The sequence below is a fragment of the Comamonas sp. 7D-2 genome (assembly GCF_022749555.1).
In the GTDB taxonomy this organism is placed as follows: Bacteria; Pseudomonadota; Gammaproteobacteria; order Burkholderiales; family Burkholderiaceae_C; genus Comamonas; species Comamonas thiooxydans.
The window spans coordinates 4,905,910-5,021,252 of the sequence record NZ_CP094238.1; the positions used below are offsets into that span (position 1 = coordinate 4,905,910).

95 protein-coding genes (2 of these 95 only partly in view) are annotated in these 115,343 nt (G+C 63.0%); 43 read left to right on the forward strand and 52 right to left on the reverse strand.

Annotation, left to right across the window (positions count from 1 at the left end; all coding sequences use genetic code 11):
• Positions 1-322, reverse strand: partial view of a TetR/AcrR family transcriptional regulator gene (locus MPZ60_RS22560; protein ID WP_034354790.1) — the 5' end (the start) only. The gene continues 386 nt to the left of window position 1, outside the view; only the first 322 of its 708 coding nucleotides appear in the window; the start codon lies at positions 320-322; its stop codon lies beyond the left edge, outside the window.
• Positions 323-442: 120 nt separating this feature from the next.
• On the opposite strand from MPZ60_RS22560, the gene MPZ60_RS22565 reads away from it, so the two are divergent.
• The gene (locus MPZ60_RS22565) at positions 443-1,660 is read left to right on the forward strand and encodes an MFS transporter (protein ID WP_080746144.1); all 1,218 of its coding nucleotides are present in this window, start codon (positions 443-445) and stop codon (positions 1,658-1,660) included.
• Between the two features lie 6 nt (positions 1,661-1,666).
• Here MPZ60_RS22565 and soxR read toward each other — a convergent pair whose 3' ends face one another.
• Positions 1,667-2,134, reverse strand: coding sequence for a redox-sensitive transcriptional activator SoxR (gene soxR, locus MPZ60_RS22570; protein WP_003068674.1), 468 nt, complete (start codon positions 2,132-2,134; stop codon positions 1,667-1,669).
• Positions 2,135-2,334: 200 nt separating this feature from the next.
• Between soxR and MPZ60_RS22575 the strand changes: the two genes are divergently transcribed.
• Positions 2,335-2,823: a RidA family protein gene (locus tag MPZ60_RS22575; protein WP_034354793.1), complete on the forward strand. Its 489-nt coding sequence runs from the start codon at positions 2,335-2,337 to the stop codon at positions 2,821-2,823.
• A gap of 23 nt (positions 2,824-2,846) precedes the next feature.
• Positions 2,847-4,055 (forward strand): MFS transporter, encoded by a 1,209-nt coding sequence (locus tag MPZ60_RS22580; RefSeq protein ID WP_052057601.1) that lies wholly within the window; start codon positions 2,847-2,849, stop codon positions 4,053-4,055.
• Between the two features lie 115 nt (positions 4,056-4,170).
• Here the strand turns inward: MPZ60_RS22580 and htpG are convergent, their stop codons facing one another.
• The 3 genes from htpG to MPZ60_RS22595 all read right to left on the reverse strand — a co-directional run bounded on the left by htpG (position 4,171) and on the right by MPZ60_RS22595 (position 9,248).
• On the reverse strand, positions 4,171-6,120 hold the full coding sequence (gene htpG / locus MPZ60_RS22585; RefSeq protein ID WP_034354795.1) for a molecular chaperone HtpG: 1,950 nt from the start codon (positions 6,118-6,120) through the stop codon (positions 4,171-4,173).
• Between the two features lie 329 nt (positions 6,121-6,449).
• Positions 6,450-8,432, reverse strand: coding sequence for a pseudouridine synthase (locus tag MPZ60_RS22590; protein WP_242607416.1), 1,983 nt, complete (start codon positions 8,430-8,432; stop codon positions 6,450-6,452).
• 84 nt (positions 8,433-8,516) lie between these two features.
• A complete protein-coding gene (locus MPZ60_RS22595) occupies positions 8,517-9,248 on the reverse strand; it encodes a Crp/Fnr family transcriptional regulator (RefSeq protein ID WP_003068662.1) in 732 nt (243 codons plus the stop codon).
• A 226-nt stretch (positions 9,249-9,474) separates the two neighbouring features.
• Here MPZ60_RS22595 and MPZ60_RS22600 point away from each other — a divergent pair, with 226 nt between their 5' ends.
• From MPZ60_RS22600 to MPZ60_RS22635, 8 genes are all read left to right on the forward strand, one after another.
• Positions 9,475-11,412 carry a long-chain fatty acid--CoA ligase gene (locus MPZ60_RS22600; protein ID WP_034354799.1) on the forward strand — a complete coding sequence of 646 codons (1,938 nt, stop codon included), beginning with the start codon at positions 9,475-9,477 and terminating at the stop codon, positions 11,410-11,412.
• Positions 11,413-11,423: 11 nt separating this feature from the next.
• Positions 11,424-12,209, forward strand: coding sequence for an ABC transporter ATP-binding protein (locus tag MPZ60_RS22605; RefSeq protein ID WP_003068658.1), 786 nt, complete (start codon positions 11,424-11,426; stop codon positions 12,207-12,209).
• A gap of 10 nt (positions 12,210-12,219) precedes the next feature.
• Positions 12,220-13,149: a branched-chain amino acid ABC transporter permease gene (locus MPZ60_RS22610; RefSeq protein WP_034354802.1), complete on the forward strand. Its 930-nt coding sequence runs from the start codon at positions 12,220-12,222 to the stop codon at positions 13,147-13,149.
• Positions 13,150-13,166: 17 nt separating this feature from the next.
• Positions 13,167-14,231 (forward strand): branched-chain amino acid ABC transporter permease, encoded by a 1,065-nt coding sequence (locus MPZ60_RS22615; protein ID WP_003068654.1) that lies wholly within the window; start codon positions 13,167-13,169, stop codon positions 14,229-14,231.
• A 197-nt stretch (positions 14,232-14,428) separates the two neighbouring features.
• The gene (locus MPZ60_RS22620) at positions 14,429-15,745 is read left to right on the forward strand and encodes an ABC transporter substrate-binding protein (protein ID WP_034354805.1); all 1,317 of its coding nucleotides are present in this window, start codon (positions 14,429-14,431) and stop codon (positions 15,743-15,745) included.
• Between the two features lie 199 nt (positions 15,746-15,944).
• The gene (locus MPZ60_RS22625) at positions 15,945-16,784 is read left to right on the forward strand and encodes an ABC transporter ATP-binding protein (protein WP_034354808.1); all 840 of its coding nucleotides are present in this window, start codon (positions 15,945-15,947) and stop codon (positions 16,782-16,784) included.
• 159 nt (positions 16,785-16,943) lie between these two features.
• On the forward strand, positions 16,944-18,191 hold the full coding sequence (locus MPZ60_RS22630; RefSeq protein WP_034354812.1) for a phenylacetate--CoA ligase family protein: 1,248 nt from the start codon (positions 16,944-16,946) through the stop codon (positions 18,189-18,191).
• Positions 18,192-18,466: 275 nt separating this feature from the next.
• Positions 18,467-19,456 (forward strand): tripartite tricarboxylate transporter substrate-binding protein, encoded by a 990-nt coding sequence (locus MPZ60_RS22635; RefSeq protein ID WP_034354816.1) that lies wholly within the window; start codon positions 18,467-18,469, stop codon positions 19,454-19,456.
• A gap of 75 nt (positions 19,457-19,531) precedes the next feature.
• On the opposite strand, the gene MPZ60_RS22640 is transcribed toward MPZ60_RS22635, so the two are convergent.
• The 3 genes from MPZ60_RS22640 to MPZ60_RS22650 form a co-directional block, all read right to left on the reverse strand.
• Entirely contained in the window at positions 19,532-19,852 is a 321-nt protein-coding gene (locus MPZ60_RS22640; protein WP_034354819.1) for a DUF1840 domain-containing protein, read from the reverse strand.
• 12 nt (positions 19,853-19,864) lie between these two features.
• The gene (locus tag MPZ60_RS22645; protein WP_045838776.1) at positions 19,865-21,136 is read right to left on the reverse strand and encodes a cyclopropane-fatty-acyl-phospholipid synthase family protein; all 1,272 of its coding nucleotides are present in this window, start codon (positions 21,134-21,136) and stop codon (positions 19,865-19,867) included.
• 74 nt (positions 21,137-21,210) lie between these two features.
• Positions 21,211-21,828 (reverse strand): hypothetical protein, encoded by a 618-nt coding sequence (locus MPZ60_RS22650; RefSeq protein WP_034354821.1) that lies wholly within the window; start codon positions 21,826-21,828, stop codon positions 21,211-21,213.
• A gap of 42 nt (positions 21,829-21,870) precedes the next feature.
• Between MPZ60_RS22650 and MPZ60_RS22655 the strand changes: the two genes are divergently transcribed.
• On the forward strand, positions 21,871-23,052 hold the full coding sequence (locus MPZ60_RS22655; protein ID WP_034354824.1) for an aminopeptidase: 1,182 nt from the start codon (positions 21,871-21,873) through the stop codon (positions 23,050-23,052).
• A 115-nt stretch (positions 23,053-23,167) separates the two neighbouring features.
• Positions 23,168-24,853 carry a phosphoethanolamine transferase gene (locus tag MPZ60_RS22660; protein WP_242607066.1) on the forward strand — a complete coding sequence of 562 codons (1,686 nt, stop codon included), beginning with the start codon at positions 23,168-23,170 and terminating at the stop codon, positions 24,851-24,853.
• 99 nt (positions 24,854-24,952) lie between these two features.
• Here MPZ60_RS22660 and MPZ60_RS22665 read toward each other — a convergent pair whose 3' ends face one another.
• From MPZ60_RS22665 to MPZ60_RS22685, 5 genes are read right to left on the reverse strand one after another with little or no spacing between them, the layout of a single operon-like run.
• Entirely contained in the window at positions 24,953-25,723 is a 771-nt protein-coding gene (locus MPZ60_RS22665) for an ABC transporter permease (protein ID WP_003068629.1), read from the reverse strand.
• Between the two features lie 8 nt (positions 25,724-25,731).
• A complete protein-coding gene (locus tag MPZ60_RS22670; protein ID WP_034354830.1) occupies positions 25,732-26,580 on the reverse strand; it encodes an ABC transporter ATP-binding protein in 849 nt (282 codons plus the stop codon).
• Positions 26,581-26,637: 57 nt separating this feature from the next.
• On the reverse strand, positions 26,638-27,666 hold the full coding sequence (locus MPZ60_RS22675) for an ABC transporter substrate-binding protein (protein ID WP_034354834.1): 1,029 nt from the start codon (positions 27,664-27,666) through the stop codon (positions 26,638-26,640).
• Between the two features lie 53 nt (positions 27,667-27,719).
• On the reverse strand, positions 27,720-28,220 hold the full coding sequence (locus MPZ60_RS22680) for a nucleoside deaminase (RefSeq protein WP_034354837.1): 501 nt from the start codon (positions 28,218-28,220) through the stop codon (positions 27,720-27,722).
• A 13-nt stretch (positions 28,221-28,233) separates the two neighbouring features.
• A complete protein-coding gene (locus MPZ60_RS22685) occupies positions 28,234-29,250 on the reverse strand; it encodes an ABC transporter substrate-binding protein (RefSeq protein ID WP_034354840.1) in 1,017 nt (338 codons plus the stop codon).
• Between the two features lie 474 nt (positions 29,251-29,724).
• On the opposite strand from MPZ60_RS22685, the gene MPZ60_RS22690 reads away from it, so the two are divergent.
• On the forward strand, positions 29,725-30,723 hold the full coding sequence (locus MPZ60_RS22690; protein WP_034354843.1) for an isopenicillin N synthase family oxygenase: 999 nt from the start codon (positions 29,725-29,727) through the stop codon (positions 30,721-30,723).
• 187 nt (positions 30,724-30,910) lie between these two features.
• On the opposite strand, the gene MPZ60_RS22695 is transcribed toward MPZ60_RS22690, so the two are convergent.
• The 6 genes from MPZ60_RS22695 to MPZ60_RS22720 all read right to left on the reverse strand — a co-directional run bounded on the left by MPZ60_RS22695 (position 30,911) and on the right by MPZ60_RS22720 (position 36,886).
• Positions 30,911-31,165, reverse strand: coding sequence for an acyl-CoA-binding protein (locus MPZ60_RS22695; RefSeq protein WP_003050754.1), 255 nt, complete (start codon positions 31,163-31,165; stop codon positions 30,911-30,913).
• A gap of 183 nt (positions 31,166-31,348) precedes the next feature.
• Positions 31,349-32,554, reverse strand: a complete 1,206-nt coding sequence (locus MPZ60_RS22700; protein ID WP_034354847.1) for a porin — start codon at positions 32,552-32,554, stop codon at positions 31,349-31,351.
• Positions 32,555-32,804: 250 nt separating this feature from the next.
• On the reverse strand, positions 32,805-33,776 hold the full coding sequence (locus MPZ60_RS22705) for a quinone oxidoreductase (protein ID WP_003068616.1): 972 nt from the start codon (positions 33,774-33,776) through the stop codon (positions 32,805-32,807).
• 98 nt (positions 33,777-33,874) lie between these two features.
• Positions 33,875-34,843 carry a tripartite tricarboxylate transporter substrate binding protein gene (locus MPZ60_RS22710; RefSeq protein WP_034354850.1) on the reverse strand — a complete coding sequence of 323 codons (969 nt, stop codon included), beginning with the start codon at positions 34,841-34,843 and terminating at the stop codon, positions 33,875-33,877.
• A 17-nt stretch (positions 34,844-34,860) separates the two neighbouring features.
• Positions 34,861-35,919, reverse strand: a complete 1,059-nt coding sequence (locus tag MPZ60_RS22715) for a 3-keto-5-aminohexanoate cleavage protein (protein ID WP_012840017.1) — start codon at positions 35,917-35,919, stop codon at positions 34,861-34,863.
• A 118-nt stretch (positions 35,920-36,037) separates the two neighbouring features.
• Positions 36,038-36,886, reverse strand: coding sequence for a TauD/TfdA family dioxygenase (locus MPZ60_RS22720; RefSeq protein WP_034354854.1), 849 nt, complete (start codon positions 36,884-36,886; stop codon positions 36,038-36,040).
• Between the two features lie 157 nt (positions 36,887-37,043).
• Here MPZ60_RS22720 and MPZ60_RS22725 point away from each other — a divergent pair, with 157 nt between their 5' ends.
• Entirely contained in the window at positions 37,044-38,078 is a 1,035-nt protein-coding gene (locus MPZ60_RS22725) for an AraC family transcriptional regulator (protein ID WP_034354858.1), read from the forward strand.
• Here the strand turns inward: MPZ60_RS22725 and MPZ60_RS22730 are convergent.
• Both MPZ60_RS22730 and MPZ60_RS22735 read right to left on the reverse strand, forming a co-directional pair.
• Positions 38,065-39,276: a M20 aminoacylase family protein gene (locus tag MPZ60_RS22730; RefSeq protein WP_034354861.1), complete on the reverse strand. Its 1,212-nt coding sequence runs from the start codon at positions 39,274-39,276 to the stop codon at positions 38,065-38,067. The two genes, MPZ60_RS22725 and MPZ60_RS22730, sit on opposite strands and share 14 nt — an antisense overlap.
• 84 nt (positions 39,277-39,360) lie before the next feature.
• Complete coding sequence (locus MPZ60_RS22735) at positions 39,361-40,521, reverse strand: ABC transporter substrate-binding protein (RefSeq protein WP_034391265.1); 1,161 nt, start codon at positions 40,519-40,521, stop codon at positions 39,361-39,363.
• 159 nt (positions 40,522-40,680) lie between these two features.
• Between MPZ60_RS22735 and MPZ60_RS22740 the strand changes: the two genes are divergently transcribed.
• The 5 genes from MPZ60_RS22740 to MPZ60_RS22760 all read left to right on the forward strand — a co-directional run bounded on the left by MPZ60_RS22740 (position 40,681) and on the right by MPZ60_RS22760 (position 47,491).
• Positions 40,681-42,744 carry a molybdopterin-dependent oxidoreductase gene (locus MPZ60_RS22740; protein ID WP_034354866.1) on the forward strand — a complete coding sequence of 688 codons (2,064 nt, stop codon included), beginning with the start codon at positions 40,681-40,683 and terminating at the stop codon, positions 42,742-42,744.
• 195 nt (positions 42,745-42,939) lie between these two features.
• Positions 42,940-44,499 (forward strand): sensor domain-containing diguanylate cyclase, encoded by a 1,560-nt coding sequence (locus MPZ60_RS22745; RefSeq protein WP_003068601.1) that lies wholly within the window; start codon positions 42,940-42,942, stop codon positions 44,497-44,499.
• Positions 44,500-44,803: 304 nt separating this feature from the next.
• Positions 44,804-46,399 carry a flavin monoamine oxidase family protein gene (locus MPZ60_RS22750; RefSeq protein WP_034354871.1) on the forward strand — a complete coding sequence of 532 codons (1,596 nt, stop codon included), beginning with the start codon at positions 44,804-44,806 and terminating at the stop codon, positions 46,397-46,399.
• 30 nt (positions 46,400-46,429) lie between these two features.
• Positions 46,430-46,927, forward strand: coding sequence for a cytochrome c (locus MPZ60_RS22755; RefSeq protein ID WP_034354874.1), 498 nt, complete (start codon positions 46,430-46,432; stop codon positions 46,925-46,927).
• A gap of 18 nt (positions 46,928-46,945) precedes the next feature.
• Positions 46,946-47,491, forward strand: coding sequence for a RidA family protein (locus tag MPZ60_RS22760; protein ID WP_080746145.1), 546 nt, complete (start codon positions 46,946-46,948; stop codon positions 47,489-47,491).
• Between the two features lie 95 nt (positions 47,492-47,586).
• On the opposite strand, the gene MPZ60_RS22765 is transcribed toward MPZ60_RS22760, so the two are convergent.
• The 5 genes from MPZ60_RS22765 to MPZ60_RS22785 form a co-directional block, all read right to left on the reverse strand.
• On the reverse strand, positions 47,587-49,212 hold the full coding sequence (locus MPZ60_RS22765; protein WP_034354876.1) for an MFS transporter: 1,626 nt from the start codon (positions 49,210-49,212) through the stop codon (positions 47,587-47,589).
• Positions 49,202-49,420, reverse strand: coding sequence for a hypothetical protein (locus tag MPZ60_RS22770; protein WP_034354878.1), 219 nt, complete (start codon positions 49,418-49,420; stop codon positions 49,202-49,204). Before MPZ60_RS22770 ends, MPZ60_RS22765 begins: the two co-directional genes overlap by 11 nt.
• Before the next feature lies 1 nt (position 49,421).
• Positions 49,422-51,311, reverse strand: coding sequence for an amidohydrolase (locus MPZ60_RS22775; RefSeq protein WP_034354880.1), 1,890 nt, complete (start codon positions 51,309-51,311; stop codon positions 49,422-49,424).
• A 151-nt stretch (positions 51,312-51,462) separates the two neighbouring features.
• Positions 51,463-52,140 (reverse strand): isochorismatase family protein, encoded by a 678-nt coding sequence (locus tag MPZ60_RS22780; RefSeq protein WP_034354883.1) that lies wholly within the window; start codon positions 52,138-52,140, stop codon positions 51,463-51,465.
• 85 nt (positions 52,141-52,225) lie between these two features.
• Positions 52,226-52,945 carry a pirin family protein gene (locus MPZ60_RS22785; protein WP_034354885.1) on the reverse strand — a complete coding sequence of 240 codons (720 nt, stop codon included), beginning with the start codon at positions 52,943-52,945 and terminating at the stop codon, positions 52,226-52,228.
• A 178-nt stretch (positions 52,946-53,123) separates the two neighbouring features.
• On the opposite strand from MPZ60_RS22785, the gene MPZ60_RS22790 reads away from it, so the two are divergent.
• Positions 53,124-54,026 (forward strand): LysR family transcriptional regulator, encoded by a 903-nt coding sequence (locus MPZ60_RS22790; RefSeq protein WP_034354888.1) that lies wholly within the window; start codon positions 53,124-53,126, stop codon positions 54,024-54,026.
• A gap of 110 nt (positions 54,027-54,136) precedes the next feature.
• Here MPZ60_RS22790 and MPZ60_RS22795 read toward each other — a convergent pair whose 3' ends face one another.
• The 3 genes from MPZ60_RS22795 to MPZ60_RS22805 form a co-directional block, all read right to left on the reverse strand.
• Complete coding sequence (locus MPZ60_RS22795) at positions 54,137-55,111, reverse strand: tripartite tricarboxylate transporter substrate binding protein (RefSeq protein ID WP_003068579.1); 975 nt, start codon at positions 55,109-55,111, stop codon at positions 54,137-54,139.
• A 98-nt stretch (positions 55,112-55,209) separates the two neighbouring features.
• On the reverse strand, positions 55,210-56,244 hold the full coding sequence (locus MPZ60_RS22800; RefSeq protein WP_242607068.1) for a TraB/GumN family protein: 1,035 nt from the start codon (positions 56,242-56,244) through the stop codon (positions 55,210-55,212).
• 24 nt (positions 56,245-56,268) lie between these two features.
• A complete protein-coding gene (locus MPZ60_RS22805; protein WP_034354891.1) occupies positions 56,269-57,339 on the reverse strand; it encodes a fumarylacetoacetate hydrolase family protein in 1,071 nt (356 codons plus the stop codon).
• 109 nt (positions 57,340-57,448) lie between these two features.
• On the opposite strand from MPZ60_RS22805, the gene MPZ60_RS22810 reads away from it, so the two are divergent.
• The 3 genes from MPZ60_RS22810 to MPZ60_RS22820 all read left to right on the forward strand — a co-directional run bounded on the left by MPZ60_RS22810 (position 57,449) and on the right by MPZ60_RS22820 (position 60,001).
• Positions 57,449-58,240, forward strand: coding sequence for an IclR family transcriptional regulator (locus MPZ60_RS22810; RefSeq protein ID WP_034354893.1), 792 nt, complete (start codon positions 57,449-57,451; stop codon positions 58,238-58,240).
• Between the two features lie 25 nt (positions 58,241-58,265).
• Complete coding sequence (locus tag MPZ60_RS22815; RefSeq protein WP_034354896.1) at positions 58,266-59,417, forward strand: DUF3108 domain-containing protein; 1,152 nt, start codon at positions 58,266-58,268, stop codon at positions 59,415-59,417.
• A 284-nt stretch (positions 59,418-59,701) separates the two neighbouring features.
• Positions 59,702-60,001: a DUF3567 domain-containing protein gene (locus MPZ60_RS22820; protein ID WP_003068569.1), complete on the forward strand. Its 300-nt coding sequence runs from the start codon at positions 59,702-59,704 to the stop codon at positions 59,999-60,001.
• 84 nt (positions 60,002-60,085) lie between these two features.
• Here the strand turns inward: MPZ60_RS22820 and MPZ60_RS22825 are convergent, their stop codons facing one another.
• Together MPZ60_RS22825 and MPZ60_RS22830 are read right to left on the reverse strand one after the other, a co-directional pair.
• On the reverse strand, positions 60,086-60,295 hold the full coding sequence (locus MPZ60_RS22825; protein ID WP_231905886.1) for a hypothetical protein: 210 nt from the start codon (positions 60,293-60,295) through the stop codon (positions 60,086-60,088).
• A 32-nt stretch (positions 60,296-60,327) separates the two neighbouring features.
• Entirely contained in the window at positions 60,328-61,428 is a 1,101-nt protein-coding gene (locus MPZ60_RS22830) for an AbrB family transcriptional regulator (RefSeq protein WP_034354901.1), read from the reverse strand.
• Between the two features lie 147 nt (positions 61,429-61,575).
• Here MPZ60_RS22830 and MPZ60_RS22835 point away from each other — a divergent pair, with 147 nt between their 5' ends.
• A complete protein-coding gene (locus MPZ60_RS22835) occupies positions 61,576-62,472 on the forward strand; it encodes a ChaN family lipoprotein (RefSeq protein ID WP_034354904.1) in 897 nt (298 codons plus the stop codon).
• A 25-nt stretch (positions 62,473-62,497) separates the two neighbouring features.
• Here the strand turns inward: MPZ60_RS22835 and MPZ60_RS22840 are convergent, their stop codons facing one another.
• A complete protein-coding gene (locus tag MPZ60_RS22840; RefSeq protein ID WP_034354907.1) occupies positions 62,498-65,200 on the reverse strand; it encodes an EAL domain-containing protein in 2,703 nt (900 codons plus the stop codon).
• A gap of 51 nt (positions 65,201-65,251) precedes the next feature.
• Here MPZ60_RS22840 and purU point away from each other — a divergent pair, with 51 nt between their 5' ends.
• From purU to MPZ60_RS22870, 6 genes are all read left to right on the forward strand, one after another.
• Complete coding sequence (gene purU, locus MPZ60_RS22845; RefSeq protein WP_003068559.1) at positions 65,252-66,100, forward strand: formyltetrahydrofolate deformylase; 849 nt, start codon at positions 65,252-65,254, stop codon at positions 66,098-66,100.
• Between the two features lie 24 nt (positions 66,101-66,124).
• Entirely contained in the window at positions 66,125-67,027 is a 903-nt protein-coding gene (locus tag MPZ60_RS22850; protein ID WP_012840040.1) for a LysR substrate-binding domain-containing protein, read from the forward strand.
• 111 nt (positions 67,028-67,138) lie between these two features.
• Positions 67,139-69,058, forward strand: a complete 1,920-nt coding sequence (locus tag MPZ60_RS22855; protein ID WP_034354910.1) for a UvrD-helicase domain-containing protein — start codon at positions 67,139-67,141, stop codon at positions 69,056-69,058.
• Positions 69,059-69,214: 156 nt separating this feature from the next.
• A complete protein-coding gene (locus tag MPZ60_RS22860) occupies positions 69,215-70,336 on the forward strand; it encodes an ABC transporter substrate-binding protein (RefSeq protein WP_242881956.1) in 1,122 nt (373 codons plus the stop codon).
• Between the two features lie 138 nt (positions 70,337-70,474).
• Complete coding sequence (locus MPZ60_RS22865) at positions 70,475-72,022, forward strand: FAD-linked oxidase C-terminal domain-containing protein (RefSeq protein ID WP_034354916.1); 1,548 nt, start codon at positions 70,475-70,477, stop codon at positions 72,020-72,022.
• Between the two features lie 14 nt (positions 72,023-72,036).
• Positions 72,037-73,299, forward strand: coding sequence for a sorbosone dehydrogenase family protein (locus tag MPZ60_RS22870; RefSeq protein ID WP_034354919.1), 1,263 nt, complete (start codon positions 72,037-72,039; stop codon positions 73,297-73,299).
• Positions 73,300-73,312: 13 nt separating this feature from the next.
• On the opposite strand, the gene MPZ60_RS22875 is transcribed toward MPZ60_RS22870, so the two are convergent.
• The 6 genes from MPZ60_RS22875 to MPZ60_RS22900 all read right to left on the reverse strand — a co-directional run bounded on the left by MPZ60_RS22875 (position 73,313) and on the right by MPZ60_RS22900 (position 83,290).
• The gene (locus MPZ60_RS22875) at positions 73,313-74,644 is read right to left on the reverse strand and encodes a D-serine ammonia-lyase (RefSeq protein WP_080746146.1); all 1,332 of its coding nucleotides are present in this window, start codon (positions 74,642-74,644) and stop codon (positions 73,313-73,315) included.
• A 75-nt stretch (positions 74,645-74,719) separates the two neighbouring features.
• Positions 74,720-76,954, reverse strand: a complete 2,235-nt coding sequence (locus tag MPZ60_RS22880) for a phosphocholine-specific phospholipase C (protein WP_187771832.1) — start codon at positions 76,952-76,954, stop codon at positions 74,720-74,722.
• A gap of 25 nt (positions 76,955-76,979) precedes the next feature.
• Complete coding sequence (locus MPZ60_RS22885) at positions 76,980-77,153, reverse strand: hypothetical protein (protein WP_165570867.1); 174 nt, start codon at positions 77,151-77,153, stop codon at positions 76,980-76,982.
• Positions 77,154-77,381: 228 nt separating this feature from the next.
• Positions 77,382-80,504, reverse strand: coding sequence for an efflux RND transporter permease subunit (locus MPZ60_RS22890; protein WP_034354926.1), 3,123 nt, complete (start codon positions 80,502-80,504; stop codon positions 77,382-77,384).
• Positions 80,505-80,683: 179 nt separating this feature from the next.
• On the reverse strand, positions 80,684-82,012 hold the full coding sequence (locus MPZ60_RS22895) for an efflux RND transporter periplasmic adaptor subunit (protein ID WP_034354929.1): 1,329 nt from the start codon (positions 82,010-82,012) through the stop codon (positions 80,684-80,686).
• A gap of 15 nt (positions 82,013-82,027) precedes the next feature.
• Positions 82,028-83,290 carry a TolC family protein gene (locus MPZ60_RS22900; RefSeq protein WP_034354932.1) on the reverse strand — a complete coding sequence of 421 codons (1,263 nt, stop codon included), beginning with the start codon at positions 83,288-83,290 and terminating at the stop codon, positions 82,028-82,030.
• A 147-nt stretch (positions 83,291-83,437) separates the two neighbouring features.
• Here MPZ60_RS22900 and MPZ60_RS22905 point away from each other — a divergent pair, with 147 nt between their 5' ends.
• Positions 83,438-84,127, forward strand: coding sequence for a heavy metal response regulator transcription factor (locus MPZ60_RS22905; RefSeq protein ID WP_003068520.1), 690 nt, complete (start codon positions 83,438-83,440; stop codon positions 84,125-84,127).
• A gap of 10 nt (positions 84,128-84,137) precedes the next feature.
• On the opposite strand, the gene MPZ60_RS22910 is transcribed toward MPZ60_RS22905, so the two are convergent.
• The gene (locus MPZ60_RS22910) at positions 84,138-84,479 is read right to left on the reverse strand and encodes a DUF5713 family protein (RefSeq protein WP_034354934.1); all 342 of its coding nucleotides are present in this window, start codon (positions 84,477-84,479) and stop codon (positions 84,138-84,140) included.
• Between the two features lie 59 nt (positions 84,480-84,538).
• On the opposite strand from MPZ60_RS22910, the gene MPZ60_RS22915 reads away from it, so the two are divergent.
• From MPZ60_RS22915 to MPZ60_RS22925, 3 genes are all read left to right on the forward strand, one after another.
• Positions 84,539-85,960: a heavy metal sensor histidine kinase gene (locus tag MPZ60_RS22915; protein WP_034354937.1), complete on the forward strand. Its 1,422-nt coding sequence runs from the start codon at positions 84,539-84,541 to the stop codon at positions 85,958-85,960.
• Between the two features lie 99 nt (positions 85,961-86,059).
• Positions 86,060-86,464 (forward strand): hypothetical protein, encoded by a 405-nt coding sequence (locus MPZ60_RS22920; protein ID WP_238585683.1) that lies wholly within the window; start codon positions 86,060-86,062, stop codon positions 86,462-86,464.
• A gap of 101 nt (positions 86,465-86,565) precedes the next feature.
• Entirely contained in the window at positions 86,566-87,006 is a 441-nt protein-coding gene (locus tag MPZ60_RS22925; RefSeq protein ID WP_034354941.1) for a hypothetical protein, read from the forward strand.
• Positions 87,007-87,110: 104 nt separating this feature from the next.
• Here MPZ60_RS22925 and MPZ60_RS22930 read toward each other — a convergent pair whose 3' ends face one another.
• The 7 genes from MPZ60_RS22930 to MPZ60_RS22960 form a co-directional block, all read right to left on the reverse strand.
• The gene (locus MPZ60_RS22930; RefSeq protein WP_034354944.1) at positions 87,111-88,079 is read right to left on the reverse strand and encodes a siderophore ABC transporter substrate-binding protein; all 969 of its coding nucleotides are present in this window, start codon (positions 88,077-88,079) and stop codon (positions 87,111-87,113) included.
• Between the two features lie 79 nt (positions 88,080-88,158).
• On the reverse strand, positions 88,159-90,180 hold the full coding sequence (locus MPZ60_RS22935; protein ID WP_034354947.1) for a ligand-gated channel protein: 2,022 nt from the start codon (positions 90,178-90,180) through the stop codon (positions 88,159-88,161).
• Between the two features lie 349 nt (positions 90,181-90,529).
• Positions 90,530-91,855 carry a DUF445 domain-containing protein gene (locus MPZ60_RS22940; RefSeq protein WP_034354950.1) on the reverse strand — a complete coding sequence of 442 codons (1,326 nt, stop codon included), beginning with the start codon at positions 91,853-91,855 and terminating at the stop codon, positions 90,530-90,532.
• 67 nt (positions 91,856-91,922) lie between these two features.
• Positions 91,923-93,053, reverse strand: coding sequence for an HlyD family secretion protein (locus MPZ60_RS22945; protein WP_034354954.1), 1,131 nt, complete (start codon positions 93,051-93,053; stop codon positions 91,923-91,925).
• Complete coding sequence (locus MPZ60_RS22950; protein WP_034354957.1) at positions 93,050-95,335, reverse strand: TolC family protein; 2,286 nt, start codon at positions 95,333-95,335, stop codon at positions 93,050-93,052. Before MPZ60_RS22950 ends, MPZ60_RS22945 begins: the two co-directional genes overlap by 4 nt.
• A 10-nt stretch (positions 95,336-95,345) precedes the next feature.
• Positions 95,346-96,656, reverse strand: a complete 1,311-nt coding sequence (locus MPZ60_RS22955) for a glycosyltransferase (protein ID WP_242607069.1) — start codon at positions 96,654-96,656, stop codon at positions 95,346-95,348.
• A 17-nt stretch (positions 96,657-96,673) separates the two neighbouring features.
• The gene (locus MPZ60_RS22960; RefSeq protein WP_034354963.1) at positions 96,674-98,086 is read right to left on the reverse strand and encodes a hypothetical protein; all 1,413 of its coding nucleotides are present in this window, start codon (positions 98,084-98,086) and stop codon (positions 96,674-96,676) included.
• A gap of 519 nt (positions 98,087-98,605) precedes the next feature.
• Here MPZ60_RS22960 and MPZ60_RS22965 point away from each other — a divergent pair.
• Together MPZ60_RS22965 and MPZ60_RS22970 are read left to right on the forward strand one after the other, a co-directional pair.
• Positions 98,606-98,851, forward strand: coding sequence for a DUF3297 family protein (locus MPZ60_RS22965; RefSeq protein WP_034354964.1), 246 nt, complete (start codon positions 98,606-98,608; stop codon positions 98,849-98,851).
• A gap of 11 nt (positions 98,852-98,862) precedes the next feature.
• The gene (locus MPZ60_RS22970; protein WP_034354966.1) at positions 98,863-99,567 is read left to right on the forward strand and encodes a hypothetical protein; all 705 of its coding nucleotides are present in this window, start codon (positions 98,863-98,865) and stop codon (positions 99,565-99,567) included.
• Between the two features lie 82 nt (positions 99,568-99,649).
• Here MPZ60_RS22970 and hmpA read toward each other — a convergent pair whose 3' ends face one another.
• Positions 99,650-100,828 carry an NO-inducible flavohemoprotein gene (hmpA, locus tag MPZ60_RS22975; protein WP_003068487.1) on the reverse strand — a complete coding sequence of 393 codons (1,179 nt, stop codon included), beginning with the start codon at positions 100,826-100,828 and terminating at the stop codon, positions 99,650-99,652.
• A gap of 159 nt (positions 100,829-100,987) precedes the next feature.
• Here hmpA and norR point away from each other — a divergent pair, with 159 nt between their 5' ends.
• A complete protein-coding gene (gene norR, locus MPZ60_RS22980; protein WP_034354968.1) occupies positions 100,988-102,574 on the forward strand; it encodes a nitric oxide reductase transcriptional regulator NorR in 1,587 nt (528 codons plus the stop codon).
• Here norR and MPZ60_RS22985 read toward each other — a convergent pair whose 3' ends face one another.
• The 4 genes from MPZ60_RS22985 to MPZ60_RS23000 all read right to left on the reverse strand — a co-directional run bounded on the left by MPZ60_RS22985 (position 102,575) and on the right by MPZ60_RS23000 (position 109,392).
• On the reverse strand, positions 102,575-102,985 hold the full coding sequence (locus MPZ60_RS22985) for an FKBP-type peptidyl-prolyl cis-trans isomerase (protein WP_034354972.1): 411 nt from the start codon (positions 102,983-102,985) through the stop codon (positions 102,575-102,577).
• A gap of 89 nt (positions 102,986-103,074) precedes the next feature.
• On the reverse strand, positions 103,075-104,217 hold the full coding sequence (locus MPZ60_RS22990; RefSeq protein WP_034354975.1) for an aminotransferase class V-fold PLP-dependent enzyme: 1,143 nt from the start codon (positions 104,215-104,217) through the stop codon (positions 103,075-103,077).
• A 211-nt stretch (positions 104,218-104,428) separates the two neighbouring features.
• The gene (locus MPZ60_RS22995; protein WP_034354978.1) at positions 104,429-107,725 is read right to left on the reverse strand and encodes a carboxyl transferase domain-containing protein; all 3,297 of its coding nucleotides are present in this window, start codon (positions 107,723-107,725) and stop codon (positions 104,429-104,431) included.
• A 68-nt stretch (positions 107,726-107,793) separates the two neighbouring features.
• Positions 107,794-109,392 carry an AMP-binding protein gene (locus MPZ60_RS23000; RefSeq protein ID WP_034354981.1) on the reverse strand — a complete coding sequence of 533 codons (1,599 nt, stop codon included), beginning with the start codon at positions 109,390-109,392 and terminating at the stop codon, positions 107,794-107,796.
• 164 nt (positions 109,393-109,556) lie between these two features.
• Between MPZ60_RS23000 and MPZ60_RS23005 the strand changes: the two genes are divergently transcribed.
• Both MPZ60_RS23005 and MPZ60_RS23010 read left to right on the forward strand, forming a co-directional pair.
• Positions 109,557-110,327 (forward strand): TetR/AcrR family transcriptional regulator, encoded by a 771-nt coding sequence (locus MPZ60_RS23005; protein WP_052057603.1) that lies wholly within the window; start codon positions 109,557-109,559, stop codon positions 110,325-110,327.
• A 46-nt stretch (positions 110,328-110,373) separates the two neighbouring features.
• Entirely contained in the window at positions 110,374-111,621 is a 1,248-nt protein-coding gene (locus tag MPZ60_RS23010; protein WP_012840072.1) for a branched-chain amino acid ABC transporter substrate-binding protein, read from the forward strand.
• Between the two features lie 167 nt (positions 111,622-111,788).
• Here MPZ60_RS23010 and MPZ60_RS23015 read toward each other — a convergent pair whose 3' ends face one another.
• The gene (locus MPZ60_RS23015; RefSeq protein ID WP_034354984.1) at positions 111,789-112,511 is read right to left on the reverse strand and encodes a YggS family pyridoxal phosphate-dependent enzyme; all 723 of its coding nucleotides are present in this window, start codon (positions 112,509-112,511) and stop codon (positions 111,789-111,791) included.
• 37 nt (positions 112,512-112,548) lie between these two features.
• Between MPZ60_RS23015 and MPZ60_RS23020 the strand changes: the two genes are divergently transcribed.
• From MPZ60_RS23020 to MPZ60_RS23030, 3 genes are all read left to right on the forward strand, one after another.
• A complete protein-coding gene (locus tag MPZ60_RS23020) occupies positions 112,549-113,592 on the forward strand; it encodes a type IV pilus twitching motility protein PilT (RefSeq protein WP_034354987.1) in 1,044 nt (347 codons plus the stop codon).
• A 124-nt stretch (positions 113,593-113,716) separates the two neighbouring features.
• The gene (locus tag MPZ60_RS23025; RefSeq protein ID WP_003068462.1) at positions 113,717-114,853 is read left to right on the forward strand and encodes a PilT/PilU family type 4a pilus ATPase; all 1,137 of its coding nucleotides are present in this window, start codon (positions 113,717-113,719) and stop codon (positions 114,851-114,853) included.
• Positions 114,854-114,997: 144 nt separating this feature from the next.
• Positions 114,998-115,343, forward strand: the 5' end (the start) of a protein-coding gene (locus tag MPZ60_RS23030; RefSeq protein WP_034354990.1) for an NAD(P)-dependent oxidoreductase. It continues 566 nt past the right edge of the window; the window shows 346 of its 912 coding nt (coding positions 1-346); its start codon is at positions 114,998-115,000; the stop codon falls past the right edge of the window.

Consider the following 115,343-nt stretch of genomic DNA (forward strand, 5'->3'; position numbering starts at 1 on the left):
CCGTCTCGCTTTTTCGACGCTTGAGCGGCCGGTAGACGGCCGAATGCCGCAGCGCATGCTCCACCACGCCCCGCAGCAGCTCATCCTTGGATGGGTAGTAGAGATACAGCGTGCCCTTGGCCACCTGCGCGCGGCAGGCGATGCGCTCCATGGTGCTACGGGCCACGCCGCACTCCACGAACTCGGCCAGCGCGGCCTCCGCGATCTGCTGACGGGTCTGCGCTGTCTTGTCGAGACTCGGGCCACGCGTGCGCCGCTGACGCTTTGCCACTGTGCCGATATCCGGGTCTGCACAAGGGGCTGCCGTCGCAACATCCGCCATGCTCTGAAATCCTTTTCTAGAATTCATAAAATTGACCAATTAGTCATTTTTAATAATTTTAAGCCAAGCCGACTTGCCCGCACCGGGCATGCGGATGACTGCTCCACCAAAGCCTTCCCAATGCAATCCCGTCTGAGTCCCTATGCCTGGGTCTGCTTTTCCATGTGCGTCGGCGTCATGGGAACGGCGCTTGCCAGCCCGCTCTACCCGCTCTACCCGCTCTACCAGCAGGCCTGGGGGCTGCAGCCCAGCCATATCACGCAGATTTTCGTGACCTATATGCTGGGCGCCTTGATCAGCCTGCTGTTTCTGGGCCGCCTGACCAACCTCTTCGGTTTTCTCAAAGTGCTGCGCCTGGGACTGATGGTGATGACCGTGGGCGTCATCGGCTCGGCCCTGTCCTGGAATGCCTGGAGTCTGGGCGCCTCCCGCTTCATCATCGGCCTGGCCTCGGGCCTGATCACCACCTCGGCCTCCATAGGCATGACCCAGCTCAACAACAAGGGCGACCTGCAGCGTGCGGCTGCGACCACCAGCCTGACGATTGCCTTCGGCTTCGGCCTGGGACCCGTGGTTGGCGGCCTGATGGCGCAATGGGTGCCCCACCCGCTGGTCAGCAGCTATCTGCCGCCCATCGCACTGAGCTTTCTGGGCATCCATGCGCTGTTCAAGGTCCAGCTACCGGCGGCCAGTGCGCCCGTCCACAACGCTCCCGGCCTGACACTGAAAGATGTTCTGCCCAGCATTTCCCAGCCGCGCAAGCCTTTTCTCTACCACTATGCGCTGGGCTGCATGGCGGCGTTTTCTGCCTTCGGCATGTTCAGCCTGTTTGCCGCCATGGCCCCCAGCTTCATGGCCCAGATGCTGCCCTGGCACGGACCGGCAGTCTCGGGTCTGTCCATCGGCGTCATCCTGTTTCTGTCGGCCGGCATTCAGCTCATCGCCCGACCCTACCCCACCAAGCGACTGATCATCATCGGCTTCTTCGCCCTGGCGACGACCAATGCCCTGCTGGTTCTCAATCTGTTTGCCGGCTCGCCATGGCTGTTCGCTCTGAGTGTGCTGAGCATGTCCTGCGGTCATGCACTGTGCAATCTGTCGGGCATGGCCGTGGTCAACAAGGTCTCCAAGCCCGCCAACCGCACGGGCCTGCTGTCCACCTATCTGGTCGTGGGCTATGTAGGCACCATCGTCCCCATCCTGGGCATGGGCTGGTTGTCCGACCATATCGGGCTGACAGGCGCACTGATAGCCTTCTGTGCCAGCCTGGGCCTGCTGTCGGCACTGCTTGGCATCATCAGCGCAAGGGCACGCGTGCTGCCCGTTCCACGCCAGTAGGCCCGGCTATCTGAAATGCGGGCCGGCTCCCTGCGCCGCAAGACAGTCATGGTCGTTGCGCAGCGGGCATGCCTGCAGAGACAGGCAACCGCAGCCTATGCAGGAATCGAGCTGATCCCTGAGCTGGGTCAGCATGGCAATGCGTGCATCGAGCTGTGCCTGCCAATGCAAGGACAGGCGACTCCAGTCGGCCTTGCCGGGTACGCGGTTGGCCGGCAGATGGGCCAGTGCCTGCGCGATCTCGGCCAGGGGTACGCCCATGCGCTGGGCCACCTTGATCACGGCCACGCGTCTCAGCACCGCTCGTGCATAGCGACGCTGATTGCCTGCGGTGCGCGCACTCTCGATCAGGCCCTGCTTCTCATAGAAATGCAGGGCCGATACCGCCACCCCGCTGCGGCTGGCGACCTCTCCCACACTGAGATCCGGCATTCCCTCAGCCTCGGCCACCAGGCCGCTGCCGCATCCATTCATATCACCAGCCTCTTCGCACTGCACAGTCATCTCCCGTTGCTTCCCTTTGTCCCTGCCTGGCCGCCATGACCGCAATCCTGTGTGGTCATACAAACCTCTTGACCTCAAGCTTAGTTGAGGTTGAACAATTCCAGCGGCTTCCGGAACAAAGGCCTGCTGCTGGCGGGCCCTGCCGGACCAGCCTTGCCTGAAAGACTTTCATGGACGCCAAGCCCAGTTTCATTGCCCCTGCCCCGCAACCGTGCTATTTGCAGCCCGCCGGTCTTTATGACAGCCTGCCCAATGGCTACACCCATGTGGTCACCGTCCAGGAGCCGCTGCACTGGCTCTTCGTCTCGGGCCAGGGCGGAGAAAACGCCCTGGCCGAGCTGCCAGACAGCTTTGCCCTGCAAGCTGCGCAGGCTCTGGCCAATATCAAGACCGCCCTGGACGCCGGTGGCGCGGACATGGGCCATGTGCTCAAGCTCACTGTGCTCATCGTCGATCATTCGCTGGAGCGCTTCGAGCACTGGCAAAGCGCCGTGAGACAGCATTGGGGCAGCGGCGAGGCCGGCGACAAGCGGCCGCGCTTTCCGGCCTGCACGCTGATTCCCGTGCCCAAGCTGGCCCTGCCCGGCATGCTGATCGAGGTGGAGGCCACGGCGGCCCTGCCCATGGCGGTGGGCGCCAAAGCCGCCACTCCCGCCTGACACCCTGCACACCTGAACGCCTCATGAAAACCACAACACCAGCGGCCACTACCGCCCTATCCAGAACCACCTTGCTGCTCATGGCCACGGCCTGCGGTCTGTGCGCCGGAGCCAATTACTTCAACCAGCCCTTGCTCAACTCCATGGTCCAGCATCTGCACATCAGCGATGCCCAGGCCTCCAGCACCGTGACCATGGCCCAGGTCTCCTACGGCCTGGGCCTGCTGTTTCTGGTTCCGCTGGGCGATATGCTGGAGCGCCGCCGCCTGGTTCTGACGCTGATGCTGCTAGCCGCCTGCGGCATGCTGCTCTCGGGTATCAGCGGCCTGGCAGGCAGTTTTGCGCTGCTGGCTGCCGGCACGCTGATGGCCGGTGTCTTCTCGGTGGCCGCCCAGGTACTGGTGCCCATGGCGGCCACCTTCGCCGCCCCCGGCACCAGCGGCCGCGCCGTAGGGCTGGTCATGAGCGGCCTGCTGATCGGCATTCTGGCCTCGCGCAGCGTGGCGGGGATTCTGTCCGATCTGGGCGGCTGGAGCACCGTCTACTGGGCAGGTGCCATCGCTACGGCCTTCATGGCTCTGCTGCTGGCACGTGCCTTGCCCAAGGCGGCTCCCGCCGCTCCCGTCAGCTATGGTGAAGTCATGAAGTCCCTGGGGGACTTGTTGCGCCGACATCCGCGCCTGCGCAGCCGCGCGCTGATTGGCGGCACCGGCTTTGCCACCGTGAGCGTGCTGTTCTCCACCATGGCGCTGCTGCTGGCCGGGCCGGGCTTTGAACTCTCGGATCTCATGATCGGCCTGATCGGCATCGTGGGCATTGCCGGCGCACTGATGGCCAATGTGGCAGGCCGCATGGCCGACAAAGGGCTGGAGCAGTCCACCACGCTGGCCGGCGCCATTCTGATGCTGCTGGGCTGGCTGTGCCTGTGGCTGGGCGGCAGCAGCCTCTGGTGGTTCATGCTGGGCCTGCTGGTGGTTGACGGTGCCTTGCAGGCCCTGCACATCAGCAACCAGAACGTGGTCTATGCATTGGCACCCGAGGCCCGCTCGCGCATCAATGCCGTCTATATGACCACGTACTTTCTCGGCGCCTCCCTCGGCTCGGCACTGGGCTCGTGGGCCTGGCTGGCACATGGCTGGGCCGGCACCAGTCTCATGGGCGGCCTGCTGGGCCTGTTCACCCTGGCCATGGTGCTCTGGGATCGCAGCCTGCTTGCACGTTCACGCAGCTAATCAATTTTGATAGCTGGTTGCTACCTACCCATAAGCGATATAGCCAGAAATCATGAAAAAAAATCCCCGCAGAGCCACCACTCTGCGGGGATTTTTATCGGGGTAACCGAACCGCTCAGGCCAGCAGCGCGTTCACACGCTTGACATAAGCAGCAGGATCTTCGGGCATGCCGCCTTCGGCCAGCACGGCCTGATCGAACAGAATCTGGGCCAGATCGTTGAAGTGGACGGAGCCGTCGAGCTTCTTGACCAGGGCGTGATCGGGGTTCACTTCCAGCACGGGCTTGGACTCGGGCGCGGCCTGGCCGGCCTGCTTGAGCAGTCGGGCCAGTTGCAGGCTCATGCCGCCGTCGCTGACCACCAGACAGGCGGGCGAGTCGACCAGGCGACTGGTGGCACGCACGTCTTCGGCACGGTCCTTGAGTGCTTCCTTGAGCTTGGCCAGCACGGGCTTGAAGGCTTCGGCAGCTTCCTCGGCGGCCTTCTTCTCTTCCTCGTTCTGCAGCTTGCCCAGATCCACGGCACCCTTGGCCACGGACTGCAGCGGCGTTCCGTCAAAGTCGTGCAGATAATTGAGCGCCCACTCGTCCACGCGATCGGTCATCAACAGGACTTCGATGCCCTTCTTCTTGAACACTTCGAGCTGAGGGCTGTTCTTGGCCGCAGCCAGGGTGTCGGCCGTGATGTAGTAGATCGCGTCCTGACCCTCCTTCATGCGAGCCTTGTAGTCGGCAAACGAGGTGTTCAGGCCCTCATGCGTGGTGGTGGCAAAGCGCAGCAGCTTGGCAATGCGTTCCTTGTTGCCGAAGTCCTCGCCCAGGCCTTCCTTGAGCACGGCGCCGAACTCGTTGTAGAACTGCGTGAACTTGCCTTCCTTGGCCTTGTCCTCTTCGCTGACGACATCCTGCACGCCATCGGCAGCCTCGGCCGCAGCTTCGTGCCTGTCGTGCCGTGCCAGGTCTTCCAGCATCGACAGCACGCGCTTGGCCGAGCCGTCGCGGATCAGGCGTACATCGCGGCTTTCCTGCAGCAGCTCGCGGCTCACGTTCAGCGGCAGGTCGGCAGAGTCGATCACGCCCTTCACAAAACGCAGATACTGCGGCATCAGCGCCTCGGCATCGTCCATGATGAAGACGCGCTTCACATAGAGCTTGATGCCGGCATGCTTGTCACGCTGGTACAGGTCGAACGGGGCCTTGGCGGGGATATAGAGCAGCTGCGTGTACTCGGTATTGCCTTCGACGCGGTTGTGGCTCCAGGTCAGCGGGTCCTCGAAGTCATGGCTGATGGCCTTGTAGAACTCCTTGTACTGCTCTTCCGTGATGTCCTTCTTGGCGCGGGTCCACAGGGCGCTGGCCTTGTTCACGGTTTCCCATTCGCCGGTCTTGACCATCTCGCCGGGCTGATCGTTCTCGCCTTCCTTCCACTCTTCCTTTTCCATCAGGATGGGCAGGCTGATGTGGTCGGAGTATTTGGAGATGACCTGCTTGAGCTTGTAGCCGTTGAGAAACTCCTCGGCGTCCTCACGCAGGTGCAGGATGATGCTGGTGCCGCGCTGGGCGCGTTCGATCTGCTCGATCTCGAAGTCGCCCGTGCCGCCGCTGATCCAGCGCACGCCGGCCGATGCCGGAGCACCGGCGCGGCGGGTTTCCACGGTGATCTTGTCGGCCACGATGAAGCCTGAATAAAAGCCCACGCCGAACTGACCGATCAGTTGCGAATCGGCCTTCTGGTCGCCGCTGAGCTTTTCCATGAAGGCCTTGGTGCCGCTCTTGGCAATCGTGCCCAGATTGTCGATGGCCTCCTGCTCGCTCATGCCGATGCCGGTATCGGTGATGGTCAGCGTCTTGGCAGCCTTGTCGAAGGAAACGCGCACTTCCAGCTCGGGCTGATCGCCGTAGAGGCTGGCGTCGCCCAGCGCTTCAAAGCGCAGCTTGTCGCAAGCATCCGAAGCATTGGAGATCAGCTCGCGCAGGAAGATTTCCTGGTTGGAATACAGCGAATGCGTGACCAGGTGCAGCAGTTGGGCCACTTCGGCCTGGAAGGAATGGGTTTGCTTTGTCATGTCTTTGTGAGCGAAAAACTGAAATCAAAAGCCGCCCGGAGATCCTCTCAAGGCGATTCGCAGTCATAGCTAGGGCCTGCCCCTGATATTTCAAGGGCTATTCGGGCAAGAAAAAAGCGCAAGCACTTGTTCAAAAAGAATAGCCACTTGCGCTTATCAATAAAGGGCCAGAGGCCAATTTCACTCAAAATTCGACACACCCCACAACCAGAGACAGCGAGCAAGGGCCTGGGCGGCCCCGCCGCCCCGCACCGAGGGTGTCGTCCCCCTCCCATAGCGCGCAGCGCGTAGAGAGAGAGGGGGAAGCCGCAAAGCGGCTCAGGGGGAGCTTAGAAACTCTCGTGTGGAGCCAGATAGCGCCATTGGCCGGTGGGCAGATTGCCCAGGGTCACGCCGCCGATGCGGATGCGCTTGAGGCCCACGACCTTGAGGCCGACCTGCTCGCACATGCGGCGAATCTGGCGCTTCTTGCCTTCGGTCAGCACAAAGCGCAGCTGCTCGGGGTTCTGCCAGTCCACCTGGGCCGGCTTGAGCGGCTGCTCGTCCAGCGACAGGCCGTGACGCAGCAGAGCCAGCTTTTCCTCTGGGAAGACGGACTGCACATCCACGTCGCGATCGCCGAAGGTCACTCGCACCAGGTATTCCTTGTCGACTTCCGAGTCCTCGCCAATGATCTGGCGCGCCACGCGGCCGTCCTGCGTCAGCACCAGCAGACCCACGGAGTCGATGTCCAGACGACCGCAGGGAGCCAGGCCCTTGAGCTGGCTGAAGTTGAAGCGCGTCTTGCTGCGGTCTTCGTTCCAGCGGTTCTCGTTGGTGATCAGCACCACGGCGGGCTCATGGCCGTCCTCGGCCTGACCGCTGACATAGCCCATGGGCTTGTTCAGCAGGATGGTGACCTGCTGGTCCTGGCGTTCCTGAGCCTTCTGGTCGATCTCGATCCTGTCGCCGGGCACCACGTTCTGACCCATGGTTGCGACTTCGCCATTGACCGTGACCCAGCCGTTTTCCACCCACTCATCGGCTTCGCGACGCGAGCACATGCCCATGTCGGCAATTCGCTTGTTAATGCGAATGGCACCGGGACGGTCGTCCTGGCGCGCTTCGGCTTCGGGAGCACGCTTGACGGGAATCGCACGGTCCGAGCCATCGGCTGCGGGGCGATAGGTGCGAATACCGGTGGTGGGGCGACGGGTCGCCTCCGACACAAACGAGCCGGGGATATGGCGCTTCTCAGGCTCGCTACCGCGCTCGTCGCGGCGTTCACCACGGCGCTCGTCGTTGCGGCGGTCATCACCGCGACGGGCATCCCCGCGGCGGTCGTCACGATCAAAGGAGCGGCCTTCGGGACGGTCACCGTAGCCACGGTTCTGCGGACGATCACCAAAGTCGCGGCCTTGCGGGCGATCGCCACCACGGCGCTCGCCATCACGGGGCTGGTATTCACGGCGTTCGCCACCTTCGGAGCGGTCTGGGCGACCATAACCACGGCTTTGCGGACGGTCACCAAAGTCACGACCTTGAGGACGCTCATCGCGGCGGCCTTCAAAGCGATCACCGCCACGACGTTCGCCGTCGCGTGGACGGAATTCACGGCGCTCGCCACCTTCGGAGCGCTCAAAACGGCCCTGGTCGGGACGGCCAAAACCGGACGAACGTGGACGGTCACCAAAGTCACGGCCGCCTTGCGGGCGGTCATCACGGCGGTCGTCACGGGGGCGGAATTCACGGCGCTCGCCACCTTCGGAACGCTCGAAGCGGCCCTGGTCGGGGCGACCAAAACCGGACGAACGTGGACGGTCACCAAAGTCACGGCCGCCTTGAGGGCGGTCATCACGGCGGTCGTCACGGGGACGGAACTCGCGGCGCTCGCCGCCACGCTCGCCACCGCGATCACCATCACGCGACTCGCCATAGGGGCGGAAACCACGGTCACCGCCGCCAAAGCGGCGCTCGCCGCCTTCATCGCGATCGGTGCGGGGGCGGCGCTCATCGCGCTGCGAGAAGCCGCCGCGACGTTCACCGTCGTCACGAGCAGGGCGGCCGCCATCGGGACGACCAAAGCCTGAAGCGCGGGGGCGCTCGTCGCGCTCACGCTGAGGGCGGGCGCCACGTTCGCCACGCGGGCCTTCACTACGCGGGCCGCGATCGGTACCGCCAGCGGGCCTGGAGCCACGGGCTGCCGCAGGCTTTTCGGCCTTGGCTGGCTTGGCCGGTGCACGCAAAACAGGGCGCGCCGACGAGGAATCAGAGGGCGCGGAGGATTTGCCAGCACCAGGGGCGCCGGACTCTTTAGGAGGTTTGACTGACATTTGGGCGTAATTGTCTCGCGACGCGCGGGCGCGAGGCGAGAGTTATCCACAATTCCAGCGCGGAGCTAGGTTATAGGACGTCCCTCAGGCAAGCGCCTTGCGCGACGCACAGAACTCACCATGCCGCAGCGCTTCCAGGTCCAGTACGCGCAGGCCGCCATACTCGATCTGGATCACGCGCTCGCGCTGCAGCACAGACAAGGCCTCGTTCACACGCTGACGTGACAGGCCGACCAGATTGGCCAGCTCCTGCTGGGTGATGCGCAGAATCTGCCCCACGCCGGGATAGAGCAAGGGGTTGAACAAGGCGGCCAGAGTACGCGCCACGCGCAGATCGGGGTTGCTCATGCGGTCGATCTCGCGCGCCGCGATGAACTGGCCCAGGCGCTCGTTGAGCTGGTTCATCACAAAACGGTTGAAACCTATGGAGTGATCCAGCAGCCAGTGGAACATGTCTATGGGCAGGCCACCCACAACCGTCTTGCGGATGGCCTGCACGTTGTAGCGATAGGGCTCACGCTTGATGACCGTTCCCTCACCAAACCAGCCGCCGGGAGGCAGGCCGGCCAGCGTCATGCTGACTCCGTCGGCGCTTTCGGTGTTCATCTTGAGCAGGCCGTCGACCACGCCAAACCAGTAGGTAGGCGGGCGACCGGTGCGGCAGACATAGTCACCCGGCTCGGCATCGCCGACGAGCAGCACGCGTGCCACGTTTTCACGCTCTATGGGCAACAGAACGGGCCACCAGGGAATGCCATCGAGTTCTGAGCTCAAAGGCTTGCGCCGCCTTTGATGCAGGGACAGTTCTTGACTCATGCCCAGAAGCATTGCCAAAGCCGCGCTGGCGCAACAGCGGGATTTCCACGAGGCAGCAAATGCGCCATTTTCAGCAGCATTTGTTACAGCGGATTTTCACTATGCAGGCTTTCCCTCAAATTGTCGTCAAACAGACATCCTGACGTCAAAGTCACTCATAGCATGTCTGCAAGACTTTCGTGAAGGGTAGCCGCGGCGGCTCCAACCCCAACCAAGAGGATCAGGCATGACAACCACGTTCCCGCAACTGCTGCTCAAGCACGCGACAGAACGCCCCGATGCGCCCGCCCTGCGCGAAAAGGAGTATGGCATCTGGCAAACCTGGAGCTGGCGCGAAGCCGCACAGACCGTACGCCACATGGCCTGCGGCCTGCGCGCGCTGGGGCTTGAAAGTGGCCAGAACCTGGCGTTCATCAGCGATAACCGGCCTCATGTCTACATGGGCTTTCTGGCCGTTCAGGCCTGTGGCGCAGTGCCCATTCCGCTGTACCAGGATGCCGTGGCCGCCGAGATGCGCTTTGTGATGGAGGACGCGGAGATCGCGTTCGCCTTTGCCGAGAACCAGGAACAGGTGGACAAGTTGCTGGAAGTACGCGAGAGCGTGCCAAGCATTCGCCACATCATCTATGACGACCCGCGCGGCCTGCGCAAATATGACCAACCCGGACTCATCAGCACCGATGAGCTGCTGGCCAAGGGCAAGGAATGGGATGCACGGCACGCAGGAGCCTATGAGGCCATGCTCCAGGCCGTCTCGCCCGACGATGTCTCGGTCATCCTCTACACCTCGGGCACCACGGGCAAGCCCAAGGGGGTGTGCCAGACCCACGCCAGCTTTGGCGAATCTGCCCGCGGCGGCGTGCAGACCGATGGCCTGAATGCTTCGGACAATGTGATCTGCTATCTGCCGCCGGCCTGGGTGGGAGACCATCTGTTCTCGTTTGCGCAATGGCTGGTGGCGGGCTTCACCATCAACTGCCCGGAATCCGCCTCGACCATCGCCATCGACCTGCGCGAGATCGGACCCAGCTACTACTTTGCTCCGCCGCGCATATTCGAGGGCATGCTGACCTCGGTTTCCATTCGCATGGAAGATGCCTCGCCGCTCAAGCAATGGATGTATGCCAAGGCCATGGAGGTGGCACGTCGCGTAGGCTCGGACATTCTGGACGGCAAGAACGTCAGTGCCATGGATCGCCTCAAATACCAATTGGGCAGCTTGTTCATCTACGGACCGCTGCGCAATGCTCTGGGCCTTTCGCGCATCCGCGTGGCCTATACGGCAGGCGCTGCCATCGGCCCCGAGCTGTTTCGCTTCTTCCGCTCCATCGGAATCAACCTCAAGCAGCTCTACGGTCAAACCGAAACCTGTGCCTATGTCTGCCTGCAGCGCGACCGCCAGGTGGAACTCTCCAGCGTGGGCCAGGCGGCTCCGGGCATCGAGCTCAAGATTGCCGACAACGGCGAGGTGCTGGTCAAGGGTGTGTCCGTGCTCAAGGAGTACTACAAGCGCCCCGACGCCACGGCAGAGGTGATCGACGCCAGCGGCTACTTCCATACCGGCGATGCCGGCGTGATCGATGCCAACGGTCAGCTGCGCATCATCGACCGCGCCAAGGATGTGGGCAAGACCAGCCGCGGCGCCATGTTCGCGCCCAACTACATAGAGAACAAGCTCAAGTTCTTCCCGCATATCAAGGAAGCCGTTTGCTTCGGCCATGGCAAGGACGAGGTCTGTGCCTTCATCAACATCGACTACGAGGCCGTGGGCAACTGGGCCGAGCGCCAGGGTCTGCCCTACGGCGGCTATGTGGACCTGGCCAGCAAGGCCAAGGTGCTGGAGCTGGTGGCCGACTGCATAGACAAGGTCAACGCCGACTTGGCCAGCGAGCCCGGCATGGCCGACACCCAGGTGGCGCGCTTTCTGGTGCTGCACAAGGAGCTGGACCCCGATGACGACGAGCTGACCCGCACCCGCAAGGTGCGCCGCAACTTCATCGCCGACAAGTACGGCGTGCTGGTGGAGGCGCTCTACACCGGCAAGCAGCAGCAGTTCATCGAGACCCTGGTGAAGTTCGAGGACGGCCGCACGGGCAGCGTCAGCGCCACGCTGACCATCGTCGAAGCCAAGCTCCACCCGGCTTCGGCCAAGGCTGCTGCCTGAGAGGAATTTTCATGAATACAAGAACCAGCGGCGAAGTGATTCTGGACATCAAGAACATCAGTCTGCGTTTCGGCGGCGTCAAGGCCTTGACCGATATCTCGTTCAATGTCAAAGAGCACGAAATCCGCTCCATCATCGGCCCCAACGGCGCCGGCAAGAGCTCCATGCTCAACTGCATCAACGGCGTCTATACACCGTCCGAAGGCTCCATCACCTTTCGCGGCCAGACCTTCAGTCATATGAACAGCCGCCAGGTGGCCGAGATGGGTGTCGCACGCACCTTCCAGAACCTGGCGCTGTTCAAGGGCATGAGCGTGATCGACAACATCATGACCGGCCGCAACCTCAAGATCAGGAGCAACATCCTCATGCAGGCCCTGCGCATCGGCCCCGCGCAACGCGAGGAAATGCAGCACCGCGAGTTCGTCGAGCACATCATCGACTTTCTCGAAATCCAGGCCTATCGCAAGACTCCCGTGGGTCAGCTTCCCTATGGCCTACAAAAGCGCGTGGACCTGGGCCGAGCCCTGGCCATGGAGCCTCAGGTTCTGCTGCTGGACGAGCCCATGGCCGGCATGAACGTGGAAGAAAAGCAGGACATGTGCCGCTTCATCCTCGATGTGAACGAGGAGTTCGGCACCACCATCGTGCTCATCGAACACGATATGGGCGTGGTCATGGACATTTCGGACCGTGTCGTGGTGCTGGACTATGGCAAGAAGATCGGCGACGGCGCTCCCGATGAAGTACGCAACAACGAAGACGTGATCCGCGCCTATCTGGGCGCAGGCCACTGAAGGAGCAGTCATGGGATTTTTCTTAGAGACATTGTTCGGCGGCCTCATGGTGGGCACGCTGTATGCACTGATCGCCATCGGCTTCGTGCTGATCTTCAAGGCCTCCGGCGTCTTCAACTTTGCGCAAGGCGCCATGGTGCTGTTTTCAGCCCTGGCCATGGCGCGTTTTTCGCAATGGATTCCCGGCTGGCTGGGCCTGGAGCCGGGGCTGGTCGGCAACTTGCTGGCCATCGCCGTCACCCTGGCGCTGATGGTAGGCGTGGCCTGGGTGATCGAACGTCTGGCCCTGCGCCATCTGGTCAATCAGGAGCCCATCACCTTGCTGATGGCCACGCTGGGCATTGCCTATTTGCTCGATGGCCTCGGCCCCATGGTCTTTGGCAGCGAGGTCTACAAGATTGACGTAGGCATGCCCAAGGACCCCGTCTTCATTATGGACAGCCTGTTTCAAGGCGGCGTGATGATCAGCCTGGAAGACCTGTATGCGGCATGCATCGCCGCCATCCTGGTGATCTGCCTGAGCCTTTTCTTTCAGAAGACCAAAACCGGACGCGCGCTGCGTGCAGTGGCCGACGACCACCAGGCCGCCCAGTCCATCGGCATTCCGCTGTCGCGCATCTGGGTCATCGTCTGGTCGGTGGCCGGCGGCGTGGCTCTGGTCGTCGGCATCATCTGGGGCAGCAAGCTGGGCGTTCAGTACTCGCTGTCGCTGGTGGCCCTGAAGGCCCTGCCCGTGGTGATTCTGGGCGGCCTGACATCACTGCCCGGCGCCATCATCGGCGGCCTGATCATCGGCGTGGGAGAGAAGCTCTCCGAGGTCTACATCGGCCCCATGGTGGGCGGCGGCATCGAGACCTGGTTTGCCTATGGTCTGGCCCTTTGCTTCCTGCTGGTACGACCCCAAGGTCTGTTCGGCGACAAGATCATTGACCGCGTCTGAACAGGGAGAACAAGAATATGTTTTATCGTGAAAACGGCCAGTTCAAGACCAGCTACGCGGCAGACCAGCAGATCTTCGGCGTCGCGCAGGACCGCTGGGTCATCCTGCTGGTGCTGGCCTTTGCCTTCCTGGCCATTCCCTTCATTGCCAGCGACTACACCTTCCAGGCGATTCTGATTCCCTTTGTCATCATGTCGCTGGCGGCGCTGGGACTCAACATCCTCGTCGGCTACTGCGGCCAGATTTCGCTGGGCACGGCCGCCTTCATGGCCGTGGGTGCCTATGCGGCCTACAACCTGCAGGCCCGCATTGAAGGCATGCCTTTGCTGGTGGCACTTCTGGGCGGTGGCGTGGTGGCCATGGCGTTCGGCGTGGTGTTCGGTCTACCCAGCCTGCGCATTCGCGGCCTGTATCTGGCCGTAGCCACGCTGGCCGCCCAGTTCTTTGTGGACTGGCTGGCGACCCGCGCGGCCTGGGTGACGAACAACTCCTCATCCGGCTCCGTCAGCGCCAAGCCACTGGCCATTCTGGGCTGGGCCATCGACACGCCCATGGAAAAGTACCTGCTCTGCCTGGCCATCCTGTGTCTGCTCGGACTGGCCGCCAAGAATCTGGTGCGCAGCTCGGTAGGTCGTGAATGGATGGCCATGCGCGACATGGACGTGGCAGCTGCAGTGATCGGCATCCGCCCCACCTACGCCAAGCTGTCGGCCTTTGCGGTCAGCAGCTTCATCGTCGGCGTGGCCGGTGCGCTCTGGGGCTTTGTCCACCTGGGCGCCTGGGAACCCGCAGCCTTCAGCCTGGACCGCTCTCTGCAGTTGCTGTTCATGATCATCATCGGCGGCCTGGGCTCGGTCGTGGGCAGCATCTTCGGCGCCGCCTTCTTCGTGCTGCTGCCGCTGCTGCTCAACCAGGTGCCCCACTGGCTGGGCCTGCCGCTGTCCACAGCCACGGCGACCTATCTCGAGCACATGATTTTTGGTGCGCTCATCGTGTTCTTCCTGATTGTGGAACCCCACGGATTGGCCAAGCTCTGGGCCACGGCCCGTCAGAAGCTGCGCGTCTGGCCGTTTCCGCATTGATGACTCCCCTTGTGCCGCTGACGCGGCTTCTCCCAAGGGGGACGGCACCTTCGCCGGGGCGGCCCCGCCGCGAGGCGGCTCTTGCTCGGTGCCCTGAATTGCTGAGTGCTTGATTGAGAGATAGCTGATTTATTTACAAGACACCGCAGAGTGCCTGCAACCGGGACAGCGTCCCATACAACCCAAGGAGACAGTCGATGATGTTCAAGAAAGTTGCGATTGCTGCCGCTGCTGTTGCTGCAGGCATGGGAGCCTTGATGGCCTCGCCTGCGGCTCAGGCCCAGGAGCAGTTCGTGCCTCTGCTGGTGTATCGCACGGGCCAGTTCGCGCCCCTGGGTATTCCATGGGCGGACGGCAAGCAGGATTACCTCAAGCTGGTCAATGCCAAGGGTGGCGTCAACGGTGTGAAGATCAAATTCGAGGAATGCGAAACCGCCTATGACACGGCCAAGGGTGTGGAATGCTACGAGCGCCTCAAGAACAAGGACGGCGGCGCCTCGGGCTTTGACACTCAGTCCACCGGCATCACCTTTGCCGTGACCGACAAGGCTCCCGGCGACAAGGTGCCAGTGGTCACCCCAGGCTATGGTCTGTCCCAGTCCGTGGACGGCAAGGTCTTCGAGTGGAACTTCCCGCTGCTGGGCAACTACTGGACAGCCGCCGACTCCATCGTGCAGGACATTCTGAAGAAGGAAAAAGGCAACCTCAAGGGCAAAAAGATCGCACTGGTCTATCACGACTCGCCTTATGGCAAGGAGCCGATTCCGCTGCTGGAAAAGCGCGCCGCCAAGGATGGCTTTGAGCTGATCAAGCTGCCCGTGACTGCCCCCGGCGTGGAGCAAAAATCCACCTGGCTGCAGATTCGCCAGAACCGCCCCGACTATGTGCTGCTGTGGTCGGCCGGCGTGATGACTCCTACGGCCGTGCGTGAGGCGCAGGCCACGGGCTACCCGCGCGAGAAGATGTATGCCGTCTGGTGGGGCGGCTCCGACCATGACGTCAAGGACATCGGTGCCGGCGCCAAGGGCTACAACACGGTGACCATCCACAACACTGCCGAGAGCGACAAGGTGCATGGCGACATCAAGTCCATGCTCTACGACAAGGGTCAGGGCACGGCCAAGGACGCCAAGGAACTGGGCCAGCTGGCACATACTCGCGGCATTGTGATCTCCATGCTGCAGGTCGAGGCCATCCGCACCGCTCAGGAAAAGTTCGGCAAAGGCAAGGTCATGACACCCGAGCAGGTGCGCTGGGGCCTGGAGAACCTGAACATGACTCAGGAACGCCTGAACGAGCTGGGCTTCGGCAAGATCATCCGCCCCTTCAAGACCAGCTGCGACAACCATCTGGGCGCCGACTGGGCCCGTATTGCCACCTGGGACGGCGCCAAGTTCAAGGTGACTTCCGACTGGTACCAGGCCGACAAGTCCATGGTCGATCCGCTCTACAAGGAATTCGCGGAAAAGTACGCCAAGGAAAAGAACGTCAAGGTAAGAACCTGCACCCCCTGAGGCGCGTCGCGCCTTCCCCCTCACTGGCGCCTGGCGCCTGAGGGGGACGACATCCTCGCTGCGGCGCGGCCAGCCCCGGTCCTTGCTTGATGTCTCTGACCAAGGCTCGCCTCGTCGCAACCGGATTTATAAAAATCAGCCTCAAGCGCTTATCCATAAAGTGCAGACAGCTATCTATTTTGAGTTATCAGGTGACCGCATGACCGATATCGCGCACACAGTTTCCACTTCCACCCAGACCGCACCGCTGGTGGAAGTCAATGGCATCGAGGTCATCTACAACCATGTGATCCTGGTTCTCAAGGGCGTCTCGCTACAAGTCCCCCACCAGAGCATCGTGGCCCTGCTGGGCGGCAATGGCGCGGGCAAGACCACCACGCTGCGCGCCATCTCCAATCTGCTCAAGGGCGAGCGCGGCGAAGTCACCAAAGGCGGCATCACACTGGAAGGCGAGCAGATCGCCAACCTCTCGCCCGCCGAACTTGTCAAGCGCGGAGTGGTCCAGGTCATGGAAGGACGCCACTGCTTCGCCCACCTGACGATCGAAGAAAACCTGCTCACCGGCAGCTACACACGCACGGACAAGGGCGAGATTGCAGCCAATCTCGAGAAGGTCTACAACTACTTCCCGCGCCTCAAGACCCGGCGCACCAGCCAGGCGGCCTACACCTCGGGCGGCGAGCAGCAGATGTGCGCCATCGGCCGTGCGCTGATGAGCAACCCGCGTATGGTTTTGCTAGACGAGCCCTCCATGGGCCTGGCACCGCAGATCGTGGACGAGGTCTTTCACATCGTCAAAGACCTCAACAGCAAGGAAAAAGTCACCTTCCTGCTGGCCGAACAGAACACCAACATGGCGCTCAAATACGCCGACTACGGCTACATCATGGAAAGCGGGCGCATCGTCATGGACGGCTCCGCCAAGGATCTGGCCAGCAACGAGGACGTCAAGGAGTTCTATCTGGGCGTGGGCGGCGGCGAACGCAAGAGCTTCAAGGATGTGAAGAGCTACAAACGCAGAAAACGCTGGTTGGCTTGATGACTGCCCCCTGAGGCGCTTCGCGCCTTCCCCCTAGGGGGACGACGGCCTCGCTGCGCGGCGGCGCTTGCTCGCTGTCTCTGGCTTGGTGCGCGCCAGTTTTTAACTTGTGCCCATTGACTTCAGTTTTGCTTGCAGATTTTCTCTACAGGATTTGCCATGAGTGATTTCTACGATGCCCTGGAAACCCGCAGCCCCGAACAGCGCGAAGCCGACTGCATGGCCAGCCTGCCGCTGCAGATTGCCCATGCACAGCAGCGCTCCAGCGCTTTTGCCGAAATTCTCAAAGGTGTGGATGCGTCCCGTATCACCAGTCGCGCAGCGCTGGCCACCTTGCCTGTGACGCGCAAGAGCGAGCTGCTGGAGCGCCAGGCTGCACAGCGTCCGCAGCAGATTTTTGGCGGCTTCAATGCCATTGGCCTTGGCCACGACATGCCCAGGCTGTTTTCCAGCCCCGGCCCCATCTACGAGCCTGAAAGCCGCCGCCCCGACTACTGGCGCATGGCCCGCTCCATGTACGCCGCAGGCTTCAGGGCTGGTGAGCTGGTGCACAACTGCTTCAGCTATCACTTCGTGCCCGCCGGATCGATGATGGAAACCGGCGCCCAGGCCCTGGGCTGCACGGTGTTTGCGGGCGGCACGGGCCAGACCGAGCAACAGGTGCAGGCCATGGCCGATCTGCGGCCTGCAGCCTATGTGGGTACGCCCAGTTTTCTGAAAATCATTGTGGAAAAGGCCCTGGAGATGGGAGTAAAGCTGCCCAGCCTGACCAAGGCCATGGTCAGCGGCGAAGCCTTCCCTCCCTCGCTCAGCCAATGGATGCGCGAGCATGGCATAGATGCCTACCAGAGCTATGGCACGGCCGATCTGGGCCTGATTGCCTATGAGACCAGCGCCCGTGAAGGTCTGGTGCTGGACGAGGGCGTGATCGTGGAGATCGTGCGCCCCGGAACCGGCGACCCTGTGGCCGAGGGCGAGGTGGGCGAGCTGGTCATCACCACGCTCAACCCCGACTATCCGCTGATCCGCTTTGGCACGGGTGACCTCTCGGCCTATCTTGCGGGAACCTGCCCCACGGGTCGCACCAATGCCCGCATCAAGGGCTGGATGGGCCGCGCCGACCAGACCACCAAGGTGCGCGGAATGTTCGTGCATGCCAAACAGGTGGCCGAGGTCGTCAAGCGCTTTCCGCAGATCGTCAGGGCCAGGCTGGTGGTGACGGGTGAGATGGCCAACGACCAGATGCAGTTGCTGGTTGAAACCACGGAAACCGCACCGGGCTTTGCCCTGCAGGTGATTGACGCCTTGCGCGAAGTCACCAAGCTGCGCGGCGAAGTGCAGATGGTGTCTCCCGGAAGCCTGCCCAATGACGGCAAGGTGATCGAGGACGCGCGCTCCTATCAGTGAAGCTCTGAAGAGCTACCGGCATTCGGCTGGCTCTGCGACCTAAAGGTTTTGTACTGGGACTTGAGCGTGGCCAAGCCCCCTGCACATGTGTCGCCAATACGCGACAGGCAATCGGTTTGCTTTAACGCAAATGCAATGTGATCGCCCGCTCCATCAAGGGATAACACTTAGAAAATAACAAAAACCCCACAGATTAGCGCTACCTAGAATCCGGCTTTACGTCACGACAAGTCAACCGTCCTGGTCTGCTTGCACATTATTTTTAGGGAGACACTGTGAAAACTATTTTCAAGATCGCCACCATCGCTCTGGCCGCTACCGCAGCCATCAGCAGCCATGCCGACAGCTACCCAGCCGCTGGCAAGACGATCACGATCATCGTGCCTTTCACGGCAGGCGGCCCCACCGACAAGGTGGCTCGCGACTTGGCCGAATCCATGCGCAAGCAGCTGAACAACGCCACCATCGTCATCGACAACGCAGACGGTGCCGGCAGCACGATTGGCACAGCCAAGGCCGCACGTGCACGCAATGACGGCTACACGCTGCTGCTGACGCATATCGGCATGTCCACCATCCCGACGCTGTACCGCAAGCTGTCCTTCAACGTGCTCAACGACTTCGAGTACGCCGGCATCATCAACGATGTGCCCATGACGCTGATCGGCCGCCCCACCCTGCCCGCCAAGAACTTCGCCGAAGTCAAGGAATGGGTCAGCAAGAACCAGGGCAAGGTGAATCTGGCAAACGCCGGCGTGGGCTCGGCCTCGCACCTGTGCGGCCTGATGTTCCAGGCCTCGCTGCAGCAGGACATGACGCCCGTGCCCTACAAGGGTGCAGCTCCTGCGATTGCCGATCTGATGGGCAACCAGGTGGACCTGCTGTGCGACCAGACCACCAACACCACTTCGCAGATTGCCGCCAAGAAGGTTCAGGCCTATGCCGTGACCACTGCCAAGCCTCTGACCACGCCTGCACTCAAGGACCTGCCCACGCTGCAGTCCCTGGGCCTGAAGGACTTCAACGTGACCATCTGGCACGGTCTGTACGCCCCCAAGGGCACGCCTGCCGACGTGGTGCAAAAGATCAACGAAGCCATGAAGGCTTCGCTCAAGGACCCCGAGTTCATCAAGCGCCAGGAAGCCTTGGGGGCCGTGATTGCCAGCGACGACCGTACCAACCCTGCGGGTCACAAGAAGTTTGTGGAAGCCGAAATCGCCAAGTGGGGCAAGGTCATCAAGGCCGCCGGCATCTACGCCGACTGAGAACGCACAATCCGTTCAACGCAAAAAAGCCTGCATCTGCAGGCTTTTTTGCATGGGGCGACCGAAGAAGGCCGCTTACCAGGTCACTTCCTTGCCATCGGCGGCGCTGCGCCTGAGCATGTCTACAAAAGGCACGATGCGCTGGCCCAGGGCCACGCCGTCCTGATTTGCAGGCACGGCATCCTCCTCCTGCGCTTCGTCTTGCGGCTGCGCACGTCTGGCCGCATCTTCGGCGGCAGCAGCCTCCAGCGCGATGATGGCGGCCGGAATCTGCTCCACGGTGATGATGCCATGCACCTCATCGGGAGACTTGCCGATGATTTCCAGCAGCTTGCGGCCGTTGGCGTCCAGCATGATGAGGTCTGCCGTGGCACGCGATTTGAATTTGTAGGGCATGAAGCGACTCCTTCAACGGTAGATGTATTCGCGGTTGAAAGGATAGCCGCTCTGCGCACCCGCCATCGCACCGCTGCGCAGATCGCCATCGGGTTTGCTGCACAGCATCTGATGCAACGCAATCCAGCCATGCTCGAAGCCCATGGCCGAGCCTGCCAGATAAAGACGATAGGCACGCAAAGCCTTGGCGGCCTTTTCCTCGTCGTACTGGGCTTGCAAAATGATTTGAGCTTCGCCCAGCCTGGCCTCCAACCCATCCGACCAGGCCCAAAGCGTGCGCGCGTAGTGCGGGCGCAAGTTCTCGGTATCCACCATTTCCAGTCCGCTGGCCGCCAGATCATGCAGCACGCGGCTGACATGCATGAGCTCTCCACCGGGAAAGATGTAGCGATTGATGAACTCGCCCATGCCGGCACCCAGCTCCACATTGCTGACACCGCCCGCCGTGATGCCATGGACCAGGGCCAGTCCGCCGGGCCTGAGCATGGAATAAATGGTTTCGAAGTATTCCTGCAGATTGGCGCTGCCCACATGCTCGAACATGCCGACCGAGCCGATCTTGTCGAATGGCTCCACATCAACCATTTGCCGGTAGTCGCGTAGCTCGACATGAACCTTGCCCTGCAGGCCCTTCTCGGCAATCAGACGCTGCACATGATCGAACTGGTTGCGCGACAGTGTGATGCCATGGGCCTGCACGCCGTAATGCTCGGCTGCCCAGAAGACCAGTCCGCCCCAGCCAGAGCCTATGTCCCAGAAGCGCTCTCCGGGCTGGAGCTTGAGCTTTTTGCAGATGTGATCGAGCTTGGCCTCCTGCGCCTGCGCCAGGCTCATGCCTTGCTCTTTGTAGTAAGCGCAGGAATAGACGCGGCGCGGGTCCAGCCACAGCGCGTAGAAATCGTCGGAGAGATCGTAATGAAACTGAATCTGCTCGGCATCGCGGGTCAGCGTGTGCATGGCCAGCGACCTGGCCTTGGAGACCGTCTGCCCCAGCCAGGAGGGCGTATGACTGACCGGATCACCGCGCAGCAGCCCGGCCGCTGCCGCCATGATGTCGCGGGAGCTGCCCTTGACCTCCACCCAGCCTTCGACGATGGCCGAACCAATCGAGCCGATCTGGCCGTCCAGCAGCGCCGCAACAGCCTTGGGAGAGCGAAAAATGAGTTGAACCGCGCTGTGTTCAGGCCCGATACGCTCGCCCGAGGGAAGCTGTATCGATGCAGTCACAGGAAGTCTTGCTAGCAGCGGCTCCAATGTGCTCAACAGGTTTTTCATGAAAACCATTGTTCACATCGACTATGGCAGGGTCAAGACGGAAAACATCCCTGCCTAAAACTGCCTCCAGGTCTGGCAGAGGATCAGTTGCTGGCTTTCACCAGCCTGTCGTAGGCCTTGAGGGTGGCGGGGGCCACAGCCTGCAGCACTTGTTCATAAGCCGTCTTGTGACGCGCCAGCAAGCGCATGGAAGCAACGGTGCGGCTGCGGCAGAACCAGTGGCAGGTGTGTTGCATCAGCATCAGCTCGGCCGTCATGGTGAAGGCTCGGCGCTTGCGCTCTTCCTCGTCGGCCGCATCCCCCACACGGGCAGCCGCCAGCGCCTGGGCATGAAGCTTCATGGTCTCGCGCACATCCATGGTGGCCGAAGGCAGAACCCTGGTCATATAGGGCAGCGCCAGCGGCAGGGTGCTGGCACGCGTCTGCTCGGCCGGCAAGGTGGCGAATTCATCCGCAAAACGCTGAAACTGGCTCACCAGGCTGCTCTCGGTATTGGCCAGCACGGGCCAGATCTGTTCACGCCTCTGCGCATCCTTCTCGCCGATGACACGCAGATATCCCTCCATCAGATTGGCCATGAGCTTCTCGATCTGAAAGCGAGCCAGATGCTGGGCCAGAAGCTGGGTGTGCTGACGCTGCTCCTGCTTCTTGAGCACGTAGAGCACGGTGGTGACAATGATGGCGAGCGTTAGAAAATCCATGAAGTGAAACCAGACAGGCGGACAAGCGCAATGAGAAAAAGGATGAGTGTAGTCAGCCTGAGGGCTTTGCTGGGAATTAGTGCCGCAATCGCAGGCCTGACGGGCTGCAGCAGCGCCGGCTATTACTGGCAAGGTTTCAAGGGACAGATGCAGATTCTTCAGGCCGCACGGCCTATTGATGACTGGCTGGCAGAAGACAGTACCTCCGCAGCACTGCGTCAGCGCCTGCAGACCGCGCAACAGATGCGCCGCTTCGCCAGCCGAGAGCTGGCTCTGCCCGACAACGCCAGCTACACCCGCTACGCCCAGCTGCAGCGTCCGTTTGCGGTCTGGAACGTGGTGGCAGCCCCGGCCTACAGCCTGGAGATGCACCAATGGTGCTTTCCCGTCACCGGCTGCATTGCCTACCGAGGCTACTTCAGCAAGAGCGACGCACAGGCGCAGGCACTAACGCTTCAGTCACAGGGGTTGGAAACCAGCGTCTATGGCGTGCCTGCCTACTCCACGCTGGGCTATCTGAACTGGCTGGGCGGCGACCCCTTGCTCAGCACCTTCACCTCCTGGCAGGAGGGTGACTTTGCCGGCCTGCTGTTCCACGAACTGGCCCACCAGCTGCTGTATGTGAAGAACGACACGGCCTTCAACGAATCCTTTGCCACCACGGTGGAGCGCATGGCCACACCCTTGTGGCTGCACAGCCATGCCAGCGCCGCCACGCAGCAGCGCTGGCAGCAGAGCCTGCAGCGACGCGAGCTATGGCAGCAGCTGACGCGCGAGACCCGTCAGCGCCTGCAACAGATTTATGAACAGAAAAATACTGAAGCCCTTGATGCCAAAGCGCTGGAAGCCATCAAAAGCAAAGTATTTGACGAATTCCGCGCCACTTATGCGCAGCTCAGAGCGCAATGGATTGCCACTGACGAGCCCCTGCTGAGCAGCCTCGCCCTGCGCGAGCAATATTACCGGCGCCTGACCCAGACCGACGAATGGGTGGCCCAGTCCAATAACGCCAGTTTCGGCGCCCTGGCCGCCTATGACGACTGGGTGCCTGCCATGACTCGCTGGTGGCTGCAACTGCGCGGCGAAGGCCCGGCCACTCCCGAGACCTGGCGCAGCTTCTATGCGCAGATGCGCGAGCTGGCAGCCTTGTCCGCTGAAGAGCGCAAGCTGCGGCTATGCACCCAATGGGGAGAAGCTGCAAAAACAGCGACTCAGTGCCAATAAATACTTCAAATCGACATAAAACAATTTTTTACAAGGATTCGCCACATAGGAGGCTTCAGCGGTTTTTAAGAAAGTCCCGCCAGACTTCTCCGATACCTATTTTTTGCCGTCTGCCGTGGCTACCCAAGACTCCGCTTCTGCCCCATTTTTCAAGGGGCTTTTTCAACCTCGCACGCCTCAGTTCATCGCTCTGGCCCTGGCCATCTGGCTGACGCTGACAGCCAACTGGGCCCTGTGGCTGCGCCTGCCTTCCCTGGATGGCTATCACGGCAGTCTGGCGCTGCTGGCCCTGCGGGTTATGCCGCTGGTGCTGGGCGCCAGCCTTCTGCTGACCTCTTTGTTTGCCTGGCCGCGCTTTACCAAGCCGTTCTGGGTTGCACTGCTGCTGGTGGCGGCCAGCTCCCAGTACTTCATGGTCAGCTACGGCACCGTGATGGACAAGGGCATGATTCACAACATCCTGCAGACCGATGCACGCGAAAGCTCGGACTTGTTCAACATCAAGCTGCTGGCCGAGGTGTTGATCATCGCCATACTGCCCGCCATCTGGCTTTGGAAAACGCCGCTCAAACGCGCCAACAGCGCCTGGCGCAATATGCTGCGCACCGCCTGGCTGCTACTGGGCGGCATTGCCCTGATAGCCGCATCGCTGGCCGTTTCCTACCGCGATCTGGCCCCCGTGGTGCGCAACAATCTTTGGCTGCGCTACATGATCAACCCGATCAACCCCGTGTTGTCCTCCGCCTCGGTGGCCCTGGATCCTCTACTCAACAAGCCCAGGCCCTTTGACAGCATCACGGGTGGCGCAGCTCTGGGTGCCAGCTATGCCGCAGCCCAGAAACCGCCGCTGCTGGTGCTGGTGGTGGGCGAGACGGCACGCTCAAAGAACTTCAGCCTCAACGGCTATGAGCGCGATACCAACCCCGAGCTGGCCAAGCGCGATGTGCTGAGCTGGCGCAATGCCCACTCCTGCGGCACCAGCACCCGCGAATCGGTGCCCTGCATGTTCTCCAACCTGGGCCGCGAAGGCTTTTACGCCTCCAAGGTCGAGCATGACAACCTGCTCGACGTGCTGCAGGCCGCCGGCCTGGCCGTACTTTGGGTGGACAACCAGGCAGGCTGCAAAGGCGTGTGCAAGCGTATCCCCATGGCCGATACCGCCGACAGCGTGAATACGCCGGCCGGCAAGGCGCTGTGCGCCCAGGATGGCGAATGCCTGGACGCTCTGCTGCTCAGTGGCCTGGACGAGCGCATCGCCAAGCTGGATCCCGCACGCCGCGCCAAGGGCCTGGTACTGGTCATGCACCAGATGGGCAGTCACGGCCCCGATTACTTCAAACGCTCCACTGCAGACCTCAAGGCTTTCAAGCCCGAGTGCGCGACCAATGAGCTGTCCAGCTGTTCTCAGCAAAGCGTGGTCAATGTCTACGACAACTCCATTCGCTATACCGACCACTTCCTGGCCCAGACCATAGACTGGCTCAAGGCCCAGCAAAACCAGTTTGAAACCGGCATGTTCTACATGTCCGACCATGGCGAATCGCTGGGCGAGCTCGGTGTCTATCTGCACGGCATGCCTTACGCCATGGCGCCCGATGATCAAAAACATGTGCCCATGATTGCCTGGCTGGGAACGCTGGGTGCTCGCACTGGCCTGAATCAGGCCTGTCTGAGCAAGACGCTGGATCAGCCGCTCTCGCATGACAACCTGTTCCATACGGTGATGGGATTGATGGATGTCACTTCTCCAACCTACAAGCAGCCTCTGGATGCATTTGCCAGCTGCCGCACGGCCAGCTAGGCATTGACTGCGAAGCACAAAAAAGGCCAGCCGGATTAACGATCCGGCTGGCCTTTTTCGTTTTCAGGTGCTACGTTGACAGCGCTCAGAAACAATGCATCACTCGCCCTGGGAGCCGCGACGCGCCCAGCCCGTGGTGTGCTTTTCCAGCAGGTTGAACAGCTCATACATAACCATGGCCATGGCCCCCACCACGATCAGCCCCGCAAAGGCCAGACCCATCTGCATGGAAGATCCGGCGGAGACGAGCAGATAGCCGATACCCTCGTTGGCAGCCGTCATCTCGCTGACCGTGGTGCCGACGAAGGCCAGCGTGATCGCGACCTTGAGCGAGCCGTAGAAATACGGCAGGGAACGCGGCAGGCCGACCTTGATCAGCACGTCCCAGCGCTTGGCCCCCAGCACGCGCAACACATCCTCCAGTTCGGGCTCCAGCGTGGCCAGACCCGTGGCGATATTGACCATGATGGGGAAGAAGCTGATCAGAAAGGCCGTGAGAATGGCCGGGCCCGCGCCGATGCCGAACCAGACCACCAGAATCGGCACGAACGCTGCCTTGGGCAAGGCATTGAAGGCCGTCATCAGCGGATAGAAGGCCGCATAGGCCAGGCGCGAGGAGCCGATCAGAAACCCCAGCAGCACACCCACCACGATCGCCAGGGCAAAGCCTGCCATCGTCACCCAGTAGGTGCGCCAGGCATGCATGGCAATCGTGCCCGCAAACTCATAGAGCTGATGGCCTATGGCCCAGGGGCTGGGGAAGATGAACTCCGAGACGCCTAAGCCCGAGCAGATGATCTGCCAGAGCAGGACGATCAGCAGCAACAGCAGCCAGGGAGCCCAGCGCTCGGCGGTTTTTTGATGTTTCATGATGCGCCTTATTGAGGAATGGCGGCAGCGGTTTCGGGGCCGCTCTTGCGCAGGGCGCCGATATGGCCGCGCAGCTCGTAGACAATGTCCGAGAACTCGGGGGTGTAAGTGACCTCCAGATCACGCGGGCGCGGCAGGTCGATGTCGCGGCGCACCACGAAGCGGCCCGGGCTTTTGCTCATCACATAGACGGTATCGGCCAGGAACACGCTCTCACGCAGATCATGCGTGACCAGAATCACATTGAACTTCTGTTCGGCCTGCAGGTCGCGCAAGATGCACCACAGCTCCTCGCGGGTGAAGGCATCGAGCGCGCCAAAGGGCTCGTCTAGCAGCAGCATCTGCGGCTCGTGAATCAGGGCGCGGCAGATGCTGGCGCGCTGCTGCATGCCGCCGGACAGCTGCCAGGGAAATTTGCGCTCATAACCCGACAGGCCCACCTTGCCCAGCAGCTCGATGGCACGTGCTTCGTATTCCTTGCGCTTTTGCTTGAACTGCGAACGGTGCGGCTCCACGATCTCCAGCGGCAGCAGCACATTGTCCAGCGTGGTGCGCCAGGGCAGCAGCGAGGAGGACTGGAAGGCCATGCCCGAGATCTTGAGCGGCCCTGTCACGCGCTGGCCATCGACCGCGATACGGCCCATGGAGGGCATCTTCAGGCCCGTGGTGAGCTTCATGAAAGTGGACTTGCCGCAGCCCGAAGGACCGACGATGGCGATGAACTCGCCGCGCTGCACCGTGAGGTCGATGGCCTCCACCGCAAAGTGGTTGGCCTGCAGCAGCTCTTCGTTATAGGCCAGCCAGACGTCCTTGAATTCGACGAAGGGCCGGGCAGCTTCTGTATCTGATGATTTCATAAAAACAGGCTGCAGCTCCTGTCACACAAGCGCATACAGCTATCAATCAATGAGCAATTACTTTTTGGGAAAGACGTCGAGTTCTGCGACGGGCGGCAAGAAGCGGCCGTTCCAGACAAGCTCAGGATTCACCCGCGTCTTGGTCGCATAGACGTCCGAGATCTGGGAAGCCATCAGCGCCATGCGTGTCGGGCTGACCTGGCCAAAGCCCTCGCCGCGCGCATCGGCGGTGTTGATCACCGTGTCGATCGCCAGTTGCAGGCGGCGGATTTCCAGAGCAGTGTTGACGATGCCGTCGCGCTCCTTCACATAGGCGATGGCACTACCGGGATTGGCCATGACTTCCTTGGCGCCCTTGCTGAAGGCCTTGAGGAAGGCGCGCACGGCTTCGGGGTTCTCGCGCACCAGCTTGGCACTGGCGATGATGGCGTTGCCATAGAGCTTGACACCGTTGTCGGCAAACGGCATGACCGCCACATCGGCCGCCTTCACGCCACGCGCCTCCAGATTCAGCAGCGAAGTAAAGGTAAAGCCCGTGATGGCATCGACATCGCCGCGCACCAGCATGGTCTCGCGCAGCGGCGGATCCATGGTGGTCCATTGCACATCTCCGACCTTGTTGGCCTTGGCAAACAGCGGGAAGCCGCGCCGGCCGGCATCAAAGACCGGCGCTCCCAGCTTCTTGCCCGTCAGGTCCGCCGGCTTGGCGATGGCGCTCTTCTTGAGCGCCATGACCGAGGCTGGCGTGTTGTTGTAGACCATCATCACGGCCACGGGCTTGTCTTTGACATCGGGGTTGTTGGCATGAAACTCCATAAGTGCGGCCAGATCGGCAAAGCCCATGTCGTAAGAGCCCGATGCCACGCGCTGAATCGCGCCGCCCGAGCCGCTGCCGGCATCAACCGTCACATTCAGGCCCGCTGCCTGAAAATAGCCCTTGGCGGCGGGCTGCAGAAACAGCGCGGCAGGTCCTTCGAAACGCCAGTCGAGCTGGAATTTGATGGGCGTGGCGGCAAAGGCCGCCGTGGCACTGGCAAAGCTGCCCAGGGCCAGAACGGATTGCAGGAACAGGCGCTTGGTTTGCATGGTGGCTTCCCTCTCTCTATGTCAATGAATTGCTGTTGGGTTCGTGTCGGCGCTCAGACCTTCCAGGCACCCTGGTGCGAACTGCTGGCCTCTTCGATCAAGGCCGGCCCGATACATTCGATGGCGTGCGAAGCGGCCTGAAACACATCGCGGCAGGACAGCTCGGCATCCTTCTGATCGAGCCGCTCGCCACGGAACACGCGCAGCCGCTCCGCATCGATGCCATAGACCACTCGGCCGATGGCGGACCAGAAGATCGCGCCGGCGCACATCACGCAGGGCTCGGCAGACGAGTACAGCGTGGCAACGGCCAGCTCATCGCGTGAATGCAAAGGACTGGCCAGGCGGATGGCGGACAACTCGGCATGGGCCGTGCAATCGCCGCTCTCGCCGTTGGCATTGCTGGCCTCGGCCAGCACGCGCCCATCTGCAGCCACGATCAGCGCGCCAAACGGACGGTTGCCGCGCTCGCGCGCCACATCCGCGAGCGCAATGGCCTGGCGCAGATAGCGACCATCGCTGTCATTCAAGGTCTGGACTTGAGGCAGGGGCATGGTGGCTTCCTCCTCAGGCCTTGAGCATGCGCGCCGACCTGGCGGGCAGCATGCTGCTGTTGAACAGTGCATCGGCAGATGGCGTGGTCTTGAGCGCAAAGGTCTGCACCACGCTGTCCAGCTGCTGCTCCAGCAAACGCTTGCTGAAGTCGCCCAGTCCATGGCTTTTCGTATCTGCCGCGGCCACATACTGTGCAGTGATGGACCAGCGCTCCAGCTCCAGCTTCTCATCGAGAATCGGCTCGCGCTGGCGCACTGCGGCAATGCCTGCAGCGGGGTTGGCAAGGCATTCCACAATCGCACGGTTGGTGGCGCGCAGGAAAGCGGCCACGACCTGCGGCTTCTCAGCGATCAGCTGGCTGGACGCCAGGATCGCATTGCCATACAGATGAACGCCGGCATCGCTGTAGCGCAGTATGGAGAGTTCCTCGGGCTTGAGGCGCGCAAACAGCGAAACCGCCGAATCATGAAAATAGGTGGCGGCATCCACATCGCCACGCACCATGACGTTGTCGCGTGCCGAGAACTCCGTCGTCGACCAGGCAAACAGATCGGCGGGCAGATTCCTTCGCCGCGCCACCATGGGCCAGGCACGGCGCGTGGACTCCACTGCCGCTGCAGCCACCTTCTTGCCCTTGAGACTTGCGAAATCCGAAGTGATGCCTCTGTCCTTGCGCCCGATGATCACAAAAGGCGCGCGGTTGTAGTACTGGTAGACGGCCTGGACGCGAGGTGTGCCGGCGTTTTGCGCATTGAACTCGATCAGCGAACTGACATCGCCCAGTCCGAGCTGGTAGGCACCGCTGGCGATACGAGTAATCGAAGCCACCGAGCCCGACCCTACGTCCAGACTCACATCCAGCCCTTCATCGCGGTAGTAGCCGTTTTGCTGTGCCAGAAAGAACGGCGCCGTCTGGCCGTTGACGCGAAAATCCAGCGTGAATTTCAGCGGAGTCAGCGACTTGCCGTGGGCATGAACCCAGGGTGCGCCGCAAAGAGGCAGGGCAGCAAGGAAATGGCGACGTAGCATGGTGGAACTCTCAGGTCTCTGGCGACAGGAACGCCAGCAGCTGCCGCTGCTGACAGGACTTGAGCAATTTCCGGGCACTGCACGCGGATGCAGGCTGAACGCTTCTACTCGTTCAACCTTCTAGCAATTGGCGTGCCTGCTTTGGGTTGCGCCTTGCCAGGTATCAAAAAAGTGCATGCAAAAGAGATGGATGCATGGATTCATGCACGGCAATGCACCAGATTGAAGCCATGCACCAAAACCAAGAGTGCCCGCGCCCTGGAAAATGGCTGGCACGCTGTTTGCTGCACTCAAATCAAGAGTAGAAGCGTTCAGCACGGTGCTCTGACCTTTCCTCGGTCAGCAGCTTCGCGGGTCATTGCTCTTGAAGTGGGTGCGGCAGCCGGCCGTGCCTGGTATCCACACTTCAGATGCCCGCAGCCCCAAGCCTCACTGGCAACGCCGGTGTCTGAAGTCATCGCAAGAGAGATTCTTATGCAGACCATGACCAGCCACTCTTACAGCCTTGGCGAACTGAACAAGGAAGCCCGCATGGGCGGGCAAGGTGCAGAAACCTCGGCGCGCGAAGTTCGCGTCATAGACATCAGTGACTTCGAGCAGCGCAAGCAGGAGATTGCCGAGCAGATCTGGAGCGCATCGGTGGAAATCGGCTTCTTCCAGGTTTCCGGCCACGGCATTGCCCAGGCCGATATCGACGCCGCGTTCTGCAGAGCCGAGCAGCTATTCGCCTTGCCGCCCGAAACCAAGGCTCAATGGCCGCTATCGCGCAATGCAGGTTGGGAGCACAAGGCACAGATTCGCCCTTCCACGCGCACTCCCGACCAGAAAGAGTCCTATCAGGTCACACGCCCGCGCATGCAAGGCTTGTGGCCCAGCGAGCAGGAGTTGCCCGGCTTCAAGCAAGCTACTCTGGCCTTTGAGCATCAATGCTGGCAGGTTGGCATGCAACTGCTGTCCTGCTTTGCCTACAAGCTGGGCTTTGACGATGAATTCTTCACCCGCGCACATGACCCCGTCGTGCCCAGCTACCAGAGCACGCTGCGCATGCTGCATTACTTTGCCGTGGACCCGGCACTCAAGGACGAGATCAGTCTGTGGCGGGCTGGCGCACATACGGACTTCGACTGCCTGACGTTGCTGTTCCAGCGCGCCGGTCAAGGCGGTCTGCAGGTGCTGCCCGGCAAGGAGGCCGATGCCCAGCAATGGACACCCGTGCAGCCTGTGGATGGCGTCATCACCTGCAATATCGGCGACATGCTGATGCGCTGGAGCGACGACCAGTTGCCCAGCAACTTCCACCGCGTGCGCAACCCTCTGCCCCATGAGTACCAGGGGGCCCGCTATAGCCTGGCCTTCTTCTGCCAGGCCAATGAGGATGCGGTGATAGAAGGGCCGGCCAAAAAATATCCGCCCATCACAGGGGCGGAATATTTGCGTCAGCGCATCAGCGCCAATTTCTCGAACAGGTACTGACCCCCTGAGCAGCCCTGCCGCTTCCCCCAAGGGGACGACACCCTCGGGGCGGCCCTTCCTCGGTGTCCCTGGCTTGGGGGTGCGCCAGGTTCCAGCCCTCCGTCTTTGGTGCAGTGTGATCTGGTCTGAATTGAAACGACAAAGCCCCGGATCCCGGGGCCTTGTCGGCGATCAGGGGTGGCGCGGATCAGCGCAGCGACTCGATGAGATCGATGTACTGCTGCTTGGCCTCATCCGGCGTCGTGCCTTCCAGCTTGGCCCAGGCATCCCACTTGGCGCGGGCCACCATGTCGGTGAAGCTGGGCTTCTTGGCTTCGTTGTCACCCTCGGTCGCCTGCTTGTACAAGGCATAAATCTTGAGCAAGGTGGCGTTGTCGGGACGCTCGCCGAGCGAGGTGGAATTCTTGACGGTCTCTTCAAACCGGGCGTTCAGATCGGACATGAAAGGTCTCCTGGGCTTTAATAGTCGAGGCCAGTGTAGCCAAAAATTCGGAAAATTAGAACGACCGTTCTTTTTATTTCACAAAGTACTGCAACGCCGGCAAGCAAGCAGCCCTTTGCGACACGCACTCCCTCAAATCCGCCTCTTCGTGATTCGCCTCGCAGCAGCAGCAACGGACTGCCTTCAGAACATCATGCGCAGACCCGCATCAAAGCCCAATGCGCTGCGTGGCTGCATGCCGGGGCTGTTGCTGTAGGCCGGTTGCGGCATGATGACCGGGCTGCTGACGGCCAGCGGCGTCACACCCATCACCGCAGGATTGTTGTGTCCATTGCTCACGCTGATACGTGACACCGTGGTGTAGAGCGCCGTGCGTTTGGAGAGGTTATGCACATAACCCAAGGCCAGCTTGTTCACCGATGCGTCGCCGGTTCCCTGCCCATTTTTGAATTGCACCCTGGCCACTGACGCCCTGAGCTGATGCAGTCCGACAGGGATTTGCACACCAGCCAGAAGCCCGTCATAGCGGTCTGTGGCCCGCACATCGCTGCGCGCATTGCGCACCTGCGACCACTCGCCCAACACACGGACCGGACCGAAGTTGTACGAACCTCCCAGGTTCAGGGACTTGATGGTTTCCTTGCGGCCGTTGAAAGTGCCCAGCATGCTTTCGCCATAGCCCAGCGCAATATCGGTAGGGCCGCTGGCCCAGCCAATGCGCCCACCGGCATAGCGGCCGCGCCTGGCATCATTTTCCGGGAAAGCATACATCAGCTGACCATAAATTCCGCCCAGCCCTGTAGGCAGGTGGTAGCCGATGGAGTTGTTGGCGCGCAGATAATTGTCCGTGCCTGCCGACAAACCGTTTCCCAGCAAGCGCTCGGGCAGCGTGCCGCTGGTCTGCGTACTCAGCGCACGGTTGATGGCCAGGTTGCTGCTGACCACCGCCAGCAAATTGACGCCCACGCCGTTGACGGAATAGGGATCAAAGGCCCAGTCATTCAGAAACGACGGCGTGTGATCACGCCCAAGGCGCAGCTCGCCCCAATTGCCCGCTAGGCTGACGGTGGAGCGTCGCCCAAAGTTCAGCGCACCGCCACCCGTGTCGTTGGTCACAGGCGCTTCCAGCCACATGCTGGCAGACATTCCAGCCCCCAGATCTTCAACGGCACGAACACCCAGACGGCTGGCCAGATTACCCGAGGGTGACAGCGCCCAGATACCTTGGCTGGCCGTGCGGCCGGAGCCATCCCAGGAATTGCTGCGCACCATGTAGCGGCTGACGCCCGCATCCATGACACCGAACAGCGTCACGGATGACTGAGCGCTGGCCAGGCTGCTGGCGGACAATGCAAATAGACTCCAGATATAGCGTGAAATACGTGGCATTTCATGTCTCCTTTTCGTTATGAATTCGCGGTATTGATCCGCGAAATCACTCTAGAAAAGGAAGGCTGCAGCTCTTGTGCAGTTGATGTCATTCATTGCTTATTTGGTGCCATGCTCCCAAGGTGAAATCCCTAGGAATGTCGCCCTGCCGCATGGCCAATGTCAGACAGAAAAAAGCCGGCGCCTTGGAAAAGGCACCGGCACGGATTTTCGCAATGGCTTTACCCGCCCAACATTTGCGCCAAGCAGTTCATGGCACGAGTACCGTGGCCCCCACAGTCTTGCGCGCTTCCAATGCGCGATGGGCTTGTGCTGCCTCTGCCAAGGCAAACTCCTGCTGCGGCTCGCTCACGATGCGCCCCGCCAGCACGTGCTCGAACAGCTCTGCAGCCATCTCCAGCATATGTGAGCGGGGCTGGATGTAATGCATCATGGCCGGCCGGGTCATCCAAATCGAGCCTTTGGCGGCCAGCAGCGATGAGTCCACCACCACGGAGCCGGAAGAGGTTCCGTTGCTGACCAGCGAGCCACGTGGCTGCAGGCAATCGAGCGAGTCCATCAGTGTGTCCTTGCCTACCGAGTCGTAAACCACGGGAACGCCCTTGCCTGCCGTGATTTCCTTCACTCGCTCGACGATGTTTTCACGCGAAGTCACAATGGTGTGCGCGCATCCGTTCGCCCTGGCCAGTTCGGCCTTCTCATCCGTGCTGACCGTACCAATCATGTTGACCCCCATGGCGCGGGCCCACTGACAGGCAATCAGGCCTACGCCTCCGGCAGCTGCGTGATAGAGAATGGTTTCACCGCCCTGCAGCGGATAGACCTGACGGAACAGATACTGGGCCGTCATGCCTTTCATCATGAGTGTGGCTGCCGTACGGTCTGAAATTCCGTCGGGCAACGGAATCAGCACTTCTGCAGGCATCACACGCGCCTGTGCATAAGCGCCTTGCGGACCGATCAGATAGCCAACGCGGTCACCCACCCGGATATCCGTCACACCCGTTCCGACGGCCTCGACCACACCGACGGCATCCGAGCCCAGCCCGTTGGGCAAGGCCAACGGATAACGCCCGGAGCGGAAGTACACATCGATGAAGTTGAGCGCGATATAGCTATGCCGCACGCGCGCCTGGCCTGGGCCGGGGTCTCCCACGGCAACGTTTTCCAGTCGCAGGACTTCTGGACCGCCAGTCTCGTAAAAGCGAATGGCCTGAGTCATGAAATGCTCCTGTATCTATTGAGGTGCAGCAAGCGCTGCAAAGCAAAAGTCCGGGCATCCTCAGTCGCAGACATGCCCGGACCGATTGACGAGCCGATTCAGTTCAGCTTGATGCCGAAATTCCTGACGATCTCGCCATTGCGCTGGTATTCGGCCTGCAGATCGGTAGACAGTTGCTCCAGAGTGCGCTCCTGGCGAATCGGCTCAAAGCCTGTGGCCGCATAACGTGCCTGCACCGCCTGGCTGGCGTTGACTTTTTGCAGCGTGGCATTGATCTTCTCCAGCAACGGCTGCGGCGTCTTTGCCGAAGCAAACACACCGGCCCAGTTGCTGAAATCAAGCTCCGGATAACCGACCTCGGCCATCGTCGGCACATTGGGAAAATCGGACAAGCGGCTCTTGTAAGCAACGGCCAGCAGCTTGACCTTGCCGCTGGGAACCAGCGGCTTGGTGGTCACGGAGCCGTCGAACATCAGCGGAATCTGATTGCCCATGATTTGTGCCAGTGCCGGTGCCGAACCTGGAAACGGCACATGCTGCATGTCCAGCCCCGCCTTCTGATTCAGGATCGCCCCTGCGTACTGCGATGCCGTCCCCTGGCTGTAGGAGGCAAAGGACAGCTGACCCGGATGGGCCTTGATATAGGCAATAGCCTCCTTGGCATCCTTGGCAGGGAACTGAGGCGAAGCAATGAAGACCATGACGGAGCGAGCCATCTGCGAGACGGGTCTGACATCCTTCATGGCATCAAAGCCCCCCTTGAGCACATGCGGAACCTCGGTCAGGATATTGGTCACCGTCACCAGCAGGGTATTGCCGTCTGAGGGCTGGGACAGCATGTATTTCACCGCCATGGCACCGCCGGCACCTGGGCGGTTTTCCACAATCACAGGCTGTTTGAGCTCATGCGCCAACTGATCGCTGATGATGCGAGCAAACACATCGATCGTGCCGCCGGGCGGGGCAGGAACAATGAGCTTGACGGGCTTGTCGGTGAAAGCGAAGGCGCTGCCAGTTGGCAAAGCTGCAGCCAGAGCAATGGACAGCAAGACTGGAATGCGTTGCATCGTGCGCTCCTTTGGACTCAGGCGACTTTGCGCAGAAAACCCTGCTGAGCACCGTTGCGATTCGGAGCAAATCCGTTCCTTGCCAGGCTCTCCTCCACCGTGTCGTAGAACACGCCGATCTGGCAGATCTCGCGCGCCTGGGCAGGAGTGGCGATGGGGCGGCTGCATTCCTTGGCAATGCGCACCAACTGCTCTATCTGCTCCACCGTGCCCATTTTTCGGGTTCGGGTCTGATTCCACAGATTGTCTTCGGTGCCGCAGCGCACATGCAGGCCCATGGCAATGCCCATGAGATTGATGGGCAGCACGTTCAGCACCGAGGCTTCTACCGTGAGCACCGCACCGTCGGGCACGGCGCGCACAAAATTGGCCAGGCTGTAGACGCTGGGCTGGTCCATGCCGCCGCCGATGGCCACCCAGTTCAGCACCAGCGGACCTTTGTAGATGCCGCGACGCATCAGCCGCTCCACCGACTCGAAGCTGTTGATGTTGTAGCACTGGAAGGCACTCTGAATGCCGGCCGCACTCAGGCGACGTATATGTTCTTCGGCCCAGCCCGGCTGTGCTGGCACGGTCATTTCCTTGTAGGCATTGAACACCGCAGGGTCCTCCATCGAAGTGCCCTCGATATCCCGCGCATCGAACTGCTCCAGAATGTTCATCTGCGAGGTATTGATGGTCACCGTCACCTGATCGGGCTTGGGGTCCAGCTCGGCCAGCATGTGGCGGGTATCGTCAGACAGCCATTTGGCGGCCGCGCCATCGGTTTCGGGTGCAAAGCTGATCGACCCGCCCACCTGGATGATCATGTCCGGGACGCGGGCACGCACGCCGGCAATCAGCTCGTTGAACTTGGAAAGCCGCTTGCTGCCGCGGCCGTCGAGCTCGCGTACATGCAAGTGCAGCACCTGGGCGCCGGCGTTGTAGCAGTCCACGGCTTTTTGAATCTGCTCCTCCATCGTGACGGGAATTTCGCCGGGGAAGTCCTCCGGCAGCCACGAAGGTGCATAAGGAGCTGCAGTGATGATGAGAGGCTGCTGATTTTCGGCAACCAGGTGACCGTCGAGGAAATTCATGATGGTGTCTCCGTTGTTATATGAATGCCATGCCCGCGCTCAGAGCCTTGCGTACAACTGTGCCTGCATCGCACCGCCCGGCCAGGTTCTGCGCCTTGCCACGGGCGTCTTTCGATGCTCAAAAAGTCGGTGTGCCAATGATTCCGGCGCGCTCCATCTTTCGATGGCTGGGCGGGTAGTCCATCACCGCGTAATGCTGTGTCGCGCGGTTGTCCCAGATGGCGATGCTGTCGGGCTCCCAGCGCCAGCGGACCTGGTACTCGGGGATCGCGGCCTGGCTGATCAAGAACTGCAGCAGACTGGATGAGCCCTGGGTGAAGTCCTGACCCACACGCACATTGGTGGGCGTGTGGAAGTTCGTGAAATGAGTGGTGAAGCCGCTGACAAACAGCACTTTTTCACCGGTTTCCGGATGTGTACGAACCACCGGGTGCTCCGCATCCGGAAACTGCGCCTTGAGAGCCAGACGCTTCTGCGCAGGCATGGCGGCGCCAAAGGTGCACTCGATGCTGTGGCGTGCCCGTAGCGGGGCTATCACGTCCTTGATATGCGATGGAAGCATCTCGTAAGCCAGCGCCATATTGGCCCACATGGTGTCGCCGCCGACAGGCGGACATTCGACGCAGCGCAGCACGCAGCCCATGGGCGGCACCTCGCGCCAGGTGGCATCGCAATGCCAGGAGTTTTCATACCGGTCCAGCGGCTTGTCCGGCGTCTTGTAGATCTGCACCAGGCCGGGATGCTCGGGGTCGCTGCCGACCACCGGGTGGTCCTCCAGCTCGCCAAAACGCCGGGCAAAACCGACATGCTCGGCGCGACTGATACTCTGGCGGCGCAAGAACAGCACCTTGTGCTTGAGCAAGGCCGTCTTGATCTCTGCGAAAAGCCCATCATCGCGCAGCGCATCCGCCAGTTGCACATCGACCAACTCCGCGCCTATGGCACAGGTCAGAGGGTTTATCTGCATCACTGTCTCCTACACTTTTTTGAACCCAGGCTTGTTGCTAGTCTCTGCCGCCCGGTAAGTCCACTGTAGAAAACCTGTGTCACATAGGTTGTGCATTTCATGCCGCACGCTATGCATCTCATGCCAGAATTTCTCCGACTTTTTGCGTGGAGCAGTCATGGTCACTTTTGTGCGCGCGGCATCTCTGACGAATTTCTCGGAACTCTTCAGCGAACTGGGAGGAGATCCTGATGCGGCATTGCGTCGTGCCGGCCTGCGCCCAGCCGTGGTGCGCGAGCAGGATCAGCTGATCGATGCGCTGACGGCCGGGCGCCTGCTGGAAGAAGCTGCAAGCATCACGGGTTGCGAAAACTTCGGGCTGCGCATGGCGCAATCGCGGCAGGTTTCAAACTTCGGTGTCGTCAGCCTTTTGTTGCTGCACCAGCCCACATTGCGCAAGGTGCTGAGCACGCTGATCGAGCATGTGCACATGCTCAATGAGTCGCTGGTGATTCATATGGACGACGCCAATGGCGTCGTGGTTCTGCGCGAAGAGTTCACCCTGCCGGATGCATTGCCGCAATCCATGGAGCTGGCAATCGGCGTGCTGTTTCGCACCTGCAACCTGCTGCTGCATGAGCAATGGCGCCCGCTGCGGGTCTGCTTCAGCCACCCCGCGCCCGGCGACACCGGCATGCACAAGCAGGTGTTTCGTTGCCGCGTGGAGTTTGATGCGGACTTCAACGGCATTGTGTTTCGCACCGAGGACCTGGATGCTCCCAACCCCTTGGCCGACCCGGTTCTGGTGCGCTATGCCAAGACCATGGTGGACACCACGCAGCAGGGCCGTCAGGCCTCCATCGGCCAGCAGGTGCGCAAGGCCATCTATCTCATGCTGCCCTCGGGCAATGCCACCTGCATCTGCGTGGCCCAAGGTCTGGGGCGCAGCGTACGGACCCTGCAGCGCGAGCTTGACAGTGAAGGCCTGAGCTTTACCGACCTGCTGCAGGAGGTTCGCTCGGATCTTGCCCAGCGCTATGTGCGCAACCCTGACTACCCTGTGGGCCAGATCGCCTCCATGCTGGGCTACAACAGCCACAGTGCCTTCACACGCTGGTTCAGCACGCTCTTTGGCTGCCCGCCTGAGGTCTGGCGTGAAAGAAATCTTCCACCCAACGCGCAACGGCGGGCGCCAGCCTTCAGCCGCGCGTAGGCTGGTCCAGCCAGCGCTGGGCCAGCTTGACCCAGAAGGTCGCACCCAGCGGAATCAGCGCATCGTTGAAGTCGTAGCTGGGGTTGTGCAAGGTACAGGGGCCACCGCCATGCCCGAGGGCGCGATGATCACCATCGCCGTTGGCGATAAAGCAGTAGGCACCGGGCTTTTCCAGCAGCATGAAGGCGAAGTCCTCGGCCCCCATGGATGGCTCTTGCGGCACCACACCGGCATCGCCCAGAATCTCGCGCATCACGGCCTGGGCAAACTCGGCCTCGGGGGCGGTGTTGATGGTGGGCGGGTAGTTGCGCACGAACTCGAACGTGCATTGCGTGCCATGCGCCGCACAGACGGCCTCGCTGATCTGCTGCATGCGCTGCTCGATGAGGTCCAGCACCTCCAGCGTGAAGGTACGCACCGTGCCCTGCAGCTCCACGCTGTCCGGCACGACGTTGGTAGCCTCGCCGGCATGAACCATGGTGACCGACACCACGCCCGCCTCAATGGGCTTGACGTTACGGCTGACGATGGTCTGGAAAGCCATGATGAGCTGTGCCGCCACGGGTACCGGGTCCACCACCATATGCGGCATGGCCGCGTGGCCGCCCTTGCCGCGCACCACGATCCTGAATTCGTTGCTGGATGCCATGGCGGGCCCCGCACCCACGGCCATGGTGCCGGCCTTCATGCCCGGCCAGTTGTGCATGCCAAACACAGCCTGCATGGGGAACTGCTCGAACAGTCCGTCGTTGACCATCTCGCGGGCACCGCCACCGCCTTCCTCGGCAGGCTGGAAGATGGTGTAGACCGTGCCCTCGAAGCTGTCGCGATGTGCGGCCAGATATTGCGCCGCCGCCAGCAACATGGCCGTGTGGCCGTCGTGACCGCAGGCATGCATCTTGCCCGCATGGCGGCTGGCATGGTCAAAGGTGTTGAACTCCTGCATGGGCAGGGCATCCATATCGGCGCGCAGGCCGATGGCTCGGCCGCTACTGCCGCCGTCACGACCGTGGATGATGCCCACCACACCGGTCATGCCCAGACCACGATGGATTGCTATGCCCCATTGCTCCAGCTTCGCCGCGACCAGATCCGAGGTCCGTATTTCCTCGAAACACAGCTCGGGGTGGGCGTGGATATCGCGACGCAGCGCGGCAATGTCAGGGGCGCTTGCTTGAAGTTCGGGCAGCAGGGCCATGCGCTCTCTCCTTGGGGTCATCAATGGCAAAGATGCCATGATGACCCAAAGCGGGAGAGCTTGCGCCCTGCGCGCCTCAAAGCCTCACACCCGGACCTTTCCGTCGCCCGTGAGCATGGACAGCTCCACAAAACGCGGCTTGCCCGCCTGCGCACGGAAAGCGATGGGAAAGCCCGCAACCTGCTGGCCATTCATCGCCTCCAGTGCCGCCACCAGGCCATCGCGCTGCAGGCGACCTGCGGCAGAGGCAGATTTCAGCGCTTCGCTCACGACACGGGCAGCCAGATAGCCTTCCATGCTGGAGTAATCGGGCTGCAGCGAAGCGCCTCCTTTCTGCAGCGCGGCCTGAAACTCACGCGCCAGTGGATGCGAGGCTTTGAAGGGCGAGGGCACGACCTGGGTGACCACCACGCCCTCGGCCTCCTTGCCAAGGGCCTGCGCCAGTGCAGAAGTTCCCACGAACGACACGTTGTAGAACTGACCGCCATAGCCTGCCTGGCGTGCCGCTCGCACAAAGGCAGCGCTGGCCGCATAGGTGCCGACCTGCACGATGACATCGGCACCCAGCGGCACCAGAGTCTTGACGGCCTTGGCCACATCCTGGGAGTTGCGCTCCACCGTCGCGGCCCCCACGGGTTTGAGGCCATGGCCTTGCAGCGCCTGCATCACCCCCTCGAGACCTGACTGACCATAGGCGTCGTTCTGATGAAACACCGCGATCTTCTTGAGGCCCAAAGAAACCAGCTGTCTGACCATGAGCGCGGTTTCATCGGCATAGGAGGCGCGCAGATTGAAGACCGTCTGGGCCAGCTTGGGATCGCGCAGGCCGGCGCCCCCCGTCAGTGGAGCAATCAGCGGCAGCTTGGCCTTCTGCAGCAAAGGCAGTGACGCCATGCTGGTGGGCGTGCCCAGATAGCCAAACAAGGCCATCACATCATCGGCAATGAATTTTTGGGTATTGGCCACGCAGCGCTCTGGCTCATAGCCATCGTCCAGCGTGCGCAGCTCCACCTGGCGGCGGCCGATGCCGCCCTGGGCATTGAGCTGATCGAAATACAGCTTGGCGCCCTGCACAAACTGCATACCCAGCTGCGCTGAAGGACCGCTCAGCGCACAGGACTGCCCAAGCACAATGGGCCCGCTCGAATCCTGGGCATGACTTGCGCCGATCCAGCTCCCGGCTGCCACAGCTGCGCCAGCAGTCATGAATTGACGACGATTCCACTCCACTCGCTTGTACTGCATTGCTCTTGATCTCTCTACGGGCTACTCATTGCTACGGGCTGGATCGGCCCGTTTCTGGGGTCTTGCATCTCAGGTTTCTTGACATGGATGCGCGCCGCATAATAGGCCCACAAAACGGTCTTCAGCCGCAAACCGGTCCAGATTTTTCGAGCCCACGACATGCCTCATATCGTTCAAGTACGCGGCGCCTGCCCGCATGACTGCCCGGACACCTGCGCTCTGGTCACCACGGTGATCGATGGCACGGCCACCAAGGTGCAAGGCAATGCAGAGCACGCTCACACGGGCGGCGTGCTCTGCGCCAAGGTCAGCAAGTACACCGAGCGCACCTACCACGCCGGGCGAGTACTGCAGCCGCTCAAGCGCAGCGGCCCCAAAGGCAGCGGCCAGTTCACCCCCGTGAGCTGGGAAGAAGCCCTGAGCGATATTGCCCAGCGCCTGCACGGGATTGCCCGGCGCGCGCCCGAAGCCATACTGCCCTACAGCTATGCCGGCACCATGGGACTGGTGCAGAGCGAGAGCATGGACCGACGGTTTTTTCACCAGTTGGGCTCCAGCCTGCTGGATCGCACCATCTGCGCCAGTGCCGGCAGCGAGGCGCTGACCGCTACCTATGGCGGCAAGCTGGGCATGCGTGTGGAGTTCTTTGCCGAAAGCAAGCTGATCCTGATCTGGGGCAGCAACAGCATTGCCAGCAATCTTCATTTCTGGCGCTATGCACAGGAAGCCAAGCGCCAGGGCGCCAAGCTGATCTGCATAGACCCGCGCAAGAGCGAGACCGCCGACAAATGCCAGGAACACCTGCAACTGCTGCCCGGCACCGATGCGGCACTGGCATTGGCGCTGATGCACGAGCTGATCGTGCACGACTGGCTGGACCACGACTACATCGCCCAACACACCCTCGGCTGGGAGGCACTCAGGGCCAGAGCATTGCAATGGCCACCCGAACGCGCGGCCAGTGTCTGTGGCCTGAGCGTGGAACAGATTCAGTCCTTGGCACGTGATTACGGCACGACCAGACCAGCGGCCATTCGCCTCAATTACGGTATGCAGCGGGCGCGCGGCGGCGGCAATGCCGTGCGCGCCGTGGCCTGTTTGCCGGCTCTTGCCGGCGCCTGGCGCCACCGTGCTGGCGGGCTGCTGCTGTCCGCCTCGGGGGTCTCGCCGTTCAAGCGCGCAGATCTGCAAATGCCCCAGCTGCTGGGCGAGCGTCGCCCACGCACGCTGAACATGAGCCAGATTGGCGATGTGCTGCTGCATGGGGGCGATGCCGGCTTCGGCCCCAAGGTGGAAGCCGTCGTGGTCTATAACAGCAATCCCGTGGCGGTGGCGCCAGAGTCGGCCAAGGTGGCTGCGGGCTTTGCGCGCGAAGATCTGTTCACCGTGGTGCTTGAGCATTTCTTGACCGACACCGCAGACCATGCCGATTATGTGCTGCCCGCCACCACGCAGCTAGAGCATTGGGACGTCCACGGCAGCTACGGCCATACCGATGTGCTGCTGAATCGCCCCGCGATCGAGCCCCAGGGCCAGGCACGCAGCAACGCGCAGATCTTTCGCGATCTGGCCATGCATATGGCCCGGCTGGACCCCGCTTTTGCTGCGGCATGTTTCTCGGAGTCCGACGAAGCTCTATGCCGTGCAGCAGTTACACATACTGCGATTGATTTCGAAGACCTTCTGCAACGGGGCTTTGCCCATATTCCGCTGCCCGATGCGCCATTTGCCGAAGGTGGCTTTGCCACGCCTTCGGGCAAATGCGAATTCGACAACCCAGCCCTGGCGCGGCTGGGCATCAACACCCTGCCCGACTACCTGCCCAATTACGAGCCGCCCACGGCCGCCTACCCGCTGGCCATGATCTCGCCGCCGGCACGCAACTTCCTCAACAGCAGCTTTGCCAATGTAGCCAGTCTGTCCCGCATGGAAGAGCGCCCGCTGCTGGAGATGCACCCCGATGACGCAGCTGCGCGCGGCATTGCCGACGGTGACCGGTTACGCGTCTTCAACCAGCGCGGCGAGCATGTCTGCCACGCCGCCGTCAACGGCCGCGCTCGCGCCGGCGTGGTGGTGGGCCTGGGCATCTGGTGGCGCAAGCAGGGAGCCAACGGAACGAATGTGAACGAGCTGACGCATCAGCAGCTCACCGATATTGGCCGAGCGCCCTGCTTCTACGACTGCGCGGTACAGGTGGAAAAGTTCAAGGAGTTGTCAGCCTGACACCGCTGCATTGTGGTTGACCATGAGCAGGGCCACGGCGCGAGCAACCATAATGCAGACACTCAATGAATATGCGGCCGGGGTCTGAGCCTGTCAGAGCACACAGGTACAGCGCAGAGCCGCCCTGCTCTCGCGACATCATCTGTGAAGAAATCTCTCCCCTGGCACCGCCGGCTTGCGCCTAACCGGCTTGATTTGCGTCGACTGATCCTGGTCCTGACCATCTGCAGCGCGCTGATCCCGTTTCTCAACACCTTCTATGCCGGCTATCTGGTGCAGCGCCAGCAGCTGATAGACAACACGCTCGAAGGTCACCATGCCTATGCGACCAAGCTGGCGCAGAGCACGGATGATTTTCTGCAGTCCGCCCTGCAGCAGCTGGAATACAGCGCCAATCTGATGGGCGCGCACATGGATGACGTGGACTATCTGGCCAAGGAGGCCACACGTCTGCGCCTGCAAACCAAGAGCTTCAACTCCGTCACCATCATCGACCCAACGGGCTATGTGCTGGCGACATCGCCCGAAACCCTGCAGATCAAGGGCAAGACGCTGCAAAGCGCCGGAGTGACACAGACATTGAGCACTCGCGGGCCCGTCATCAGCCAGCCCTATATGTCCACGGCCGGCAACTACATCGTCTTTGTCTCGCAGCCCATTTTCGACCCTCAGGGCGAATTCCTGGGAGCGGTAGGCGGCAGCATCTACCTCAAGGAAGACAGCATCCTCGACACCCTGCTGGGCTCGCACTTCTACCAGGATGGCACCTATGTCTATGTGGTGGACCAGAACAAGCACATCATCTATCACCCCGACAACCACCGTATCGGCGATCAGGTGATCAACAACGATGTCATCAACGCCGTGATCCGAGGCGAGTCGGGTACGGCGCCAGTCGTCAACAGCAAGGGAGTGGAAATGCTGGCCGGCTATGCCGTCATCCATGCCTCGGGATGGGGCATTGTGGCCCAGCGCCCCAAGGCGGCCACGCTGGCCCCGCTCAACAAGCTGATGCGCTCCGTGCTCTACAAGACCCTGCCCATCGCCCTGCTGATGCTGGTGGTCATCTGGTGGAGCGCGCGCCGCATTGCCAGCCCGCTGCGCCAGCTCGCCAATGGCGCTCACGATATGGACAAGCCCGAGACGGCGCAGAACATCCAGGCCGTCAAGTCCTGGTACTTCGAGTCCTACGAACTCAAGAAAGCCATGCTCAAGGGCCTGGGCCTGCTGCAACGCAATATCACCAAGCTGCGCGAGGACGTGAACACCGATCCGTTGACCGGGCTGGGCAATCGCCGCCATCTGGAGGCAGCCATCAGCGCCTTTCAGACGCAAGCGCTGCCGTTCTCGGTGATTGCCATCGACATCGACCACTTCAAGCATATCAACGACGGTTTTGGCCACGATACAGGCGACGAGGTACTCAGACAGCTCGCACGCACCATGCGCGAGGTCTCGCGTGTCGATGACCTGCCCTGCCGCGTGGGTGGCGAGGAGTTTCTGCTGCTGCTGCCCGGCACAGGGCTGGAGGCCGCCGCCCATGCCGCCGAGCGCCTGCGTCAGCTGGTCGAGAAAATGGAGATACCGCCCGTGGGCCATATCACCATCTCGCTGGGCGTGGCCCACTGGCCCGACAGCGATCCCGATATCAAGGCCGTCTTCCAGCAGGCCGATGCCATGCTCTATGCCGCCAAGCGGGGTGGACGCAATCGTGTCATGGTCAGTAAGGCCTGCGAGCCTCCCAGCGAGCTCTGAGCCCGGCAGCACCGTAGTTCCGCTCCCACACTCAAGGCGTATCCGCTGTCACAGCCGATACGCTTTTTTTGCAGCTTATTGTGTGACTCCGTTGCACCAATTTGGCCATTGACGCTTCAAATTAGTGAGCATGCACCATAAGCGTTAAAAGGATTGAGCGCAAATTGATCTGAATTCCATAACAAGTAACTGATTTCATTGAACTAATACCTTGAGCCCTCTGACCTGGCACAGCTCTTGCTGAAAACCCTTGCCCCGCAACCCCGGATGGACAGCGGAATACACAACAGCAAAGGAATTTCAGATGCCAGAGCCAAGCAAGCATGTCAGTCGCAGACAACTGCTCTCGATGATCGGAAAGGTCGCGGGCGGCAGTGCCATGTACCAAGCCATGAGTTCACTGGGCTACGCCGCCGAGTCGCATTACAGCGGTCCGGTCAAGCTCGGCAACGCCAGACCTGGCGCGTCGGTGCTGGTGCTGGGCGCGGGCCTGGCAGGCATGGTGGCAGCCCACGAGTTGCGCGCGGCGGGCTACAAGGTGCAGTTGCTTGAATACCAGAGTCGCGCCGGCGGCCGATGCTGGACGCTGCGCGGCGGCGATGAGTTCAGCGAACTCGACGGTACACGCCAGAAAGTGGGCTTTGCCAAGGGCAACTACTTCAACCCCGGCCCCTGGCGCGTGCCCTACCACCACCATGCGATGCTGGACTACTACAAGCGCTTCGGAATCAAGCTCGAAGCCTTCAACCAGGTCAACTACAACGCCTATCTGCACAACAGCAAGGCCCTGGCTGGCAAGCCCCAGCGCTTTCGCCATGTGCAGACCGATGTCTACGGTCATGTGGCCGAGCTGCTGTCCAAGGCTACCAATCAGGGGGCGCTGGACCAGAGCGTCAGCCGGGAAGACAAGGAACGCCTGCTGGAGAGCCTCAAGGCCTGGGGCGTGCTGGACAAGGAGTACCGCTACCGCGCCAGCAATGCGGTCAGCGATTTCCGTGGCTACGACATCGACCCCGGCGGTGGCCTGATGGCGCAGGCCAAACCGTCGACGCCCATGGGCCTGCACGAGCTGCTCGAATCCAATTTGTGGCGCCAGATGGGCGTGGGTAATATCTACGAATTCCACAGCGCCATCTTCCAGCCCGAAGGCGGCATGGACATGCTGGCCCAGGCCATGGCGCGCGATCTGGGCTCGGCCATACGCTACAACGCCAAGGTCACCAAGATCGCCCAGAACGACAAGGGCGTGACCGTGGACTATGTGGACGCCCTCAAGCCCGGCGCCACACTGCAGGCCCGCGCCGACTGGTGCGTGTGCACGATTCCGCTGTCCATCCTGAGCCAGATCGAAGTGCAGGCCAGCAGCGCCATGCAAAACGCGATTGCTGCCGTGCCCTATGGCAGCTCCATGAAGGTCGGTCTGGAGTTCAAGCGCCGCTTCTGGGAAGAGGACGAGCGCATCTACGGCGGCATCAGCTACACCGATCTGCCGATTCAGCAGATCTCCTACCCCTCCACCGGTTATATGGGCAACGGCCCCGCCGTGCTGCTGGGCGCCTATGCCTTCGAGAACTCCAACAGCTACCGCTTCTCCTCGCTCAAGCCGGCCGAGCGCATTCGTCTGGCGCTGGAGTACGGCGCGCAGATTCATCCGCAGTACAAGCAGGAGTTCCTCAACGGTGTGTCGGTAGCCTGGCATCGCATGCCCTGGATCAACGGCTGCTTCGGCAACTGGACCGATGCGCTGCGCGAGCAGCACTACAAGGATCTGGCCCAGATCGACGGTCGCCTGGTGCTCGCGGGCGAGCATGTCTCGTACATCCCCGCCTGGCAGGAAGGTGCCGTGCTGTCTTCGCTGGACGCCATCCAGCGTCTGCACGCCAAGGCCTCCAGCCTCTGATCGCCCATGTCTGCAACAAGGAACTTCACCATGCACACATTGCACCGTCTTTGCTCCGCTTTCGCCCTGGCCCTGGGTCTCTCCGGCGCCGTCCTGGCCCAATCACAGGGCATGAAAACCCAGGATGTGAAAAACCTGCAAACGCTGCAGTCTGCCGCCGTTCTTTCCATCTCGCCCGCCGATACCCAGGCGCTGATGCAGAACTTCTCTGCGGTCCGTCCACGCTTCAGCCAGAGCGGCGGAGAGACCCTGTACCAGGCCATCTGCCAGGGATGCCACATGGTCAAGGGCGAAGGCGCCAAGGGTGCCGGCTTCTACCCCGCGCTGGCCTCCAACCCCAAGCTGGCAGCCGCCGCCTACCCGGCCTCGGTCGTCATGAACGGCCTGCACGGCATGCCGTCCTTTGCCAGCAAGCTGTCCGACGAGCAGATTGCCGACGTCGTGAACTATGTGCGCAGCAACTTCGGCAATCAGTACCCGGACAAGCTGTCTGCCGCCGACGTCAAACCCTTTCGCGTCACCCCATAAATCCATTCAGGAGATCACATGAACGTTCCATCCATCTTCAAGACCGCCACCACCGCCGCCCTGCTGGGCGCTGCAGTCCTGCTCACCGGCTGCGCAGCCACCACCTCCGGCGGTGGCGATATCCTGCGTTACAAGACACCGGGCTCGACCTTCCCCATCGCCGCAGCCGTGGAAATTCCCACCGATGCCCGCACCGTCTACCTCTCGGGCAAGGTGCCGCCCGTGGTGGACAAATCCAAGCCCGCCACTGATCCTGCTGCCTATGGCGGCGACACCGAAGGCCAGACCATGGCCATCCTCAAGGGCCTGGAAGAGCAGCTCAAGAGCATGAATCTCGGCATGAGCGATGTGGTGAAGATGCAGGTCTTCCTGGTGGCCGACCCCGCCAAGGGCAACAAGATGGACTTTGCCGGCTTCATGCGTGGCTACACCCAGTTCTTTGGCACGGCTGCCCAGCCCAACCTGCCCGCACGCTCGGCCTTCCAGATTGCAGCCCTGGCCAACCCGGCCTGGTATGTGGAAATCGAGGTCGTGGCAGTGCGTGCCGCCAAGCCCGCCAAGTAAGTGATGCACCGACCTCTGCTCCAGCCCCTGGAAAAATAAACCGGGTCGCATTCATCGCCTGCCCCGTCAGCGATGAATGCCGATTCCAGCGCCGCTCAGTGGGCGGGAGAACCCGTTCCCTGCTGGGCGCTGCGCGCATCCAGGGCCAGGAAATGGTGAACCACGGGCCTGTCCGGCCCCTGGTGGTAGCGCAAAGCGGCGGCCTGCAGATCGGCATCGGCCTTGGACACACGACCATGCTGGCGCAAGTGCTCAGCCCAGGATTCAACCAGGAACCACTCAATCACTCGACCGGGCTCGCCGGTGTGTTCGGCCACGCCCCAGGCATAAGCCCCATCGCGACGGCGCTCCTGGGCCACTTGCTGCATGGCCTGGAAAAAAGCGGCCAAATCTTCGTGGGCAATGCGGTATTCGATCTGAATCATGACCGGGCCACGATCATGAGCCACGGGTTCTGCCAGCAGGGGCTCGGGCCAGTGGTTGGACGGTTGCAGATCCGCCTCACCAGCTGGCAGCTTGACGCGGTGAAAGACCAGGGACACCAGCACCAGACCCAGGGCTCCGATCAGCAGCGTGACCGGCAGGCCCAGCTGGCCGGCAATCAGGCCCCAGCCCAGGCTGCCCAGGGCCATGGCTCCGTTGAATACCATCAGGTAGATGGCAAGACCCCGGCCGCGCACCCAGTTGGGCAGCACCGCCTGGGCCACACCGTTGAGTGTGGTCAGCGCAACAATCCAGCCCAGGCCCAGCACCAGCATCAGCGCCACGGCAGCCCACTGGGGCGGCGCAAGGGTCAGCATGCCCATGACCAAGGCCGTAACCACAGAAGCCAGCAACACCAGACCGTCGGTATCGAGACGCTTGCGCAGCTTGGGCAGCAGCACGGCGCCCAGGATGGCCCCGGCGCCCACAGCGCCCAGCATCACGCCATAAAAGCCGGCCGTGCCGCCCAGCATGCGCCGCGCCACCAGGGGCAGCAGGGCCCAGACCGAGCTGGCGAACAGGAAAAACACAGCGGCGCGCAGCAACACCACATGCAGCTCGCGGCTGGCACGGGCATAGCGCACACCGGCCCGGAAGGCGCCGAAGAACTGCTCGTTGAGCGCCGAAGCCTCGGCCTTGGGACGCTTCCACCAGATGAGGGCGGCGATCACGAACACATAGCTCAGCACATCAAGGCCGTAGGCCGCCGCGGCGCCGAAGCTGGCCAGCAGCAGGCCGCCGGCGGCCGGGCCGATGGCACGGGCGATGTTGATGCCCAGGGAGTTCAGGGCCACGGCGCTCTTGAGTTCGCTGCGCGGCACCAGCTCGGGCACGATGGACTGCCAGGTCGGTCCCATGAGGGCGGCGCCAATGCCGCCCACAAAGGTCAGGGCCACCAGGTATTCCACCGTGAGGGTGTTGGTCTGGGCAAGCACCAGCAGCGTGCCGCTGACGGCGCCCAGCAACACCTGCACGCCGATGAGGAAACGACGGCGGTCCAGGATGTCGGACAGCACGCCGGCCGGGATGGCCAGCAGAAAGACTGGCAGCGTGGCCGCCGTCTGGATCAGGGCCACGGCCGTGGGGCTGGACGAGAGCTCGGTCACCATCCAGGCGCTGGCCACATCGCGCATGAAGCTGCCGATATTGCCCAGCACCGTGGCGGCCCACAGCACTGCAAAGACGGGAATGGCCAGGGGCGCGAAGCTGCCCGAGGCGGTTTTTTGGTTATCCGGCATGGGAGTCTCCTAGATCGTGCCAGGCGACGAGCAACATGCCGCCGACCAGGCCCCAGTGTTCAAAAAATGCGTTGGCAGCACGCTGGCGCTCGGCCTGCGGCGCTGCCCGGAAGCGGTCGGCCAGCAAGGCTGCCAGCACCGTGAAACCGGCGAGGGCCAGCGGCTGCACCCAGGGGGCGGGGGCTGCGGCATACAGCGTCTCGCCCATCTCACAACGCCCAGCAGGCGCAGCCCAGGGCGCCCCAGAAGCCCTTGAGATCGGCCACGGGCAGCTTGCTGCTCCAGGCCGTGGCGTGGGCATGGCCATGCATGTTGCAGCTACTGGCGCAGCCGCAGTTTGCTGCCGCGTTGCGCATCACGGACTGCAGCGGCGTGCCTTCCTGCATACCCCAGGCGCCATAGCCCTTGAAGGTGCGCACGGGCGACCAGTCGGGCATGGCCAGGGGCGGGGCCGACTCATCGAGGTCGGCGAAGGCACCAGCGCCGTAGACCACCTTGCCGCCCACCACGGTGAGCAGGGCCGAGGTGTCGGCGATGTCGGACTCGGGGCAGGCGAAGAAATCGCGATCAGGAACGATGAGGTCGGCCAGCTGGCCCACCTGGATGCGGCCCTTCTTGCCCTGTTCGTTGCTGAACCAGGTGACGTTTTCGGTCCACATGCGCAAGGCCTGGTCGCGGGTGAGGCAATTGCGCTGAGGCGTGAGCTGCAGGCCACCCACGGTCTTGCCCGTGACGAGCCATGACAGCGAGACCCAGGGGTTGTAGCTGGCGACGCGGGTGGCGTCGGTGCCGGCAGACACGTTCACGCCTTTTTCCAGCATGCGCTTGACAGGCGGTGTGGCTTCGGCCGCAGCCGCGCCATAGCGCTCGACGAAGTATTCGCCCTGGTAGGCCATGCGGTGCTGCACGGCAACGCCTCCGCCCAGGGCCGCGATGCGGTCGATGGACTTCTCGGAGATGGTTTCGGCGTGGTCGAAGAACCAGTTCAGACCGGCCAGGGGAATGTCTTCATTGACCTTCTCGAACACATCGAGCGCGCGATCGATGGTCTCGTCGTAGGTGGCGTGCATGCGCCAGGGCCAGCGGTTCTGTGCCAGGATGCGCACCACTTCTTCGAGCTCGCCTTCCATGCCGGGCGCCAGCTCGGGCTGGGGCTGGCGGAAGTCCTCGAAGTCGGCAGCCGAGAACACCAGCATCTCGCCTGCGCCGTTGTGGCGGAAGTAGTCCGTGCCCTGCTTGTACTGCGAGGTGGCGGTCCAGCGCAGAAAGTCGTCCTTCTCTTCCTTGGGCTTTTGCGTGAACAGGTTGTAGGCCAGGCGGATGGTGAGCTGGTCGGCATCGGCCAGTTCCTGGATCACGTCGTAGTCGTCTGGGTAGTTCTGCATGCCGCCGCCCGCGTCGATGGCACCGGTCACGCCCAGGCGGTTGAGTTCGCGCATGAAGTGGCGTGTGGAGTTGAGCTGGTAGTCGCGCGGCAGCTTGGGGCCCTTGGCCAGCGTGGCGTAGAGGATGGAGGCGTTGGGCTTGGCCAGCAGCAGGCCCGTGGGGTTGCCGGCGCTGTCGCGCAGGATCTGGCCACCGGGCGGCTCGGGCGTGTCCTTGGTGTAGCCCACGGCGCGCAGGGCAGCGGCGTTGAGCAGGGCACGGTCATACAGGTGCAGGATGAAGACCGGGGTGTCGGGTGCCACGGTATTCAGCTCGGCCAGCGTGGGCAGACGCTTTTCCACGAACTGGTGCTCGCTGAAGCCGCCCACAACGCGCACCCACTGGGGCGCAGGGGTCACGTCCACCTGAGCCTTGAGCATGGCCATGGCATCGGCCAGGCTCTTCACGCCGTCCCAGCGCAGCTCCATGTTGAAGTTCAGGCCGCCGCGGATCAGATGCAGGTGATTATCTATCAAACCCGGCAGAGCGCTACGTCCGCCCAGATCGATGCGCCTGGTCTGCGGGCCGGCCAGAGGCAGGACCTCGCGGTCGCTGCCGACGGCGCTGAAGCGCCCCCGGCTCACGGCCACGGCCGTGGCCGCGGGCTTGCTGCGGTCCAGCGTGGTGAAACGGCCGTTGAACAGGATCAGATCGGGGGCGGAGGGCAGGGTCATGGAGGTCTCCGGTGGTTCAGCGGCGCCAAAAGTGCGCCAGATTTCTTGGCGAGCAGACCAAGGTCGCATTGAGGACCGCATCCGTACATGCGTACGGCGAGAACCGCGGGCGCGAGATCGGTCTGCGCTGCAGAAAGATGATGTGCTCTTTTTAGCCTTCGTGGGCGCCGAACATGGTCTTGGCGTAAGTGATGCCTATGCCGTAGCCGCCACCCAGCTTCTTGGCGATGCCCGTGGTCATGTCATAGGTCTCGGTACGGGCCCAGTCACGCTGCATTTCCAGCAGGTACTGCAGCGACGTGATGGGCTGGGCGCCGGCCTGCACCATGCGCTCCATGGCACGGTTATGGGCTTCGGTGGAAATGTCGCCGCAGGCATCGGCGATCACGAAGACCTCAAAACCCTGGTCCAGCGCCGACAGGGCCGGTCCGACGATGCACACGCTGGTCCACAGGCCGGCCAGCACGATGCGAGGCTTGCCGATCTCGTTGACCTTCCGGATCACAGCATCGTCTTCCCAGGTATTCATCGAGGTGCGGTCCAGCAGGGTCTGGCCGGGAAAAGGCGCGGTCACTTCCTCGAACATGGGGCCGGAGAAGCTTTTTTCTGCCACGGTGGTCAGGATGGTCGAGGCACCGAAGCCGGCTGCGGCCGAAGCGACCAGGGCGGCGTTGGAACGCAGCTGCACGGGATCGATGGAGTGCGTGGCAAAAGCCATCTGCGACTGGAAGTCGATCATGATCAGCGTGTGGTCATGGGGGTTGAGCAGCTTGGCACCGGGCTTGGCGACGGCGACGGGACGGGCGATGGAGGCATTGGCGTTGGTCATGGTGAAACTCCTGGGTAAAAGGTGAGCGAGAGGCTGCAGGGGAAACAGGAAAGCAGGATGAAAGCCGGGGTGTGAAAGCCGGTGCTTACAAGCTGGGCAGTTCACGAGGACGCAGGTCAAAGACCAGCACCTCGGCCTGCTCGCCCTGATCGAAGCGCAGAGCCCCGGCGTTGCGGATGCGGGCGCCGTCGCCTTCGGACAGGCGCTCGCCGTTCACGCTGATACTGCCGCGGGCCACATGCACATAGACATGACGGTCGGAGCCCACATCGAGTTCGGCGGACTCTTCACCGTCGAACAGGCCGGCATAGACCCGTGCGTCCTGGCGCACGGCCAGCGTGCCGTCTGCGCCTTCGGGGGCGATGATCAGGCGCAGGCGGCCGCGCTTGTCGGCATCGTCCACATGGACCTGCTGATAGCGTGGAGCTGCGCCGCGTTCGGCGGGCACGATCCAGATCTGCAGAAAGTGCACCGGGTCCTGGGCCGAGTGGTTGAATTCGCTGTGCTCCACGCCGGTGCCGGCGCTCATCATCTGCACGTCGCCGGGACGGATCACCGAGCCCGTGCCCATGGAGTCCTTGTGCTCCAGGGCGCCGTCGAGCACATAGGAGAAGATTTCCATGTCGCGGTGGCCGTGGGTACCGAAGCCCTGACCAGGGGACACATTGTCGTCATTGATGACCAGCAGATCCGAAAAGCCTTGCTGATTGGCATCGCGGTAATGGCCGAAGGAGAAGGTGTGGCGCGATTGCAGCCAGCCATGGTTGGCACGGCCGCGGTGGTTGGATTGGCGAACTTCAAGCATTGATATCTCCTTAACAATCGATGGCGTTCACACTTGCTGCAGCAGGCCCGTCTGCCTTGTATCGCTGCGTTTCGTGTTGCGATGCATGAAGTATCGGTGGCCTTATCGGCGCCTATGCTGAAAGAAAATTCCCTGAATCATCGATAATTTCGATGATTGTTTTTTACGCACTCAAAGCATGCTCAAACTCTCTCTGGAAGCCATAGAACTGGTGGACACCATTGCCCGCCATGGCTCGTTCGCCGGTGCGGCAGAGCGTCTGCACAAAGTACCTTCGACCATCTCCTATGCCGTGTCCAAGCTCGAGGAACAGCTGGGTCTGAACCTGTTTGTGCGCAACGGCCCGCGTGTCAGTCTCACGCCCGCGGGCGAGGAATTGCTCAAGGAAGGGCGCTGGCTGCTGGCAGCTGCGCGTCAGCTCGAGTCGCGACTGCGCCAGATCGCCACGGGATTCGAGACCGAGGTCCGCCTGGTGCACGACTCGCTGATCCCCACGAGCGCCTTCGGCGCCGACATCCAGGCATTCGAGGCGCTGAACAGCGGCACGCGGCTGCGCATCGGCAGCGAGACCCTGACGGGCACCTGGGAAGCCTTGCGCGAAGGCCGGGCCGACCTGATCGTGGCGGCGGGCGAGGGTCCGGCCGGTGGTGGCCACAAGGCCGTGGCCGTGGGCCAGCTCGATTTCGTGTTCTGCGTGACTGCCAGCCACCCGCTGGCGCGTCTTGGCCGTCCGCTGGCGCGCGCCGACCTGCTGGAGCACACCGCCGTGGTGGTGGGCGACGGCGCCCGTTCGCTGACCGACCGCACCGTGGGTCTGCTCACCGGTCAGCGGCGCATCACCGTGCCCGATATGCAGGCCAAGATAGCCTGCCAGGCCGCCGGCCTGGGCCACGGCTTTGTGCCACGCGCATGCGTGCGTGTGGAGCTGGAGACCGGGGTACTGGTAGAACTGGCGGTGGAAGAACCGCGACCGCCCGAAACCTTCTGGCTGGCTTGGCGCAGCGATGCCCCCGGCCGGGCCCAGCAATGGTGGCGCGAGCGCCTGAGCCGCCCACTGCTGCCCGGCATACTTCCCTACTGAAAACGGCCCTGCAACTCAAGGTGGCAGGGCCGCTACGATGCAAGCCGACGAGGTCTGCGGCAACGGCTCAAGCCATGCCCAGAACCTCGCGAAGCTCAGGAAGGAGGCGATCAGTCCAGCTTCACGCCGGCCGCCTTGATGACCTCACCCCAGCGCTTGGCTTCGGTGCGCGCCAGCTGGTGGAACTGCTCGGGCGTGCCAGGCAGGGCTTCCATGCCGAAGTCGGCCATGCGCTTGACCACGTCAGGGTCCTTGAGGGCTTTTTGCAGGTCTGCGTTGAGGCGCTGCACGATGGCTGGCGGCAAGCCCTTGGGACCCAGAATGCCCTGGAAGGCATAGACCTCGGAATCCTTGAGACCCAGTTCGGCCAGCGTGGGCACATTGGGCAGATTGGGCACGCGCTTGGCCGTGCCTATGGCCAGGGCCCGCACCTTGCCGGACTGGATCACGGGCAGGCCCGATGCCAGATCCAGGAACATGCAAGGCACCTGGCCGCCCATCACATCGGCCAGCGCGGGCGCGGCACCCTTGTAGGGGATATGGGTCAGACTGGTGCCGGTGCGGTTCTTGAACAGCTCCATGGCCAGATGGTGAGGCGAGCCATTGCCGGGCGAGGCGTAGTTGAGCTTGCCGGGGTTGGCCTTGGCATAGGCCAGGAATTCCTTGAAATCCTTGGCTTCGAACGCAGGGTTGACCACCAGCGCCATGGGGAAGCGGCTGATGCCGCCCACATAGGTGAAATCCTTGTCGGGGCTGAAGGGCAGCTTGCTGAACAGGTGCTCGTTGAACGCCAGGATGGCGTTGTCGGCCGACATGATGGTGTAGCCATCGGGCTTGGCCGCGGCAACGAGCTGGCCGCCGATATTCGTCGAGGCACCGGGACGGTTGTCCACCACGATGGTCTGGTTCAGCGTCTTGCGCATGGATTCGGCCACCGTGCGGGCCAGCACATCGGTGCCGCCTCCGGGTGGGTAGGGAACGACCCAGCGCACAGGGTTGGCGGGCCAGTCCTGCGCCATGGCAAAGGGGGATGCGGCAGCAGCCGAGCTGGCTGCCACGGCAGCCAGGAATTGACGACGATCCATCGTTTGTCTCCTTGAGGGTGATGTAGGGGGTTGTGGAATGATTTTTAGACCCCGCCAGGCGGCCTTTTCTATTAATTGATAGCTGCCTGCGCTTGTCTCTATTCGGTTTGAATCGGTTTTGACTCTGATTTCTGTATGGGTGGCAGTTTGAAGCTCACGCGCTCGACCTGATAGCCTTTCTGACGCAGCAGCTCGGGCAGGCCCTTGGGCCCGACCATGTGCAGCGCTCCCACGGCGGCAAACACGGTCTTGCCCTGCTGGAGCTGACGCACAATGCCGTCTGCCATACCCGGATTGCGTCCATCCATGAGGCGCGCGTACTTGAGCCGGTCACGCTCGGTCTTGATGCAGTCGCACCAGTCGGCATAGTTCTCCAGCTGTTTTTCGTTGCCGCTTGCCCAGATGTTCGCCAGCTGTTGCAGGATTTCCGGGGACTTGGGATCTTCGAGCTGCTCCAGCCCATCGCGCACGCTTTCCTGTACCTCCAAGGGATCGTCGGAAAGCAGCTCCTCGAGCTGGATCTGCGCCGACTCCAGCCCCAGCACAGGCTTGCGCACGGCACCGGCCAGGCTCGCCAGCTGCAGATCGGCGCCGAATTCGACCATCAGCCCATGCTTGCGGCCCAGCTGGCTGACCAGTCCCAGCAGTTGGGCGTCCGGACGTTGCACGCTCAGATGCTCGGCACAGGCTCGCTTGCGCTGCTGCGCCAGCCGGGCGTCCAGATCTGCGGGCAGCGCAGGGGCGTCGACACGGGCCTGGAAGCCGTCGATCAACTGCTGCATGACCTGCGGATTCAGCACATCCAGCTCCAGCGCCAGCAAATCCGTCGCAACCATGGCACGCAAAATGGTGCGGCCGGGCAAGATCCACTCCCGCTTGCCCACATGCAAAGTGCCGTAAAGCCAGCTGGTGCGCTCGCCGTCCTGCACGCGCCAGAGCAGGCCTCTGTCCTGCATCTGGGGGGCCATGGCCTGCACTTCGGCCGGCGTTGGCGGACTGAACGGCGGCGGGCAACTGACTGCAGGTTCGGCGGCAGGCTCTGCCGCCATGGACAGGCCCGTCAACAAAGCGAACGCTATGGCCGACACGGCCTTCAGAGGCGAAATCCAGCGCGAGAGATTCAGACTTGGCATGGGCATGGCGGCAGCAACGAGGGCTTAGTCTTCAGAGCTATCCAGAGGCTGAGCTTCGGGCAAGTCATCCTTGCTGCCGCCGGGCGGCGCAATGTTCTGGTCGATGGCGCCGAAGATGCTCTGGCCGTCCTTGCCCTTCATCTCGATGCGGATGGTGTCGCCGAACTGCATGAACTCGGTCTTGGGTGCGCCGTCCTGAATGGTCTCTATGCAGCGCTTTTCGGCGATGCAGCTATAGCCCTTGGGCCATTCCACGCGCTTGTTCTTGCCGCTGCCGGTCTCCACGCCCTTGTTGCTCACCGTGCCGCTGCCCACGATGGAGCCGGCACGTACATTGCGGGTCTTGGCGATATGGGCGATCAGCTGGCCGAAGTGAAAAGTCATCTCCTCGCCCGCATCGCACATGCCGACCTTGCGGCCGTTCCAGGTGCTCTGCAGCGTCAGATGCAGACGACCGCCCTTCCAGGCATCGCCCAGCTCGTCAAGTGTCACGGCCACAGGGCTGAAGGCCGTGGCGGGCTTGCTCTGGAAAAAGCCGAAACCCTTGGCCAGTTCGCCAGGTATCAGATTGCGCAGGCTCACGTCATTGGCCAGCATGACGAGACGAACGCCGTCCAGCGCATCCTTGGCATCCGTGCCCATGGGCACATCGCCGGTGACGACGGCAATCTCTGCCTCGAAGTCTATGCCCATGGCCGCGCTGGGCACGATCACATCGTCGCAGGGGCCGATGAAATCATCGCTGCCGCCCTGGTACATCAACGGGTCGGTGTAGAAGTTGGCCGGCACCTCGGCATTGCGCGCCTTGCGCACCAACTCCACATGGTTGATATAGGCCGAGCCATCGGCCCACTGATAAGCTCGTGGCAGCGGTGCCATGCAGCGCTGGGGATCGAAGAGAAACGCGTGGCGGGCCTTGCCGTGATTGAGTTCGTGCGACAGATCCTGCAGCTGGGGGGCCATATAGCTCCAGTCGTCCAGCACCTGCTGCATGCGGCTGGCAATACCGGTGGCATAGCAGGCCTGGCTCAGGTCACGCGAGACCACGACCAGTTGCCCGTCGCGCGAGCCATCCTTGTAGGTTGCCAGTTTCATTCTCTGTCCCTCTGCTCACGGCAGCGGTGCTGGCACAATGCCTGACAACGCTAGCCAAAATTACGATTGGTTAAATTGATTTAACTAAACAAAACACGATTCTATTGCAATGGAAAAGGAACGCGCAGGGATTCAGTCGGTCGAAGTGGGTTTCTCCCTCATCGAAGCGCTGGCGCAGGCCAGCGGCCCGCTGATGCTCAAGGATGTCGCCGCCGCCGCCGGCATGAGTGCCGCCAAGGCGCACCGCTATCTGGTGAGCTTTCAGCGCATCGGCCTGGTGGCGCAGGACGAGCGCAATTCGCGCTACGACCTGGGCCCTGCGGCGCTCAAGATCGGCCTGGCCTCCCTGGCCCGCCTCGACCCGGTGCGTCTGGCGCGGGAGCGCATTCCGGCGCTGCTCGAGACTCTCAACCACACGCTGGCCATTGCCGTCTGGGGCAACCATGGCCCGACCATCGTGCATTGGGAGGAATCGGCGCAGTCCGTCACTGCCAATCTGCGCCTGGGCGACGTCATGCCCATGCTGGCCTCGGCTACAGGGCGCTGCTTCGGTGCCTGGCTGCCGCGCGAGGCGACGGCCGCGTTGCTGGAGCCCGAGATCGAACGTGCGCGCAAGGCCAGGCGCCAGGACCTGCCCCAGACCGAAGAGGCCGTTGCGGACATGCTGGCCGAAGTCCGTGCGCGCGGCACGGCCCGCGTGGTCGACACCGTGCTGCCGGGCATCGTGGCCTTTTGCGTGCCGGTCTTCGATGCATCCGGCCATATCGTGCTGGGGCTGATGACCCTGGGCTCGCTGGCGACTTTCGACCCGGACTATGGTGGAGCCATAGACGCGCCACTGCAGGCGGCCGCCCGCCAGCTTTCCAGCGATCTGGGCTGGCGCGCCGATCCCAACCACTGAAACCTGCAATCTCAGAATCACGCTCATGGGCCGCTCCCCTCAGGCAAGCCAGGCACGCAAGACACTGCTGCCCATCACCGGCTTGGTGCTGGCAGCCCATGGGCTGTTGCTCTGGGGCCTGCCCGAACTAAGCCCGCCGGACAAAGTGGCGGACGACCAGATCGTGATGGAGACGCGCATGCTGCAGGCGCCCCCTCCTCCGCCGCCTGCACCCGCAGCGCCCAAACCGGCTCCAGCCCCGGCGCCCAAACCCCAGGCCTCACCCCGGGCGCCGGCTCCTGCTCCCGTGCCTGCCCCTGCACCGGACGAACAGGAATCAGAGCCAAATCCGCCTCCAGCCCAGGAACCACAAACGCAAGAAACTCCTGGAACAGAAGCACCCGCCAATACAGAGCTGCCCGCTGCTGCAGCAGAGCCGGCTCCCGAGCCCATGGCCGAGCCTCCCGAAGCCAATGGTGCCGACACGGCCCGCCCCATCCAGGTCACGCCCGCAGGCAGCGCGCCGCTGCCACCTGACTCTGTGCTGCCCGTCACCCTGCCCAACTCCGCCACGCTGGAGTTCAATGCCTCGGGTCAGGTCAAGGGTTTTCAATACTCGGCCGGCGCCCAGCTGCAATGGCAGCATGACGGCCAGTATTACCAGGCCAGGCAGTCGATCAGCATGTTCTTGCTCGGCGAGCGCGCCCAGACCAGCGAGGGGCTTATCACACCCAAGGGCCTGCAACCGCTCAACTTCAGCGACAAGGGGCGAAAAACCCAGTCCGCCGCCTTTGATGTGGCCAGTGGCAAGGCACACTACAGCGGCGGCCAGACCGATGCGGCCATCGGCGATGGCGTGCAGGACCGCCTCAGCGTGTTTCTACAGCTCTCGGCCCTGATGGCTGCCGCCCCCGATAAATACCCGCCAGGCACGCTGATAGAGCTGACCACCAGCAGCGCACGCTCGGCCGTGCGCTGGCAGTTCCGCGTGGGTGCCAGCGAGGCGCTGGAGCTGCCATTTGGCGGCGTCATGGCGCTGCGCCTGGACAAGCTGCCCGGCAAAAGCAGCAGCGACCAGCGCGGATCGGTCTGGCTGGCTCCGTCCATGCAATACCTGCCCGTGCGCATCAAGCTCACTCTGGGACAGGACGACTTTGTCGACCTGCAGCTCAGGAAATATCTGCCCGCGCCGCAATAGCCTCCATGCCGCAGCCTGGCGTAAACCCCGGGAGCACCGCGCCCAAAGCGCTCACTCACCTCCCAGCCAAGGCCTGCAACCTGCATCGGCTCGGGCTGAACGCTGTCGCGCCATTCAAGGACTTGCCTACTACAGATCGGGAAAGCCAGTTGCCCACAACCATGCCAAATCCATGGAATACTGTGCCCAAGTGCCAAGAGCAGGCATTTCCACCTTGAAATGCGGCACCCTGTCGCCATATCCATGGCAGGCATGCTCATAACGGAAGTGAAAGGAGGAACACCATGCAAATGCTTTACGACTCTGAATCCTTTGCGGTGCTCCATCTGCGTCCCGATATGGAGGCAGACGTTCCGGCAGGCAAAGCCAAGGCCGAGACCGAGCAAGCCCATCAACTGCCGCGCCACGGCTTCGAAATCGTGGACAAGCGTTCGGGCAAGGAGGTGTATCTGGATGGTTCCTGGGCCGAAATGTTCCAGAAGCAGATCCTCGCCTGGCAGCAGGATGCCCCCACCGAGGAGGAGGTGGAGGAAATTCTCGACACCTACACGGGCCTGGCCCAGCAGCCGGTAATCATTCACTGAACACCTTGCAAAAAGCCACTCGAAAGAGTGGCTTTTTTGATGCCTGAAAACACACTCTAGTGCTTACCGGAAAAGCGCGATCCGCTATGACTTTCTGCACAACAGCATCAACACGCAGGCACTCAGCATGCAGCCAAAAAAGCCCAGCAGCCCCCCTGCCGCACCCAGCGCCAGCCAGTAGCCCCAGTCAATGCCTTGCTCTGCGCAGTGAATCTCGCACTGGGGGTTGTGCTCCCAGGCCATCCACATCAGAAGCCCGGCCATCACAAAGCCGGCGCATGCGCTGAGGATCAAGACCGACTTCCAGGGATTTCGCCTACCGCGGATCATGGCCTCGCTCCTGGCAGTGCTCTGTTCAGCCATCGGTACAGCGGCGCTACCAGCAGCAGCACGGCAATCAGCCGGCAGACCTGAAAGGCCGTGACCACGGGCACGCCCAGTTGCAGGACCTTGGCGGTGATGGCCATCTCGGTAATGCCACCCGGCGATGTGCCCAGCAGCAAGGTCACCCAGGGCAGGCCGGTGGCCCAGTGCAGCAGCCAGGCAAAACCGGCGCAGACTGCCATCAACCCCACGGTACCCAGCGCCACCATGCCCAGCCAGCGCGGCGCCGTGTGCAGGAAATCACGTCGAAAGCGCACCCCCAGGCTGACGCCGATCACCAGCTGGGCGGCGTTCATCAGCCATTGCGGCACGGCGGACAGCTCCAGGCCTGCCATGGTCAAGCCCATGGATACGGCCAGCGCCCCCAGAAACCAGGGATTGGCACGCCTGAGCCTGAGCATCAGCAATGCCCCAGCGCCGGTGGCCAGCACCAGCCAGGCAAAGCCCGGCCATTGCACGGTGCGCACGCTGGGCAGCGTCAGGCCTGGGTCGCCCTGCAATCCCGACCATTGCAGTGCAAAGGGAATGCTCACCGTGACTATCACCAGCCGCAGGCTGTGTGCCGCGGCCACCAGATCAGTGCGCGCCTGCTCGCGCTCGGCCAGCAGCGTCATCTCCGAGGCCGCACCTATCGCGCCCGAGAAATAGGTCGTGGCGCGCAAGCGCTCTTCGTCCATGCCCGGTTGCGCCAGCATGGAGCCTGCCTGCACGCGATACAGCCAGCGCCCGAAGGCCCAGCCCAGCAACAGGGCCCAGGCAATGGCCAGCGCAATCGCCCACCACAGACCGGCGACCAGCTCGGTCACCGCAGGCGTGAAATACAGGCCCAGAGCGCAGCCTATCGTCCACTGCCCCAGATCGCGCAGCCTGGCCCAGCTTTGGGTGGGCGCCCCGCCAATCGATAGCAGGGAGACGGAAATCAGCGGCCCCAGCATCCAGGGCAGCGGCGTATGCAACACCAGACAGAGCTGGGCGGCCAGCCAGGCCAGCAGCAGGGTGGCGGCCACACGGGCCAGAAACGCGGGGGGAAGCAATACGGACATGTGCACGGGAATCCGGCAAGGCACGACAATGGACGCGCGACAGGGGCAATGCCCCGCAGTATCGCGGCAAAACTCGATGGGCAAAGCCGGTACGAAATCTACAGCTACGAAGCCATGCCCCGTCTCAGACGAACGCAATCAGCTCATATGTGGACTTTCATTTCTGCGGCGCAGCCGCGCCCGCGTTTCAAACCTTTGGCCCTGACAGCTCTAGCCAGCGCCCTGCTGCTGGGCGGCTGCGCCCATCAAAGCGCTCAGTTGACCTCCGACACCGAATGGCAGCAGACACTGGGGCAGTGGGCCGGAACACCAGTCATTCTGCTTGGCGAGCAGCATGACCAGATCGCCCATCATCAGTGGGAAGCCGCTACCGTGCGCCACCTGGCAGCGCAAGGCAGGCTCGCAGCCCTGGTGGTCGAGATGGCCCCCGCAGGCGGCAGCACCCGGAGCCTGCCCGCATCGGCCAGCGATGAGGAGGTGAAAACTGCTCTGCAATGGACTCAGGGCGGCGGCCCGGGCGGCTGGCCCTGGCAGGACTATGGCCCGGTGGTGATGGCTGCCGTGAAAGCCGGCGTGCCCGTGCTCGGCGGCAATCTGCCGCGTACCCGGATGAAGCAGGCCATGGGCGAGTCCCGCTACGACGGACACCTGCCGGCTGCGGGCTGGCAGCTGCAGCTCGACGCCATCAAGGATGGCCACTGCGGCCTGCTGCCCGAATCGCAGTTCGCGCCCATGGCCCGCATTCAGCTGGCTCGCGACGAAGCCATGGCCAGGGTGACTGAAACAGCGGTGCGCGAACTGGGCCAGCCCGGCAAAAGCGTGCTGCTGGTGGCGGGCCGTGGCCATGTGCGCAGCGATATCGGCGTGCCGACCTGGCTGCCCGGCGATTTCAAGCAAAAGGTGGCGATAGCCCAATCAGACAAGGCGCAGACTGCTATCGCCATGAAGGCAGACCAGTTGTTGACGCTGGAGGGCAACGCCTCCGAAGACCAATGCAGCCAACTGCGCGAACAGTGGAAGAGCAGACCTGCGCCCAAGCCTTGACGGGCTGCTGCAGCGCTGGTGATCCTCAGCCCGCGGTCGCTACAGCCACCAGCGGCTGCCCCTCACGCGTCTTTTCCAGCAGGCGCGTGAAGTCCTCGGCCGGCAAGGGCCGGCTGCAGAAATAGCCCTGAAAGTAGTCACAGCCTTTTTGCTGCAGGAAGCTCAGCTGCTCCTGGGTTTCCACGCCTTCGGCCAGGACCTTCAGACCCATGGCATGACCCAGGGCAATGACCGAGCTGCTGATGGTCATATCGTCCGCGCTGTGCGGAATGTCGCGGATAAAGCCCTGGTCGATCTTGAGCAGATCGAGCGGAAAACGCTTGAGGTGCGCCAGCGAGGAATAGCCGGTGCCAAAGTCATCGATGGCCAGGCGCAGGCCCAGCTCGCGCAGGCGGTTGAGCACGGCCAACGCCTCTTCAGGCTTTTCAGCCAGTGCGCTTTCGGTGATTTCCAGCTCCAGCAGGCTGGCCGGAAAACCCGACTTGTTGAGCGCATCGGCCGTAGCCCCGGCAATATCGGTCAGCAAAAACTGGTGCAGCGAGACATTGACCGCAATCGTCAGATCGGGCAGACCGGCAGCGCGCCATTGCTGGCCCTGACGACAGGCCTCACCCAGCACCCACAAGCCCAGCGGGCCGATGACGCCCGAATTTTCCGCCACGGGAATGAAACGGGCCGGCGAGATCAGGCCTTCCTCAGGGTCCAGCCAGCGCAACAAGGCTTCAGCCCCCACCAGTCGCCCCGTCGCCAGTTCAATCTGTGGCTGGTAATACAGACGCATATGGCCCAGCTCCAGCGCACGGCGCAAGCGTGCCTCCAGCGCCAGACGCTCGCGGGCGGCCTGGGTCATGTTCTCATGGAAGAAGCACCAGGCATTGGAGCCTCTGGCCTTGGCTCCATACACCGCTGCATGGGCCCCCTGCAGCAGATCGTCGGCTGTCAATGCATGGTCGGGATACAGACAGATGCCTGCGCTGACGCTGACCACCACCGACAGGCCATCTGGCGTGGTCCAGGGCTGACCGGCTGCTGCCATCAGGCGCTCGGCCACGTCCACCGCGCTGTCGCGACCGCAAATGGATTGCGCCACCACGCAGATTTCATCGCCCGCCAGGCGGCCAATGATGTCGCCGTGCCGCAAAGCACCCTGCATCTGCACAGACACATGCCTGAGCACCTCGTCGCCGATGGAGTGGCCATAGCTGTCGTTCACGTCCTTGAAGCGGTCGATATTGAACAGCAGTACGGCCATGCGACGGTTGGTGCTCTGACTCAGCTCCACCGCCTCGCCCAGCATGCGCGTGAATTGAGAGCGGTTGGGCAGGCCGGTCAAGGTGTCGCGATGGGCCAGAAACTCCAGCTGCTGCTCGCGCGCCTTCTCGGCCGAGATATCGGTGAACATGCAGACGTAGTGCGTCACCTTGTCATTGGCATCCTTGACCGCGCTCAGCGACATGCGCTCGGGAAAGACCTCTCCATTCTTGCGCCGATTCCAGATTTCGCCCTGCCAGTGCCCTGTGGCATGCATGCTGGCCCACATGGCGTCGTAGAAAGCCTTGTCATGTCGGCCGGACTTGAACATGCGCGGCGTCTTGCCCAGCATTTCCGCTTCGCTGAAGCCCAGCAGCTTGGTGAACGCGTGGTTGACCGAGAGAATTCGGCTGTGTGCATCGGTCACCACCACGCCCTCGATGGTGTTGTCCACCACCGTGGAAGCCAGGCGGCTGCGCTCATCGGCCTCGCGACTCGCAGTCTGGTCGGAGAGCAGGCCCGAGACCCGTATCAGGCGTCCGCTCTCATCCTTGTAGGCCTGGCCGCGTGCGCGAAACCAGCGATACAGGCCGTCAAAGCACAGCAGACGTGCCGTCAGCACCAGCATGCTGCCCTGCTCCAGTGCTTGCTCGGCCTGGGCACGCGCACCTGCGGCATCTTCGGGGTGCAGGCGCTGATGGAAATCGAACTCGCGGGTCAGATCCTGGCCCTGATAGCGCAGCAAGGCACTCATGCCCGTGGAGAAGTTCAGCCGCTGCTTGAGCGCGTCCCACTCCCACACGCCATTGCCGCTGCCCTCCAGCGCCAGGCGCAGCATGGTCTCGCTGCGCATCATGGCGTTGCGCGCACTCACCATCTCGCTGAGATCCTGCAGCACGCAGACCAGGGCCACCGGCCCTCCCACACCCGAAGCCGCCACGCGGCTGGTGGTGCACAGCACGGGCGTAACCTTGCCGGTGCAGGCATTCACGCATTGGCGCAGCACCTGGAAGTAATCGGTGCTGCCGTCCAGCAGGCGCTGCAGTTGCAGAGCAACTTCGTCCTGGTCATTCACAGGCACCAGAACACGAAAATCCTGACCGCGCAGCGACTCGACGCTACAGCCCAGCCAACCCGCCAGCTTTGCATTGGCCCAGACAATCTCTGCACCGCCCACATGCACGCGAGCCATGCCGGCCGGTGCGTGGCGCACCACCAACTCCAGCTCCTGCGCCGTCTCCCGGCCACGCTGGTCGGCGCGCGCCTTGCGCTGCATGAACCAAAGTGCAACCAGCGCTGTCGCCAGCAACCAAACAATGAACAGGCCTATCTGCCAACGCAGCGACTGTCGATTCAGCGATACATCAAAATAGCCGAGCACGCCCGCCTGCGCCCCCAACCAAAGCATCCCCACGCACAAATAGAGGGTGACAATCACCCAGGGTGTGAGCGGGAAATGCCCCTCCTCGCTTTTCATGAATTTCCTTTGTCCGCAGGGTCCTCGCCTTGCTGCGACAATTGCCGAGCTATGACCCAAGCCTATATTTTGACTTTATCCTGCCCAGACCGACTGGGCCTGGTGCATGCCGTTTCCGGATTCTTGCTTGAGCAAGGCGGCAATATTGAAGAAGCAGCGCAGTACAACGACCCGGTAACCGGTCTGTTCTTCATGCGCGTGCAGTTTGCCTGCGATGGCAAAGACGCCGCCTCTTTAAAGGCATCCGTTGCCGAATTAGCTGATCAATATCAAATGCAGTGGAGTTTGCACTCCAAGGCCGAGCGCATCAAGACCGTCATCATGGTCAGCAAGGAAGGCCACTGCCTCAACGACCTGCTGTTCCGCTGGAAGTCAGGCCTGCTGCCCATCGAGATCAAGGCCATCATCAGCAACCACCGCGAGTTCTATCAGCTGGCGGCCAGCTACAACATCCCCTTCCATCACATTCCCGTGACTGCCGCGACCAAGGCCCAGGCCGAAGAGCGCCAGTACGAGATCATCGAGGAAGAAGGCGCCGAGCTGGTGGTGCTGGCGCGCTACATGCAGGTGCTGTCCAACGACCTGTGCAAAAAGCTGTCCGGCCGCGCCATCAATATCCACCACAGCTTCCTGCCCAGCTTCAAGGGCGCCAAGCCCTACTACCAGGCGCATGACCGCGGCGTGAAGCTGATCGGCGCCACCGCCCACTATGTGACGGCGGACCTCGACGAAGGCCCGATCATCGAGCAGGACGTGGCACGCGCCGACCATACCGACACCGTGGAAGACCTGACGGCCCGCGGCCGCGACACCGAGAGCCAGGTTCTGGCCCGTGCCGTGAAGTGGCATAGCGAGCGCCGCGTCATTCTCAACGGTCACAAGACCGTTGTGTTCCGCTAAATCCCTGGGCTTGGGATTGATTGTATGACCCGCAGCCCCGGCGCCTTGAACAGCATTACGGCCAGGCGGATTCCGCCGATACAGTGCCTGCTCACCTTCGAGGCGCTGGCGCGGCTGCGCTCGGTCACCTTGACGGCGGAGGAGCTGTGCGTAACGCCCAGTGCCGTCAGCCACAGGGTCAAGCAGCTGGAGCAGATTCTGGGGGCTCGCCTGTTCGGCCGAACGGATTTCTCGCTGACCACGGACGGCAGCTCCTATCTGGCCCATGTGCGTGAAGGCCTTGGCGCCTTGCAACGCTTTCCAGGAGCGTCAGCCTCGCCTGGGCGCAGACGCCTGAAGCTGGCCGTCACCCCCACCTTTGCGCGCGTGATCCTGATCCCGCGCCTGCGCCAGTTCACCGAGGCCTATCCCGAGATAGACATTGCGCTGCAGGTGTCGATTCCGCTGCTGGATGTGATCGGCGAGGATGCCGACCTGATGGTGCGCTTCGGCGCCGGCCACTATGCCGATGTGGAGCATATCGAGCTGGCCCGCGACACGGTCACGCCGCTGGCCTCGCCCAGCTTCATCCGCGAACATGGCCCGTTCGAGCGCCCGGACGACCTGGAAGGCATGCCGCTGCTGCGCAGCCCGCTGGAGCCCTGGCGCACCTGGTTCGCCGCGACCGGCCTCGACATGGCCGAGCCCAACGAAGGCTCGCAGTTCAACGACATCGGTCTGATGTGCGACGCCGCATCGGCCAGCATGGGGATTGCCCTGGTACGCCACAAGCTCGGCGCCCCCTGGCTGGAAAACGGTACGCTGGTGCGCCTGTTCGATGTCGATGCTCCCAGTCCCCACGCACACTATCTGTGCTGGAAGACCGGCATCATGGACCGCTGGGAATGTGCGGCCTTCGCCGAGTGGCTGCGCAAGGCCATGGGCTGAGCTGCAACCCGGCGGCTTCGCGGCGGCGCAGTTCTTGCTCGCAGTCCCTGGACCGGCGAACAGCCGTTGCACGGATAGCTCGATGGATAACGAAGATGGAGCACCCACTGCATGAACCTGCAGCCCAGGCTGTACCCCGGCCTTGACCAGAACCAGGCGCTCAACAGCGAAGCGTCTTCGCTGCTCATCCGTGCCCTGGCCGGCACGGGCAAGACGACTACGCTGGCCATCAAGGCCGCTGACCTGATCCGCACCCAGGGCGCGCGCAACGTGCTGATGCTGGCCTACTCGGAGGCCGGCATCAAGGCCATTCAGGCGCGCCTGGACCGGATCTCCGCCGTGCGCCTCGAAGGCCTGCATCTGCTCACTCTGGAGCATTTTTGCGCCCGCCTACTCGAAGAGCAGGGAGACCCTGTCCCCATGCTCTCCTCCAGCCTGGAAAAGAACCTGCTCATCCAGCAGGCGCATGAAGCGCTGTCGCAAGAGGCCGAACGGCATGCCGAGCTCGACATACCCGAACTGGCGGACTATTTCGCACGGTCTCTGGACATCAGCGCCTTCCTCGCTTTCGAGGCCCAGGCCAAGCAGTGCATGCTGGAACTCGACATCGACGACAGCGGCCTCGGCGCGCTGGCATATTGCCGCGACAACGCTCTGGACTACGGCCTGTACCGGCTGCTGCGCAGCTATGAGCGGCTACGCGCAGGCCCCACCCAGGAGCCGCTGTTCTATGCGCCCGGCGACTGCACCTACGCGCTGGCCTGCCAGCTGGCAGCACTGGACTTCGATGCCGGCTTCCCGCTGCTGCAGGGTCGCTTCGAAGCCGTGCTGTTCGACGAACTGCAGGACCTTGACGAAGCCGCGCTGCTGGTGCTGCGCCATCTGGCGCGCGGCAACGGGCGTTTCATCGGTGTCGGCGACTTCAACCAGCACATACTGCCGGGCGCCTCCTCCATCTTTGGCGACAGCGCCCAGCGCATCCTGCAGGAGCTGCCTACGGGCACCGGCCAGGCCACGCTCAACACGACCTATCGCTTCGGCCCCGTCATCTGCCAGGAACTGAACCAGCTCTTCGGCGTGGAGTTCGACGCCCATTACCGCAACGCCTCGGCCTGGTTCGAACATCGCCATGGCGATGACGAGCACTGCGCCCGGCAATTGCTGGATATTCATGCCGCAGTGGCCCGCCAGCCCCGCAAACCGCAGGACCCGCCGGCCGTGCTGCGTGTCATCCTGCATTCGCCCGAAGATTCGGTACTGCTCGAATGGCTGTTCGCCCACGAGGGCGTGCACTATGCCTGCAAAGGCATGCAGCGCTTCTACCAGCGCCGCGAAATCGCCCTGGTGCTGGCCATGCTGTGGGCCATGCAGGGCTGCAGCGGCGGTGCGCTGCTCTCGCAAGGCATTCTGAGCAGCGCTGCCGAAGGTCTGATGCGCTATGTGCGCCATGCCAGCCCGCCCGACCGGGATCTGCTGGCCAACGGTCTGTTCGACATGACTGCACTGGGCGACGCCCCGCCGGAGTCCGACACGCTGCGCATTGCCGCCGAACTCATGGGACAGCAAGCCGCCATGCGCCGCTTCCTCGCCGCCTACATCGCACCAGACTCCCCCTGTGCCCGGTTGCTGGCCTTGCCCGCAGACCAGTGCGCCGATGCGGGGCAGTTGCTTCTGCACCCTCTGTTGCGACAGTTCTTCGCCCAAGCCCCCATCAGCCAGGACGAACTGCGCCAGTGCCTGGCCAGCCTGCAAGCGCTGTCGCGCATCTGCTCCGGGCTTTCCGTCGATGAATTCCTGGGCCGCCTCAGCCTCATGGTCCAGTCGAGCATCGCGCAGCATCAGCGCCATGAAAAACCCAGCTTGCAACTGCTCACGGTAGAACGCAGCAAAGGCCATGAATACGAGTATGTGGCCGTGCCCTTTGTCAATTCCAGACACTTCTCGCCCAATGCGAGCGACCCACAGCGCAACATGCTCTACGTCGCCATGACCCGCGCCAGCAAGCGCCTGTGGATACTGGAGAGCAGATGACGACGCAAGGCCATGGGGCGATGCAGATCAAGCCCGTATCTCACAAGCGGGGCAAAACACCATAACGTCGCCCCCAGCCAACATGGCCACAGTTGCCCTCTCCCATCCTTGTTGCAGTCCTCCCACCATGGGCTCACAACAACGAGGAGGAGACCCATGCAAACCCCATCGCGCTGCGCCTGGCTACTGGCCGCCAGCATCACCACCAGCCTGACCCTGCATGCGCAGGAGAACAGGCTCACCATAGGCGCCAGCTTGCCACTGTCAGGCTCGCAGGCCGAGGCCGGCAAGGAAGGGATGAGCATCATGCAGGCGCAGGTGGAGGCATTCAACAAGCAGGGAGGCCTGGGCGGCAAAGCTTTGACACTCAAGGTGCTGGACGATGGCTACGAGCCACAGCGCGCCGCCAGCAATGCACGCCAACTGATCCAGGAAGGAGCCCTGGCCCTGCTCAACTGCTGGGGAACGGCCAGTTGCACAGCCATGCAACCCGAGGTACAGCAAGGCCAGACGGCCCTGGTGGGCGTGATTGCCGGAGCCGGCAGCATGCGCCAGCAGCCGGGCCGTTTCATCTATCCGCTGCGCGCCAGCACCCAGGCAGAAGTCGCGGCCATGCTGCAGCAGATGCAGACCATAGGTCTGCGGCGGATCGCCATCGTTCACCAGAACGACGGCTTCGGTAAAAACAGCCTGCAGATCGCCCTGAACGCCTTTGCAGCCAATGATCTCAAGGCCGCGGCAACTCTGGCCGTGGAGGCATCGGGCAGCAACACCCCGGACCTGGCCAGACAGCTGGCCGCCCTGCCCGATCTTCAAGGCGTCATCGTGCTGGCGGGCGCCCCTGCCACCATAGGTCTGATCACCATGGCCAGACAGGCTCATGTCACGGCGCCTTTCTACAACCTGGCCGCCCAGGCCAACCGTGCGGTGGTGCAAGGGCTGGGCCCTTATACACGCGGCATTGCCTTCACCACCCTGGTGCCCAGTCCCTGGAAGGGCGCGGTTCCGGCCATCAAGGACTACCAGCAGCTCCTCGACCACGGCGGTATGCCGCCTGCCTCCTATCTGGGCCTGGAAGTCTTTCTCAACACCCGAACCTTGCTGGATGCGCTGCGTAAAGCTGCACCCACAAGCAATCGAGCGGGCTTGCTGGCCGCCCTCGACGCCATGGGCGAGATTCGCTACGGCGCCATGCATCTGCGCTTCACACCGCCGCGCACCGGCTCCAGCTATGTGGGGTTGACCATGATTGATGCGAGCGGCCACTTCAGGGAATAAATCAATTCCCAGTCTTATTCATCAATCGTCGATAGCTATCATTTAAAGAGCAAATATCATCATCGTCGCAAAGCATTTCAAGCAGCTTTGCAATAAAGCTCACACCAATGCGCGGGCGCATCCCCTACATTTGCAGGCATGACGTTCGCCAGCACTTTTACCGATCTCGTCGCCACCTCCAGCGCAGCGGCCAACGCCGCGCACCACCCGCCCGAGCAGTCCGAGCGTGCCCGGCGCCAGGCCGAGGTGGTGGAGGCACTGCGCCCCCATGTGCCGGCGCATGCCCTGCTCTATCAGAGCGAAGACACCACGCCCTATGAGTGCGACGGACTGACGGCCTACCGCCAGCGCCCTCTGCTGGTCTGCCTGCCCGAGACTTATGCTCAGGTGCAGGCCGTGCTCAAGGCCTGCTACGCCATAGGAGCACCCGTCATTGCACGTGGCGCGGGGACGGGGCTTTCGGGCGGCGCCATGCCTCACCCCATGGGCGTGACGCTGTCGCTGGCCAAATTCAACAAAATCCTCAAGGTCGATGCCTACAGCCGTACAGCCCTGGTGCAGTGCGGCGTGCGCAACCTCGCCATCAGCGAAGCCGCTGCCCCCTACGGCCTGTACTATGCGCCCGACCCCAGCAGCCAGATCGCCTGCACCATCGGCGGCAATGTGGCCGAGAACTCGGGCGGCGTGCACTGCCTCAAGTATGGGCTCACGGTGCACAACGTGCACAAGGTCAAAGGCTTCAGCATCGAAGGTGAGCCCGTCGAGTTCGGCTCGGATGCACTCGACACCCCCGGCCTGGACCTGCTGGCCGTCATGATAGGCAGCGAAGGCATGCTGGCCGTGGTGACCGAGGTCACGGTCAAACTCGTGCCCAAGCCCCAGCTGGCGCGCTGCATCATGGCCAGCTTCGACGATGTGCGCAAAGCGGGCGACGCAGTGGCTGCGGTGATCGCGGCCGGCATCATTCCCGCCGGACTGGAAATGATGGACAAGCCCATGACGGCCGCCGTGGAGGACTTTGTGCGCGCCGGCTACGATCTCACTGCAGAAGCCATTTTGCTGTGCGAGAGCGACGGCACGCCCGAGGAGGTCGAGGAAGAGATCGCCCGCATGAGCGAAGTTCTGCGCCACGCCGGCGCCACGGCCATCACCGTCAGCGAAAGCGAGGAAGAACGTCTGCGCTTCTGGAGCGGGCGCAAGAACGCCTTCCCCGCCAGCGGCCGCATCAGCCCCGATTACATGTGCATGGACTCCACCATTCCGCGCAAGCGTCTGGCCGACATCCTGCTGGCGATTCAGGAGATGGAGAAGAAATACCAGCTGCGCTGCGCCAACGTGTTCCATGCAGGAGACGGCAATCTGCACCCCTTGATCCTGTTCGATGCCAACAACCCCGACGAATTGCACCGCTGCGAGCTGTTCGGCGCCGACATTCTGGAAACCAGCGTCGCCATGGGCGGCACGGTGACGGGCGAGCATGGTGTGGGCGTGGAAAAGCTCAACAGCATGTGCACCCAGTTCACAACGGCCGAGAACGCCCAGATGTTCGCGCTCAAGGCGGCGTTTGATCCGCAATCGCTGCTCAACCCCGGCAAGGTGATTCCCACGCTCAACCGCTGCGCCGAGTACGGCAAGATGCTGGTGCGCGGCGGACAGATTGCCCATCCCGATCTGCCGCGCTTTTAACCGCCAGGAGAGCCATGCAGCGCAAATACCGGTTGATTCTGAGTCTGTCTGCGCTGCTGCTCATGGCTGCCAGCCCAGGTGCGCATGCACGCGGCTATGCCTCCACCGGCAAATGCGGTATCTATCCACGCTTGGCCATCACCAGTCCCTCGGGCACCTGCGTAGGGCTGATAGCCGACGATGCCCATGGTCTGCGCTTTCCGCGCCGCGTATTGGAGATTGAGCCGGGCCGTATCTGGGTGCTGGACATGGGCAACTGGATGCCCCAGGTGGGCCAGCTGATCGAGCTGCGCCTGCCGCCAGACGCGGCGACTCCCGCCAATGCCAACACCACGGCCAGGGCCGTTGAAGCCAGAGTGTTGCTGAGCAAGCTCAACTACCCTTCGGGCATGGCGCGCGGTCCGGACGGAAAAATCTATATCGGCGAGGCCGACAAGATATGGCGCGCTGCAGTGCCTTCACTCGGACAGACACCTCAGCCCGAGTTGCTGGCCAGCGGCCTGCCGGCCGACGGTGCGCACCTGCTCAAGGAGCTGGCGTTTGCGCCGGACGGCAGCCTCTACGTCAATATGGGATCGGCCACCGATGCCTGCCGGGGTGAAGACCAGAAGCAAGCCGTGCCCTGCCCCGAGCGCAGCGCGGCCATGCCGCGCGCTGCCGTCTGGCGCATGGTGCTGCAGGCCGGCAAGCAGCCCGTCAAGGAATTCACACCCTTTGCCAGCGGCCTGCGCAACTCCATGGCGCTGGCCGTGATGCCCGACGGCCCTGCGGCAGGTACCGTCTGGCAAGGCGAAAACAATATCGACTACCGCGACCCCAGGCAACCGCCGGAGGAGCTCAACCTGCTGCGCGCGGGTGCCGACTACGGTTGGCCTTACTGCATAGGCGCACGCCAGAACGCACAGGGTTATGAAAAGCGCTTTGACTGCAGCAAGACCGAGGCACCGCATATGCTTTGGCCCGCCCACGTGGCTCCGCTGCAAATGCTGGCCACGCCTGTGGGCAGCGCATTTGGCGGGCAATTGCTGGTGGCCTGGCACGGCCAGCGCGCAGACGGTCAACGCCTCGTGGGCTTTGCGCGCGACGACAAGGGCCGGCCCTCTGGCAAACCCATTCAATGGCTGAGCAACTGGGACGCCAGGCCCGGTCTGCGCCCCGGCGGGCGCCCCACGGGCATCGGCCTCGATCATGCGGGCCGCCTGCTGGTGGTGGAGGACTTCAACCGCAGCCTGCTGATGCTGATGAGTGAAGCGGGCACGGCGCCAAGACCCAGGTAACCAGGCAAGGTGCTCAGTTCAGCAGATCGCGTCCACGTGCCAGAAACCTCGCGTACTCCTCGTCGGGGACAAACAGGCCGCCCGTGGTCCAGACAATATGTGTGGCGTTTGCCATGTGCGGCAACAGCTTCTGGCGCTGCAGATAATCCTGACCCGCAACACTCTCCAAAAGGGCGCGCGGACCGCTAAAGCCCGCTGCGGCCGATGGCTCGATCTGCAGCCCCTCTCTATCCTTCAACAGGCACAGATGGCGAAACAGGGTTTCGTCCTCCACCGTGAAAACTCCGCCGAGAAAACCACGCACCACGTCGGCAGCCAGCTCCGATGCACGCGGCACTGCCAGGCCATCGGCCTCGGTCTGGTTGTTCAAGCCCAGCTCATAGACCGAAGGATGGGCTTCCAGACCAGGCAGCGCTGCAGCACCGGCGAGCATCTCCACCATGAAGCAGGGCGACTGCACGGGCTCGGCAAAAAAACAATGCACATGCGGCCCGAATGCCTGCTGCAGACCCAGCGCCACGCCGCCGGGTGCGCCCCCCACGCCGCAGGGAATATAGACAAACAAAGGATGCATTTCATCCACGGCAATCCCGTTCTGTGCAAGTTGCGCGACCAGGTACGGAGCCGCCGCCGCATAGCCAAGCAGCAGCGAAAGCGAATGCTCGTCATCCACAAAGTGACAGTGCGTATCCTGGTCGGCCAGCGCGCGGCCTGCGGCCACGGCCTGGGCATAGTCGCCGGCATGCTCCACCACCTGCACACCACGGGCTCGCAGGCGCTGCTTTTTCCACTCCTTGGCATCGGCAGACATATGGACCGTTGCCTTGAAGCCAAGGCCCGAAGCCATGACGCCAATCGACAGGCCCAGATTGCCCGTGGAGCCTACCGCCACCTGGTACCGGGCGAACACCGCACGCGCAGCATCGGAGGCCAGCTGCAGATAGTCGCCATCGGCCAGCAGGCCATGCTGCAAAGCGATCTGCTCCGCATACTCCAGCACCTCATGCACGCCACCGCGTGCCTTGATGGAGCCCGCTACTGGCAGGCTGTGATCGGCCTTGAGCCAGAGCCGACCCAGTTGCTCGGGCAGCTGCAAAGCCTGCTGCATCTGCGGCACGTGCAGCAGCGCCGACTCAATACGTCCGCCAGACACCTGCAACCCTGGAAACAGCTGCGCCAGCAAGGGTGCAAAACGTTCAAAACGCTGTACAGCCTGCTGAACCTGAGCTGCGTCTATAGAGTGCGTGGACCGAGCCCCTTCGCTGCGCCCGGCCCATAGCGCGGGCCGGGCATGACGCAGGTCTTCAACAAGGTCGCGCAGTGCGGGGAAAGTCATGGCAGGCATCCATCGTCATACAAGACCGCCATATTAGGGCCAATGGTGCATGCCAGACAGGTCAGCAAAGGCGCAGCATGGTCGCTATACCTCGCCCATGGCCGGGTCGCTGATCGTGTGCTGACCGGTTTCCACGCGGCCGGCAAAGCGCCGGTAGTACGCCGGATCGCTGTTGCAGGTTACGGCAAAGTCATACCACTGGCCGCTGGCCTTCAGCTCCCAATGCCTCTCGGCGCTGGCGGCAGCGGCAACGCTAACCGTCCATGGACCGTCGCTCAGGTAGGCCATGGATGTGATGGTGAACACCGCAGCCTGAGCGCCCTTGTTCATCAGATCCACGTAGACATTGCCATTGGCGATGTCGTAGCAGACACGCACCTCGGGGGCAGCCTGTGTACGACCCAGGCGATTCAGGTCACCCTTGAAGTGGCGGTGAAAACCGTTGGGGCCCAGCACCCAGAGGTCGTACTTGCCGAAATTGTCGCGCACGGCATCCCAGGTATCGGCCAGCGTCTTGCCCGCTTCCACCATATAGCGGCGCGGCGTGCGATCCAGCTTGTAGCGGTCATAGACATGGAAGACGGCCGCCTGTGTACCGGTGTTGGCAAACACCAGCTCCACCTGGCTGTTAGCCTGACAGCGCGCACTGGTGTGCAGCTCGTAGGGCAAGGCCCGCGAGGGACGCGTACCGACCGCCTGCAAAGGCAGTTGCATATCGCGCGGCACCGGCACGGCGGGCAGCTTTTGCTGATCGGTACGCAGCTGGTCGGCGACATCGCGTGTGGATCGTCCAGCCAGCACGGGCAGGGTCTCGTTGTTCGGCGTCTTGAAGTTGAAGGTGCTCAGAAGATCTCCACATACCGCACGACGGAACGGGCTGATATTGGGTTCCTTCACGCCAAAGCGTGCCTCCAGAAAACGCAGCACCGACGTATGGTCGAATACCTGCGAGTTGACCCAGCCGCCACGACTCCAGGGCGAAATCACATACAGCGGAACGCGCGGCCCGGGACCGTAGACACGGCCATCGGGGGCGGGCTGGCTGCGGCTGCCGACCGGCGCGCCATGCGTGAAGTACTCGGCCTGCAGATCAGCCTCCGGCAGCGTGGTCTTGCCTGCATAGGTCTTGTCGGCGTTCTGCGATGGCGCCGAGGGCGAAGGCATATGGTCGAAGTAGCCGTCGTTCTCGTCGAAGTTGACCAGCAGCACGGTCTTGCTCCAGACCTCGGGATTGGCCGTCAGCGCGTCCAGCACCTCCTGCAGAAACCAGGCGCCCTGCACCGGGCTGGATGGGCCGGGGTGTTCGCAATAGATGGACGGTGCATTGACCCAGGACACCTGGGGCAGCCTGCCTTCGCGAATATCGCGCTTGAAGGCGTCCAGGTATTCCTCGGGCTTGTTGCCAGGCAAGGTGTTGGCCACGCCTTTGTACAGCGGGTTGGCAGCGTTGTCGCTGGCCGCATCATAGGCGTGATAGGGCAAGGCCTGGCCGGTGTTGGTATACGGCGCATTGGGCGCACCGCCGCTGGAGACCGGAAAGCCGGAGGCCAGATTCGCTCTGCGGAAGTTCTGGAACGCCCCCAGCATGTTGTCGCCCCACTCGTCGGGCATGTTCTGGTAGCTGATCCAGCTCACCCCGGCTTCCTGCAGCCGCTCGGCATAAGTCTTCCATGTGTAGCCGGTGTTGGCGTCGCTGGGCACGCCGTTGATGGCATCCCACTCGTTATTCACGAAGGCCACGTTCTGCGGTATGGCACCGTTGGTGCCTGTCATGTGGAATGACCGGTTGGCGTCGGTGCCAGTGTGCATGGCGCAGTGGTAGGCATCGCAGATCGTGAAGGCATTGGCCAGCGCGAACTGGTAGGGCAGCTCCTGCTCCTTGAAATAGCCCATGGAGGTGTCCGTCTTGGCCACGGGCCAGCGCGACATGCGGCCGTTGTCCCAGGCCTGCTGACTGTCCAGCCAGGAATGAGGGGTGCCGGAAACGCGCTGCGCGTTGTTGGCCGTTCCGTCCAGATGGTAGGGCGTGATGACCGTACCGTTGGCACGCTCCTGCTGCCAGACCTTGCGACCGTTGGGCACGGGAATCGTCATCCGGTCGCCAAAGCCGCGCACCCCCTTGAGTGTGCCGAAGTACTGATCGAAGGAGCGGTTTTCCTGCATCAGGATCACCACATGCTGTACGTCCATGACCGTGCCCGTGACATTGTTGGCCGGAATGGCCAGCGCACGGCGGATGCTGGGCGGAAAGGCCGCCAGTGCGGCAGCGGAAAAGGCGGCGTTCTTGCCGGCCTGCAGAAGGTTGCGTCGCGAAATCATGGTGAAGCCTTGTCTGTCACCGCGCTCAGGGAGCACAGCGCATCTCCGGCTTGGCCGGCTCGGTGGGGTTCGTGGGGGTCGTGGGATTGGTCGGGTTTGTGGGAGCAGGCGGGCTGTCATCGCTGCCACCACAGGCGGCCAACGTGGCGGCCGTCAGACAGGCGAGCGCCAGCGCCTTGATCAAACGCTTGTTTTGCATGGAGTCTTTCGCTTTGATGTCGACAGGTTTCGACCGGCAAGAATCTAGGAAAAGCTCGTGTCATCCCGATGACGTCCGTGTTTCAGTACGTTTCTTCGCATCGGGCCAGCGCTCAAGATTCGCAAGCCTTGCCTGGCACGAAGCGCCATGCAAAAAGGGCCGATGCATTCGCATCGGCCCTGTGCAGAGAACATCGAAACGCCAGTCAGAACGCTGGCGCTTGCACGGCTACTGGCGCTTCTGATAACCAAGTCTGTACAGCAGCGGCAGCACCAACAGCGTCAGCACCGTGGACGAAAGAATGCCTCCAATCACCACCGTGGCCAGCGGCCTTTGCACCTCGGCCCCCGTTCCCGTGGCAATCGCCATGGGCACAAAGCCCAGCGATGCCACCAGGGCCGTCATCAACACGGGACGCAGACGCGTGAGCGCCCCTTCGGTGACGGCCTGTTCAACACCCATGCCCTGCTCACGCAGCGAACGGATATAGGCAATCATCACCAGGCCGTTGAGCACGGCCACGCCGCAGAGTGCGATAAAGCCGATGGCCGCCGAAATGGACAGCGGAATTCCGCGCAGCCACAGCGCCGCAATCCCGCCGGTCAACGCAAACGGAATGCCGGTGAAGACAATGAGACCGTCGCGCACGTTGCCGAACATGGCAAACAGCAGCGTGAACACCAGCGCCAGCGCCACGGGCACCACGATCATCAGGCGCTGGCGGGCGGACTCCAGGTTCTCGAAGGTTCCGCCCCAGCGTGTCCAGTACCCTGCAGGCAACGCAACGCCTTCGAGTTCCTGCTGAGCCTGCGCCACAAAGGAGCCGATGTCTCGCCCGCGCACATTGGCGCTGACCACGATGCGGCGCTTGCCGTCCTCGCGGCTGACCTGGTTGGGCCCCGGCGCCAGCTCCACCGTCGCCACCGATGACAGCGGCACAAAGCCCAGACGCCCGTCGCCGCCGCGCGGCAGCGCAATCGGCAGGCGGCCTATGCTGTCCACATCGCTGCGCATGGCCTCGGGCAGGCGAACCTGGATGGCAAAACGTCGGTCACCTTCGAATACCGTGCCGGCTTCACGCCCGCCAAATGCAGTGCTGATGGCATCTTGCACATCGCCCATGTTCAGACCATAACGCGAGGCTTTTTCGCGGTCGATCTGCACCGTGAGCATGGGCAGGCCAGTGGTCTGCTCGACCTTGACCTCGGAGGCGCCAGGAATCTTCTGCAGCATGGCGGCCACGGCCTGCGCGGACTTTTCCAGCTGAGCCATGTCGTCGCCGAAGATCTTGACGGCCACATCGCTGCGCACGCCCGAGATCAGCTCATTGAAGCGCAGCTGAATCGGCTGCGAGAACTCGTAGTTGCTGCCCGGAATCCTTTCCACAGCCTCTTGTACGGCAGCCAGCAGATCATCACGCGAGCGCGTCGGATCGGGCCATTGCTCACGCGGCTTGAGCATGATGTAGCCGTCCGAGATATTGGGCGGCATCGGGTCCGACGCGATCTCGGCCGTTCCGGTGCGCGCAAACACACGCTCGATTTCAGGGAACTGCTTTTTGAGCTCGCTCTCGATCTGCATCTGCATCTGCACCGACTGCGTAAGGCTGGTGCCCGGTATGCGCAAGGCCTGAATCGCAAAGTCGCCCTCATTGAGATTGGGTGCAAACTCGCTGCCCATGCGCGTGGCCAGCAGCAGGCTCAAGGCGACGATGACGCTGGCCGCCGTCAACACCACTGCTGGTGCATGCATGACCTTGTCCAGCACCGGCGCATAGGCACGGCGCGCCCACTCCATCAAACGGTTTTCCTTCTCTGCCACCTTGTCGCCCATGAGCAGCGCAATCGCGGCAGGGATGAAGGTGATAGACAGCAGCATGGCACCCAGCAGCGCGATCACCACCGTCAGCGCCATGGGGTGGAACATCTTTCCTTCCACACCGGTGAGCGCAAAAATGGGCAGATAGACCACCATGATGATGAGCTGACCGAACAACAACGGACGCCTTGCCTCCCTGGCTGCCGCAAACACTTCCTCGAAACGTTCGCTGCGGGTCAACGATCGGCCTGCTGCTGCCTGGGCATGGGCCAGACGGCGCACGCAGTTCTCCACGATCACCACCGCGCCGTCAATGATGATGCCGAAGTCCAGCGCCCCAAGGCTCATCAGATTGGCGCTGACGCGCATCTGCACCATGCCCGTGAAGGTGAACAGCATGGACAGCGGAATGATGAGCGCCGTGATCAGCGCTGCCCGCAGATTGCCCAGAAACAGGAACAGGATCGCCACGACCAGCGCCGCCCCTTCGATCAGGTTCTTCTTGACCGTGGCAATGGCCTTATCCACCAGATTGGTGCGGTCGTACACCGTCACGGCCTTCACGCCGGGCGGCAGGCTTTTGTTGATCACCTGCATGCGCTCATGCACCGCCTGCGCCACGGCACGGCTGTTCTCGCCAATCAGCATGAACACCGTACCCAGCACCACTTCGCGACCGTTGTCCGTGGCGGCCCCCGTACGCAGCTCGCGACCCAGGCCCACATCGGCCAGATCGCGCACGCGAATCGGCTGGCCTTGTGCCGAGCCCACGATGACTTCGCGAATATCGGCAATACCCCCCACCTGTCCCGGTGCGCGGATCAGATACTGCTCGCCCTGGCGTTCGATATAGCCGGCACCCACATTGGCGTTGTTGCGCTCCAGCGCTGCGACGATATCGGCCAGCGTGAAGCCATAGGCCGCCAGCTTTTGCGGCTGGGGCGCCACCAGATATTCCTTGGCGAAGCCGCCAATGGAATTGATCTCGGTCACTCCCGCCACATTGCGCAGCTGGGGCTTGATGACCCAGTCCTGGATCTCGCGCAGATCCATGGGTGTATAGGGTGAGCCGTCGGGTCTGGTGGCGCCCTCATCAGCCTCCACGGTCCACAGATAGATCTCGCCCAGCCCCGTGGAGATAGGCCCCAGCGCAGGCGCGACGCCCGCCGGCAGGGCATCGCGCGCCTGTTGCATGCGCTCGTTAACCAACTGGCGTGCAAAGTAGATGTCCGTGCCGTCCTTGAATACCACCGTCACCTGGGACAGGCCGTAGCGCGACAGCGAGCGGGTCTGCTCCAGCCCCGGCAGGCCGGCCATCACGGTCTCTATGGGGAAGGTGACGCGCTGCTCGGTCTCCAGCGGCGAATAGCCGGGAGCGGAGGTATTGATCTGCACCTGCACATTGGTGATGTCGGGCACGGCATCGATGGGTAGACGCTGGTAGTTGTAGATACCCAGGCCCACCAGGGCAAGCGTGGCCAGCATGACCAGCCAGCGCTGGGCAATCGCAAAGCGGATGATGCGCTCAAACATTCAAACTCCAAATATCTTCATCTGCCCTGTCACACTGGCGCAATCCAAACCAGAGACACCGAGCAAGAGCCGCCCCGCGGCGGGGCCGCCCCGCGGCGGGGCCGCCCAGGCGAGGGTGTCGTCCCCCTTGGGGGCGCCCGTGCAACGGGAAGGCGCGCCGCGCCTCAGGGGGTGGCTAATCAGTGCACATGCTCGGCTGTTGCCTTGCCAAGCTCGGACTTCAGGACGAAGCTGCCGTCCTTCACATAGCGCTGGCCTGTGCTCAGGCCCTGCAGCACTTCGGTGTTCTGGCCATCGGTCTTGCCCAGCTTCAGGGCCTGCGCCCTGAAGCCGCCGTCCACCGGCACAAACACCACTGGCTTGTCGCCGTCGATCTTCTGGATGGCCGCACTGGCCACCGTCACCGCCGCCTTCTGGCTGGACGCCGTCAGATCCACATTCACGAAGAGGCCCGGACGCCAGATGCCATCCGGGTTGTCCAAGGTGATGCGTGCTGGTGCCGTGCGGGTTTCCTGCCCTATCAAGGCGCCCACATAGGCCACCGTCCCCGTGGCTTTCGATTCAAAGGCCGTCGCATGCACAGTGGCCTTTTCGCCCACGCGCACAAAGGGCAGGTCGCTGGCGGCCACCTTCATTTCGGCCCAGACCGAACGCAGATCGGAGATGGTGAACACGGCCGTGCTGTCCTGCACGGCCTCGCCCACGGAAAGATGCTTTTCCACCACCACCCCATCGAAGGGCGCGCGCAGCTCGAATCGGTTCAGCGCCCCGGCAGAGCCTGAGCCGGCACCGATCGCAGCCAGCTTCTGCTGCGCATTGGCGGACGCGATCTCGGCCTCGCGCAGTGCCTGCTGGGCCTGCAGATAGTCCTGCTCGGCAGAGATCTTTTCCTGCCACAGCTGCTTTTCGCGCTGATAGGTGGTGCGCGCCAGTGCGAGACGCTTTTGCGCGGCCATCAGCTCGCTGCGCTGCTCGGATACCGCAGGGCTGGTCAGGGTGGCCAGCAACTGGCCCTTCTTTACCACCTGCCCCAGATTGGCCGCTACGCTCTCCGCCACGCCCGCCACCCGCGGCACCACATGAGCCGTCCTGTCCTCGTTGAAGCGAATCTCGCCCGGCAACTGCAGCATGCTGGCGATCAACGCAGGGCCGGCCTCGGCCAGCGCCACGCCCGCAGCCTTGGCACGCTCGGCATCGAGTTTGAGCAGACCTTCATCCTCATCATCGGCATGAGCGGATTCAGGCTTGGCTGCGGGTTTTCCGGTGCTTGCTGCCTGTTCATGCCCAGGCTCGCTGCCATGGTCATGCCCCTCTTTTTCGTCATGCTCATGCCCGTTCTTTTCTTCATGGGCATGACTCTTCTCTGCAGCACCGTGACCGTGGCCTTCGGCGCTTATAGCCGCCGGCTGCGTACCGTAGACAATGGCTGCAGCAGCGGCCGCACCGAGCGCCAGAATGATGGCGATGGCAATCGCCGTGCGGCGGGGCTTAGAGGATGTGGAATTCATGATACGTGCTTGTTCTTACTCAAGACCGGGCACATCGCCCAGTTGGCGGGTGATGTCCGCAGCCGCCTGATGGGTTGCCACTAGTTGCTCCAGATAGAGGCTGCGTGCCTCGGCCAGCGTGCGCTGGGCATCCAGCACTTCCAGATAGCTGAACTTGCCCAGGGCAAAGCCCTTGGCTGCGACTTCGTAAGCGGACTCGGCCGCCGGCAGGACCTGCTGCGCCAGTTGCTCGGCCTGGGCCCGGCTGGTCTGCAGCTGCTCGCGTTGCTGCTGCAACTGTGCGTACATTTGCTGGCGCGTGGCCAGCAGCTCATCCTCGGCCTTGTCGGCCAGACGCAGCGCCTGCAGCTGATTGCCGCGGTTGCTGTCCAGGATCGGCAGCGGCACAGAGACACCCACCACCAGCTGATTGCGTCCCACTTCCTGCGCACGCTTCATGCCCAGACTCACGCTGGGGTCAGGCAGGCGCTTGGCACGCTCGAGCTCGGCGACGGACCTGGCTTGAAAAACGGCCTGCTGCGCGCGCAGCATCTGCGGTGAATGCTCCAGCTTTTCCAGCACCAGGCCCTCATCGGGCAGCACAGGCAGTTGCGCCAGCTCCCCCTCCGCGCTGCCAAATGCCGCTGGCTGCGCTCCCCACAGCGCCGCCAGCTGCTGACGTGCCACACGCAGACCGGAGCGCGCTTGCGCCAGCGCCAACTCGGCACTGCTCTCGGCCACGCGGGCCTTGGTTTCCTCCAGCGGAGCCACCTTGCCTGCCAGCACGCGCTTGGCCGCGGCATCGCGGGCACTGCTGGCAATCTCCAGCGTCCTCTGGTGAAGTTGCACGCGTTGCTGGCCGGCCAGCACATTGGCAAATGCCGTGCGCACATCGGCACGCAGACTAGCCTGCGCGGCCTCCAGCTCGGCCCTGGCCAGTTCGCGACCATGCCCGGCCGCCTTCATGCGAGCCTCGCGCTTGCCGCCGATCTCTATGGACTGGTTCCATTGCAGAGTCATGGACCTGGTTTCGCGGCGCGTGTCTTCCTGCGAATAGGCCAGCTCGGGGTTGGGTCTGGCGCGACTCTGGATCAGCGCCCCCTCGCTGGCCGCCAGGGCCTGCGCTGCCGCTCGCAGACCGGGGTTGTGCTCCATGGCCAGCGCCAGTGCGGCCTGCAGGCTGATGGGGGCGGCTGCCGCTGCTGTTGCGGGCGCAGTTTGTTGCGCCCAGGCACAAGGCACGAAAAGGCCCAAACCGCTGCCCAGCAACACAGCGGCCGCCTTGGTGATGAATGTCATGGTGATGCTCCGCCGGCATGCCTGCCCTTCCATTGGCAGTCTTGTGCAAGCGGAGCAAATCTAGCCTCGCGGCCCCCACAGGGTTCTGACCTCAAGATGACAAATTTGTCATCTTCGCAAACGACCGACTTGCTCGACAATCTGCGCATGAAGCTTCTAGTCATCGAGGACGAAACCAAACTCGCCGAATACCTGCAAAAAGGCCTGGGCGAGGAAGGCTTTGTGGTCGATGCCGCGCACAACGGCATTGACGGCCTGCATCTGGCCACCGAGCAGCCCTACGACCTCATCATTCTGGACGGCATGCTGCCCGGCATAGACGGCCTGGCCGTGCTGGCGGCTCTGCGCCAGTCCCGCCAGACGCCAGTGCTCATGCTCACGGCCCGCGCCCAGGTGGAGGACCGCGTCAAAGGACTGCAGGCCGGCGCCGATGACTATCTGGTCAAGCCTTTTGCATTTTCAGAACTGGTGGCCCGCATTCATGCACTGCTGCGCCGTGGCCTGCAGGCCCAGGCCACGCCCGAAGCCACTGTGCTGCGCATGGCCGATCTGGAGCTGGATCTGCTGCGTCACCGCGCCACGCGTGCCGGCCAGCGACTGGACCTGACGGCCAAGGAGTTCAATCTGCTGAGTCTGCTGCTGCGGCGCCAGGGCGAAGTGCTGTCGCGCACCGAGCTGGCCTCCCAGGTCTGGGACATGAACTTCGACAGCGAAACCAATGTCGTCGAGGTCGCCGTGCGCCGCCTGCGCCTCAAGCTCGACGCGCCGTTCGAGTTGCCCCTGCTGCACACGGTGCGCGGCATGGGCTATGTGCTGGAGCTTCGCCTTGATGCCTGATAGCCGGTGCTTACCATTCGCGTAGAGCGATCAGTTCCTCCACATCCGCCTCTTCAAAACCATAAGCCTTGGCAATGGCCTCGAAGTCAGCCGCAATGCATTCACGTGCCGCCGTTTCTAGCTCGCTGCCCTGCTCTTCGAACTCCTGCTGAAGATCGTTGAAACGCTCGGTCGCAGCGTGGGTCAATCGATACAGCTGCTCCAGATTCTGCGGCTTTTGCTGCTCTATCTGCAGGCAGAGTTCTCTCAGAATATCCTCGCCCTTGCGAACCAGTTCTTCAGGGAAATAGCTGTCCTCGTACATCTCCAGCAAGAAGGCGTAGTTGTTCATGATGGCGTTACCAAGACTCATGGTTCGTTCCTTTTTCCAGCAAACCGCAAACAATGAATCTTCCAGCATAGCAGCCACTCATGACCGCTGATCACGTCTCTCCAAGCACTCCTCAGATCCCGAACCTGAGCCGCCGGCTGTCGCGCTCGCTGGCCCTGCAGACCATGCTGGGCCTGGGCCTGGTCTGCGTGGCCGTGTACTGGGGCAGCTGGCTGGCACTGGCCCAGCGCCAGCAGGAAAGCCTGGAGCAAAAGCAGGTCACGGTGACGCATCTTCTGCAACAGGCGCGTGCCAATCGCTCCGCGTCCAGCATGCAGCACATGTTGTCCGACTTTCTCACGGGCCACGAGGATATGTCGATCCGCGTCAGCTATGCCAGCGGCGCGCTGCTGTTCGAGAAACTGCACCAGCCCCTGGACGATGTTCACAGCGCACGGCGCAGCTTCAGCGTCGTGCTGCCAGCCCATGTGGATCCGCAGGAGCAGCAGCTCGTACAGGTGCTGCTGATGCTGGACCGCCGCCCCGACGATGCCCTGCTGCGCCAGCTGGCCTGGATTCTGGGCCTTGCTGCCGTCAGCGGTGCTCTGCTGGTGTCGCTGTTCAGCGCCTGGCTGGTGCGCCGCGGGCTGGCGCCTTTGCATTCGCTGGTGGAGCAGACCCGGCAACTGGGCGCCAAGGATCTCACGCACGACTGGCAGACCAGGCTTGACGACAGCAACCAGCCCCAGGAGCTGCGTCCGCTGATTGCCCAGTTCAACGCGCTGCTGGAGCGGCTGGCCGTGGCCTACCGCCAGATGGAGGCCTTCAACGCCGATGTCGCCCATGAGCTCAACACCCCGCTGACCACGCTCATCAGCAGCTGCGAGCTGGCTCTGCGCAAGCCCCGCGATGCGGGCGAGCTGCGCGACATCCTGGCTTCCAATCTGGAGGATCTGCAGCGCATGGCCGGCATCGTGGCGGACATGCTTTTTCTCTCTCACGCTGATCGCGGCGAAAGCGCGCACCGCATTCAGGTGGCCAGCCTGGCCAGCCTAGCGGACGAAGTGGTGGAGTATCACGAGGCCGCGCTGCAGGAGGCTGATCTGCAGGTGCGGGTGCAGGGCGATGCGCAGGCCCAGGTCGATGCGCGATTGCTGCGCCGGGCGCTGTCCAATCTGCTGGGCAATGCCACCCGCTATGCCACGCCGGGAAGCTGCATAGAGATACAGATCAGCACGCCGCAGGCCGGCCAGGTCACGCTGGCGGTGCAGAACCAGGGTCAGGCCATTGCCGCAGAACATCTGCCCAGGCTGTTTGACCGCTTCTACCGCTCGGACGCAGCGCGCAGCCAGGCCGATCGCAACCACGGCCTGGGCCTGTCCATCGTGGCCGCGATCGCGCGCATGCATGGCGGACAGGCGTTTGCACGCTCCGGCCTGTCTATCACCAGCATCGGGCTGAGTCTGCCTGCGGGCCAGGATGCACAAGCACGGGCGCCTGTTTCATCCGGCAACCGGGCGTAAAAGCCGATGAGGCCCACACGCAGCACCGAGCAGGGATGACATGGAGCTGCGCGGTCAGGCCGCAAGATGGCCGGCCGTGCATCGCTGAAAGGAAACACCATGCATTGCTTGAGAAACGCTGCCTGCCTGGTTCTGGCCGCCAGTGCCGGTCTCGGCCTGCCCGCTCTGGCTCAGGGCCGGATTCCCGATATGCAGCAGGCCGGCGCGCTGCGCTACAGCTGCGGCGGCATAGGCGAGGACGAGTCCACGCTCATGCGCGCCGCGATGAAGGACTACCCGCTGTCGCTGCTGTTTGCGCAAAAGGACGGTGCCTATCTGGCCAATGTGGCGGTCGAGATCAGCTCCGGCAAGGACAGCAGCCGCTTCACGGCCAACGGCCCGGTCTGCCTGATCCAGCTGCCTGCCGGCAGCTACAAGATCACCGCCACCACCAGGGAGGGCGTAAGCAAGACCCAAACGGCAGAGATCGGCAAGGGCCCGCATCAGCTGGACTTCCGCTACTAGCGGCAAGCCTACCCGCAGGCGCCGGTAATGCCCCGGGGCCGTCCAGGGGAGATGCACGCGGTCGCGCTCCGCGAGGCCAGGCAATGAGGACAATAACAGCCATGTCCCAAGATCAAGACGCATCCACCTATCAGGCCCATCTGCAGGCCGGCAACGCGCTGGTGCAGCAGGCCCAGAAGATTGCCACGCAGGACTTCGAGCAGGCCCGCGCCTTCTGGCAGGCAGCCGGCAAGGAGTTCTATCTGGCGCACAAGGCCGATATGAGCGAGCCGGAAGCCGCCTTTCGTTTGGCACAGGCCTGGATGGCCGAGGCCCACGCCTTGCAGAAGGAGGAGAACCGGAACGCGCTGGTCATGTGGGCCAACGCCGCTGCGCAATGCGAGCTGGCCTTCGACCTGGAGCCCGAGAACGGCCGCATCGCCATGACTGCCGCCAGTTGCCATCTGTTCGCCGGCCAGGCCGATGCCGCCAAGGCTTGGCAGCTGATTGGCAAGCAGTTGCTGCCGCCCGAGCCTTCCGCACCCGATGCCTGCTACTTTTAGATAGCTTGCTGCGCATGAAAATAAAGGGTTTCAATGCTTTTATGCATTGAAACCCTTTATTCATTGGCGAAAGCAGCTATTAACTTTGCTATCTTTCGCGGAGCCTAGCGCTCGAGTGCAGCGCGAATCTGCTGCGCATTGGCCCGCATGGCCTGGGGGCCGCTGCTGCCCAGCAAATACCAGAGCTGCGGATCGACGAACACCAGTTGCTGCGCGCGGCCCGCACGCGTGTTCTTGATGATGTCGTTGTTGAACAGCTCACGCGACGGCACGACCGGCTTGCCGTCCTTGTCCTTGGTGCTGCCCGTGCCCGCGTTGCGGTCAATCACGAACAGCCACTCGGGGTCAATCCTGGCGATATCGTCCATCTTCAGCGCAATGCCGCGCGCCTGCGCCGGATCTGCGGGCAAGGCAGGCTTGACGCCCAGCACGTCATGCAGCAGACCGAAGCGCGAACCCGGCGTCTGTCCGCTCATGTTTTTATTGACGGCCAGCACCAGCAGGCCTGGCGCGGCCTTGGCCGCAGCAGCGCGGGTGGCTTCCACGTCGCTGCGCACCTGCTGCATGAGCTGCGCGCCCTGCGCCTGCTTGTCCCACAGGCTGGACAGCGCGGTCACATTGCGCTGCATATCGCCGAGCAAGTCCTTGCCCGAAGTGCTCAGGTCCAGTGTCGGTGCGATACGGCTCAGCGCTTCGTACTTGCTGGCCGAGCGGCCGGCCACCACAATCAGATCAGGGCGGATGCGGCTCAGCGCCTCGTAGTCGGGCTCGAACAGCGAGCCCGCCACCTGGTAACGGGCATCGGCGTAGCCCGTCAGATAGGCGGGGAAATGAACCTTGGGCACTCCCGTCACCGGCAGCTTGAGCGCCTGCATGGTGTCCAGCGAAGCCAGGTCGTAAACCACCACGCGCTGCGGCGCCAAAGGCAGCTCGGTCACGCCCCTGGCATGCTCGACCTGGATGCGGGCGGGCTGGGTCGCAGACGACAGAGCCTGCGGCGTTTGCGCCCAGGCGGTGCCGGCCATCGCCAGCAGTGCCAGGCTGGCGGCGCGACGGCTGATCAGTTGTTGCATGAAGAACCTTGAAAAGCAAAACAGAAGAAAAGTCGGCAGCCCTTGCCGGGCATTGCGGCAACGGCTGCGATGGCGAGGATCAGAACTTGACGTTCATGCCCAGCCAGTAGCGGCGGCCGTCGAGCACGGTGTCGTAATTGACGCCGTCATAGATGACCTGCTTGTCCAGTAGGTTGTAGATGCCCGCGTACAGCGTGACGGTCTTGTTGAGCTTGTAGGAGCCGCCCAGATCCAGCATGGTGTAGCTCTTCTGGGTGAAGCTGCCCGAGGACGCTCCGCCCGTGGGTGCGCTTTCCTTGCCGCGGTAGGATGCCTTGAGCCAGCTGTTGAGCTGGGCCGTGGGGCTCCAGTCCAGCGAGACATTGAACAGATGGCGCGGCAGCTGGTTCAGCGGCTGGCCGGCAAACTCGCCGCTCTTTTGCTCGGACTTGGTGAAGGTGTAGTTGGTCTTCAGGCGCAGCGTCTTGCTCAGCTGAGTTCCCAGCGAAGCCTCCAGGCCACGCGTGATGGCGTTGTCCACATTGATGTTCGTGGTGGGCACGCGGCCCGAGCTGTTGAGCGGGCCGCAGCTGGGGCAGGCCACTCGGGTGATCTTGTCCTCGAACTCGTTGTCGAACACCGTCAGCCCTGCCGTGGTGCCGGCGCCGCTGTCGTAGAGCACGCCGATTTCCTTGGTCAGCGAGGTTTCGGGCTTCAGATCGGGGTTGCCGTAGATATTGCCGCCACGGCTGCTCTGGCCCCAGTCACCCACGGTCTGACGCAGCGACGGCGCACGAAAGCCCGTGGAGACGCCGCCTTTGACCGTCCACTGCGGGGCCAGATTCCACACGCCATACAGGCGCGGGCTGACCTGGCCGCCGGCCTGGCTGTCATGGTCGTAGCGCAGGCCGCCGGTCAGTGCGAAGTCCTTGTGCAGACGCCATTCGTCCTCGGCAAACACGGCCCACTGGCTGCGGTTGATGCTGGTGCGGCTGGCATTGGGCAAGGTGTTGGTGGTGGTGTCGTTCAGGTCCTGCTCGTTGTAGCTCACGCCCGTGGTCAGCAGATGGCTGGCCCCCAGCGGCGCCACCCAGCTGCTGTTGAACACCGTGTTCTTGATGGTCATGTCGCGCGACAGATTGCGCGTCTTCTCCTGCTGCAGATAGGTGTCCGAGGACGCCCAGCCCCAGCGGCCCTTGTGCTGCAGCGAGAAGTTGTCGCGCTCGAACTTGCGGTCGCTGAGTGCGGCCGTGGCCGCCAGCGTCTTGCCCGGCGTCGAGGTGTAGTGCTGCTTGCCCGTGCCCAGCTCGGCAATGATGTCGTGGTCCTTGTTGGGCGTCAGCGCCAGCTTGACGTTGAGCGCGCGATTGTCGTAGTCGTTGTAGCCGTTGAGGATGTTGTCCTCGCCGCGCTTGTTGTAGTTGCCGTAGATGCTCAGGCCCAGCAGATCGGTCTGTATGGGGCCGGACAGATAGAAATTGCTCTGGTAGATATTGCCCGAAGACGAGCGTTCCTGCAGCGTGGCTTCGGTGCGAATGGAGCCCATCCACTCTTTGGCCACCTTGCGCGTGATGATGTTGATCACGCCCCCCATGGCGTCCGAGCCGTAGAGCGAGGACATGGGGCCGCGCACCACCTCGATGCGCTCGATCGCCTCCAGCGGCGGCACCCAGCTCTGGTCGGTGCCGGTGGAGCCGTTGGCCTGGGTTTCGCGGGTATTGGTGCGCTTGCCGTCCACCAGGATCAGGGTGTAGTTCACGCCCATGCCGCGCAGGCTGATGTCGTTGGAATTGTTGTCCGAAGGCACCAGATTCACGCCTGGCACGTCGCGCAGCGCATCATGCAGATTGTTGTAGCTGCCTTTTTCCAGCTCTTCGCGGGTGATGACGGAAATCGATGCCGGCGCATCCTTGATCTCCTGCTCGAAGCCCGAGGCCGTGACCACCACGGTCTCCAGAGATTTCTCCTGCGCCGCCGTCAGCCCGTGGGTCAGCAGGCCTGCTGCAGCCAGCGCCATGCCCAGCACAGGACGCAGCGACCGGCGGGTGGTGAACAGAGGACGGAAAGACGAAGACGCGCAGGCCATGGCCAGGCCTGCAGCAGCGGCTGCATGAATTTGCATGATGAGTTTGGAAGAAGATGCACATCGACCAGACACGGCTGCGCCTCATGGCCAAAGCCACGAACAGCAGGTGCAGGTCAGCGAAACATTCGCGCTGTTGGAGTGATGAAGAAGGCAATCACGATCTGCGCAGAGATCGTCCTGGCTAAACCATGCAGCTGGGCATGGCGGCATGCAGTCATTCAATGTGCATGCCTGGCTGAGTCAAAGATTACCGCAAGGTCTTCTTGTTGCGAATAATTCTCATTGTAACCGCAACCAACAGGTCTTCCAAAGAATTTTTACTGTTAAGTTCTTTGACAAGAACGCTAACCAGCGCCAACTGGCACCGGCTGCGGCTCATAGAGCTTTATCCCAGCCAGGCCAGCAGGCTGCGCCACAGGGCCGCGGCATGCGAGATGAGAAACAGCAGCAAACCGATGGCGCCGCCCACCAGCGTGCCGTTGATGCGTATGTACTGAAGATCCTTGCCGATATGCGCCTCGATCAGCGTGGCCAGTTGCTCGGCATCCCAGCGCTGCACCGTGTCGGCAATATGTCTGGCGATGAACTGCGAGACATCGGGAGCCAGCGTGGTCGCCCAGCGCTTGAGGCGCTCGTTCATGGAGTTGCGCAGCGCCTCATCATGCGCCAGTGCCTGGCCCAGCCAGCGCCCCATCACGGCTGCACGCCGCGCCATGGCCGAGTTTTCGTCGGCCAGATCGCGCTCCAGCTTGGTGCGCCAGCCTGCCCATAGCTCGCGCAGATAGACGGCCAGCTTCTCGTCATGCAGCAGATAGTTGCGCAGTTTTTCTACTCTCTCGGCGTAGACCGGGTCGTTCTGCAGACCGTCGATCAGGCGCTGTATGGAGCTGTCGAAGGCCTCGCGCAGACGGTGGCCGGGGTTCTGGGCCACGTCCTGCAGCAGGCTGTCCAGAGCGCTGGCGATCAGACTGGCGCCCTTGTCGCTGAGCCAGTCCGTAGGCAGCATTTTTTCCTTGATCGGGTGCTCGCGCTTGAGCCAGATCACGATGGTCTGCGCGATCAGCACATGGGTCTGCTCCTGGCGCAGCACGCGGCTGATGCGCGCCAGCACATCGTCGAGCACCTCCTGGTGGCGCCCGCCCGCCGTCAGCCCCGACAGCAGCGATGCCGCCGCGCGCGACAGATCCACATGCTGCATCACGGCCTTGAGCGACTGGGCCAGAAACTTCTCTACCTGCTTGTCCTGCACCATCTCCAGCGCGGCCAGCGCCAGTCGCGCCACCTGCCTGCCCAGCAGCTGGCTGTTGGCGGGAGTCGTCAGCCAGTCGGCCAGCGCCTGGGCGGGGTTGTTGCGCTCGATCAGCGCCACCAGCGAAGGCGCGTCGAGAAACTTGTCGCGCACGAAAGTGGCCAGGTTGCGGCCTATGCGATCCTTGTTGCGCGAGATGATGGCCGTGTGCCGCCCCACCAGCGGCAGCGGAATATGACGAAACAGGGCCGTCACGGCAAACCAGTCGGCCAGCGCCCCGACCATCGCCGCCTCGCAAATGCCGCGCAGACAGACCAGCCATAAAGGCACGGCCTGCCCCTCTATGGCCCAGCGTGAGCCGACCAGCGCAGTGGCAATGAAACCTGCGGCCACCAGCAGCAGCAGAGCCAGCGGCATGCGCTTGGCCTGCTGCAGCGAGCGACGTTGTTCAGACGTGAGCATGCGCTAGAGCATACGGCCTCTCGGCCCGCTCGTCTGCAACCCAGGGCTGCCGCCAGCATAGGACGGGTCAGCCGACCTTGACGTTTGCCGTGAAATCAGCAAGCCGAGGGTCCTGGCTCCAGGGCCACCAGCTTCTCTCAAAGCGCACATCAATGGGCAGGCGGTTGACGCGGTGCTCGGCAGGCAGGGCCTGCAGCGGACGCAGCTTGACCACCACCGCTGCGCTTTGCGACTCCATCGGGCCCACGCGCTCGGCCGGGACACGCTGGGTTTCCGAGAAGACCTCATCGACCTCGGCCGGCACCTTCTGCCCGTCCAGGAAGACCAGCGTGGCCTTCTGGCCCTTGCGCGCGTATCTCAGGTGCTGGGGCGTCAGATAGGCCTGGACCCAGGGCGCCTTGCGCGTCTGCAGCACCATCAGCTCGTCTCCGGCCACCACCCATTCGCCTGCCTTGACGAAGCTGCGCACCACCTGCGAGGGCACGGGCGCCATCAGATCCGCAACCGGCGTGATGTTGCCAGCCTGTGCCAGACCGACAGCCTGACGCGTGGCCGCAGCATCCTTGGCCGCCTGCAGATACAGGGCGCTCTGCTGCTGGCTGGCAACCAGGATTTCGCGCTGGGCGCGGCCAACCTCGGCCTGTGCCTGCAGCATCTGCAGGCGTGCTGCGTCCACTTCCTGGCGCGTGGCCGCGCCCTGGCGGAACAGCTCATCAATCTGCCGCACGCGATCCTGCATCAGAGACATGCGGCCCTGCACGGCCTGCAGACTGGACTGCAAGGCCTTTTGCTGGCCCTGCAGATCCTGGCGCTGCATCGCATAGGTATGGTCCGCGGAACTGGCCACCACGTCGGCAGCCTGCACCGTACCGGCCGCTGGCGTGGGCACCTGCTTTTGCACCACACGCAGCACGCGCTCGCCCTGCTCAGTGGCCTGCCCCTCCGGGGTGACCTGCTCCACCTGGCCCGTGATCGGTGCACGCACCACGACCTGGTCGATGACCACCATGCCGGGCGAAGCGCGCAGCACCGTACTGCTCACGGTTTTGTAGACAAAGTACAAGGGTATCAGCAGCACAATGCCCAGCACCAGATACCAGCGCCAGCGCGGCACCTTGCGCTTGACGTTGTCGTACTTGACGGGAATGCCATTGCTGACTTCCGCCGAAGCCGGCGGAGCATTGAATTGGATCTTCACGGTTGAGCCTCCATATAGTCTTCCCAGGACTGCACGACGACGCCTTTGAAACCGGGCACCGTCCGCAGCGCTTGTGCCACGCCCTGCCAATGAACCAGTGCCTGGCGCCTGCCTATGCGAAACAAGCTCTCTTCCGAGGGCAATTCCTTTTCAATGCTTTGCGCCACGGCCAGGTCCAGCCCCTGAGGCATGGGCGGCAGCTGCTTGATCGCGTTCACCGTGCTCTGCGCATTGGCGCTGTAGATCATGGGCACGACTTCCTTGACACCGGCCTTCTGCAGGGCCTGTAGAAAGCCGGGTTCGCGCAGTTCGCGGTGGTGGGTCGTCAGCGAGACCGGCAGGCGGCTTTGGGCCACCGCCTCCTGCAGGCTGTCGAGCACATTGCGGCCCCAGTCCTTTTGCTGTACCTCGGGCAATTGGCTGCGCTCCAGATCCAGGTGGACCATGCCGAACGGCATGGATTGCACCTTCTGCAGCAGCGCCAGCATGTTGCCGCGCCCCTTGGGCAGCACCCAGGTCGGCTCGCCCAGCAGCAGCTCCAGCCGGATGCCGCGCTGGCGCGCACGCTGCGCCAGCTGCTCCAGTCCCTGGCGAGCCTGCTCGTCGGCCGCCAGGCGCTGCAACTGCTCTTCGGTGAACGACACCAGAAGGCGCTGCGTGCCTTGCGGCAGTTGGTCGATGCGGGCCGGCTGCTGCACCCATTGCCAGCCTTTCCATGCATACCAGCCGGTTCCCGCAGGTGCGGCTGCTGCAGCGGCTGCAGCGGCTGCAGCGGGTTTGGCAACGCCCGCTTCCTCGCTGAGCCTGGTCTGCTGCGCCACTGCTACCAGTCCGTCAGCACCCACTGCGGAAGCTGCGGCACCAGTACGCTGCAGCACCGCAGCCTGCAGCGGGTCGTCGCTACGCACCTGCAAGCTGCAACCACGCGTGTAATACAGCATGTCCATGGCCGCCAGATCCTCTTCTTCGGCGGCGCTGATATAGCGCACCGCCGCCTCGTAGCGGCCGTTGTCTGCCTTGATGGTCTGCACCATGCCGTCACCGCCGAGGCTGGGCGCGCGCAGTTGCGCCACACGCAGCCCTTCGGTGGCCGCTGCATAGCGCTGGGCCCTGCTCTTGAGTTCGCCCTGGCTCAACCTGTACTGCTCCAGCACGGTCTGCTGCTCCAGCTGCAGCTTGCCCTGGGTCTGCGCGTATTGCTCGGCCGCCTCGTCATACTGGCCCTGCAGTTTGGCCGCCATCGCATCCTTCTGACTGCGCCATTGCAGGGGGATGGACACATCCACCGCCACGGCCGTCGCATGACCGGGGCTGCCGCCGAAATCCTTGCTCAGGCTCTGGCTCAGTTGCACGCCGCCCGTCACTCCGCCATAGCGCGTGTGCCGGGCCTGCTCCCGCAATCCTTCCATCGCATAGCGTGCAGATTCCAGCGCGGGATGCGTGTTGAGCGCATCCTGCAGCATGGCCGGATTCATGCAGGTCTGCGGCAGGGCCAGAGCCGGCACCGACTGGGCGCGCAGACGGCGGCCGGTCAAAAAGCCCATTTGCTGCAAGGCTGCGCGCTGCACTTCCTTCTCCTTGGCCACGCGGTTCTGCGTGGCTTCGTAGTAGCCCTGCAGGTCCAGCCCTTCAGAGCGCAGCATGTGGCCGCCAGCCACGCGCTCCTGCAGCCTGCCCTCGATCTGGGAGCGCGTGGACAGATAGGCCCGCGCTACCTGCTCGCGCTGCTGGCTGCGCAGATAGCGCACATACAGCCGTCCCAGCTCCGTCACGGCCTGGGCCTGCAGAAGCTGAGTCTGCGCGGTACTGCTCAGTTGCTCGGTCCTGGCCTCCTGCACATTGCGCCGGCGTGCTTCCTCGGCGCCCAGAAAACTCCAGCGCAGACCAGCCTGCCCCGACAGGCGGCTGTAGTTGCGGTTCAGGGTATCCGTCACCGGCTCCTTGGCGCGTGCCAGGCCGGCAGCCGCGATAAGCCGTGCACCGTTGTCCGACTCGACCAGCTTGAGGTTGCTGCCGGCCACATGCTCCTTGAGGCGCGCCAGCCGCACGGCTGGCCCCTGCTCCGCGCTCCAGGCCTGCAGGTCGGCCCAGCTCCAGGGCTGGCCCGTGTCGGCGGAAGCGACAGGAGCACGCGCCTCAGACGCTGCGGATACGGCAGTGGCAGTCTGCGCGCTCGCGCTTGTTCCCAGCATGGAAGCCAGCAGGCTGACGCCTATCAGGCCGCTCAGGGCACGGACGCGGTGCGGCCCACCCGGCAGGTAGTGAAGGGAAAATGGTTTCATGCGTTGGTTTTTAGAATTTGTTCTTGCGCAGCACCCAATTGGGCGCCATGGACGAGTCCAGGTGCGAATGGGTCAGCGCTTCCACCAGGATGGCGTAGCCGCTGTGCACCCGGGTCACGAAGGCAAAGAGAGGAAACAGCGGCAGGTACGGCAGATAGGACAGGTCCAGCCGGATGCGCTCCGACACCGTGGCCAGATAGACCAGGTAGTAGGCCAATAGCAACAGCAGATAGCCCAGGTAGACGAAAGCCAGCGTGCCCAGCACGATGCCCAGCGGCTGGATGAACAGCAGCATTGCCAGCGATCCCACGATCAGATAGGGCAGCACCAGCTGCATGAGTAGGCCGTTGATAAGGGTGAAAAGGAAGTTCGGCCACCCCAGCAACGAAGGCCGCAGGTTGAAACGGTACTTGCGCACGAACAGGTAGTACATGTCCCCGTCCCAGCGCAAGCGCTGCTTGAAGAACACGCGCCAGGATTCCGGTGCGTCGGTATGCCCCATGGCATGCGGCTCGAACTTGATGCGCATGCCGCTGTAGCGGCCGAAGTACTGCTTGATGCGCAGCGTCATGTCCAGGTCCTCCGCCGTCCCCGCGTCCCAACCGCCAAGGTGCCGGACCAGCGAAGTCCGGAACACTCCAAAGGCACCCGAGATGTTGTTGACGATGTTGAACTCGGACAGGCCCGTTTTGCCACCGCTGATGGAGAGCATGTATTCCAGCCCCTGCATCTTGGTCACCAGGTTTCTGCCCTGGTTGCGCACACGCAGATTGCCCGCAACCCCCGCCACCAGTGGATCGTCGAAGTGGCGTGTGGCGTTCTCCACCATGTCGTTGTCGAACGAGGTATCGCCGTCCAGTGCCATCACCACGTCGCCCGTGGCCAGCGTCAGCCCCGCATTCAGCGAAGACACCCGGCCGCCGCGCTGCCACTTGGGCAGCACGGTGACTTCGCGCCCCTCGGTACCTTCCCAGCGTTTGGCCTCGGACAGTGCCGCATGCAGCGTGTCGCTGTTCTTGATAGCTCCATCGATGATCGGAATGATCTGGATGCGCCCCGCATAGCGCTGATTCACCAAGGAGCTGATGGTCTTGCGCACATCATCGCCTTCGGAATAACAGGTGATCAGGCAGGACACGGACGGGTACTGCAGGCGCCGGACCGGAACACGCCAATGGCGCAACCCGTAGCGCAGCATCCCGCCGACGACCAGCACATAGAACGGCAGCTCCAGCAGGACGATGAACGGGAACAGGTTGAATGCCTGATCCCATGCGCCCCGCGTGCTGAGGCTGTGCGCCAGCAGCAAGAAAGATTCCACAAACTGCTCCCGCATGGTCAAGCCTCTTGCAGCGTGTCGGCCTGCATCTTCCGCATCAGATTGCTCGCGGACGGTGCTTCGCTGCCGTCGTTCATGGCCTTGACTTCCATGCTGCGCAGGTGCACCGACAGGGCCAGGCGCTTGGCTTCACCCTCTTCCTCGGCCAGCTTTTCCATGGTTTTCTCGATGCGGCTTTGCAGGCCCTGCGGCATCGTGTATGGCAGGATCACCCACAGGCTGTGCTCATCCACGCGGGTAATCAGGTCGGACTCGCGCAGCTGGGCGTTCAGGCGCACGGCGAGTTCGTCCAGCAGCTCGGTGATCTGCCAGGGGCTGAGTTGCTGCGCCGGTAGCCCCTTGTGCTCGAGCTCCATGCGCATCAGGTGGAAGCTGAACTGCGGGTTTCGCGCCTGGATGTCGCTGGCCCAGCCCAACATGCGCTTGAAGCCCTGCGGGTCCACATAGTTGCGCGCCTTCAGCGGCGGGTAGGCCTCGCCCACTCCGCCATTGCGCACAGCCTGACGCCCACTGGCGCTCAGCATCAGCGTGGCGACTTCACGCACCTCCAGCTCGTCGGGCGTGCTCGTGCGCGCACAGTCCAGGCAGCGCGCCTGGACCATGGAATCGACCGATGAGCGCTGGCAGCTGCGGCAGTGGTACTGGGCCAGCGGCTTGTCGTAGTCCACGCCGATGTGACGCAAATGCACATGGCATTTGGGGCAGTCCAGCGCACCGCCTTCAACGAACTGCGATTCGGCGCCGACATGGCCGCAGGCAAAGCAGTGCAGCATTGACTCGCGTCGGATGTCCAGGCTCTGGCAATGCGGGCATACGTCCACGAAATGGATGTGCGCCGAGCCGCAACCCGAGCACAGCCGGGTGCGGTCCACCAGCCCCTCGGAGCGCAGCAGCCCGCGGCGGCGCAGCTCCTCCAGCGCCTGGGACACGCTCTCCTGTGCGCAGGCCAGTTGCTCCGCGACCGGATAGCGGTAGAGCTGGTCGCTGTCGCGGTCGAGTAGCGGCCGAAAGCCCGTCTGCGGCCCGCGTTCGTAGAGGAAGTACAGCAGACGCTCCTCCAGCCCCAACACATCGCCAGGATCGGGAAGCATCTGGCGGCGCAAGGCCATGCCCTCGGTGATTTCGTGTGCCCGCTCCACGCTGCACAGCGCATCCACGTACGGCTGCGCGTCGCGCAGCGCCGGTTCCGCAAAGACCGGCAGGCTCCACCAGTCGCTCTGGCGGGTGCGATTGAGCCATTTGCGCCAGACCTGGTGCGGCACGGCACGCAGATAAATGCCCTGCGGCTGTACACCGGAGTGCATCAGCGCATCCAGATCCTGATAGGAGACAGATCGCTCTGACTCAGGGACGGCTGTGGTGAGTGGCCCCAGAAAAACCAAGCCTGCCTTGGTGCGGATGGCTGTATCCATCAGACTCTCCTTTGTTGCGCGCGCCGGGCTGCACAAGCTCGGGGCGCTGTTTCGGAGAGCTCATTTTTCGGTTTGGAAGTGAAGCTTCGACTACCGTTTTCATAGCTTTTAAACTTTGAAAACCAAGTTGCCTTTGGCAAACAAACAGGCTGTACAGCCGTTACGCTACATCCACATACAGAGTTGGACATTCACGCTGTTCCTGCCTTATCAATTCGGGTTTTCATCAACCCGAACTTCCCTTGGGCCTCTCGGGGTGACAACGCAAACCGACACAAAAAGTCACCGTCGACACACATGAGCAGCGACTCAGCGGAAACTGCATGCAGACATGTAAAACCGAACCGGCCATCTGGCGCACGCACAGGTAACATTTGCGGCAGTCAATAACCCCAGGAATTGCCAAAAGTAGTCCAACAGCTTGTTTTCACGAAGGAAGAAAAGCAGGGACTCATGGCATGAGCTCACCGGACTAGCCAGCAAAGCAGAGGACAATAGGCGTTTTTGGATCCGCACGATATGACCGACATACAACGCCCCGAACTGCCCGATCACCTGTCCATCGACCCTCGCAGCCCTCACCATGTGGCCGCCGTGTTCGAGCACGACATCGGCATCCGCTTCAACGGCAAGGACCGCTTTGACGTCGAGGAATACTGCGTGAGCGAGGGCTGGGTCAAGGTGCCCGCCGGCAAGACCCTGGACCGCAAGGGCAAGCCCCTGTTGATCAAGATCAAGGGTACGGTCGAGGCGTATTACCGCTAAACCCAGTCCCCGTGGCCGCACAACGCCTGAACAAGCGCCAGCTCAAGCGTGAGCTGAATGCCGTGCGGCCATACTCTCGCAGCCAGATCGCCGATGGACAAAGGCAAGAGGCCGGGCTGCGACACAGAATCACGGAGGGCGAGCTGGGATGGTTGATGCCAGGGCTTCCGCTGCCTTGGCAAACCTGGGTGCAGCAGGTGCTGCGACCCGAAGCCATCGCTGTACAGCCCGCGCTTTGCAGCAGCTTCGTTTTAGGGATGGACATACCGCTGCTGCAACGCTTTGCCGCAGAAGTGCCAGAGTCCAACAGACTCTATGTACACAGCCTGAGCGATGCTCAAGCGCTGGTCTTCGGCGATGCAGGGCACTGCGTCAAGGCCACCCTGCAGCAGGGGCAAATCAGCGACTGGCAAACCAGTCCCGCGGAAGCCTCCGAGTCTGAAACACGATTGCGCACAGCAGACGCCACGGCTTTGCATGCTGCATGGCAGTGCTTTGCTCAAGAGATGGATTGCCCCGCCAACCTGAGCCAGTTCCGCGCACAAGTGTTTGATGCTGGTCTGCAGAGCCAGCGTCTGGTCTGCATTTCACCCATCACGCTGGATTGGATGGATCACTACGCCAACATCCACGCCGACTGCCGCTGGTTCAATGGTGTCAGCCGCATCCTGGATGGCAGGGAAATCATTCACACCATAGTGCATGGAAGAGACTGAAGACTTGAGTTCAAGCCTTTTCAGCCTCTACCCCTTTCACACCAAGCGCATAAAGCTATTTATTCAATAGCATTCAGCTCGCTCAAGCCAGCGCTTCCGCAGGACCGAAGAACTCATAGTGCACCTGGGCCTCGGGCACGCCCAGCTCGCGCAGCGACTGCTTGACGCTGCGCATGAAGCCGCGCGGGCCCAGGAAGTAGACATCGGCATCGCGTGACTCAGGCAGCCACTGGGCCAGTCGGTCGGTGCTCAGCAGGCCCTGGGCATCGACCTCGTCGCCCGCGTCCGCCTGGTCGTAGCAATAGCGGCGTGTGAGCTGCTCGTGGCTGTTAGCCAGCGCATCGATCTTCTCGCGGAAGGCATGCACGCCGCGATCACGCGCGCAGTGGATGAAGGTGATCTCGCGCCCCGTGGGCAGCGCGGCCTGCAGCATGGGCAGCGTGGGCGTGATGCCCACACCGCCGCTGATCAGCACCAGGGGCTTGGCATTGGCCTGCAAGGTGAAATGGCCGGCAGGCGGGAACAGCTCCAGCGTATCGCCCACGTGCAGCTGGTCGTGCAAATGGTTGGAGACCTTGCCGCCGGCCTCGCGCTTGACGCTGATGCGATAGCTCTTGCCGTTGGCAGGCGCCGACAGCGAGTAGTTGCGGCGCTGCTCCAGGCCGTCGACTACCACGCGCAGGCCGATGTACTGGCCTGGCTGATGGGCAATCACCGCGCCGCCGTCCACGGGTTCCAGATAGAAGGACGTGATCTCGGCGCTTTCGGCCTCTTTGCGCACCAGCTTGAAGGCACGCGCACCACGCCAGCCGCCTTCGGCTGCCGCAGTCTGCTCGTACACCGCGCGCTCCGCACCGATCAGGATATCGGCCAGCTGCTGATAGGCGGCGGCCCAGGCGGCGATCACCTCATCCGTGGCGATCTCTGCCCCCAGCACCTCGCGAATGGCGCGCAGCAGGCAGGCACCGACGATGGGGTAATGCTCGGCCTGTACCTGCAGCGCCACATGCTTGTTGATGATTTGCGCAGGCAGATTGCCCAGGTTTTCCAGTCGGTCGATGTTCTTGGCATACATCAGCACGCTATGTGCCAATGCTCGCGGCTGAGCACCGCTTTGCTGGTGCGCCTGGTTGAACAGCGGGCGCACCTCGGGATACTCACCCAGCATGGTCTGGTAGAAATGCGTGATCAGGGCCTCGCCGCCGGTTTCCAGCAGCGGTACGGTGGCCTTGACGATCTCGCGTTGACGTTCGGTAAGCATGCAAATCTCCTGGTTGCTGCCTTGCCAGCTGCAAGGCTTGAGCGGATAAATGCAAACGGCGTGCCAGCAACAAGACCATTGCAGAACAATGGCTTGCAAAAACATGCGTCAATATGACATCCATCAATTGCTGTCTCATTGACACCATCAGATGTCGTTATGACAACATCTCACATTCTTAACGCCGTCAGCCCGCTGATCGCCGATCTGGCCCAGGACCTGTCCGAGCGCGAACGTCTGCGCCGTCTGCTGGCCGCACTGCGCAACCTGTTGCCCGCCGATGCCGTAGCCCTGCTGAAGCTCGAAGGCGAATGGCTGCGCCCCATGGCAATCGACGGCCTGATGCCGGACACGCTGGGCCGGCGCTTTCGCCTGGGCGAGCATCCGCGCTTTGCCCAGTTGCTGGCGGCCGGCCAGGCCATGCGCTTTGAACCCGACAGTCCCCTGCCCGATCCCTATGACGGGCTGGTGGCGCACAAAGGCCAGGCCATCAGCGAGCTGCATGTGCATGACTGCATGGGCTGCGTGCTGCAGCTGGGCGGCCTGCCCTGGGGTCTGCTGACGCTGGACGCACTGGAGCCGGGCCGGTTCGCCGACCCCGCGGCGCTGGCCATGCTGCAGGCCTTCAGCAATCTGGCCGCAGCCACCGTGGCCACGGCCGAGCGCGTGCACCTGCTGTCCCAGCTCGCGCGCGGCGCCACCGGCTCGGCCAGTCCCGCCGCGCCGCAGGAGCGCGGACTGCAGGGCGCAAGCCCCGTCATGCGCCAGCTGCAGAAAGACATTGCCCTGGTCGCAGCCAGCGATCTTTGCGTGCTCGTCACCGGCGAAACCGGCACCGGCAAGGAGCTGGTGGCCCAGGCCGTGCATGCGCAGTCGGGCCGTGCCGACAAGCCCATGATCAGCATCAACTGCGCGGCCCTGCCCGACAACCTGGTCGAGAGCGAGCTGTTCGGCCATGTGCGCGGGGCCTTCACGGGAGCACTGAGCGAGCGCAGTGGCAAGTTCGAACAGGCACATCAGGGCACGCTGTTCCTGGACGAGGTCGGCGAACTGTCGCTGCCCGTGCAGGCCAAGCTGCTGCGCGTGCTGCAAAGCGGCCAGCTGCAGCGCCTGGGCTCGGACCGGGAGCACCATGTGGATGTGCGCGTGATCGCCGCCACCAACCGTGACCTGGCTGCGGAAGTCCACGCCGGGCGCATGCGCGCGGACTTCTATCACCGCCTCAATGTCTATCCGCTCGCCGTGCCGCCGCTGCGAGAGCGCGACAGCGACGTGCTGCAGTTGGCGGGCTATTTCCTCGAGGAGAACCGCTCCAGGCTCAGGCTGGGCGGCCTGCGCCTGGATGCGGCCGCACAGGCGGCCTTGCTCAATCGCAGCTGGCCCGGCAATGTGCGCGAGCTCGAGCACTGCATCAGCCGCGCCGTGCTCAGGGCCCTGAGCCGCAATGACGGCAGCGCCAGCCGCGCGGGAACCAGGCTGCGCATCGTGACCCTGGGACTTGCCGATCTCTGGGAGCGGGCCGAGGCGCCTGCCGCCGCACAGGCTACAGCCCCCATGGACCCGGCCACACCGGCGGCTGCGCCCGAGGTCGGTCTGCGCGCCGCCGTCAGCGCCTATGAACGCCAGCTGGTCAGCTCCAGCCTGGCCCGTCACCGGGGCAGCTGGGCCGCCGCAGCGCGCGAGCTGCAGCTCGATCGAGCCAATCTGCAGCGCCTGGCCAAGCGGCTTGAGATCGACAGGCCTTGATCAGCGGCCCTGGATGCCCAGCAGCTCCACATCGAAGTTCAGCGTGGCATTGGGGGGAACGGCACGGCCTGCACCACGGCTGCCATAGGCTATGCCGGGAGGGCATGTCAGCTTGGCCTTGCCGCCCACTTTCATCTTCTGCACGCCCTCGGTCCAGCAGGGAATCACGCCAGTGAGCGGGAACTCGATGGGCTGCTTGCGTGCATAGGAGCTGTCGAACTCCTTGCCGGTATCGGGAAAGTAGCCGCGGTAGTGCACCTTGACGGTGTCCGTCGCCTTGGGACTGGGCCCGCTGCCTTCGACCTGGCTTTCATAGATCAGCCCGCTGGCGGTGGTGACTGGCGCAGCATGAACCACTGCGCCAGCGCCCAGAGCAAATACAAACCCGATCACGGAGACTGCTTTTTTCATATCGGATGCGCTGAATAAACAAAACCCGACTTTATTACGAAGTCGGGTCGAAAAGATGTCATGGCAGCCATGCTGCCGGCTGCATTGACTCAGGTCCGGGCAATGCCGATATCGTCCAGTGCCTTGGACAGATGCGCCACGGAGCGATCCGAGTCATGCCATTTGTCCAGGCCGAACAGGCCGATGCGGAAGGTTTTGAAGTCCGGGCCTTCATCGCATTGCAGCGGAACGCCCGAGGCGGTCTGCAAGCCCACCTTGAGGAAGGCACGGCCGCTCTGGATTTCCGCGTCAGTGGTGTAGCTCACGACCACGCCAGGCGCCTTGTAGCCCTCGGCCGCGACGCTGGGGAAGCCGCGCGATTGCAGCAGCTCACGCACCTTGCGACCCAGTTCCATCTGTTCTTCGCGCACCTTGGCAAAGCCGTATTTGCGCGTCTCCAGCATCACGTCGCGCAAGCGCAGCAGCGCGTCCGTGGGCATGGTGGTGTGATAGGCGTGCTGGCCTTTTTCGTAGCCCTCGGCAATCTGCATCCACTTCTTCAGGTCGCAGGAGAAGCTGGAGCTCTGCGTGTGCTCTATGGCCTCGCGGGCGCGCGCCGAGAGCATGACCATGGCGCAGCAAGGCGAGCTGCTCCAGCCCTTTTGCGGCGCCGAGATCAGCACGTCCACGCCGGTTTTTTCCATATCGACCCACATGGCGCCGGATGCCACGCAGTCCAGCACGAATAGCGCGCCAACCTCGTGCGCGGCATCGGCGACGGTACGCAGGTATTCATCGGGCAGCATGATGCCGCTGGCCGTCTCCACATGCGGGGCAAACACCACTTTGGGACGCTCCACGCGAATGGTCTCGGCCACATCGGCGGCCGGGCATGGCGCCCAGGGGTCCTGGCTGCCCTCGCCCTGCTTGCGCGCCTTGCAGACCACGGAGCCGCCACCCAGGCCCGCATCGGCATCGAAGATCTGCGTCCAGCGATAGCTGAACCAGCCGTTGCGCACGATCAGCACCCGCTCGCGATTGGCGAACTGGCGCGCCACGGCTTCCATGCCGAAAGTGCCGCTGCCGGGAATCAGCACGGCCGTGTTGGCGTGATAGACGTCCTTGAGCATGCCCAGGATGTCCTGCATCACACCCACGAACTTCTTGGACATGTGGTTGAGCGCTCTATCGGTGTAGACCACCGAGAATTCGAGCAGGCCATCGGGATCGATATCGGGCAGAAGTCCGGGCATGGGATATCTCCAATCGCAAATACTGGGCAGTCAAAAACACCCCGGAGCAGACGTTGGGCCGCCGGGGCGCTGGTGCAAGACATTCAGCTTAGCATGAGCCGGAATATGGTTTTGCGTATGCAGTTCATATCAAAAACATGAGCTGCAAGCGCTTTGCACATCGGAGATTTCAACCGATTAAACGCTGAAATTTCGATGCCCCCATCAGCGTTTACCATGTGTCCACAAAGCGGCCGCCTTCCTCGCGCAGTCGCGCACCGGCCAGGCCGCGCACCAGCCAGGCGCGGGTCTCCGCAGGGTCGATGACGGCATCGACTTCCAGCGTGGCCGCCATGTGCATGGCCTCGCCATGCGCGTATTGCTGGGCCAGCAGCCTCTCAAACAGCTCCTCGCGCTGCGCGCCCTCCGGCAGGGCTTCGAGCTCCTTGCGAAAGCCCAGCCGCACAGCCCCTTCCAGGCCCATGGCGCCGAACTCGCCCGTGGGCCAGGCCACATTGAAGATGGGCGCATGAAAGCTGCCCGCCGTCATGCCCATGGCGCCCAGGCCATAGCCCTTGCGCAGCACCACGCTGAAGTATGGGACGCGCAGCTTGGCCGCCATGACGAACAGCCGGCTGACATGGCGCACCTGGGCGGTTTTCTCGATCTCCGGCCCGACCATGAAGCCGGGCGTATCGACCAGGCTGACGATGGCGATGCCGTGGGCATTGCACAACTGCATGAAACGCGCCGCCTTGTCGGCCGCATCGGCATCGATGGCGCCGCCCAGATGGCCCGGGTTGTTGGCCATCAATCCCACAGGCCGCCCCTCGATGCGCGCCAGCGCCGTGTGGATACCGGCGCCGAAGCCGGTTCTCAGCATCAACAGGCTGCCCTCGTCCACCAACCCGGCCATGGCTGCGCGCGTATCGTAGGCACGCAGGCGGTTCTCGGGCACGACCTGGCGCAGCAGACGCTGATCGGGCTCGGACCATTGCTCGACCCGCCCCTGGAAGAAGGACAGATAGTGCCTGGCCGCGGCCACGGCCTGGGCCTCGTCGTCGACCAGGATATCGATCACGCCATTCGCATGCTGCACGCTGGCGGGGCCGACTTCCTCGGGACGGAAGACACCCAGGCCGCCGCCCTCGATCATGGCCGGTCCGCCCATGCCGATATTGCTGCTGCGCGTGGCGATGATCACATCGCTGCAACCCAGCAGCGCCGCATTGCCCGCAAAGCAGCGGCCATGGGTGATACCCACCACGGGCACCTGACCCGAGAGCGCCGCATAGGCCGCAAAGGTATGCACATGCAGGCCCGCGACCACGGGTGTGTCGGTATCGCCGGGCCTGCCGCCGCCGCCTTCGGCAAACAGCACCACGGGCAGCTTCTGCTGCAGTGCGATGCCCAGCATGCGGTCGGTCTTGGCGTGATTGCGCGCCCCCTGGGTGCCCGCCAGCACCGTGGCGTCATAGGACATGACCACGGCGCGCGACCGCTCCGCGCCGAACTGCGCGGCATTGATGGAGCCCATGCCCGTGACCATGCCGTCGGCCGGCGTGTTGGCCACCAGATCGTCGAGGCTGCGCCTGCGTGTCTGCGCGGCAATCGCCAGCGCGCCGTACTCGATGAAGCTGCCTTCATCGCAGAGATCGGCAATGTTCTCGCGCGCGCTGCGGCTGCCCTGGGCATGGCGCCTGGCCATGGCCTCGGGCCGCGCTGCATCGAGCGTGAAGCCATGGCGATCCCTGACGCGCTGCAGATCGGCCCGGATGTGGCCCGGGTCCTGCCGCTGCGGCACCACCTCGGCATGCGCCGCATCGCCCTGAACGGGCGCGAGCACCAGCAGGGCCTGGTCCTGCGCCACATAGCTGCCGGCCTCCGCCAGCAGCGCCTGGACCCGGCCCGCAGCCTGCGCGAACAACACATGCTGCATCTTCATGGCTTCGAGAATGCCCAGCTCGGCGCCCTTGGCCACCGTCTCACCCACCGCAACAGACCACTGCACGACCCTGGCCGGCATGGGAGCCAGCACTGCATTTTCAGGAGCTTGCTGCTCTTGCAATACATTGCTTTCAGACTTAAAAGCATCTGAATTCATTGAATGACTTGCGCTTGAAGCTATCTTTTCTGCAGCATCCACCAGCTGCGGCAGGACCTCTTCCAGCCAGCGCGTGTGCACGGTCTGATCCTGCATCTCGGGCCGCCGGGCCAGGGCCTGCAGCAGCGGCAGATTGGTGGCCAGGCCCACGATGCGGCAGTCGGCCAGCGCGCGCCGGGAGCGGCGCAGCACATCCTCGAAATGCGGCGCGTTGCTGTGCACGACGAGCTTGGCCAGCAAGGTGTCGTAATGCGGCGACGGGCTGGCACCCTGCTGCGCATGGCTGTCCAGGCGTATGCCGGGGCCTTGCGGCCAGTGCAGCTCGGCAATGGGGCCGCTGCCGGGGCGGGAGTTGCCCTGGGCATCGAGGGTTTCGGCATTGATGCGCCACTGCATGGCATAGCCGCGCGGCCGGGGCGGTGCATTCACATTCAGGCCCAGGTCGGCAAAGTGCTCGCCCGCCGCAATGCGGATCTGGGCCTGCACCAGATCGACGCCAAAGACTTCTTCGGTAATCGTGTGCTCCACCTGCAGGCGCGGGTTGGCCTCGATGAACACATAGGGCAGGGACTGGGATTGCAGGTCGACCAGGAACTCGAACGTGCCCAGGCTTTCGTAGCGCAGCTTGGCTGCCATGCGCAGCGCATCCTCGGTGATGCGCTCGCGCAGCGGCTGCGTCAGGCTCGGGCTGGGCGCAATCTCCACCAGCTTCTGAAAGCGCCGCTGCAGCGTGCATTCGCGCTCGCCCAGCGCCATCGGCCATTCGCTGCCGTCACCCAGCAGCTGGATCTCGATATGGCGCGCGCCGCTCATCAGCCGCTCGACATAGACGCCATCCACGCCAAAGGCTGCCTGGGCCTCGCTGCGGCAGCGCTGGTAGGCGGCCGCCACCTCGCCAGCCTCGGTGACCGCGCGCATGCCGCGCCCGCCGCCGCCGCCAATGGCCTTGATCATGATGCCGCTGGCCCCGTCGGCCTGCTGGCGCGCAAAGAACTGCTGGGCCTGCTCCAGCGTCACGGCCTCGGTGCTGCCGGGCATCAGGGGCACGCCGCATTGCTGCGCCAGCGCGCGGGCCCTGGCCTTGTCGCCAAGCAGCGCCAGTTGCTCAGGCGTCGAGCCGATGAAGCGCAGCCCCGCTGCCGCACAGGCGCGCGAAAAGTCTGCGTTCTCGCTGAGAAAGCCATAGCCCGGGTGCAGTGCATCGCAACCGTGCTGCTGGGCAATCCGCAGCAGCTGCGCGCCATCGAGATAGGCAGCCGGGCCGCTGGCGCCCAGTGCCAGCGCCTCGTCTGCGGCCTGCACATGTGGGGCCTCCGCATCGTCGGCGGCGTACACCGCCAGGCTGGCAATGCCCAGCTCCTGCAGCGCACGGATGATGCGCAGCGCGATTTCACCGCGGTTGGCGATCAGGACTTTCTTGAACATAGGACTCTCGTTTTAATAGCTTTTAGCGCTCACCAATCAATGATCACAATCACTTTTGATGCAAAAAATCAGGGGATATCTCGCAGCAAACGGCGCAGCACCTTTCCTGCGCCCGTGGCCGGTAGCGCATCGATGAAGCGCACCTCGCGCGGCGCCTTGTAGCTGGCCATGTTTTCCTTGCTCCAGGTCAGCAGCCCGTCCGCCTCCAGGCTCTGCCCGGGCTTGCGCACGATGAAGGCGCGCACGACCTCGCCTTTCTGAGCGTCGGCAACACCGATCACGGCCGCCTGGGCGATGGCCGGATGCTTGATCAGAATCGTCTCCACCTCCTCGGGGAACACGCTGTAGCCCGAAACCTTGATCATTTCCTTGAAGCGGCCGATGAAGGTCAGATAGCCGTCGGCATCGAACCTGCCCATGTCGCCGGTATGCACCCAGCCGTTCTTGAGCGTCTTGGCCGTGGCCTCGGGCTTGTTCCAGTAGCCCTTGAAGTTGCCCGGGCCGCGAATGATGATCTCGCCCACCTCGCCTGCGGCCAGCGGCGCGCCGGTCTCCGGATCTATCACCCGGATTTCGTTGCCCGGCGCGGGCTTGCCATGGGTGCCCCAGCGTATGGCATCGCCGGGCATAAAGGTATCCATGGTGTGGGTTTCTGACAGGCCGTAGGCCGCCTCGCTGGAGATGGCATTGGGTGCGAACCTGCGCCATTGCTTCGCCAGTTCCTCGGTATAGGTGATGCCGAAGCTGGTGACGGTGTTGCGGCGCAGCGCGCTGAAATCCATCTTCTCCACGCCGGGCACCTGCATCAGCGCCACATTCATGGGCGCGATGCTGTACCACCAGCTGATGCGATAGCGCTCCAGCGCCTGCGCCACGGCCAGTGGATCGAAGCGATGCAGCAGCACGCAGGGCGCCCCCGAATGCACGGGCATGTTCACCCCCATGGACATGCCGGCGATGTGATAGAGCGGTGCCACGGCCAGCAATACGTCCTCGGCGCTGACCCCGGTCACCCGGGACGCGCCGGCCGTCTTGTATGCGGCCGCGCCGAAGCTCAGCATGGCGCCCTTGGGCAGGCCGGTGGTGCCCGAGGTATAGGTCATCAGGGCCACCTCGTCCATGTCCACCTCGACATGTGAAGGCCTGGCGCCGCTGTGCATGAGATCCCAGAACGACGTCACATTGCCGGGCAGCGGCTGCACGGGGGCCTGCAGCTCAGCAGGAAGGGGCAGCGTGGGCGCTGCGGGAAGCCAGTCGCCGTAGCGCACGGCCAGCACATGCAGCAGCGCCGTGCTGCCGCGCACCTTGTCGACCACGGGCAGCAGCACATCGGCCGCAATGATGACCCTGGCCTGCAGATCATTGAGCTGATATTCGAGTTCATGCTCCTTGTTCAGCGGCCCGCAGGGGCAGACTATGGCGCCGATCTTCTGCACCGCGTAGTGGGCAACGATGTACTGCGGGCAGTTGTTCATGAACAGGGCGACGGGTTCGCCCGGCTTCACGCCCAGTTGCTGCAGATGGGCGGCCACGGCATCGCTGGCCTCATCCACCTGGCGCCAGCTGATGTGCTGTCCGTACCAGATATAGGCATCGCGCTCGGGATGCTGGCGCGCATTGCGGCGCAAGGCCTCATGCAGGGGAATGAGGATTTCGGACTCGGCCATGGTTGTCTCCTGGGTGTCTCGTGTAGACCGGGCAGCTGCGCCACTTGCGAGCTTTCTCAGGGATTGCCTTAGGGCAATCTGCTGCTCGGCGTCTTGTCAATGTATACCTGCCGGTAGAACAATGCTACCCATTGGTATAACGAATGCGACACACGCAAACCCTCATGCCCGCCACGTCCAGAAAGACCGAAAAAAAGCCGGCTGCGCCCGTGGCGCCGCGCGGCCGCCAGCGCCTGCCCACTGCCGGCTCCGACGAGAAGCGCGAGCGCATTCTCAAGGCCGCCGAAGCCCTGTTCGACCGCTATGGCTATGCCAACACCACCATCGAGCAGATCGTGCAGGCGCTGGGCGTGACCAAGCCCTTTGTCTACTACTACTTCCGCAACAAGCAGGAGATCTTCGAAACCCTGTGCTGGGCACCGACCGAGGCCTGCTTCACGGTGCTGGACTTTGCAGCCGACGACCCGCGCCCCGCGCATGAAAAAGCCATTGACGGCCTGCAGCGTCTGATTGCCGCCACCATTGCGCACTACCCTGCGGGCTTCTTCCCCTACCGCGAGCCACAGGCCTTCAGCCCCGCCTATCTCAAGGCATCGCGCAATGTGGCCCAGCAGTTCTACAAGCAGTTCTGCGCCCTGCTCGACGAAGGCCGCGCCAGCGGGCATTTCGATTTCCGCGACACCCGCATTACCGCCCAGGCGGCCTGCAGTCTGCCCGGCTTTCTCTACAACTGGTATCAGCCTGACGGCAAGCTGGGCCCGGCCGAGATGGTGGTCGAGCTCACCGATCTGGCCTCGCGCGTACTGGGCCTGCGCACTGCTGCGGCCCCTGCGCGCAAACGCGCGGCCAGAGCCGCACCGGCGCCAGCAGCGCAGAACCCTTCGCCCCCCAGGCGCCGCAAGAGCGCTTCATCCACCACCAACAGCGCCAGCTGAGAGCCTCGAAGGCCAAGGCGCCATTCCAACTCCTGGAGACAAAACCATGTCAGTTCGCTTCTCAGCCCTTGCGCTGGCTGCCAGCCTGTGTGCCGGCACCGTATCCGCCCAGACGGCAGAGCCGTTCAAGATTGCATTCATCGACCCGCTCTCCGGCCCGTTTGCCAATGTGGGGGAAGTCATGCGCAACCATGTGCTCTACGCTGTCGATGACGTGAATGCCAAGGGCGGCCTCTACAACGGCGCCAAGTTCCAGCTGCTGCAGTTCGACAGCAAGCTCTCGGCCCAGGAAAGCCAGAGCGCGCTGCAGGCCGCCATTGATCAGGGCGCACGCGTGGTGGTGACCGGGGGCTCGGGCTCATCGGTGGTCACGGCGCTGGTGCAGGCGGCATCGCGCTACAACCAGCGCAACCCGGGCAAGGAGGTGCTGATACTCAACCACAGCTCCATCGATCCCGAGCTGACCGGCAAGTCCTGCAGCTTCTGGCATTTCATGTTCGATGCCAACACTGCCATGCGCATGCAGGCCATTGCCAACTACATCAAGACCCAGCCCGAGATCCGCAAAGTCTTTCTGCTCAACCAGGACTACGCCCATGGCAAGCAATGGGCCAGCTTCGGGCGCAGCATGGTCGGCAAGGCAAGCCCGGATATCCAGTTTGTCGGCGAGACCCTGCACCCCATGGGCCGCATCAAGGACTTTGCACCCTATGTGGCCAAGATCAAGGAAGTCGGAACCGATTCGGTCATCACCGGCAACTGGGGCCAGGACCTGGCTCTGCTGCTCAAGTCCGCCGGCGACTCGGGCTACAACCTGCGCTACTTCAACCACAGCGCAGGCGGCTTTCCAGGCACCGTGACCTCGATTTCCCAGGCAAAGATAGGCCAGGTGACCTGGGTCGCGGAATGGCACCCCGGCATGGCCGACCGCGCCCAGGCCGACGCCCGGGCCAGGGAGTACAAGGCCAGGATGAACCAGGACTTTCTGGCCCCGCGCATGGATCTTGTGCCGCGCATGCTGGCTGCGGCCATGGCCAAGGCTCAGTCCACCGAGCCCGTGAAAATTGCCAAGGCCATGGAGGACATGTCCATGGACACCGTCTTCGGCCCCGTCAAGATGCGCGGCAAGGACCACCAGTTGCTGCTGCCCCAGGTCGTCAACACCATCGCCCCCGTGGACGGCAAGCTGGTCAAGACCGGCTGGGAAGGCACGAACTACGGCTTCAGAACCGATGCCGTCTATTCCGCCCAGCAGCTTGATCTACCCACGGAGTGCCAGATGAAGCGACCTTGAGCACAATCTCCTGTGCGGTATGGCATGGCCTAAGCGGTCTGATACCAGCGCGGACCAACGCAGAGACACCAAGGAAGGGCCGCCCCGCACCGAGGGTGTCGTCCCCCTCCCCTAGCGCGCAGCGCGTAGAGAGAGGGGAAGGCGGGGCCGCCTAGGCGCGCAGCCGCTCAGGGGGTGTAGCTCCGCTTCCCAAACACTCCGCTGCCCACGCGCACCATGGTGCTGCCTGCTGCCACGGCGGCTTCCAGATCGCCGGTCATGCCCATGGACAGCGTGTCGAAATGCTCCAGCCCCGCGAGACCGCTGGCCTTGATGGACTCAAAAACAGCTTTGGCCTTTTTGTGGACTGCGCATTGCGCCTCGAAATCAGGAGCATCGTCGGGAATACTCATGATGCCGCGCAGCTGCAGATTGGGCAGTTTCACCATGGCTTCGGCCAGCTCCAGCGCTTGCTCGGCCACGACGCCGGACTTGGTGGCGCCGCCATCCACATTGACCTGGATGCAGACATTGAGCCGTGCCATGCCCTGAGGACGCTGGGCCGAAAGACGCTCGGCAATCTTGAGCCGGTCCACGGTCTGAGCCCAGTCGAAGTTCTCGGCCACCAGCCGCGTCTTGTTGCTCTGGATAGGACCTATGCAATGCCACTGCAGCGCCTCGCCGCCCGCCAGCTGCATGGCGCGCACCGCGGCAATTTTCTCCACGGCCTCCTGGATATAGTTCTCGCCAAAGCTGCGCTGGCCGGCCAGCACGGCCTCGCGCACCGCATCCGCGCCGAAGGTCTTGGAAACGGCCAGCAGTTGCACCGATGTCACGGGCCGGCTTGCACTGGCGCAAGCGGCTGCCATGCGGGCATGAATCTGCCCCAGATTGTTTTCAATCGTCGTCATAATTGGCGCCAGAGTACCAAACCAGAGAGGGATCTCCGTGGATATCACGCAATTGCTGGCATTCAGTGTCAAGAACAAGGCTTCGGACTTGCATTTGTCGGCAGGCCTGCCCCCCATGATTCGCGTCCACGGCGATGTGCGCCGCATCAACATCGATCCGCTGGACCACAAGACCGTGCACGCCATGGTCTACGACATCATGAGCGATGCCCAGCGCAAGCAGTACGAAGAGTTTCTGGAAGTGGACTTTTCGTTCGAGATTGAAGGCCTGGCCCGGTTTCGTGTCAATGCCTTCAACCAGAACCGCGGCGCGGCGGCCGTGTTCCGTACCATTCCCAGCAAGATCCTGACACTGGAGCAACTCAACGCCCCCAAGATCTTCGCCGACCTGGCCGTGAAGCCACGTGGTCTGGTGCTGGTGACCGGTCCCACGGGTTCGGGCAAGTCCACCACGCTGGCCGCCATGGTCAACTATCTCAACGAGACCGAGTACGGCCACATCCTGACAGTGGAAGATCCCATCGAATTCGTGCACGAGTCCAAGAAATGCCTGATCAACCAGCGCGAAGTCGGCCCCATGACGCTGTCGTTTGCGGCAGCGCTGAAGTCCGCGCTGCGTGAAGACCCGGACGCGATCCTGGTCGGCGAAATGCGGGACCTGGAAACCATCCGTCTGGCCATGACGGCGGCCGAAACCGGTCACCTGGTGTTCGGCACGCTGCACACCTCGTCGGCCGCCAAGACCATCGACCGTATCATCGACGTCTTCCCGGCCGAGGAAAAGGAAATGGTGCGCGCCATGCTGTCCGAGTCGCTACAGGCCGTGATCTCGCAGACGCTGTGCAAGACCAAGGACGGCCAGGGCCGTGTGGCCGCACACGAGATCATGCTGGGCACGCCCGCCATCCGAAACCTGATCCGAGAAGCCAAGGTGGCACAGATGTACTCCACCATTCAGACCAGCCAGAACATGGGCATGCAGACTCTGGACCAGAACCTGACCGATCTGGTGCGCCGCAACCTCATCAGTCCTGCCGAAGCGCGCAGCAAGGCGAAGATTCCCGAGAATTTTCCTGGATGATGCCTCCCCCTGAGCGGCTTTGCCGCTTCCCCCCAGGGGGACGACGCCCTCGCCGCGAGGCGGCTCTTGCTCGGCGTCTCTCACTTGGGCTCTGCCAATTTTGACGCTGCCTCAAGGAACGATCATGGAACGCGATCAGGCCAGTAAATTCATCAACGATCTGCTCAAGCTCATGGTCAGCCGCAACGGCAGCGACCTGTTCATCACTGCAGAGTTTCCGCCCGCCATCAAGATTGACGGCAAAGTCACCAAGGTCTCGCCCCAGCCGCTGAACCAGTTGCATACGCTGGCCCTGGCACGTTCCATCATGAACGACAGGCAGGTGGCAGACTTCGAACACACCAAGGAGTGCAACTTCGCCATCTCGCCTGCCGGTGTGGGGCGCTTCCGTGTCAACGCCTTCATGCAGCAGGGCAAGGTCGGCATGGTGCTGCGTACCATTCCCAGCACCCTGCCCACGATTGACGGCCTGGGCGTGCCGCAGGTGCTCAAGGAAGTGACCATGACCAAGCGCGGCCTGTGCATCCTGGTCGGCGCGACAGGATCGGGCAAGTCCACCACGCTGGCCGCCATGGTGGACTGGCGCAATGAAAACTCCTTCGGCCACATCATCACCGTGGAAGATCCCGTGGAGTTCGTGCATCCGCACAAGAACTGCGTGGTCACGCAACGCGAGGTGGGACTGGACACTGAAAGCTGGGAAGCCGCGCTCAAGAACACGCTGCGCCAGGCGCCCGATGTGATTCTGATGGGCGAAATCCGTGACCGCGAAACCATGGAGCACGCGATTGCGTTCTCTGAAACCGGGCATCTATGTCTGGCCACGCTGCACGCCAACAGTGCCAACCAGGCGCTGGACCGTATCGTCAACTTCTTCCCCGAAGAGCGCCGTCCGCAACTGCTGATGGACGTGTCGCTGAATCTGCGGGCCATCATTTCCCAGCGACTGATCCCCAAGCAGGACAGCAAGGGCCGTGTCGCCGCCATCGAGGTGATGCTCAACTCGCCGCTGATCGCCGACCTGATCTTCAAGGGCGAAGTCGTCGAGATCAAGGAGATCATGAAGAAAAGCCGCAACATCGGCATGCAGACCTTTGACCAGGCGCTGTTCGACCTGTTCGAGTCCAATCTCATCACCTATGAAGACGCGCTGCGCAATGCAGACTCGGTCAACGACCTGCGTCTGCAGATCAAGCTCAACAGCCAGCGTGCCCGGACTCTGGACCTGGCGGCCGGCACCGAGCATCTGACCATCGTCTAAGCCCAAGGCGCTGGCATCTCTTCCCACAGGAGGAGCGCGGGTTTTGCTGCGTGGCGGGCCGCCCAGGCCCCTGCTGTCAGCCACGGCCATGCACTCCGGCGCTACCATGATCGAACTGTTTCGCACCAAGTCTTAGAGGATTTCATGAGCACAGCCACCATCGCCTCCCGCAGCTACGCTGCTTGCGCTTCCACTCCCGTGGCCTTTCTGGGCCTGGGTGTCATGGGCTATCCCATGGCCGGGCACCTGGCTGCGGCTGGCCATCAGGTCACGGTCTACAACCGCACGGCTGCCAAGGCCGAAGCCTGGACCGAGGAATTCCCAGGCGGCAGCCATGCGGCCACGCCCCGCGAAGCCGTCAAGGGCGCACGCATGGTCTTCTCCTGCGTGGGCAATGATGACGACCTGCGCTCCATTGTGCTGGGCGACGACGGCGCCTTTGCAGGCATGGAGCCTGGCGCCATCTTTGTCGATCACACCACGGCCTCGG

Excerpts from the sequence above, each read along its gene's own strand:
- MPZ60_RS22565 (WP_080746144.1), top strand. The coding sequence starts at position 443 with ATGCAATCCCGTCTGAGTCCCTATGCCTGGGTCTGCTTTTCCATGTGC.
- soxR (WP_003068674.1), bottom strand. The coding sequence starts at position 2,134 with ATGAATGGATGCGGCAGCGGCCTGGTGGCCGAGGCTGAGGGAATGCCG.
- MPZ60_RS22575 (WP_034354793.1), top strand. The coding sequence starts at position 2,335 with ATGGACGCCAAGCCCAGTTTCATTGCCCCTGCCCCGCAACCGTGCTAT.
- MPZ60_RS22580 (WP_052057601.1), top strand. The coding sequence starts at position 2,847 with ATGAAAACCACAACACCAGCGGCCACTACCGCCCTATCCAGAACCACC.
- htpG (WP_034354795.1), bottom strand. The coding sequence starts at position 6,120 with ATGACAAAGCAAACCCATTCCTTCCAGGCCGAAGTGGCCCAACTGCTG.
- MPZ60_RS22590 (WP_242607416.1), bottom strand. The coding sequence starts at position 8,432 with ATGTCAGTCAAACCTCCTAAAGAGTCCGGCGCCCCTGGTGCTGGCAAA.
- MPZ60_RS22595 (WP_003068662.1), bottom strand. The coding sequence starts at position 9,248 with ATGAGTCAAGAACTGTCCCTGCATCAAAGGCGGCGCAAGCCTTTGAGC.
- MPZ60_RS22600 (WP_034354799.1), top strand. The coding sequence starts at position 9,475 with ATGACAACCACGTTCCCGCAACTGCTGCTCAAGCACGCGACAGAACGC.
- MPZ60_RS22605 (WP_003068658.1), top strand. The coding sequence starts at position 11,424 with ATGAATACAAGAACCAGCGGCGAAGTGATTCTGGACATCAAGAACATC.
- MPZ60_RS22610 (WP_034354802.1), top strand. The coding sequence starts at position 12,220 with ATGGGATTTTTCTTAGAGACATTGTTCGGCGGCCTCATGGTGGGCACG.
- MPZ60_RS22615 (WP_003068654.1), top strand. The coding sequence starts at position 13,167 with ATGTTTTATCGTGAAAACGGCCAGTTCAAGACCAGCTACGCGGCAGAC.
- MPZ60_RS22620 (WP_034354805.1), top strand. The coding sequence starts at position 14,429 with ATGATGTTCAAGAAAGTTGCGATTGCTGCCGCTGCTGTTGCTGCAGGC.
- MPZ60_RS22625 (WP_034354808.1), top strand. The coding sequence starts at position 15,945 with ATGACCGATATCGCGCACACAGTTTCCACTTCCACCCAGACCGCACCG.
- MPZ60_RS22630 (WP_034354812.1), top strand. The coding sequence starts at position 16,944 with ATGAGTGATTTCTACGATGCCCTGGAAACCCGCAGCCCCGAACAGCGC.
- MPZ60_RS22640 (WP_034354819.1), bottom strand. The coding sequence starts at position 19,852 with ATGCCCTACAAATTCAAATCGCGTGCCACGGCAGACCTCATCATGCTG.
- MPZ60_RS22645 (WP_045838776.1), bottom strand. The coding sequence starts at position 21,136 with ATGGTTTTCATGAAAAACCTGTTGAGCACATTGGAGCCGCTGCTAGCA.
- MPZ60_RS22650 (WP_034354821.1), bottom strand. The coding sequence starts at position 21,828 with ATGGATTTTCTAACGCTCGCCATCATTGTCACCACCGTGCTCTACGTG.
- MPZ60_RS22655 (WP_034354824.1), top strand. The coding sequence starts at position 21,871 with ATGAGTGTAGTCAGCCTGAGGGCTTTGCTGGGAATTAGTGCCGCAATC.
- MPZ60_RS22665 (WP_003068629.1), bottom strand. The coding sequence starts at position 25,723 with ATGAAACATCAAAAAACCGCCGAGCGCTGGGCTCCCTGGCTGCTGTTG.
- MPZ60_RS22670 (WP_034354830.1), bottom strand. The coding sequence starts at position 26,580 with ATGAAATCATCAGATACAGAAGCTGCCCGGCCCTTCGTCGAATTCAAG.
- MPZ60_RS22675 (WP_034354834.1), bottom strand. The coding sequence starts at position 27,666 with ATGCAAACCAAGCGCCTGTTCCTGCAATCCGTTCTGGCCCTGGGCAGC.
- MPZ60_RS22680 (WP_034354837.1), bottom strand. The coding sequence starts at position 28,220 with ATGCCCCTGCCTCAAGTCCAGACCTTGAATGACAGCGATGGTCGCTAT.
- MPZ60_RS22685 (WP_034354840.1), bottom strand. The coding sequence starts at position 29,250 with ATGCTACGTCGCCATTTCCTTGCTGCCCTGCCTCTTTGCGGCGCACCC.
- MPZ60_RS22690 (WP_034354843.1), top strand. The coding sequence starts at position 29,725 with ATGCAGACCATGACCAGCCACTCTTACAGCCTTGGCGAACTGAACAAG.
- MPZ60_RS22695 (WP_003050754.1), bottom strand. The coding sequence starts at position 31,165 with ATGTCCGATCTGAACGCCCGGTTTGAAGAGACCGTCAAGAATTCCACC.
- MPZ60_RS22700 (WP_034354847.1), bottom strand. The coding sequence starts at position 32,554 with ATGCCACGTATTTCACGCTATATCTGGAGTCTATTTGCATTGTCCGCC.
- MPZ60_RS22705 (WP_003068616.1), bottom strand. The coding sequence starts at position 33,776 with ATGACTCAGGCCATTCGCTTTTACGAGACTGGCGGTCCAGAAGTCCTG.
- MPZ60_RS22710 (WP_034354850.1), bottom strand. The coding sequence starts at position 34,843 with ATGCAACGCATTCCAGTCTTGCTGTCCATTGCTCTGGCTGCAGCTTTG.
- MPZ60_RS22715 (WP_012840017.1), bottom strand. The coding sequence starts at position 35,919 with ATGAATTTCCTCGACGGTCACCTGGTTGCCGAAAATCAGCAGCCTCTC.
- MPZ60_RS22720 (WP_034354854.1), bottom strand. The coding sequence starts at position 36,886 with ATGCAGATAAACCCTCTGACCTGTGCCATAGGCGCGGAGTTGGTCGAT.
- MPZ60_RS22725 (WP_034354858.1), top strand. The coding sequence starts at position 37,044 with ATGGTCACTTTTGTGCGCGCGGCATCTCTGACGAATTTCTCGGAACTC.
- MPZ60_RS22730 (WP_034354861.1), bottom strand. The coding sequence starts at position 39,276 with ATGGCCCTGCTGCCCGAACTTCAAGCAAGCGCCCCTGACATTGCCGCG.
- MPZ60_RS22735 (WP_034391265.1), bottom strand. The coding sequence starts at position 40,521 with ATGCAGTACAAGCGAGTGGAGTGGAATCGTCGTCAATTCATGACTGCT.
- MPZ60_RS22740 (WP_034354866.1), top strand. The coding sequence starts at position 40,681 with ATGCCTCATATCGTTCAAGTACGCGGCGCCTGCCCGCATGACTGCCCG.
- MPZ60_RS22750 (WP_034354871.1), top strand. The coding sequence starts at position 44,804 with ATGCCAGAGCCAAGCAAGCATGTCAGTCGCAGACAACTGCTCTCGATG.
- MPZ60_RS22755 (WP_034354874.1), top strand. The coding sequence starts at position 46,430 with ATGCACACATTGCACCGTCTTTGCTCCGCTTTCGCCCTGGCCCTGGGT.
- MPZ60_RS22760 (WP_080746145.1), top strand. The coding sequence starts at position 46,946 with ATGAACGTTCCATCCATCTTCAAGACCGCCACCACCGCCGCCCTGCTG.
- MPZ60_RS22765 (WP_034354876.1), bottom strand. The coding sequence starts at position 49,212 with ATGCCGGATAACCAAAAAACCGCCTCGGGCAGCTTCGCGCCCCTGGCC.
- MPZ60_RS22770 (WP_034354878.1), bottom strand. The coding sequence starts at position 49,420 with ATGGGCGAGACGCTGTATGCCGCAGCCCCCGCCCCCTGGGTGCAGCCG.
- MPZ60_RS22775 (WP_034354880.1), bottom strand. The coding sequence starts at position 51,311 with ATGACCCTGCCCTCCGCCCCCGATCTGATCCTGTTCAACGGCCGTTTC.
- MPZ60_RS22780 (WP_034354883.1), bottom strand. The coding sequence starts at position 52,140 with ATGACCAACGCCAATGCCTCCATCGCCCGTCCCGTCGCCGTCGCCAAG.
- MPZ60_RS22785 (WP_034354885.1), bottom strand. The coding sequence starts at position 52,945 with ATGCTTGAAGTTCGCCAATCCAACCACCGCGGCCGTGCCAACCATGGC.
- MPZ60_RS22790 (WP_034354888.1), top strand. The coding sequence starts at position 53,124 with ATGCTCAAACTCTCTCTGGAAGCCATAGAACTGGTGGACACCATTGCC.
- MPZ60_RS22795 (WP_003068579.1), bottom strand. The coding sequence starts at position 55,111 with ATGGATCGTCGTCAATTCCTGGCTGCCGTGGCAGCCAGCTCGGCTGCT.
- MPZ60_RS22800 (WP_242607068.1), bottom strand. The coding sequence starts at position 56,244 with ATGCCAAGTCTGAATCTCTCGCGCTGGATTTCGCCTCTGAAGGCCGTG.
- MPZ60_RS22805 (WP_034354891.1), bottom strand. The coding sequence starts at position 57,339 with ATGAAACTGGCAACCTACAAGGATGGCTCGCGCGACGGGCAACTGGTC.
- MPZ60_RS22810 (WP_034354893.1), top strand. The coding sequence starts at position 57,449 with ATGGAAAAGGAACGCGCAGGGATTCAGTCGGTCGAAGTGGGTTTCTCC.
- MPZ60_RS22815 (WP_034354896.1), top strand. The coding sequence starts at position 58,266 with ATGGGCCGCTCCCCTCAGGCAAGCCAGGCACGCAAGACACTGCTGCCC.
- MPZ60_RS22820 (WP_003068569.1), top strand. The coding sequence starts at position 59,702 with ATGCAAATGCTTTACGACTCTGAATCCTTTGCGGTGCTCCATCTGCGT.
- MPZ60_RS22830 (WP_034354901.1), bottom strand. The coding sequence starts at position 61,428 with ATGTCCGTATTGCTTCCCCCCGCGTTTCTGGCCCGTGTGGCCGCCACC.
- MPZ60_RS22835 (WP_034354904.1), top strand. The coding sequence starts at position 61,576 with ATGTGGACTTTCATTTCTGCGGCGCAGCCGCGCCCGCGTTTCAAACCT.
- MPZ60_RS22840 (WP_034354907.1), bottom strand. The coding sequence starts at position 65,200 with ATGAAAAGCGAGGAGGGGCATTTCCCGCTCACACCCTGGGTGATTGTC.
- purU (WP_003068559.1), top strand. The coding sequence starts at position 65,252 with ATGACCCAAGCCTATATTTTGACTTTATCCTGCCCAGACCGACTGGGC.
- MPZ60_RS22850 (WP_012840040.1), top strand. The coding sequence starts at position 66,125 with ATGACCCGCAGCCCCGGCGCCTTGAACAGCATTACGGCCAGGCGGATT.
- MPZ60_RS22855 (WP_034354910.1), top strand. The coding sequence starts at position 67,139 with ATGAACCTGCAGCCCAGGCTGTACCCCGGCCTTGACCAGAACCAGGCG.
- MPZ60_RS22860 (WP_242881956.1), top strand. The coding sequence starts at position 69,215 with ATGCAAACCCCATCGCGCTGCGCCTGGCTACTGGCCGCCAGCATCACC.
- MPZ60_RS22865 (WP_034354916.1), top strand. The coding sequence starts at position 70,475 with ATGACGTTCGCCAGCACTTTTACCGATCTCGTCGCCACCTCCAGCGCA.
- MPZ60_RS22870 (WP_034354919.1), top strand. The coding sequence starts at position 72,037 with ATGCAGCGCAAATACCGGTTGATTCTGAGTCTGTCTGCGCTGCTGCTC.
- MPZ60_RS22875 (WP_080746146.1), bottom strand. The coding sequence starts at position 74,644 with ATGCCTGCCATGACTTTCCCCGCACTGCGCGACCTTGTTGAAGACCTG.
- MPZ60_RS22880 (WP_187771832.1), bottom strand. The coding sequence starts at position 76,954 with ATGATTTCGCGACGCAACCTTCTGCAGGCCGGCAAGAACGCCGCCTTT.
- MPZ60_RS22885 (WP_165570867.1), bottom strand. The coding sequence starts at position 77,153 with ATGCAAAACAAGCGTTTGATCAAGGCGCTGGCGCTCGCCTGTCTGACG.
- MPZ60_RS22890 (WP_034354926.1), bottom strand. The coding sequence starts at position 80,504 with ATGTTTGAGCGCATCATCCGCTTTGCGATTGCCCAGCGCTGGCTGGTC.
- MPZ60_RS22895 (WP_034354929.1), bottom strand. The coding sequence starts at position 82,012 with ATGAATTCCACATCCTCTAAGCCCCGCCGCACGGCGATTGCCATCGCC.
- MPZ60_RS22900 (WP_034354932.1), bottom strand. The coding sequence starts at position 83,290 with ATGACATTCATCACCAAGGCGGCCGCTGTGTTGCTGGGCAGCGGTTTG.
- MPZ60_RS22905 (WP_003068520.1), top strand. The coding sequence starts at position 83,438 with ATGAAGCTTCTAGTCATCGAGGACGAAACCAAACTCGCCGAATACCTG.
- MPZ60_RS22910 (WP_034354934.1), bottom strand. The coding sequence starts at position 84,479 with ATGAGTCTTGGTAACGCCATCATGAACAACTACGCCTTCTTGCTGGAG.
- MPZ60_RS22915 (WP_034354937.1), top strand. The coding sequence starts at position 84,539 with ATGACCGCTGATCACGTCTCTCCAAGCACTCCTCAGATCCCGAACCTG.
- MPZ60_RS22920 (WP_238585683.1), top strand. The coding sequence starts at position 86,060 with ATGCATTGCTTGAGAAACGCTGCCTGCCTGGTTCTGGCCGCCAGTGCC.
- MPZ60_RS22925 (WP_034354941.1), top strand. The coding sequence starts at position 86,566 with ATGTCCCAAGATCAAGACGCATCCACCTATCAGGCCCATCTGCAGGCC.
- MPZ60_RS22930 (WP_034354944.1), bottom strand. The coding sequence starts at position 88,079 with ATGCAACAACTGATCAGCCGTCGCGCCGCCAGCCTGGCACTGCTGGCG.
- MPZ60_RS22935 (WP_034354947.1), bottom strand. The coding sequence starts at position 90,180 with ATGCAAATTCATGCAGCCGCTGCTGCAGGCCTGGCCATGGCCTGCGCG.
- MPZ60_RS22940 (WP_034354950.1), bottom strand. The coding sequence starts at position 91,855 with ATGCTCACGTCTGAACAACGTCGCTCGCTGCAGCAGGCCAAGCGCATG.
- MPZ60_RS22950 (WP_034354957.1), bottom strand. The coding sequence starts at position 95,335 with ATGAAACCATTTTCCCTTCACTACCTGCCGGGTGGGCCGCACCGCGTC.
- MPZ60_RS22960 (WP_034354963.1), bottom strand. The coding sequence starts at position 98,086 with ATGGATACAGCCATCCGCACCAAGGCAGGCTTGGTTTTTCTGGGGCCA.
- MPZ60_RS22965 (WP_034354964.1), top strand. The coding sequence starts at position 98,606 with ATGACCGACATACAACGCCCCGAACTGCCCGATCACCTGTCCATCGAC.
- hmpA (WP_003068487.1), bottom strand. The coding sequence starts at position 100,828 with ATGCTTACCGAACGTCAACGCGAGATCGTCAAGGCCACCGTACCGCTG.
- norR (WP_034354968.1), top strand. The coding sequence starts at position 100,988 with ATGACAACATCTCACATTCTTAACGCCGTCAGCCCGCTGATCGCCGAT.
- MPZ60_RS22985 (WP_034354972.1), bottom strand. The coding sequence starts at position 102,985 with ATGAAAAAAGCAGTCTCCGTGATCGGGTTTGTATTTGCTCTGGGCGCT.
- MPZ60_RS22990 (WP_034354975.1), bottom strand. The coding sequence starts at position 104,217 with ATGCCCGGACTTCTGCCCGATATCGATCCCGATGGCCTGCTCGAATTC.
- MPZ60_RS22995 (WP_034354978.1), bottom strand. The coding sequence starts at position 107,725 with ATGTTCAAGAAAGTCCTGATCGCCAACCGCGGTGAAATCGCGCTGCGC.
- MPZ60_RS23000 (WP_034354981.1), bottom strand. The coding sequence starts at position 109,392 with ATGGCCGAGTCCGAAATCCTCATTCCCCTGCATGAGGCCTTGCGCCGC.
- MPZ60_RS23005 (WP_052057603.1), top strand. The coding sequence starts at position 109,557 with ATGCCCGCCACGTCCAGAAAGACCGAAAAAAAGCCGGCTGCGCCCGTG.
- MPZ60_RS23010 (WP_012840072.1), top strand. The coding sequence starts at position 110,374 with ATGTCAGTTCGCTTCTCAGCCCTTGCGCTGGCTGCCAGCCTGTGTGCC.
- MPZ60_RS23015 (WP_034354984.1), bottom strand. The coding sequence starts at position 112,511 with ATGACGACGATTGAAAACAATCTGGGGCAGATTCATGCCCGCATGGCA.
- MPZ60_RS23025 (WP_003068462.1), top strand. The coding sequence starts at position 113,717 with ATGGAACGCGATCAGGCCAGTAAATTCATCAACGATCTGCTCAAGCTC.